This window comes from Gracilibacillus sp. HCP3S3_G5_2 (assembly GCF_052063305.1).
Classification (GTDB): Bacteria; Bacillota; Bacilli; order Bacillales; family Amphibacillaceae; genus Gracilibacillus.
The window spans coordinates 115,344-226,039 of the sequence record NZ_JBQHXU010000009.1; the positions used below are offsets into that span (position 1 = coordinate 115,344).

A 110,696-nucleotide genomic window follows, 5' to 3' on the forward strand; every position below is an offset into this window, starting at 1 on the left:
TCTAATAGGAAGTGGCTGATCATCCCAATAAGAACACCCGTAACAAATGAGGTATTACTAGTAATCAGAGATAATATAAATGCCATTAAAAGCAAAAATAATAGACTATGTGTAAAAGTCCGGTGACCAAATAGCGTATTAATCAATTTAGACAGGAGTGGAAATTTTCGGCCAATTTTACTTCCTCCATGACATATGTCTGGTATTATTCCCCCTATAGCTCCTGCAAATATAAACCAAGCAGGATCATAATCTGTAAAAGTGGCCATCACAGTAGTTGCTGCGATCCCACCCATAATATGTGTTTTTCCTGTCATATGTATGTCTCCTTTTTAATGTTACAGATAGTTGTTAAAATGAGGGTATTTATCATACCATATCCATTCTTTTCTATCAAGAATATATGTTCGCTGTTTTTGTATAACTAATTTCACTAACTTTCAAACTAAGCTTATAACAGTATAATGTGAGTGTATTGATCACGTTGATAAGCGAATGTATGACCTACACTTCAAGCTTCATGTTAGCTTAGGGGTAACAGACGTTTACAACCTGATTAGTTTCGCTAATGATGAGTGGGGGACAACCCTCACTCATCATAGTCTCACTATATAGGGAGGATAATCTATGACATTCATCGTTTTTTTCCTGGCAGCTATCATTGTTATTTATGCTGCAATTCAATTAAATAAATATGGAGACGTGATCAATCAAAAATCATCACTAAGCGGAGCAATGGTGGGGACATTTCTAATAGGTGGTGCGACAAGCTTACCAGAGTTAACAACTAGCTTAACTGCTGTATATATTGACAATGCCGATATTGCCGTTGGTAACATGCTAGGAAGCAACGTGTTTAACGTGTTAATTTTAATGTTGTTTGATTTTATTTATCGAAAAAGGAAAGTATTCAACACAGTCGATCCAAAAGCACACATACCGGTAGCGAATACCGGCTTTGTCATGACTGCATTATTAGTTATTGCTATTCTTTGGGACAACTCCCCTAGTTTTTTTAATATCGGCTTCGAGATGTACCTGCTGATGATTCTTTATTTATTTTTCGTGAGAAAGCTCGATAATGAGGAAGAAGATATTGAAGTGATATCTCCATACACTTTAAAACAAGGTATCATTCGTTTTATCCTTGCAGCAATTGTGGTCTTTCTGGCAGGAAGCACACTAACTATTTCAGGTGATGCCATCGCCGAACAAACAGGAATGGACTCCAGTTTTGTCGGTAGTTTTTTGATTGCTGCATCGACCTCTCTACCTGAATTGGTGACAGTACTTGCAGCCTTCCAGATGGCCAAATACTCACTTGCAATCGGCTCTATTTTAGGAAGTAATCTGTTTAATCTACAGCTACTGGTGATCACTGATATTTTCTATCAAAAAGGGCCGATTTTAAATATGACAAGCCTATCCAATGCGATGACCGCATTACTTGGGCTGATAATGATCTTCCTAACGATCTATGCACTACAACGGCCGTTTATCAAACACGGAATCATCTATTTACTGCCAGCAGGAACAACCATTATACTGTATTTTATTGCTACCTATATCATGTTTTAATAATGTTGATAGGACAGAAAGAGGCTTCTTACCTTCATTCTGTCCTATGTCTATACATTTGAATCCATTCATCAACGGTGATTTTTGCAGATAATTCACCAAGCAGTTTAAATGGTATGTTTTTAGGATTAGTAAATCTGATACAGCTCTTCCCCATGTTCAACTTAGTAGTCATATGATGAGGATATTCCCTTTGAAACCAATTCAGCAATTCTTTCTTCGCGTAAATTCCCATATGATAAACAGCGATATGCTTCTTTTGAACTGCAATACTAATAAAAGGGAGTGGTGTGCCTTCTTCGACATGGTAACCTTCTGGAAATGTTGTCAACGGAACAACAAACGAAGGCATACCATACTGCATCTCAAGAGTAAAACCATCAGGTATATTTTCCTTAATCGTATGGTAGAGTTTGATAAACGATTCATGCCATTTTTCCTCTTTATCTTGTAAATATGCTTGGATTATCGCTGTGGACATACTATTCCTCCTTTTTTTCTATTGTAGCATAACGATTTGTTAGTGATTGCTACAAGATCCGCTTCTTACATAATAAGAGGACAGGTTTCAGCCTGCCCTCTGTTATATATAGTATTTTTTCTAATTGAGCACCAAATAACATGTGTAGCTTATTCACTATCAGCTGCTACAGGTTGTTTTTCAGCTTTTGCTTCTGTAAAACTTTCCTTAATTTTCGTTTCATTATTGGCTGCTACATTATCAAGCATCCCTTTCAAATCAACTCCAGATACATCTTTTAACGTTTCAGGTAATTGGCTCATTAATTTGGTAACATAGTTACTCATGCGTGTCGCACCATCGCCTTCACCGTTTCCATTATCCACAACTGTCACCTTGTCAATTGCACGAACTGGTTCAGCAATTTTTCCGGCAAACTCAGGGAGCATTTTGATGATCATCTCGAGGATTGCTGCTTCACCATATTTCTCCATTGCTTCCGCGAGTTTTTCTTTCGCTTCCGCTTCTGCTAGACCTTTTTGACGGATAGCATCGGCTTCTGCTTCCCCATCTAAGCGAATTTGAGCAGCTTCCGCTTCTGCTTGTTTGACACGAGTGACTTTGTCAGCTTCTGCCTTCTGTTCAGCTGCATAACGTTCTGCCTCTGCTTTTTTAGAGATTTCTGCTTCATATTGGCGTTGCTTACGAAGTACTTCTTTTTCGTCAATTTCGATTTGTTTATTTTTCTCTACGAGCTGGATTTGCATTTCTTCGAGTTTGACCTGTTGTTCAGATTTTGCACCCTGCAACTTATAAGCCATATCTGCTTCTGCCTTAGCTGTATCCTGTTCACGCTTATAGGACGCTATTTTCAATTCTTTTTCTTTCGTTGATTCGGCAATTTGTGTTTCACTTAATAATTCTGCACTTTGACTTTCACGCTCTGCTTGTGCTTTTTGAATACGAGCATCTCTCATTGCGTTAGCTTCAGCGATTTGGGCATCTCTTTTTACTTCTGCAATACGTGGCTTCCCTAATGCTTCCAGGTAACCATTCTCGTCTTGAACATCTTTTATCGTAAACGAGACAATTTGTAACCCCATTTTCTTCAAATCTACTGCAGCTTGTGTTTGTACTTCTTGGGCAAAGCGTTCACGATTTCGATAGATCTCTTCTACTGTCATCGTTCCTAAAATTGCTCGCAAGTGGCCTTCTAGTACTTCTTGTGCTTCTTTTCTAAGTTCAGCGTTGTCTTTTCCTAAAAATTGCTCCCCTGCTGTTGCAATTCCTTCTGTTGTGCTTTGCACTTTAATAATCGCTGTTCCATCAGCCATGACGGGAACACCATTTTCCGTATATACATTCGGCGTCGAAATATCAAGACTATGAGAGCGTAAACTGATATTCTCATATTGTTGAAAAATCGGCAGAATAAATGCACCACCACCACGAACGATCTTAATACCTCCGCCATCTTCCGTTTTGTGAACATTCTTATTTCCTAAAAAGCTACCTGTTACGATCATAGCATCATCTGCGCCAACGGTCTTATAACGAGCAGCAAATAAAATCGCAAATGCTAGTATAACCGCAACGACAACACCTATTACAATCAAAAAATCCATTCTTAGCCTCCTAATTTAAATCTCATCAAGTTCTGAAACATATAACACATGCTCTTCGGCTTTAACTACCACAATCTGTTTTCCTTGCTTAATCTCTTTTTGGTCAAAACTTGCCGCTGTTTCACTACGACTCCCACTAGTTAAAGAAATAAATACTTCCCCCATGCCTTGAGCAGGAATTGTTGTAATTACCTCGCCCGCTTTACCTTCTAAGTCCTGAATCGAAATCGAAGTAGAGGATTCAGCATGGGACATTGGAATTACGAGAAAATAATAAATTAGTAAATATGCCCCTATTCCTATTAATATACTAATCAGTAATACATAGAGTTCACTTAAGGAAGAATACTTAGTCAGTAAGACACCTGATCCTCCGACAACAGATAAAGTACCAAAAAGCAGTAATGGATTAAAAAAATCTCCTAAACTATCAAATAAACTATCCAAGATTCCGTCCAAAACATTGCCAAGTAATAGGGAAATAATCGCAACTGCCAAACTCCCCCATAACAGCCACCAATAAATATCTAATACTCCAATATGTACACCCCCTCTTAATATATACGAATCAAATGCTAAAAAGTTTCCATTTATATGGATAAAAGGAGAAATATGCACTATTTCTATGCATATTTCTTGCTATTTTAGCATATTAAGACAATTACAACTATATATCTCCAGTTTTTTCAAGAATTTTGTATAGTTAGCATATAATAGATACGCATGCGAAAAATCATACATTATGTAGGGGAAAAAAGCACGACAAGTAATAAAGCTATTCATAAGAAGAATGGTTATTACCTCTGCCATGTTACAATAGATGAAAAAACAGCTGTGAAAGGTGATTTTTATGAAAAAAGAATTAGATCATATTGGAGTTGCAGTTAGAAATTTGGATGAAAGTATCGATTTTTATTTACATGTATTAGGGGGAGAATTAATCGATCGGTATCGGAGTGAAGCAGCCGGTGTGGAAAGTGAAATTGCTATCATAGATATAGAAGGGGCTCGTACGGAACTATTGATGCCAACTAATAATACCACCTCGCCTATTGCCCGGTTTATCAAACAAAAAGGGAAAGGAGTTCACCATATCGCTTATCATGTAAGTGATTTAGATGTAGCGATCGAAGTTTTAAAGAAGCAAGGAGTTCGTGTAATGGAAAATACCCTAAGAATCAATAAGCATGGTAGACGTTTGATCTACTTAAATCCTGCTGATACAGGAGGAACCATTATTGAATTTTGTGATTATCCGGAGATGAAGGAATAATTTATGCCAGCCACTATAAATGGCTGGCATTTCACTAGATTCCGTCACATTTTTTTACGATAACCCAACATTAAGAAGATACCTAAAATAAGAAGGAAGATGACCATCGTTAATGCAATAACCCATAAGCTGTCTGGCTCTATTGCCCAGCCTAATAACATGATTCCGACTGAAATAACCGGTGACATGATATAATAGGCCTTTGCCTAATATAACCAGCCATAAGGGAAAAGTATTGCTCTTCCGTACGAAGTCGTTAGCCTTCTTCTTCTCCCTTTTGCTCTTCTTGTTGTTTATTTTCTTCCTCTTTCTTCTTCTCTTCTTCTTGTTTTTTACGCTCCTCTTCTTTTCTCTTCTCTTCTTCCTGTTTTTTACGCTCTTCCTCTTTTTTCTTCTCTTCTTCCTGTTTTTTACGCTCTTCTTCTTTTCTCTTCTCTTCTTCCTGCTTTTTACGCTCTTCCTCTTTTTTCTTGTCTTCTTGCTTATTACGTTCTTCTTCTTTTCTCTTCTCTTCTTCTTGCTTATTACGTTCTTCTCTCTTCTCTTCTTCCTTACGTTCTTCTTCTTTTTCCTTTTCTTCGTCATCCTCTGTCGGATACATCTCGATGAAACGAGTGGTACCTTGAAGTCCTACAAATTTAGAATTGAATATGTCTGAACCTCTATGAACAATCCCTTCCGGTTCTTGAAAACGTTGAGAAGGATTCATCAATTCAGCATCCACATCATAAGCTGTATTGGCAATTCGTGCCCAAATTCGTTGTAAACGCGGACTATAATCATTATCAAGCACTAAATTCTCCGGATATCCTAGCCAAACCCCTAGTGTTACATTTGGATTTGTTGCGACAAACCAGTAATCTTTCGCTTCTTGAGATGTACCAGTTTTCCCTGCCCAATCTGCTTGGAATTTTAGCTGACTTGGAATTCCTGCTGCTGTTCCTCCCCCACGTAATACATCCCGTAACATATCAATAATTAAATAGGATGTTTGTGGTGAAAATACATTCACTGTTTCCTTTTCATGTCGATAAATTTCTTCCCCATCATTCGTTTCAATACTTTCAATCAAATAAGATTTTACATAATCCCCGCCATTAGCAAAGGTCGCAAATGCATTCACATTTTGCTCTACTGTAACGTCAATTTGGCCTAAGGGAGCTGACTCTGGCAAGGCATTTTCAAAATAATGAAAACCTAGTTTATCAAATACTTCTTTGGAATAGTCTGCTGGTACTTCTTTAAACGCTCGGATAGCTGGTATGTTTCTTGATTGGGCTAAAGATTGGCGAATTGTTAGCTTACCTTTATAGCTCCCATCAAAATTTTTAATCAGCTGATTATTATCCCGATAAAACTCCTCTGTATCAGGCATAATCGTATCAGGCTGGATGATTCCCAATTCCAATGCTGGAGAATAGGCAATTAATGGTTTCATTGTAGAACCGTTAGGACGTACTGCTTGTGTTGCTAGGTTAAATTGATTATCCGTTTTTCCTTCATCACGTCCACCGATATATGCTAAAATCGCGCCGGTAGAATTATCGAGCAAAACAGCAGCGACTTCTTCTTTATCTATTTTTGTTTCTCCATCTTTTGATACCGTCCGTTCACTACCGAACAATGAATTATCACTTACTGTTTCCTGAAGCGCATCATATAGTTCTTTATCAATAGTTGTATGAATTTTGTAACCATTTTGTCTTAAGGCAGCTGTTGCCTTTAGTTGATATTCTTCTCGTACTTGGTCTCTTTCCTCTTTATCCTCTATCTCACTTAACACAATATCATCTTCAGCAAGCAGCTGATCCCTTAAAATATCTGAAGCACGCTTTAAAATGTCATTTGTTAAGTATTGATACTTATCAAGAGACGTTGGGGTTGGGGATGTTAAGTTTTCTTTTATATCATACGTTAATGCTTCTTGATATTCTTGTTCTGTTATATAACCATTTTTTATCATGTTTGTTAGTACAGTTTTCATTCGGTTTAAGCCCGGATTAATATCTTCCTTTACGGTACCCTCACTTGTAAAAGGTGTATAACCAAATGGACTTTGTGCCAATCCAGCAATAAATGCAGCTTGGGGAATATTCAACTCACTTGCATCCACCCCAAAAATTCCTTGCGCTGCAGCTTGAACACCGCTGATTTGCCGGCCATTGGCGTTTCGACCAAAAGGAGTGACATTTAGATAGGCTTCCAATATTTCTTCTTTATCCATAAATTTTTCCAGACGAAGAGCTAGTAAAATTTCAGTAGCTTTTCTTTCGAAGGATACTTCATTTGTTAGAATTTGTTGTTTAATCAATTGTTGTGTTAATGTACTTCCACCTGTCTGTACACTTGCATTGGTAACTTCTTGTACGCCCGCACGTAAAATCGCTTTGGGAACAATACCCTCATGCTCATAAAAATATTCATCTTCTGTCGAAATCAAGGCATGGATGACATGTTCAGAAACATCCTCTAAATCGATTTCATACCTTTCTAACTCGGTAGGGACTGTCCCTAAATAAATGTTATCAGCAAAATAAATTGCACTTGTTTCCTCATAGCTATAAATAGCATTTCGCAATTCTTCTTCAGAACTTAACGGTTCATCTTTGACAAGTGAAGCAAAATAACCTGCTGCTGTTCCTCCAGCAAAAAGAAAAGATAAAATGATAAAAACGCAGAGAATTAAAACTAATTTATTAACTACAAGGTACGTAATCCTCATATTTCTAGATAATTTTTTCAGGTTACATTTATCAAATACACTTCGAAATTGCTCAGTAAAGGAAGAAAATCTTTTTTTCATTGGAACCTCCTATTTATCAGTATCATGTTAATGTATACTTATAGCCCCTGATAAGTTGCTCGAATTAAAGGGGGGAAGGTCAATTTCCTCTCCATATTCACTATACACTATCTGATAATCTTGTTAATAATCTATCTTTATCACTAGTAATCTAGGATTATTTAAACCTTTTAAACGCGACCGTTCTTATTCCTTCATTGTTTATTCTGAGACGGAATGTACGTTAGCTAGAGAAACACTGGCTCGTAGCTGCCAGTGTTCCCCTCTCATTCGAGTACCTTCCCAATAAATCATGGTTAAATAGTTTTTAGTTTGATCGATTATTATTATATAACAAAAAAAGACTAGTTTGCTATTACTAGCCTTCTTTTTATGTCATTTTTTCATCATTTCATGTGTACTAGCTAAGGGCAATATTTCTGATCGCGTTCTTAACCCTTCCATTAAAAATTCTACCTGTATCATTTAAGATATGGATTGTTTCCATCAAACTTCTACGTCTGAAGATGCGGGCGTTTATTTTCATCTTTGGACATAAAGAAAGTTACTTCCTCAATCCTTTTAGTAAATGCTCCAGAACAACCATTACCTCCTCAATGACCTCTTTCTGATCATGGTGATCAGCTATCCAACGTACCGCTTCATTCATTGCTCCTGATAGACAATGGGTCATTGCCTCAGTTGACATCGACTTAAGTAATCCTTGCTCCTGCATCAGCTGTAATTGTTCTTTCAAGGAATTCATCGAATATTTCTCATCCATTTCCCGGAACGTATCCCATCCTAGAACTGCCGGACCATCAATTAATAGAATTCGCTGATTTTGTGATTGTACTGCGCTTTCCATAAAAGCTCGACAACCTCTGATTAGTTGCTCCCAACTCTCACTACCTTTTGCTGCCTCTGCTTCTACATACTCTCCTACTTCCTGTTGAACTGCTTCAAATACAGCAAGAAATAATCCCTTTTTATTTTGGAAATGATGATATAGTGCTCCTCGTGTTAAATTCGCTTCTGTCACGATTTCTTCCAATGCTACTTTTGCATATCCATACTCTGTGAAATGTTGACGTGCAATTGTTAATAAATGTTGGATCGTCTGCTCTGTTTCTGCTTTCGTTCTTCTCATGCTGCTACACTCCTTACTCTACTTGCTGTAATAATGCTAATGCATGCTCATTCTTTGATTTTATCAGTGTTCTTAAGCCATTTCTCATTATTTTTGAATGTATATCATAATTCTTTTCCATTAATTGACGAAGCCAAATTAAAACTAGCTCAGGTGTTTCCTTCGTTAAATCATTAAGATGGTTGGCAACAGATTTCTGAACATATGGAGAAGTGTCCCCAAGCAAGCTTTCTAGCAAATGTAAATTAACTTCTGGATTATTATTTAATGGTGAAATCTTTTTTGCCCATGGCAGCCTCGGTCTTGTTCCCTCACTTACCAATCTTCTGACATGTGGATTAGGATCTGTTAGCCATTTTTGTAAATAAGTTAAACAGTAATCCGTATCTGCAGTCAAATAGGGACGGATTGTATATTCTGAGGTATGTCGCTTTGTTATTTCATACATCGCATGAAAAGAGAGATCAAAGTGTTTCTGGCCATACTTTTCAACAAAAAAGGCTACTGGCATTAAAAAATAACCATTGGTAAACATACCTTCTTCTGTTTCATTTTCCGGTCCGAGTATTTGTAATAAGATAGTCAGAGCTTTTTCATAGTCAGACGGCAGGTGTCGCTTTAATGCGTCGGTTATTACTTCGACTCTAGCCTTCAATTCTTTGTGTTCCACTTCTTTAGTTATCCATTCTATAAATAATTTTTCGTTGAAGTCATGATAAAGCGGTTGTATTAACTTCGCTAATCGAAACGCTAATTCTTTGTCAAAGTAATATTTTAAGGGGACATAATTACTCATTAGCTTCTTCCTTCCATACTTCTTCCTTATATTGATCTAAAAAAGAGTCATCAGGCGGTATTACAGTAATCACATCAATTAATACCCCATTAGGGTCACTCGTAATGAAATGTCTTTGACCAAATTCCTCATCACGCAATTCAAGATGTAATGGTAGTTGTCTTTCGTTAATTAGCTGGTGATAGACTTGATCTACATTATCCACCTCAAAATTAAGAATTACTCCTTGTACAGCCTTACCAAACGAAGAGGGTACTGTTTTATGGCTTGCTTGAAGAATTGCTAGTTCAGCTCCCGTTCGCTCTTGTTTTAAACTGATATACCAGTCAGCCTCAAATACAACTGAGAAACCAAAATACGCTTGATAAAATCTGCCTGTTTCCTTTAACTTTTCTGTCATCAATACCGGATAAAAACTGTTTAATTTCATCATTTCACTCCTACATTCATTAGTTCATTCATTTTAACATACATACTGAATGTATGTAAATTGAAATAACTATAAAACAGGAGAAACAAACTTCTTTTTCTTCTATCATCAGTCTTTTCTATATATCGTTCTTATCAAATACATAAACATATTGTTTTTGACCATACTAACAATACAAATTTTTAATATGATTCAAGATTGGTATAAAGTGAGGCGTTTCTCAATGGAGAGATATGGACGACCAGCACCGTGATAAACAAGAAAGTAAATTAACTCTGTAGAGGTCAAGTTGTAATGATTAAACAAAGGAAAAAAATACAACAAAAAAATCAGGCGTTTAAAGAGAATATATCAGCTGAATATCAACAAAAAATATTTGCAGATCTTACATTAAATAGATCGCATCTTTTGCAGATATTAGGTAATAGCTCTGACATCGTTATTCGCGAGCTCCAGCTTGGAAAAAAATTGACGAAAGCAATCATTATTTTTATGGATGGATTAGTCGATAAAGAAACGATACAGCATTATCTATTGAACCCTTTACTAGATAAAGTAAATGCGGAAGAATTACTAGATGGCAGTTCTTTATATTCATTCATCAAACATTCGATTACGACTGCTGAATTAGCAGAAATCAATGATTTTAAAGTGTTGCTGGAACATTTGCTTGCAGGTGATTCGATTCTGTTGATTGACGGGTTCACTGAGGGAATTGCGGTAGGTTCGAAAGGTGCAAGTGAACGAAATGTGGAGTCACCGACAACACAACAGGTTGTACGTGGACCTAAAGATTCTTTTACAGAATCAATTAATGTCAATACGGCATTAATAAGAAAAAGAATAAAGGACCCTAATCTTTGGTTTGAATCTTTTACATATGGGAAAAAAACCAAAACTAAAGTCATGATTGCTTATATCCACGGCATCGCGAATCCCGATATTGTAGAAGAAGTCAAATCAAGACTAGAAAAGATTGATATTGATTCTATTTTAGAGAGTGGTTATATTGAAGAGCTGATTGAAGATGAAACCTATACTCCCTTTCCCACTATTATTAACAGTGAGAGACCTGATGCGATAAGTTTAGGACTATTAGAAGGAAGAGTAGCAATTATCGTAGATGGTACCCCTTTTGTCTTAGTGGTTCCTGCGCTCTTTACTGATTTTTTTAAATCAAGTGAGGATTATTATCAGAGAAGTGACATTTCAACCTTAATTAGAATATTACGGTTTATTTCTTTCTTTCTTGCTCTATTAACACCTTCCATCTATATCGCGTTAACGACTTTTCATCAGGAAATGATTCCGACAACCTTATTAGTCAGTTTGGCTGCTCAAAGGGAAGGAATTCCATTTCCAGCAATTATTGAAGCGTTGATAATGGAATTTACCTTCGAACTATTAAGAGAAGCTGGAATAAGATTGCCCAATCCAATCGGATCAGCTATATCGATAGTAGGTGCGCTTGTTATAGGGCAGGCAGCAGTAGATGCTGGAATTGTGTCTGCCACAATGGTTATTGTTGTTTCACTGACAGCAATAAGCAGCTTTATTTTTCCTAATTACAATTTAGCAATCAGTGTCAGAATACTGCGATTTGGTTTTATGATACTAGCAGCAACTTTAGGCTTATTTGGTATTTTCATTGGTTCATTATTATTAACTTTACACCTAACTAGTCTAAGGTCATTCGGTATTCCATATTTAAAACCATTTGCGCCTTTTATCTCTGCTGATCAGCAGGACGCTATCTTACGAGCACCAACATGGAAACAAACAACAAGACCTCGTCTAATAAGTCAAAGAAATACCAAACAAGGAAATACCAATCAACCACAGCCTCCAAATAAGAGGAAAAACAAGTAACAAAAGAGGGAAACTACATGAAACGCTATCCAATATTGCTAAATATTTTATCACTTGGTATCCTGCTCACAGGTTGCTGGAGTGCACAAGAATTAACAGATATAACCCTAGCAACGGCAATGGCAATTGATACAACAGATGATGGCTATATGATAACATTACAGGTTTTAAATCCTAAAGAAATTGCTGGAGACCAGATAACCGACAAAGCTAACATTTCTACTTACTCCGCTTCCGGGAAATCTATCTTTGAGGCAAATAGAAGGTTAACACAAGCTTTACCCCGAAAAATGCATTTAAGTCACCTTCAACTTATTGTTTATGGGGAAGAGGTTGCGAAAGAGGGAATTGGCAAAACATTAGATTTCCTTGTAAGGGACCATGAATTACGCACAGATTTTACGATTGCTATTGCACAAGGGGTAACAGGACAGGCTTTGATTAGCATTTTGACACCTTTGGAGGAGATTCCAGCAACTAAAATAAGATCGAGCGTTGAATCCTCTGAAGAATTTTGGGCTCCAACCAAGGAGGTAAAATTAGATGAATTAATTGAATCGGTTGTCTCGGAAGGAAAAGAGGCTATCTTGACTGGAATACATGTGGAAGGTAACCCTGAAGAGGGTACTAAAATAAAGAACACAGAACAAGCTATCTCACCGACAAGGATTTACTTAAATGGTATTGGTGTTTTCCGAGGTGACAAGCTACAGGGCTGGTTGGATGAAACAGAAAGCAAAGGCTTCAATTACATAACAGATAACGTATCAAACACGGTAAGCTGGGTGAATTGTAATGATGGAGGTACCATATCCCTAGAGATTATGGAAAGCAACACCAATATGCAAGGCTCAATAGATAACGGGAAACCAACTATCAACATCGATGTTACAATCAAAGCAAATGTCGGGGATGTTGAATGTGCGATCGACCTAGCTAATCCTCACGAAATTCAAGAAGTACAAAAAAAGGCCGAGCAGAAAACAAGGGAAATTGTGAATGTAAGTGTAGCTGCAGCCCAGGAATTTCGCAGTGATATTTTCGGGTTCGGTAATGCCATTAAGCGTGCCCACCCTAAAGAATGGGAGCAGCTAAAAGATAACTGGGGAACGCTATTCCCAGATGTGAAAGTCCATGTACAAACACGAGTAGAAATCAAGGAAGCTGGTATGATCACCAAAACACTATATGAGGCAATCAAGCAAAAAAACGCGAGAAAGGAATAGGTCATGGTAAATGCCATTATATTCTGGTTGATAAGTGCGTTATTGTTCTTCCTAGAGATAAAAAAAGTAAATAAAACAAAAGGAATAATGGATAAGGTATGGTTTATTCTTATGATGCTGTTAGCTGTTATCCTTGTATCCTTGCATTTATTAGGTATCAAGCTTCCATACCTTGTCGATATTATTGATTTTGTCACAAAACCTGTTTCAGAACCATTAGGGAAGTGGCTTCAAAGCTTCCAACAATCTTAATTTTCTAGTAGTGGAGGTGCCTTACTGTGACACAGAAACTAGATGGCAAACAATTTACCGTATTAGTCATTATGAATACACTTGGGGCATCGATTATCTTCATTCCTAGTATTGCTACCAGTTTCGGAAAGGAGAATGGTTGGATCACACTGCTAATTTCTACAATGTTAGGAGCGATCATTCTTTTGATGTACAACCAAATTATTAAAATACTGAAAGGCAGAGAACTATTCTCCCTAATCGAGAATCTATTCGGTAAATGGATTGGAGTAGTTGCTATTGTGTTATTTGCTTCTTATGCCTTTATCAATACTTCCGCTAATTTATGGGCAATTAGTGATTTTATCTCTATCCAAATATTGATGGGAACACCTTTTGAAGTAGTGGCAATGATTATTGCTTTAACAGTAGTCATTGCTATTAGGTATGGTCTTGAAGTAATTGGAAGAACCTCAGAATTATTTTTTCCTTTCACAATGGTTTGTGCGATATTGCTAACCTTACTTGTCTTAAAAGATGCGAATTTCACCAATATTGAACCTATTTTTCAATTAAACCAAGCAGGTACGTTAGCCGGAACGCTGCCAATTGTATCCATCACTTATTTAGAATTAGTAATATTGCTGGCGATCTCTCATGGTGTAAACAAGAATCAAAGTGCACGTAAAGGACTTTTAGTAGGAGGCCTTATTAGTGGGTTTATTCTCTTCATTATTACATTCGCTTGTATTACAGTACTAGGGGTAGAAGGTACGGCAAATTATACCTACCCAATCTATTCGTTGGGTCAAAGAATCAATATTTTTAATTTTCTGGAGCGTGTCGAAATAATCGTGGCTTTTATTTGGTTCTTTACTATCTTTGTTAAACTTTGTATCTCTTTTTATGTTGTCACCACCGGAATTAGCCATGTAATAAAGCTGAAAAATTATAAAACATTAGCTATTCCATTAGCTTTTTTGTTATTTTTAGCTTCTATCCTTGTAGTACCAAATACATTTGAAGCCTTTTCGTTTATTAATGGTTCATACATTGTCCTCTCCATCACATTTGGATTAATTTTCCCACTCATTTTACTAGGGATGAATAGACTGAAAAAAAATAGACAGTAGACAGGTTATTTGTCTACTGTAATCATATCCAACCACTTGATATCTGCTTCTAAATGCAATAGCGCTCCTTCGATAAGCAGCTTCATTGCATCATTTTCGGATTGGGCCATTTGTTTTTTTAAATGGGTTAAGTGAAGAACATCCTTTATTAGTGTTTCTTTTTGTTTGTTGATCATCGTTTGCTTTTCCTCATATGCAACATGATCGGCACATAAAAACTTAAAATAAAATTCGTCTTTCAATAATGACCGGCCAACCGGCTTGTCTAACCAACTCCACAATTCCTCTTTACCGGCTTGCGTGATAGTGTAAAGCTTGCGGTCCTTTTGGTCATTTCCTGGTGATTCAACTAAGTTATCACGCTCTAACCGGTCAAGCGTAGTATACACTTGACCAGCATTAAGCGGCCACATTCCTTGAACAAGCGTTTCGAAACCTGTTTTCAATTCATAGCCGTGCCTTGGTTTTTCATATAATAATGCAAGCATCGAGTGTTTTACTGACATGGTAATCCCCGCTTATTCATAATTTATCGCTTCTTTCACTGGTATACGTGATGCTGTTCTGCTTGGAAACCATGAAGCAAGAAGTGTAAACAATAATCCTCCTGCAATTGCTAAAAACAGGCTCATCCCTGGAATTGTAAAGCCCAGCAAGGCTTGGGCTTGTGCAGATTGAGCATTAAGGTAGATGACCACAATACCATATAAGATGCCTGTGATAATTCCGGTAATACCAATCAGAAGGCCCTCGGCCATTATCATACCTTTTACCTGGCCTTTTGTAAAACCGAGCGCTCGCATAGTGCCCAACTCTTTTATTCTTTCCATCGTATTCATCAATAATGTATTACTAATACCAATAGCGGATAAGGCAATAACTAACAATAACAAGCCTTGCATGAGTTCCTGCATCCCTGTTAATGCTTGCTTTCCTTGTTCAATATTAAGGGTAATAGGGTTAACATTTACTAACAAATCCCCAAAGGAACTCCAAAGCTGTGAAAAAACGATCGGAATCGTCTGTTCATCTGTCGTATCTATTATTACATGAAATCTCTCTGGCCAGTTCAAAGTAGTTGCCAATTCACTGTCTTCTACAAATGCCACATAGCTCATATAATGAGACGTTTGAACCGTTCCTTTCACAAAAAAATCTACTGAACCAGAAGGGGTATTCAATGTCATTACTTCCCCTACTTCTCCTCCCCATTCCGCTAATGCTCTCTCTCCAACAAAAATAGAAGGGTGCTCTCCCTGCTCCTCCGTTATCTGAGTAATGTCAAACAGCATTCCATCCTTTGGTTCGTCAGCATGACTGATAATAGAAAACTCTCTTAACTCACCTGTTTTTGTTTGCCATGTTATGTTTGGAATTTCCGCATAAGGAACAGTGGTACGAACACCTTCTATCTCGTTAATTATTTCCAATTCTGCATCTACCCAGGGTGTTTCTTTTTCCACATGAAGATCACCGCCAAAGGTAGCACGAATATCTTCTTCCATTCCATCAGGCAATGATTCTAAAGCTGCACTCATAAATAAAGCTAGACTGACACCTATCGCAAGCATTGCAGAAGTATTCACATTTCTATTTTCGAATTGCTTTACTGATCGGATAGCTTGCTCCCCAGCATAACCAAATAGCCGTTTAAAAACAGGGTTTAATAACCATTGAAACAACTTCATCCAAACTGGATACAACAACACTAAGCCGACAAATAAGAGCAAAAAGGCCCAAACATTATCAATGAAACCGATCCCTGTGCAAATAATCCCCATCATGATACGTATAACCACCCATTTCGGGTCTATAACACGATTCGCTTGACTCTCTGACATTGTCTCCATAATAGAGGTTTTACCTGCTTGGTAAATGGGAAGTATTACTGCAAGATAAGGAAAAGCTAAACCGACAATTCCTGAAATAATCAAGGGTTTAATCAGTTCTAATTCATAGGTAATCGTTTGTGTGGCAATGGCAGAGATTAACATCTCCTGCAGGAAGGAACCTAACCATACGCCAAATGGTAATCCAAGAACCAAAGCTAGGAAGGAAAGGACCCCGATCTCGTTCATTATTAGTCGTCTAACGCTACTATTAGTATAGCCAAGACTTTTCATAACGGCAAAGTCTTTCCTCCGTTCAACAATCGTTGTATATAGCATGTTAAAAACTATAAAGGCACTGATAAATACAGCAAGAATAGCAATAATATCAAATGTAAAGTATAGGCCCTCTACATCATTATTCTGTTGACTATCCACTACTATCGGCTGTACATATAATGCTGATCCTTCCAACTGCGCTTGATAGGTTTCCAAAAATTTTGTTTGCTCTTGCTCATTAACCGAAAAACGGTAGTTAGAGATTAGCCCTTCCATCCCCGTCCATTCTTGCAAAGTGGCTAAGGGAACCATTACACGTGCATCACGAAAAGTGGATCCTTCTAATGTTTTTGGACTATTCAGCATTGCTCCTTCATAAACAACAGCGGTAATTTCGATCATTCCCATGTCCTGAAACGTTACCGTATCCCCGACACCTTTGCCCCATAGATTTGCAGCATTTTCCGTAATGATTAACCCTTCTTTTGTAGCATTCCCTTCTTTAACAGGTAATTCAATAAGTTCATTATCATAACTGGAAACACCAGTAATTCTTACAGAAGCTTGTGCTGGATTCTCTACCTCTATATCAACGAATCCTTGTTTAAGTAACGCTGCCAGACCATTTTCGACTTCCTCACGGTCTGTTACCCATTCCACTTCCTTCTCGAAGAAAAACCGCTGATTGCCCTGGATCCAATAATCAGCATTACCAGCATATAACTGTTCTTGTTCATCCATGATTTTAACAGTTGTTTCTTTTGCTATAAGCATACTGGTCATAATGGTAACACTTAATACCATCGCAATAAGTGTTAGAAAAAAACGGGTTTTATGGCGGGTGAGATTACGCCATGAAACGAGAAAGGAAAACCGCATATTCTTCATCCTCTCTTTGTACTTCTGCTTCAATCACACCGTCTTTGAATAACACAATTCGATCTGAATATCCTGCTGCGAACATATCATGTGTTACCATCACAATCGTTTGGTTTCGTTCTTGATGAAGTTTAGCTAGTAGATCAAGAATTTCCCCTGAGCGTTCGCGATCCAAGTTACCAGTTGGTTCATCGGCTAATAAAAGAGCCGGTTTATGGATCAAGGCTCTTGCGATTGCTACTCGTTGCTGTTGTCCGCCACTAAGTTCATTAGGGTAACGCTTCTCATACCCTCTTAGATCGACTGCTTCTAGCAGTTCGTTCACTTCTTTTGTAGAAGCCTTTTTTCCATCTGCATGTAGTGGAAAAATAATGTTCTCGAATACCGTGAGAGGTGGCAATAGTTGATAATTTTGAAAAACAAGCCCTATTGTCTGTCGACGCAAAATTGTTCGCTGCTTTTCTGATTTGCTTGATAGCGTCTCTCCATTTATCTCAATCGAACCTTCCGTTGGTGTGTCTAACCCTGCCAATAATTGCAACAGTGTCGTCTTCCCCGAACCACTTGGTCCGATAATTCCTACAAATTCTCCTTCATTAATAGTAAAATCTACTCCTTTTAACACAGAAACGGTTTCTTTTCCTGCCTTAAAATCTTTTTTTACACCTATTGTTTTAATCAATTTGTTCATCCTTTCGCTGGAAAAATGGTATACGACATAGACCAAATAAAATCAATAATAAAAACTAATCCCCATACCATCGAAATTTGATAAATCGTTTCATTTGAATAGGGAGTTTCTTCTATGTTCTCTGTTCCAATCCACGATAAGTCAGTAAGATAATTACTGAAGAGCGTTATGTCACCCAATCCATATAACCAACATCCAATTTGTACGACAATAAATATTATTAAATGCACTAACGCACTATATCGATTTATTTTCGCAATATATTTTGGATCTTTTTGCCTTTCTATTATTGCTTTATCTTTCTCGGACAGTAAGTCAACTCCTCGCCATTTTCCTATCTTCGTCCTCATCCAACGATCCAGCTTTTTAAAATCGTTAATACCGAACGTGCAGGCATAAATAACAAATATAGTAATAACTATTTGGAATGTGGAGATTTCACCTGTTTCGTTATAGATCAAGAAGGCTAATCCTGCTTCTAGAATGAGTAAGAAGAGAAACAAAAATAGAAAGATTATGCTTTGTTTCCTTTTACCAAACAGATAACGTACTACACCAAATAACAATAAGCAGGCAAGTGATAGTATTTCAGCGACAATAAAGATTTCCCATTGGTATTGGACAATAAAATTCAATTTTCCCACCCTTTATTTATATACTGAGTAAGTACATATCGAGTATATACTTACTCAGTATGTAAAGTCAATCGTTTTTTAGGGCCGATTGTAAAAAAAGCCGAAAAAGTACTACATGTACTCTTTCGGCAAATTGTTTGATTTAACTATTTATATTTCTATCTTTTTCAAGGCATCAATCAGGGTAATAACGCTGAGCCCTTTATTTTTCAAATGTGTGGCTGCCTGATGCATGGAAAGCTGGGGAAATACTATAAGCCCCTGAGGGGGATTATTTTCGATATAGTCCATAATCACTTCACTATATGCGCCTTGCTTATTGGACATTAGTAGTGCAAAAGCATGCTCAATGATCTCCACCTGGAAATCACCTTTTACGTTTAGCTGCTGATAATATTCTTTAAGGCGATTAATAGTACCTTCCACTGTAGCAGGATTGGTAAAATATAAGGTTGTAGTTGGATAATCAATGAGAGACTTGAAAAATAATTCGTCTATTTTTAGTATGGGAATATCATTTATCTCAGATTCCTTTATATATAGACTATAATTGGTACACGTGATTAAAATAGCATCTGGTTTGGTAGATGCTAACCATTCTAATTGTACCTGTACTCGTTTTTCAATCTGTTGCGTTGATTTATTTTTAATCGCATCAATAAGACTTGGATCAACGTGGTGAATTTGTTCTACGTTGGTACTTTTCACCGCTGTCTCCGTATAATCAATGTTACTATGGTGTGCGTGTAAAACTACTAGTTTCGTTTTCCTATCAAGATTCATAATGTTTAACTCCAACCTTCTAATGGATAATTCCGTTATGATCTCATTTTACTAATAGTCCCTGATTATTTCCAAGCATTATTCGAGAGATTTTATAGGAGGCGCTATGGACACCATTTAGCAATGGACTCTAACCTGTCTGTAAAAATCCAAATTTCAATACAACAGCTGATATTTCAAGTGTGTAACATTTGAACCATCTGTTACATTTTGAGATTCTAGCTTTATTTGTTCTGTGCCAATTTGATCGAACAAGCGAATACCTTTTCCCATTAGGATTGGCGCTACATGCAGATGCATTTCATCAAGAAGACCAGCTTTTATACACTGCTGAGCAATACTTGCTGTTCCAATACTAACATTTTTACCATTTGCAACTTCTTTCGCCTGTACAATGGCATCTTCAACTCCACTTGTGACAAAGGTAAAACTTGTCTTATCTTCTTCATAACTTTCCGGCGCTTCGTGTGTCACAATAAAAATAGGAACACCCTGAATCGGGTGACTGCCACCCCAACCATTCACAATATCAAAAGTTCTCCTTCCTACAATCATCGCCCCTGTCATGGGAACTGGACTATCAAAAATTTCTTTGTTTGTGGCAGAAAGCTTAAAAAATTCATTGTAACGACTTGGTTGATCACCACTGAACAACCAGTTTTGGATCAATTCGCCTCCTTCTCCTAGCGGCTGTATTTGGTTATCATTCACACCTGCGATAAAACCATCAAGTGACATGGAAATATCCAAAATAACTTTTGTCATATCTCTTCTCTCTCCTTCTTCTTTTACTCTAGCATTCATATGTTCCGTGTTCTTTTCTCTCGTGATATCAATTATGATTTCCGGCAATCCGTTAGCGAAGTAGTGCTCTTCACCTTCTAGTAATTTGGTAATTGCATGGGGCAGTTGACTTTCGTAATATGTAGTATGTGTGATGGATACAATCGGGTCATTCTTACAGTGGTATAAAAAAATGTCGAGATTCTCAGGGATAGTTAATGGAAAATTCTCTTTTAGGGTAAACTCCTCTGCCTGCCAGTCCTCATCTTTCCCCCAGAATGGTGAGGCAATCATAAACAAACCGGAAATAGTAGGCTTTACCTCCATTTCCGAAAGATATTTTAATAAAACCGAGCCACCTAAAGAATGTCCAATAAGAATTAGTTCGCCCTCCAAATTAGAAAGTGCTGTTGTGAGAGCTCTTTTCCAACTTGTATAAGTAGGATTTTCTGGATGAGGCATCATCGGACATATCCACTCATACGTTTCACCAAGTTTATCTTGTAGATAGGTAATTAAATTACTGCTCCCTTGCTGGGGTCCTTGTGCGCCTGCACTATGAACAAAAAGGATTTGCTTTTTCATTTCGTTCTACCTCCTCAGCTATCATGCTAATGCTCTTCTCCTAACACTTGTTGCATGGTGAGAATCTGTCCTAGATGAAACGCCTCATGGAATAATACAAGACTAGCAAATTCTTCAAAACAATCCATTCCATCGAAAGGCTCAGTCAACCGTTCTTTTACTTGTTCCGGCGATAGATGCTCTATTCGAATTAGCTGATCTTGCAAATCTACTATTAATTGGTCAATGTCTGGTACCACTTGAGGCCAATCACTGGGCTTCGTACCTCTTCCAAATAACGCTTGATAGCATTCTGGCAGTCTACTTTTGTTTCGATTCGGGAAGTTAGCAACCTCCTCTGTTATGACTAACACATGTCCAATATGCCAATGAATGGTATTGCGTAATCCAGATAGTTGTAAATCCATTAAATGCTTAGGAATAGAGGAGATGGAGTCGACAAATAAACCTCTTGTCAGCTTAAATTGGTCAAGTAATAGCATATGGTTTCCTCCTAATTTACTTGTTTGTAAATAAGAGAGTACCACACCACAATTAATGATATTTCTTATTAATTGCTATACTTATGGAAAAGCACAAAAATCCGTCTACATCGTGCTTGTAGACGGATTCTGAACATGCAGCAATAAATATCTCATGACATATCATCTCGAAGTGTTTCCACCAGCCGATCAGGGTAGTCTGTAAAAATTCCATCAACGCCCCATCTTATCAGCTGTTCCATATCTGCTTTCTCATTGACTGTATAAGTGTGAATATGCAAATCTTGATAATGAATCTCTTCGATAAGTTTTTTATTTAACTTTTGATATGGGACACCTACACCTATCGCATATTGTCGAATTTGTCTATAGTTAGCTGAGTTTGTTTCACTTGCGGACAACAATTGAATAAGTGGAATAGTATCATATTGGCTATAAATTTCTTGCAAGGCATCTGCACTAAAGGACTGAATAATTACTTTATTTTCTTTGATTAAGTGATAGTCCTCTAAAATCGCCAGAAATGTTTCGATCATCTTTGGATCGGGATCCTTTATTTCGATATAATAATTAGTCTGTAAACCAAAATAGTCGAGAATCTCTTTTAATGTAGGAATGTCTATTCCGACAAAACGGTCATCTGCTTTGTCGGGATAAGCTTGGTTGAACCAAGAACCTGCATCGAGAGTTTTCAGTTCAGACAGTGACATATCTTTCACTAAACCACTACCATTAGTAGTACGGGAAACATCTTCATCGTGTATCGCGACTAACTCTCCATCAGCTGTCATATGTAAGTCAATTTCTAAATAATCAGCATCCATTTTTAGAGCGAAATCATAAGAAATTAGTGTATGTTCTGGTGCATACCCGGATGCTCCTCGATGTGCGATATTTACAATTTGGTCAGATAATAATAAAGAAGCAGGAGAAGTAGGTGCATAATTATTTTTTTCCGCTTTATCTTCCTCATTCCATAGATATATTGCCCCTATAATCATGGTAACAATACAAAGAACAAGGAAGATCCACTTCATAGCTGTTTTCACAACATCACCTTCACTTAATCTAGAATGATTCGTACGATTTCTTAACTTAAGATCCAGAACGGCAAAAACACCCATTTCATCTCTACATATAGAACGATGCTAAGTCCAATAGTGATACCCGAACAAACGAAAAGAAAACAGTGTACGTTGTTTTGAATCCAGTTGAATGTATAACCAATCGCCAATGCTAGGGGGATAAACGTTAATCCTACCGTCAATCGTCCTATAGAAAAGCCTGCTAGGAAACTAAAAAGATAGCAACCAAAAGCAGCTAACCAGTAATAATGACGCATTCCTTTAATAGCTAACATAACTGATACGAAAGCTATAATTAAAGAGGAATAAGCGATAACAGTATACAATAACCTCACCTCAGACTATATCATTGCAATCGTTAGCTTCTAGACAGTACATGTACTCGGTACCAATATTGTTTCTATTATTTATGGATTATTTGTCTTCTTTGTAGGTAATAAGTATCTATTAATTGATTTACATAGTGGATATTTTCATCAGGATAGCTAAGTTCTTTCATTGCGTAAACTTCCATCGATAGTTAGGGATTAACTTTGTCACCGCTTGCAAAAACGTAACAGTTGCTATTGCTAGCTAGTAAGGCCGGTTAATCATTTTCCCACTTATCTATGTAAATTCCTTCATACTTTAACAATCGATCAATTAATTTATTTGCGTCATTCTCTATTAAAATTAATTCTTTGTATGCTGGTTTGATAAAGCCTTGCTCGATCATATGGTCAAAAAGTGTCATTATTGGATCATAGTAATGATTAATATTAAGCAGTGCACATGGTTTCTTGTGATACCCAATTTGTGCCCACGTAAATACTTCAAACCATTCTTCTAACGTCCCAGTTCCACCTGGTAATGCAATGAATCCATCCGCATAATCTGCCATCATCGCTTTTCGTTCATGCATCGTCTTCACTACATGAAGTTCAGTTAGATTATCATGAGCAATCTCTACATTCTTTAATTTCTCTGGGATAACACCAATCACGCTTCCGCCAGTTTCTAATACACCGTCTGCAACTGCACCCATACAACCTACATTTGATCCACCATACACAAGATCAATACCATTCTCCACCAGTAACTTTCCTAGTTTTTTAGCCTCTTTTACATACACAGGGTCAACTCCTGTGCTGGAACCACAATATACTGCTAACCTTTTCATGGAAATTACCTCACTCATTTATTAATCGTTTCAAGAAAATACCTTCATATTTAAGTATATATTAATTCATGCACATTGAGGAAGGGCAAGCACGATTTTTTACCTTAAAAGTCATTCATTTTCTCCAAAGGCTCTTAGAAATTTATTTCCAGCATTTCTTTCATTGCTTCTAATAACTCTTTATGTGTTTCGACAGTTACAAGAGGATTCGTCACGCTTAACAGATCAACGTTAAATAGCATCGTGCCGTCCTCCAAAACATGAAAGCCATAATCTCCTCTTAGTATATTGGTATCCTCACCTTCATAAAAATCAAACATATAGTAATTATCCTGACTCTCCAATATTTTGATTAGTTCCTCGTTATCAATTTCCTCTACTTTAAGCCCTTCTACCATCGTTAATACTTGCTCAATCATTTCTTGATCTTCTATTTGCTTGGATAGTTGCTCTGAAGTAAAGTTATTTTCTACCTTTTGGATTAATAATATATTTGCAAAATCTTTATCCTCTATTTGCACAATTTGTTCCTCCGGAGAACAAGCACATAACAACCCTAAAAGGATGACTAGTATAACTGGTATCTTCCTCAATGTTCGATTGCTCCTTCCATTATTTAAATTATGCCAGATATTTCGCCCCATCTATTTTTCTTTAATAAAGAAGACGATTTTCCCATACGGTAAGTTTCATTTATCATATTAAATTAGTGTTACAATTTTATGTCTATTTTCCTCGATTTGATAAAATGGACAATGTAAGAATAGTAACAGTTATACTAATGAATTAAGGGGATTATTTGAATGAGAACTGAAAAAGAAAAGATGTTAGCAGGAGAAATGTATAATCCAGCTGATCCAGAATTATTTAAAGACCGGCAAAAAGCACGAAAGTTAGTGAGGGAATATAATTCTTCCACCGAAGAAGAAAGTGACAAACGCGGACAACTATTGAAAGATTTACTAGGATCTGTCGGTAAAGGAGCGTTTATGGAGCCCAATATCCGTTTTGATTATGGTTGTCATACATATGTTGGTAACTATTTTTTCGCTAATTTTGACTGTACGATATTAGATGTATGTGAAGTTCGCATTGGTGATAATTGCATGTTTGGACCTAGCGTCCAGCTCTATACTGCAACACATCCACTTCATCCAGATGAACGTAATTCCGGCAAAGAATATGCTAAGCCGATCACCATTGGAAATAATGTATGGATTGGTGGCGGTGCGATTATTAATCCAGGTGTGACTATTGGTGATAATGTCGTCATTACATCAGGAGCAGTAGTGACCAAGGATGTACCGGATAATGTTGTTGCAGGTGGTAACCCAGCTAGAATTATTAAGGAAATAGCGATATAGTCGAATAGTCCGATAAGCATATCATGATTTCCTCCTTATTGGGAATACTATCCGCATAAAAGTGAGACTTCCCTCGGTGGTAGTTTCATTTTATTGCCGATAAATACCGGGATAAAAAAACCTTATAAGGAGTGATCACCATTGAGTCGCTTTGAAGACAAAGTAATTATCATTACAGGTGGCGGTGCCGGACTTGGCCGAGCTGCTGCTTTAGAAATAGCGAAGGAAAACGGAAAATTAGTACTGGTTGATTTGAACAAAGACGGCCTTGAAGAAAGTAAAGAAGAAATCCAAAAGATAGCTCCTCATACACAAGTAGAACTTGCAGAGGCGAATGTTGCAAATGAAGAGGATGTTTTCCGTTATATTCAGTTTACGATCGATACATTTGGAAGAATTGACGGCTTTTTCAATAATGCTGGGATTGAAGGAAAACAAAATATAACAGAGGACTATGGAGTTGATGAGTTTCATCGCGTATTGGATGTCAACTTAAACGGGGTTTTCTATGGTATGAAACATGTGTTAAAAGTAATGAAAAGACAAAGGTACGGCTCGATAGTTAATACAGCATCTGTTGGTGGAATTAGAGGTGTCGGAAATCAATCGGGATATGCCGCAAGCAAACACGGAGTAGTTGGTCTGACCCGTAATTCAGCTGTTGAATATGGCCAATACGGGATTAGCATTAAGGCAATTGCTCCAGGAGCAATTATGACCAATATGGTCGAAGAATCATTAAAACAAATGGGGGGAGATAATTGGGAAGAAGCTGGGAAAGAATTTATTAGTGTCAACCCGATGAAGCGATTTGGTAAACCCGAAGAAGTGGGTTATCTTGTTGCCTTCCTGTTATCCAATCAGGCTGACTTCATCAATGGTGCTGTTATCCCGATAGATGGTGGCCAATCATATAAATATTAATTTCTCAAGATGACTGGGACAAAAGAAAGGTATAAGCACAAAAAACCAAACGATTATTCAAATAGACCTTGAAATCGTTTGGTTTTTCCTATTTATTAGAAACATACTACGCACTAACTTATGTTGCTTCGTAGTAATTTTGAGAAACTATAGTTGTGTACCAATCACTCCGGCTGTCCACTTTCCTTTCCACGGTTTTTTGCCCCCTCGGTATAGGAAACACTGTGAAAGCTTGCTTGAACAGATGTTGACTTATGCCCTATGGGTAAAAGCGAAACGATCAGCCAGAACGGATGCTATGCACTCGATATCATAAAAAAAACGTAAGTTAGTGAAAAGCATCCCCTATATTGCGCAATTATACTTATTGCATCGTTCGTATTTTCTTTTATTACCTTCTGTAAAACCCCATACATCACTTACATATACAATCCCTTTTATACTTTAGCTTCTTCATCAGATTAATGAAAGCTTTCTCAAAACCATTGACTTTTATCCAACCTCCGTTATATACTTATATACATAACTATATAAGTATTATACAAAGGTGGTGAAGGCAATTGAATCAGGCTTTCCACGATAAAAAACCAATCTTTATACAAATCAAAGAAAAAATAGAAGATCAGATTGTCAATGAACAATTAAAGGAAAATGAGCAAATTCCATCTACAACACAAATGGTGCAATTTTATAAAGTGAATCATATTACCATTTCCAAAGGCACTAATTTATTAGTGGATGAAGGAATCATTTATAAGAAAAGAGGTGTCGGAATGTTTGTAGCGCCAGGAGCGAAAGCGAAGTTAATCGAAAAACGACAACAAAAATTTGTCGACGATTATATAATGCCGATGTTACAGGAAGCGAAAAAGCTAGGCTTGTCAGATCAATATATCATGAACTTAATTCAAAAAGGAAAAGGAAGTGGATCACATGAATTTTAATGTGTCTGTTCAAAATGTCTCGATGTCATTCAAACAATTTGAAGCGTTAAAAGATGTTACGTTTACATTAGAATCAGGCAAAACTTATGGTTTAATCGGGAGAAACGGAGCAGGAAAAACAACGTTACTGTCCTTATTAGCATCATTAATGGAGCCTTCTTCAGGCCAAATTAAGATAGCTGGGGAAAATCCATTCGAAAATAAGCATATTATGCCATTTGTTAGCTTTATTTTAGAGGTTGATTATAAGGATGAGTATGATACGATTACAAGTTATTTCTCCTTTGCGGAGCAATACCGGCCAAATTTTGATATCGAATATGCAAAAGAATTAGCAGCGCGCTTTAAACTGCCTCTAGATAAAGCAATTAATAGCTTATCCAGTGGGATGCAATCAGCTTTAAATGTTACATTAGGGCTTGCACACCGAAATCCAGTCACTATATTTGATGAAGCATATGTAGCAATGGATGCACCAACTCGTGAAATATTTTACCAGGAAGTCCTAGAGGAACAACAACGTTATCCACGTATCATGATTTTATCTACTCATCTCGTATCTGAAATGGATTATTTATTTGATCATGTCTTGATCCTTGACCGCGGAACGCTCATTATCGATGAATCATTTGAGGAAATTATCAGTCGTGGTGTATCTGTTATAGGGCAAGCAGAAATGGTCGACTCATTTGTTAACAACAAAAATCAATTAAGTACAAAATCACTTGGTAATACAAAATCGGTAATGTTATACGGAAATTTGAGTGATGCTGATAGGATGGAAGCGGAAAGGCTTGGCCTCGAAATCGGTCCTGTGTCATTGCAAGAATTGTTTATTCATCTAACTGAGGAGGACGAATAACATGAATACACCAAATAATACGATGTTTAAAGTAACAAGAGATTTATTTCTTATCCAAATGAAATGGACATTCTGGTATATGCTAGTCATCTTAGCTTTTTTCCTAATCATCCCTTTATTTACCGCGGAAATGGAACTTAACTTTCTGTCTACCGTGTATACATCTACTAAAGTTTATATGCTGGTAATCGGGATCATCTCTTCTTTAGCTTTTTTTACCCATTATGTACGAAACGGGATTACACGTAAAGACTATTTCAGTGGATCAGCTATTGCAGCTGCAGGGTTAAGTATTTCTATTATGGTCATCGCAAGTATCATAAATGGGATTCTGTATATGATCGAACCATTGAAAGCTTATTTACCTGACAATGCTAATATTGGCTTTTTAGATATGACATCTACATGGATAATACCTGTTGTCGTCTTTAGCCTAATTATTTTTGGTTTTTATCAGGCCGGATGGTTGATTATCGCTGGATATCAACGTTATGGAGGCTGGGGCTGCATCGGTTTTATCCTGATCGCTTTACTATATGTCTCTTTAATAGATTTATTATGGGAAGGAGATATAACCTATCCATTAATAAATTTACTGACTATCCCTAGTCCTAATTTATCCCTTGCTTTATCATTGATTTGCACTATCGTTCTGGTTACTACAAGCTTATTACTAATACGAAGCTTGACCAAGCGGGTTGCCATCCAACCAAAATAATGTGAGACTATGTTCAGTAGAGTTTTGATCCCACTGATCATTAGCGAAGCTTATCAGGTGCTAGCGTCTGTTATCGTTAAACTTATACTTGTGTTACTTGAAGCTTGAAATGGTAGGATTACAGACGTTTAGTACCGTGATAAATAAAAAAGAAATGCAGGACTGATTCCCGTATAAGGGCCCAATTCTGCATTTCTTTTTCCATCTACAACATGATTCACTAAACTGCTTTTACTCATAGCTTAATAGAATCGTTTAAAGCTAGAGAAGTGCTTTTTCCAATAAGAATTGTCCAGACTGGTAATAGTAACTCCAGTAGAAGAACCTGCATGAATGAACTTGTTATCTCCTACATAAATCCCCATATGAGAAATACCAGATGTATAGGTTCCCTCGAAGAATACTAAATCTCCTACTTTAGGATTGTTTACATAATAAGAACGATCATAATATCCAGCACTAGAAAGACGACGAATATCATCCATTCCAGCTTGTTTATACACATAGTATATGTATCCACTGCAATCAAATCCGCTCGTTGTGGATCCGCCCCATGCATAAGGAGTACCTACCAAACTTTTTGCTACATTCATTAGTTTGTTTACATCATAGTCTACATCTGCAGGTGACGTGTTACTAGAACCACTATTTTTCGAAGTTGATCCAGTATTTTTCACTTCCCCGATATTAAGCTTTTGTCCCACATAGATTCTATCTGAGCTTAGATTATTCCACTTCTTCAAATTAGATACAGTCACACCATAGTTAACAGCAATGTGAGACAATGTATCTCCAGATTTCACCGTATATACCGTTGAAGAAGAACCACTACTCTGTTGATTAGAAGATGATGTATTATTTTTACTAGAACTACTGCTACTATTCGGTTTCGTAACAACAAAAACATTTCCTGGATAGATTAAAGTAGTATCTAGGTTATTCCATTTCATTAAATCGCTCAGAGAAATGTTATGTTTAGCTGCAATACCACTTAGAGTGTCTCCAGATTTTACCGTATATTTTCCGGTACTTGAGCTTGACTTTTGATTACTTCCTGTACTTGTATTTGACGAATTACTACTTGAAGAAGTTGGATTAGTTTGTAGAACTTGGTTCGGATAAATGACATCTGAAGTAAGTTTATTGATGTCGATTAATGATTGAACGCTTGTATCATACTGTTGTGCAATCTTCCATAATGAATCCCCACTCTTTACTTTATACGATGCCGCTTCTGCTTCATCAGCTCCCACCATGGTTGCTGCGATTGCTGCACCTAAAGTTACCGACATTACTACTTTTTTATTTGCCACTTTCCATATCCTCCTATATCCGCTATATTCTCTTTATTGATTTAAAATAAAGTTCGACAACATCACATAGTAACATATAAACGAAAAGTATATGTGAGTAGGTCTTATGTATCATAAAAATCACTTCATTTTAAATCTATATTTAATAGTATTATATATGGTTTATGGCTAAATTGGTAGATAAAATCATAGATTTAAGAAAAAAATGTTATATTTTACCGAAAATATAAAAAATATAAGAATAATGACGAAAAATATTACTAGTATGTAAACAAAAAAGCTCAGTTCACAACTGAGCAATCGTAATATCAAAAATAACTTTTATGACTTACAAATTAAATCGATATAAGTATATTGTGCTATTTGCAGGTGTTTAATAGGATTATTGTTCCACTTTGTTTAAATTGTATAGTTGATCCCTTTATTTTCATCCCATATTCCAAGGTTTTTCCTTACCTGAACGATTTGTCCGATGTGATAAGCGTTATGCAGATTGATATAATAAAGACTTTCTAAGAATTTCTCTACATAATCTTCCTCACAATATTCGATTTCACGTTTCCACTCCCTAAATGTTGTAAAGATTTTCTCGACTAGCAATTCCCAACCGATTTCTTCTGAGTCTGTAAATGTTTTCTTGTTGTCTGTAACACTAACCAGATCAGGTATTTCTCTAAAACGGTTCAATTCCAATAAATTATAAAAATATAAATGATGAACTATTTCAGATATGGAGTGTACAGTATTTTCCATTTTATAAGAAGCTTGTTCAGATGTAATTCCGTCTAGTGCCGTCTTCAAAGATACAAACCAAGTGTCTCTGTTATAACAAGCTACAAATTGGTTCAAGATGAATTGCTTATTATTCATTATTCCACTCCTCTGCATTTTGTTAGGTTCATTTTACCATATAGATAGGATGATCACATTTCCAAGTGTAAACTAGACTAATAAATAATTACTGGGTTTATTATTATGCTATACTGACTTTTAGAGTTTTAGATCTGTTACTCCATTAACAGCAATCTTGGAAAGGTGGAATGACATATGAGCGAAGAGCTTACTATTTTTGATGAGAAACGAAATGAAATAGGCGTAGCAGACAGAGATGAAGTGCATAAACACGGATATTGGCATGAAACGTTCCAATGCTGGTTCATCGATAAAAAAGCTGGTGTGGATTATATATATTTGCAAAAACGAAGCAAGAACAAAAAGGATTTCCCTAACCTTTTTGATATCACTGCTGCCGGACATTTATTGGCTATAGAAACAGCTGCCGATGGTGTCAGAGAAATACAAGAAGAACTGGGGATTAATGTACATTTTAATGAGTTAAGATTATTAGGAGTTATCGAAGATACGATCGAAACTGCCAATTTTCTAGACAGAGAGTGGGCAAATGTATACTTATACCATTTAAAAGACAGCAATGAATTCCGTTTGCAACAAGAAGAGGTATCTGGAATGGTAAAGGCTGTGTTTCATGATTTTTCCGATTTGTGCTTTAATAAGAAAAAGCAGATCAGAGTAGAGGGTTTTGAAATACAAGAGCTCGGAGTGAGAACCACCATTAACAGGAATATAAGTTTAAAAGATATTGTTCCGCATCAAAAAACATATTTACAAGAAGTTGTGAAACAAATTACTAGTCACCTAGAAGGGAACGCTTATGGAAGTAATTAAAGATGTTCAAGGCGGAAAATGGTTGTTATCTTTTTCTAACTGAAAAAAAGTAACATATTCCTCCAAAGATCCAATAAGGTTCCCAAAAAACTAACCGCCAAAACGTTGCATACCCATCCAACTCGAAATCGAGAACATTCCATGTACTTAATGAAATTGTGATGAAATTGCCTAATCCATAAAGAAATAATGCTGCTCCTGCAATTTTTGCTAAGTAATAAAGTGTTTTTTCTACCATCATTTTATTCCATCCTTTAAGAAGCATCAACAATAAAACTAATCCAAACAGCTTTAATACACCGGTTAGCCAAACAATAACAACAAATGATGGTTCTGGATTTAACGACATCTCATATATAGAGCCCCCTAAGGATCTAACACCAAGCAAACCTCCCATAGCCCAGTAAAAACTCATACCAGCAAAAATAACCGTCCAGACAATTCCAAGAGCGATAAACCAATAATTCCTTTTCACCCGAAAGTACCCCTCTCTTCTAAATATTAAGAAACCAATCTAACTTTTAAGGTATTGGAAAGCATCTACGCCATACAATGCTTTGATAGTATGAATCCACCGAAATTGACGTAGATATTATCGGCTTATCGACCTTAATTCTTCTTTCAAATAATTCATTGTACTAATTCGCTCCTGTTCAGATAATGTATCAAGCATCAGCTGTTCAAGAAATTCACCTATGTCTTCTAACTTTCTTCGACCTTGATAAAAATGTAAAGCCTCACGATTTAGCTCAAAATTATGATGTTTTTCCTGATAAATAGCTATAAATCTATTAAAATATGGCTTATCAACCAAAAACATAAAATCAGCTTCGACTGGGGCTAATTTTAAACCTTCCCAGTCTATTAACACCAATTGGTCATGGGATTCCATCAGATTCCAATAATGGAGATCAGCATGACACAAGGCCATTCTAAGATCACTATCATGTAAGGATTCTGCTAAGTTTTCTACTGTACTAATCAGATCATGTATATGCGTTTTATATTGGCTCACTACTTTCCGTATATCGCTAGCCATATGTGTATAATTACTATTTAAAATGTCCTGATAAAACTGTATATATGGTACAGAAAATGTTTCTTTAATAGAATCTGTTGTTACAGGAATCTCCTCACCATACCCATGGAGGTTGGTAATGATTTCAGAGAACTGTTGGATTTGTTTGTCTGTCAGCATTCGATCCCCTATTGTTGTTCCTTCAATAAATTCATATAGCAAGTAAACTCCCTCGTCATCTTCCCATTTATAATTTCCTTCTCTCGTTAATATCGGTACAGAAATACTCTCTTTCAGCTCACTGTTACGATATAGCCAATCCATTATCGGAACATACTCATCTATTCGTTCCATCAATTTCGGTGTAGATGCTCGGCTTTTTTCGTATACCTTTAGGAAATACTGTTGGTTTTCGTTCCATACTTTATAGGCAAGTGATGCCCAGCCACCTTGTTGTGACTGTATGGCTGTTATCTTGATGTTGTAATAATGCTCCAACATCTGTTTTATCCTCTCCATAACTTCCTCCTTCCTTCCTCTAAAACCTGGTTAATACAATCTTTGGGTATAACTTTCTTCTAATCTTTTCTGAATGGATTCTACACTTATACTAGAAAGATTAGCGTGTTCAGCTATCATTTTCGCAGCAGATGGTAATAAGTCTTTATCCATCCATGAATCTGGATTCCATAGTCCTGAACGTTTAAATGCTTTTGCACAATGAATATAACATTCTTCCACCTCTACCCCGATTCCAATTAGTGGCTTTTTTCCTCTAACTGCCATCTTTTCAAGCAAGGCTTCGTCTGTTATTAACATCGCTTTCCCATTTATTCTAAGCGTCTCACCTAATCCCGGTATGAAAAAGATAAGACCTACCCTGGGATTCGTTAAAATATTTCTCATCGTATCCATTCTTTTATTTCCAGGCCGCTCGGGTATGATGAACTTCTTCTCACTTAACACCTCAACAAATCCTGCTTTATCGCCTCTAGGAGATACATCGCAAAACCCAGATTTATCAGAAGTTGATATAACCAAAAACGGGGATTTAGCGATAAACTCCAGACAATTATCATCAAGAATGGAAATTACTTTATTTTTTACTAAATCACTCGGATAGCCGATAATTGATCGCAGTTGCTCTTCTGTTTCAATAACACTCTTAAATTGATACTCTTCCCTCTTCATTTATACACCTCTAAACTAAAAGATTTAGATAACCAGTAGCCTTTTTCAAATAAAGGAGGACCTCCCTGGTCGTATCATTATTAATCTTACTTCCGGAACCCCAGATGATGCTCGTAATATGGCAAAGTGGGTAGAAGAAAGCGGGGCTAATTACTTGGACGGAGCCATCATGGCTGTACCTCCATTGATTGGTACACCTAGAGTCCTTATATTTTATGGTGGGTCACAAGAACTGCTTCAGCATTTCAACCATTTGTAGAAGAGTGGCTTAAAAATGTTATCCTACTTGGATATACAACTCATAGTGCTGGACAAATGCTTAACGAAGCCGATTACAAAACAGAAGTTTCCAATCTCCATACCAACATGTTAGTACTAGACCATACTGTGAAGGCGAGCAATGAATTAGGTATTCCTTCCGAATGGATGACCCCTTTGCAGAATAACTATCATCAATTGGTAAAGGGAGGTTATGGAACGGATAGTCCGGAGCGTATATTTGAGATAATCAGTCACCAGCAATGATCAAGTGAGAACTTACATCTCTATATTATTCTATCATGTGAAAGGGAAAATAGTTGCTTCTAATTAAAAAAACTATCTCGAAAGAGGAAAATATTCCCCTTTTGAGATAGCATCAGTTTCTTTGCTTTACTCGTTGTATTCTTCTTCTCTTAAGCCGCCAAGTTCATAGGAATGATGCACTTTCCCATTCTTGAAAGAGTGTTCCGGACGCCCTTTTTGATACGAATGTGGCGGTCTACCCTTTTCATAGGAATGAATTGGTCGCTTGCTCTGAGTGTATTTAAGAGCAGGGGCATGCGTAGTTAGCTGTTGACCATTCGTTTGTTGCTCAAGCGCATACCCTAAACCAAGTATTTCTCCATCACTCCAAGCTCGTCCGACTAATTGCATGGAGATCGAATAGCCATTTGGATTTGTACCGACTGGAACAACAACTGTAGGTAATCCAACACTAGAGGTTAAAACTCCTGTCGCCCGATCCGATGTTAATTGGTTGTTCGAACTGTCATTGTTGTACATATCACTAATAAATCCTGGATATACGACCGCATCCACATCGAATTCATCCATCCAGGCAGCAATAATATCCTTGTAGTTAGCACGATAATCTAACCATGCATCCACTTGTTCTTCCGTCATTCTGGAATTATTAAGATTACTTCTTGTATTATATGGGAGGACATCTGGTGACATCTGTACTTCATTACCATTTGCATAAGGGAAGTTCTCATGAAGTTCGATATAACGTGCCCACCCTTCTTCCAAACGGCTACCACCTGGGCTTCTTCCACCACTAGGAGGAGAAGACATTTCAACCATTGTTCCACCAGCCGCTTCGATATCAGCAAAATGGCTTATGACAGCTTCCCCTGTGCCATCATCTGTATAGGAAGAAACGAAGGAGCTTGGGATATAACCAATTCTCTTACCATTAAGTGCTTCAGCATCAAGGTGTGTTGTCCAGTCTTCTGGACGTTTTTCATCCGCAAGTACTGTTAACTCATCCTGAGGATCAGTTCCTGTCGTTGCATTTAATAAATAAGCAAGGTCGGTTACCGTACGTGCAATTGGTCCACCATAATCTTGTGCCCAGGTAAGTGGCATGATCCCACTTAAGCTAGCCATGCCGTCTGTCCCTCGGAAGGTAGTCAAGCTTGCCCCAACAGAAGGAGCATAAAGAGAGACGCCTGTCTGACTTCCCATAGCACCAGCTGCCATACTTGTTGCGACAGCTACAGCAGATCCTCCACTAGAACCGAAAGATGTTTTTGATGGGTAAAGAGCGTTCCAAACCTGCCCCCAACCACTTTCACTATATCCACCAGATCTTGCAAACTCCGACATGTTGGCTTTTCCTATTAGTACAGCCCGATTTTCTCGTAGTTTCGCTACTTGATAGGCATCGGTTTCGGGTTGCCAACCCTCAAGCGCACGTGTTCCTCCTGTCGTTGGCATATCTTTTGTATCAAATAAATCTTTTATTGCAATAGGTATACCGAGAAGTTCTCCTGTTTCTCCTTCTTTTCGTGCTTGATCAGCTGCTTTCGCCTGCTCAATTGCATCATTCGCTACATGTATAAATGCATGAAAGCCAAATGGTCCACTGTCATAGACAGCGATACGATCCAAATATGCACGTGTAATTTCTTCTGAAGTTGTAATGCCTGCTTCCATATCTGCTTGTAATTCCGCAATTGATTTATTTACCACATCATATTTTGAAGTAGTAAATGGTTCTATCTCCTGGGGAGCAGCTGGAATATCGAGAGCGGTATATTTAGAGCAAGAATCTGATTCAAAATCTGAAAGTGCACCTAGATCCCAGTTTTCCAAAGAACATATTTGCTCTCGCGATAAGTCCGTAAAATCAGGTTCCTCTGCTAATATATTTAGTTGCTCCATTGTAATAGCTTGCGAATCTGAACCCGTTGGACCGACCAATACAAAACGTGCTAAAGATTTCGTTTCCCCTGGTGCAATCGTAAAACTGTTTATGTAACCATAAAAGTTTGCTTCATGTCCACTGGTTGCCATCGGTGTTTCAAAAGGATTTCGTTCCTGATTTCCCATACCTGATATCGCACCTCTATGTGGAGCTGGCGAACCAATTACGACACCTGTTGGTCTTTCGTTTTCATTCGATGTTGCTACTAATGACCAAGCATCACTTTCTGTAATTAATGAGTCTCCGCTAGAGGTCGTCTGAATGGTTGCTTGCGTATTACCTTCACCATAACCAAGTGCTCCACCGAAGGAAACATTAACTTCAATGTCTTTTTTCGTTGTGTTTGTAAATGTATCAAAAAATCTTGTCCAATGCCCATCGTCACCTATCTTAAGATCCCGTGTAATATGAACACCACCAAGATTCACAGCCTGAGTAGAAACGAAGGTATCCTCCCCATCGAATTCCAGACCAAAACCGCGCATCATTTCACCATTAAAAAGAGGTTCCTCTTTTCCAGAGACTTGAACAAAGATGTTACCGAAGCCTTGAATAGAAGAATCACTTACACTACGAAGACTCCCTGTATCAAGACCAGGTGGAGTAGCATCATGAACCTGCCACACTGCACCATTATTTGTTGGTACGTTTGAAACAGCAGAAATCGAATTAACTGGTAAGAGCGGGTTTGGGAGAATCAATAATCCAGCCAAACTAGTTAAAAATAGAGATGTACGAATGCTCTGCTTGCTTTTGGCGTTACGATAAATTTTAGTATTTTTGATCAATTCTACCCTTGATAAAAAGTATCTACTTACTTTTTCTTTAAGATAAACTATCAAATTTACACGCTCCTTTTAGTAGATAATAGCTTCACAAAGTAGCAATAACCACTTCTCACCCTTCCTAATTTATTAAAAATAGTCCCTACTATCAGTATAAATCGAGTAAAAAGATTTGTTTTCATTATTGTTAAATCATGTAACAGGGAAATAATTCTCAGAGTTTTCTATAAATTTTTGGGGAATTTATAGAGAAGATATTGAAGTTAGTGCAAGCATAGCCAAATACTTTGAGTAAATTAACAGAATAACTTAAAATAAATTTTATGATAGTTGCTTCTTTTTGAACCACAAAATGAATACGATTACATCTAGATGAACCTTCAACTCCTAAAAAAATTTTTAAAAAAGAAAGGATTGGTAGACGATGTCCAAAAGTACAGTATGGCCGGCCGAATGGAAAGCATATGAGGATCGATATTCAGGATTGACCATTACTCAACTGACTGATTATACCGGGCACAGCCATCATCTATATTTTACAGAAAATGGTTGGTATGATAATGGGAATAAGATACTGTTTTGTTCGGATCGAGAAAATAAAACAAATTTATTCAGCGTTCATGTTTCCACCGGAGAAATCGTACAATTAACTGATCACGAAGAGATATATGGAAGTTTATCCCCTTGTTTACATCCAAATGAACGATTCGCGTACTTTAGAAAGAAACATCGAATTATCGAAATAGATTTAATTACGTTGAAAGAAAGAGTAATCTATGAGGGCGATGAGTCACTTGTAGGAGGCAATATTAACTGTACTGCGGATGGTCAATATATTATTACATGCTTACACGAGGATTTTAAAAACAAGTTTGCGATCGATTTACAAAATGGTTATGTAGGACATCGTCAATTAATGGAAGCGAGACCCTACTCGCAAATTATTAAAATAGCGATTGAAGATGGAGAATCTACCATAGTATTCGATGATTATAACTTCATCACGCATATTAACACTTCTCCTACCCATCCAAACCTAATCACGTTCTGTCATGAAGGACCATGGCATCTTGTCGATCACCGAATATGGGGGCTTGACATAGAAACGAAGAAAGTATGGAAAATTCGCGAAAGAAAGGAACCGCAAGAAATGGTAGGTCATGAATACTGGTATCCAGATGGAGAACATATCGGATATCATGGATTCAGAGAAGATGGAACGGCCTTTTTTGGGAAAACTCGTTATGACAATACAAATATAGAAGAGGTAGAGTTTTCATTCCGCAATTGGCATGCACATTCTCATGGATTTTCAAAAGTTGTAATAGATGGAAGAGCTCCGCTTGATAAGTTAATTGTCTGGGAACAGGTTGATGGTGAGTTTTCTAATCCGAAAATATTATGTGAACATCGTTGCAGCTTTCATGTACAAAAGGTACATGCACATCCACGATTTAGCCCAGATGGCACGAAATTGTTGTTTACTAGTGATAAAAATGGCTACGGGAATCTGTATTTAGTTGATTTACCAGGGAGTTTTGAGAGCTTACCAGAATTTGATGCAAATAATTATTAACTAACATAGCATTCATTTTGAAAAGTATTTTCCAAAATGAATGCTTGTTACTTTTTGGATTTTGGCAATTTATGGTTTCGTATAAGTAGCAAATTCAATGAAGCCCACCACAACCACACTTACGAAGATAAATAGAAATAAGCCGAGCGACAACCAAGCAAAAGTCTTTTTATACTTTAATCTTGTAAAACTCAATATTCCAGAAATAACCCCCAGCACAGGAACAACCAACAGGAATATATTAGAAAACAAAGGTAAACCATTTGACGTCATTAGCATCATATTAAAATAGGCTAAGGTTAATAATGCACAAATAAATGAGAATATGCTTAACCTTGTCTCTCGTAGCTTTGGTTTTTTGCTGTTACTTCGTTTTACCAATTCCATAACCGAACCTCCCCAATCGATATCGTTCGAATGGACTCGTTGTCTCTTAACTGTAAAATTTCTTTAGCAGGACCCGTAATGACTCCACCATAGGTATTCAACCCATGTTTTTCGATATAATCAATACGATAATCTAGATCTAACCATTTTGCATGTGCAATGTTAGTTGCCTGTTCTTCATATTCTTTAAGAAAAACAAGACTCTCCACAAATTGTTCATCATTTGGCTCTCTGTCATTGTATGGAGACCATGCATCCGGATCCGGCTGGGCAGGATACCCAATTGGAGCTAAATAGCCTCCATCAAGACTTTTTCCTGATGCCTCTAAACCCGTGTCAATAGCATACCATCTCCATTCCACATCAACACCTTCTGTGACTTCTTTGGCATTTTCAGGTTGGATTAACTCATCCAATGATACATATACTTCAGCAACTGTTCCTTCCGGGAGCATTTCTAATCTATTCCATGCAGCCATATCTCGATTGGTTATGGCTGCTTCTGGATGATAGAGTTTTTTCGTATCATAATAAGGAATATCTTCTGGCGGATTTTCTGATATATAATTTCTCTGAGGGAATTCGGCATCATCATATTGATAAGTTACTTCCCAATCACCTTGTTTGATATCACTTTTTCCTACCCTTTTATATAAATCCATTGTAACTTCAAATGTAAATAACCCAAACGTTCTCTCGATATCCATTTCTTCTAAACTGACGTTTGGTTCTGTTATATAAACGGTTTGAATCGGAACTTGGATAAGGTCTTCTGCCTTTTGATTCCATGCATAGTAAATATAACTAGCTAGTGTGAGAATCGGATAAATTAACAAAAGAATCATAATAACATATGCCGCTAAGGAAAACGTTGCATTTCGCATGCTATTCTTGAGAATCTTATTCACTTTTTCAGGTGGTAGGTCATCAGGCTGGTACTCAGCTTCAGCATCTAATTCCTCTGAGATAACTTCTTGATAAGCATTTAATTTTTCTAGATCTCTTTCGACTTCTTCCGCTTCTTCCTCTGTGAGATTTCCTTCATAATATTTTTGTAATTTATTCTTCCATTCATCACTCATTCTCGACACTCCCTTTCCTATAGAGCTGTCTAAGTTTCCCTCTTCCTCTAAAGATATGGGTTTTTAATGTATTTTCTTTTATGGCTAGAATTGAAGCTGCTTCTTTATAAGAAAATCCTTGTAAGTCACACAATACTATCGCTTTTTTCTGTATCGGCTTTAATTGCTCTAGCTTCCAATACAATTCCTCTTTGTCGGTATTTTTTTGCCATTCCGTTTCTACAGTATTGTCGGATGAAAAAGTTATAAAATAATCTGGTGGTTGATAATCCATTTTTCTCATTCGCCTCTTATAGTCAATAAAGGTATGGTAAGCTATTTTTATTAGCCACGATTTAAGAGCCTTTGGTGGACTGCTATCTAGCGCTTGGTATGCTTTCATAAATGTATCTTGTGTTAAATCCTCTGCTAGACTCTTTTCCTTACAAAGGGAGAGAAGATATCTATAGACATCATGGATATATAATTTATATAGTTGTTGAATATCCAATTCTTCTCCCCCCTTCACTAAACAAACGGATATTAAAGCTTTAAAGTTGCACTTTTTTTCATTTTTTCTCTGATACTATGGAATTTGTATTGTTTTTTTAGCTGAACATATATAAGATAAAGATAGAGATGTATCGAAAGGGGAATTCTTCTACATGTGTCCAATTCTGTAATGCATAATTTATCAAAATAAATAGCTACTTACCTCGAACGTTAAAGGGATAAGTATGTCTATTTGTTTGAATAATTATCATTACAGGGATGCGTGGTATGGAGGTATAAATATCCATTGACTAGGCAGATCCCATGTGGATCTGCTTTTCTTATATGAGAAGATACATCTCTATTACCCCTTTATCAAGTGTCCTATCAATCGGGGGTATATAACATGAATCATTGTCAAAATAAAATTGCATTAATTACAGGAGCCAGCAACGACAGAGATATGGGGACAGCTATCTGTCGTAAGCTAGCTGCTGAAGGTATCGATATTTTCTTTACGTACTGGAAAGCAAATGCCGATTGGGAGAAAACATTTCAAGAAGAGGTCAGAGAAATGGATGTGCGTTGCGACAGTTTGGAAATAGACTTATCTCATGCAAATGCAGCTATTGAAATACTTGATACAGTTACCGCTACGGTTGGTTTACCATCGATATTGGTAAACAATGCGGCCCATTCAACAAGGGACGGTTATATACAATTAGATGCCAAAACGCTTGATGACCATTATGTAGTCAATATGCGATCAACTTTTCTCCTTTGTGTTCAATTTGCTCGTCTGTTTGAAAAATCAAAATTAGATGCTGGACGAATCATTAACATGACCTCTGGCCAAGATCTCGGCCCTATGACTGGAGAGTTAGCCTATGCAGCAACCAAAGGTGCCATTTCCAGCTTTACCAGGTCGTTGTCACAGGAACTTGCACCACTAGGAATAACGGTTAATGCTGTTAATCCAGGGCCAACTGATTCAACTTGGATGACAGATGAAATAAGAAATTCACTTTTACCTAAGTTTCCTATGGGGCGAATTGGTAGACCAGAAGATGTGGCTTGTATTATTAGATTTCTTGCAAGTGATGAAGCTACATGGATAACGGGACAGGTTATAAATTCTGAAGGTGGGTTTATTAGAGGTTAATGAAAGAGTCTATATTGATGAACGGTTGTAGATCACTATTGGTATAGCCATAATGTTCTAATTGCTTCATTAAATTCAATAAGACAAAAGTATCCATTCCGAAAAATTCGAAATGGATGCTTTTCATTTATCTTCAGAATAATACTTCTTTATTATTAGAAAGCCTGTCGAATATCTCTTTTAGACTTACCATTCATGCTAATAGAGTAATCAATAGATCGACTTCATATGAGGGATGGCGCTTACGTATATCGAAAACGTATTAGTGTTTTATCAATACCTTTTCATAAAAAGTTTAGTATTAATTAGGGTTGTTTCATTATGGACATGTGTTTAATTAAAAACACCTTACAAACCTACGCTTTTAGATAAATAAGAAAACCCAGTTTTAAATAAAGATTGGGCAAAATGGTTTCTTTTTCAATAGGCTTCTATTTGTTTTTCATAAAAAAGTTTGATCATTTTCCACCTAAGTTACTCAACAATTGCCCCCCATTTGGTGTTTATTTATATGCGCCTTTATTCTCCAAATGGAAGTCGGGGTTTTTCGTCCTCATAAATAGAATATCCCCATTCTCCATTGTCCATTTTGGTGCATTGGTCGTCAAAGCACGTGAAAATATAGGTTTGTTTGTCCGTCCTGACGCTCACGCTGAAATAATAGGGAAAGACGCCGCCTTTGTTCTTATCGATCCCTGTATCAATAGCGATGATATTTTCTTTCTTCGCTATCTTTTCATAATCCTCGCTTTCAATTGTCTTTTGAACCATTTCGCTTAAAATGATTTGCTCATCAGGGGACGGGTCATACCACTGATCGACCAATAGCCACTTTCCCAAGATAAACAAATTCACAGCAATACTGAGCGTCAGCAGAACCAAAACGATTTTAAATTTCAAGTACTCTCCCCCTCTTTTGAATCTCTTTAATTCAACAATCTGGCCTGATTGCGGTATACTTTTACCACAAGAGAACCCTAGACAAGCATATCCAAGGAGGGGGAACGGTGCAACTTTTTTATAAACGGTACATCTTTATTTTTAAATTTACAACAAGTGCACTATTCAATATATTTTTAAACTTCTAATTTTTTTATAAATTTTTCCGAATTGAACTTATAATTGTTTTTTCATACAACCATTCTTCATCTCAACCATATTTTCTTCTGTTCTCACAAAGCCGCCTTCCTTCACAAGCTTTGCTTCCACATTAATTTCGCTTACCGGAATAGTTTGTTCATTTGGCAAAACCCATTTCCTCCTTAGTTATAAGTACTTCCTGACAGTATAAAAATAAAACAGGGACAAAACATGACGTCATGCCCCTGTATTACCAACTGGATTTTTTTACACCTGGTATTTGCCCTTTATGAGCATATTCTCTAAAGGCAATTCGTGACATGTTGAATTTTCGCATGTAGCCACGTGGTCTGCCTGTGATTTCGCATCGATTTTTCAAACGCGTGGGAGAAGAGTCTCGTGGTAATTTACGAAGTGCTTCATAATCTCCTTTTTCCTTAAGCTCTCTTCTGATAGCTGCATACTGTTCAACCATTTGCTGACGTTTTTTCTCTTTTGCCATTTTAGATTTTTTAGCCATCTTCTCCTTGCTCCTTTCTCTTTTAAATTTCTATTGTATGATAACTTTACAATCATCAAATCGTAATGATTACGGAATACAAGCTATTATAGTACACTTTAAACTAAATGTAAATAGTAATGATTACGATTTAAGTCTATTTACTACAAAAAATCGATATCCTTATAGGATACCGATTTTAACAGGTTACTCTTTCACTTATTCGCTATTGGTAAGTCGATCAACAGCTAGTATCGCATTAGCGACATCTTTTGCTGTAATATCTTTTGACAAATTACCCATTGTCTCTTCTTCTTTTGTAGCAGCCTCTCCAACTTTTAAAAGTTCTTCATATGATACTTTATCTAAATGCATCTCTTTCAATGTAGTTGGCAGTTCAAGCTGACGGTAAAAGTTTATATATTTTACTAATTCTTCTTCAGGGTGTAGTTCCAGCAATAGTTGAACAAGTGTACCATAAGCAACTTTTTCTCCATGTGTAAGGTGATGGATATCACCTTTAAGAACCGTAAACCCGTTGTGAATGGCATGTGCTGCAGCTAAACCACCACTCTCAAAACCAAGACCAGATAATAAGGTATTTGCTTCTACTACCGCCTCTACATGTTTGGTAACAATACCCTTTTGAACTGCTTTATAAGCTGGGATGCCATAGGCAAATATTGTTTCCTCACACGTTTTAGCAATTGCTTTAGCTGCAATACTTGTCTTACCTCCAGCCATAGCTGTTCCATTACTTTTTATAGTCGCTCTAGCTTCAACCCATGTAGCCATTGCATCGGCAATACCCGATGCAAATAAGCGCGCAGGTGCCTTGGCAACAACATCTGTATCTACTAAAACTAAATCCGGATTTTTTTGATAAAATTTATACGATTCAAACACACCTTCATCACTATATAAAACAGATAATGCACTTGTTGGAGCATCCGTTGAGGCTGTAGTTGGTACAATGACCACGCCAGTATTTAGCTCGTCAGCAGTAGCCTTAGCAGTATCTAACGTTTTTCCACCACCTACACCAATCACTAAATCTACTTGATTGTCCTTACCTTCTTGAGCAATTCGATTGATTTCATTGATGGACGCCTCCCCATTGAATTCAACGAAATGAAAAGGGATCTCCTCTTCGTCCAAACTTTTATTTATTATCTCCCCCGTAATATCCCATACAACCTTATCAGAGATAACAAGTGGTTTTTCCGTCATAGCTCTCACGTTACTTCCAATAGTATTCAATGCACCTTTTCCCTGAACATATTTACTTGGTGAAATAAAAATAACGTTTGACATATAAATCAACTCCTTTGACTCATATATTACACATATACTTTCACATTTATTCACACAGTTTGTGAAACCATTCACAAACTGTGAATTGAAAGAAGTTTTATAGTGGCAATCTTCTACAAGAGGAAAGAAATTTTTTGCTGTTAGAGGATATCCCTCTCCAATCAAAATTAATTACTAGACGCAAAAAGGCATTCCTGCTCATGAGCAGAGAAGCCTTTTATTAATCCAGCTTTTCACCAAAGTCTTTATCATATCCTTTTAAGCTACAGTCCTTCTTATGATTATTATTCACCGAGAAAACTTTTTTCAAACATATCTGTTAAATAATCCAATGTGATCGGATCGCTATACGTCGATGCAGCCTGATCAATTTCGATAACACGATTATTCTTCACAGCGGGAATGTTGTTCCACGTTTCACTGTTCATAAACTCATTGTCCTCAGACGTTTTTTTACTTATGACAATAAAGTCTCCAGCATACTCAGGCAGTGCTTCTAATGATAGCGTATGATATCCCAGTTCCAGCGCATCCTCCGCTACTTTTTCCGGCATGTTCAAATCCATCGCTTGGTATAAAACTTCTGTTCCTCTTGCCCAATTATCGCCAAACACATAGAAGTTTTTTGCATCCACTTCAAACACAGTCACTGTTACCTCTTCACCATATTCCGCTTTAATCTTATCGCCAATCTTTTCGGTGCGCTGCTCGAAATCCGTGACCCACTCCTGAGCTTCTTCCTCTTTGTTCAAAAGCTTCCCTATCTCTACTTGCTGAGCCAAATAGTCGAGCTCACCCCAAGTGTAGATGACGGTTGGGGCAATTTTCTGCAATTCATCTAAGTTTTCCATATGTGAGCCTGCTATAATAAGATCTGGATTTTGTGCCATCACGGTTTCAGGTTCATTTTCTGAGACAACAGCAACATCTTCGAGATCATCTGCAAAAAGTGGATTGGATTTTGTCCATTGATCCACACCAACAAGCTCCCCGTCTAACGCATGTACATTTGGGGCATTAGTCAAGGCAACAACTCGTTTTGGATCGGCAGGGATTTCTACCGGACCAGTCTCTGCTTCATATGTAACAGTTTCTGATAATTCCGTATCACTTTCCTCTTGAGATGCCTCTGGCTCACTACTGGTCTCGCTTCCACAAGCACTCAATAGCAGGATACCCAAGATAAAGATGGTCATTATTAAGTAATGTTTGCTATTCATATTTTGTACAATCCTTTCTAAATAGGTTTATTCCGAATATAAATATTCTTTATTTTTTTCTTTGAAACGCACGTTATGAGAGGACACCATTGCTACTTTTTGAGCTTTTGGATCTATATAGCGTTTTGCACTGTTAACAGCGTTGGCAGCATCTTGAAATGCGCCGGCAATAAGGTGTAATTTACCCTCATGAGACAAAATATCCCCCGCACCATATAACCCAGGAATATTCGATTCTCCAAACGCGTTTCCCTTGATAAAATAATTATCCTGCAAATCAATTTGCAAGCCACATGTTGTCATTAATTGATGATGACGATGGTAGCCATGATTAACAAGAACTGCGTCAACAAAAAGGCTATCTGTCTTGTTCGTTAGATGATGAAGTAACTTCACTTCATTAATCTTTTGATCACCTAGTAGTGCTGTTATCTCTGTATTTGGCAGGTACTTGATGTTATTTACCATTAATTTAGAAATGTCTGACTCATGAGCCTTCAAATCATCTCCTCGATAGATTAATATCACTTGTTTCGCAACAGGAGCTAATTCATTAGCCCAATCAACTGCAGACGAGCCTCCACCTGATATTAAAACCGTCTTATCCTGAAAATCTTTTATCGATTTCACATGGTAATAGAGATTGCTATTCTCATAGTTAGATGCATTTTCTATGTCAAGCTTAATCGGATCAATTATCCCTCCACCAACTGCCATAATGATTGTTTTAGAATAATGCTTCTTTTGATTATCTGTTTCTAATTCAAAGGTATCTGTATCAAGCTTGCTAATTTTAGTTATTGTCTGTTCCATTTCCAGAGTAGGATCAAATGTAAGACCTTGTTCTATCATTTGTTTAATAAAATCAGAACCTGAGGTAGGCGTCATTCCGCCAACATCCCAAATCATTTTTTCGGGATAAACTTGGACTTTCCCACCCAACTCTGACTGTGCTTCGACCACTTTCACTTTCATCTCCCGTAGACCAGCATAAAAAGCAGCAAACAAACCCGCCGGTCCTCCGCCGATGATCGTCACATCATATAATTCTTCCATTGCACAACCACTCCTCTCTTTTTTTGGATAATTAATTTATCTTATTAAAAAAAGTTTTTAATCTTTTGTTTTCGCCAGCAAATATAAGAAGTATGGTGCTCCAATTACAGCAACAATGATACCTGCAGGAATTTCAGACGGCTGCATCATCCATCGTCCCAACGTATCTGCAATGAGTAGCAATAATCCACCAACCATTGCAGAAATCGGAATAATGTATTCATGTTTATCTCCAACTAATCGTCGGGTGAGATGGGGAGCTATTAAACCGACAAAACCGATACCGCCACTTACTGACACACAAGCTGCAGCGACAATAACTGCTAATACTAGTAAAATCCGTCTTTCCTTCTCCATATGCGCACCTAAACCGATAGCTGTTTCATCACCAAGAGTTAATATGTTAAGAACAGAAGATTTGGAATAAATCAACGGAATAAATACAAGTAACCACGGCAATAACGCAAGGACAAATTTCCAATTTGAACCCCAAATACTACCTGCTAACCAAGTAGCTAAAAATTGATAGTTGTCTGGATCGAGTCTTAATGTCAAAATAATCATTAATGCATCAATTCCGGCTGCAATCGCAATACCAGTAAGTATTAGACGAATCGGCGCAATTCCTTCATAACGTTTATAGGACAAGATATAAATGAATAGTGCCACTCCACCAGCACCAATAAATGCGATTATTGGCATCAAAAATACCGGAGCATCTGTTACAGTCGCAAAAAATGAAATGAATAACATAACCGCCAGTCCTGCTCCTGCATTAATTCCAATGATGCCAGGTTCCGCTAGTGGATTACGAACAATCCCTTGCAATACCGCCCCAGATACCGCCAAACCCATACCTACTAAAATAGCGATTACCATACGAGGTAAGCGAAAATCAAATAAAATTAACGATTGTTGTTCTGTACCTTGACCGAGTAGAGTAATAAGTGTTTCTTCAGGTGATAGTCGAATATGACCAGTATTCAAACTAATAAAGAAACATACAGTTATCATGACAAAAATGAGCAAAGCGGTTAATTTTACTTGTCTTTCCTTTTTTAATTGGCTTTCCGTTTTCCATTGTTTGCTTCTCATACATGCCCGCCCCCTTTTCTCGCTAAATACAAGAAGAAGGGTACGCCCAACAATGCGATTAGGGCACCAATTGGTGTTTCATAAGGTGGATTGATGATTCTTGCTATTAAATCAGCCAATACAACAAGGAGCGCTCCTAACATTGCCGAAGCAGGTATAATCCACCGGTAATCATGCCCTACTAAACGACGAGCAAGATGAGGTACGATTAACCCAACAAAACTAACAGCCCCAACTACCGAAACGGCCACTCCTGCTAAAATTAAAATGAGCAAAGCACACAATAACTTGACTCGTCCCAATTTCTCACCAAGGCCAATTGCTACTTCTTCACCAAGACTCAAAATGGTAATCGCTCGTGATAAAACAAATGCTCCTAGTAAACTTAGACATAACCATGGTGTCACCACTTTCAAATGTCCCCAGGTCGTACCTGATACACCTCCGGCATACCAGAAAGCTAAATCTTGGCCAATTTCGAAGTACAGTGCTATTCCTTCACTTAATGCACCTAATAAGGCACTAACAGCAGCTCCTGCCAATACTAAACGAATTGGTGTTAACCCATTTTCTGATAAAGAGCCAACGCCATATACAATCCCCGCTCCTAATGCGGCTCCTAAAAAGGAGAATAATATGACGTATGAATAGGATAAGCCTGGAAAAAAAGCAAAGCATAAAGCCAACATGAAAGCGGCTCCCGCATTTAATCCCAGCAAACCAGAATCAGCTAAAGGATTTCTTGTCATCCCTTGCATCAATGCGCCAGCCACCGCAAAACAACTGCCAACAATTGCCGCTCCAATGACACGAGGTATCCTTAGTTCCCAGATAATTTGATGAGCTACTAAAGCAGGATTGAAATGAAATATCGTTCCCCAAACTGTTTTTAGATCGATATCTGCTGCTCCTAGCGATATCGACAGTGCCAACGAAAAAATGAGCAACAACATTCCAACAGTTAGTATCAATATGCCAACTGTCGGACGAGCCGTCTCTTTCACTCTTTTTAATTGTTCTTTTTCGTCCATTTGACCCTTCGACCATTCCATCTATTGACAGTTCCTTTCTTTTATCACAGTGCTGTAAGCCCCGTACTTCAATCTTCAAATAATACAAGGAAACTAAAGGGTTAACTGACGCTAACACCTTGATAAGTTTCGCTAATGATTAATGGGGGCAAACCCACTGGTTACAGTCTCACTTTATACAAAGAAAAAAGAATCATACTATCTAACTTTTGCATCCAGCACTATGATCACATAACTGATAGGATAAACAGACTGGTTTGGCACTGTGCGGACATGAAATTAGTTCTGCATCAATCTGAAAAATTGCTCTTAAATAATCGCAAGTCATAACTTCGTTTGGTGTTCCTTCTGTTACAATTGCTCCATCCCGCATGGCTATCATATAATCAGAAAAACGTGATGCATGATTCAAGTCATGGAGAACCATAATAATAGTACGCCCTTCCTCTTCGTTTAAACGTTGTAATAATAATAAAATATCTAATTGATGAGCTAAGTCTAAATAGGTAGTCGGCTCATCGAGCACCAGAATATCTGTCCCTTGCGCCAATGCCATTGCAATCCACACTCTTTGCCTCTGTCCTCCAGATAAAGCATTGGCTGGTTGATCTCGTAAATCATTCAAACCGGTTACATCCAGTGCCCAATGAATATATTCATAATCTTGTTTTGATAATCTCCCCATCTGCTTACGATGAGGAAAACGCCCATAAGATACTAGTTCAAATACAGTCAATCCGTTAGGTGCTTGTGCTGTTTGGGGTAAAACCGCCATTCGTTTGGCAACCTCTTTCGTGTCTAAAGTATGGATCGCTTTGCCCTCGAGCAAAACAGCTCCCTCTTTTGCTTGCAAAACACGTACAATGGTCTTTAACAACGTCGATTTACCACATCCATTAGGTCCGACAATAGTGGTGATCTTGTGTTTAGGAATAGAGACACTTAAATCTTTAATAATTAGGGCATTTGAATAACCTACACTTATTTTGTTGACATCTAAAGCATTCATGTTACATCTCCTCACCTTTCACTAAATTGAACCAATAAATCTAATTGATAGTCCAAGGCAATGACATCTTGAAAATAGAAAACCAGATGTTTTTCCGAATCCGTGACTTCAATGATCACTATCTTCGTGTCTTGATCTAATATCTCTGAGAGCTGTTCTTCCTGATATGTTACTTTCTCTTGAAATTGCTCTAATCGTTGCTTAGCTTCTTGTTCCTTATTTAATATGTTGCCGATTTCAAGTAGACGTTCTTCATAATCAAGGGCACCATATGGAAACAAAACCGTTGGAGCCATTTTGGATAATCGTTCGTATGAATCTTCTGCATATGTAATAATTAGATCTGGGTTTAAACTTGTAATTTTTGCTAAAGAATTGCCTTATCCTCTCCAACACTCTCTACTTCTTTTCAGATACTCCACGTCGCCAATCCATCACCAGCATAATCTCTTACTACAACTACAACTCTTGATGGTTCAAGTGGTAATTCAAGCGTTCCATTTCACTCTCGTAATATCTAACACTCTCATCCTTCATGGTTAGTAGAGTCTGCTTCGTTCGTGTTACATGCGCTTAGAAGAACGATCAACATCGACAGGAAAAAAATTAAAAGACCATCATTATTCCGTTTATTCACTACTTCTCCTCCAAATTCGGCCTAATCAATATTGATAATCATTATCAATTAAAGAGTATATACTAATCCCTTGTTAAATACAACCCTGGTTTAAAATTAATTATCTATAAAATTATGAAAACGAGCTGATTATTTATCCAGCTCGCTTTACCTTACTTATTCAAAATATAATTAATTAATCCATTTGTAATTCCTTGTGCTACTTCGTTTTGATAGCTTTCTGTTTGTATGACTGACAGATCATGAGGATTGGATAGGAAGCCTAACTCAAGTAAAACGGATGGAGCTGATGTATTTACCAGTACTTTATAATTTGCTTGTCTGACTCCCCGATCATGAAGGTTAACTTGAGATATAATGGATGATTGTATAGATTCACCCAAGACTTTGTCCCCTGATTCAGCATAATAAGTAGTAACTCCAGATGCTGACAAATTTAAGGATGCATCATAATGAAGACTAATGAAAGCATCTGTATAATAACTATTACTAATTCTGGCGCGTTCATCTAAAAAGACAAAATAATCTCCAGATCTAGTAACAATAACATTAGCGCCGGCATCACGTAAATGATCAATAACCTTTGTTGATGTAGGTTGTATAACATCTTTTTCTTGTATTCCATTTAATCCTATTGCTCCAGGGTCTCTACCACCATGTCCCGGGTCAACAACAATATTGTATCCTTCTAAGTTCATTGAATTAGAGGAAACCCTATTATTATTTTGAGAAGGTTGCGTTGCTTGTTCTGTTAACCAAGAAGCTATCCAGCCTTTCTCTGAGCTATTTATCATGATTTGATACCAATTACCTGACCTATCTATTACATCAAAACTATCTCCAGATAATGCCGAACTAACCACGTCGTAATTGGTACCTGGACCAGAACGAACAAAAATGCCTTCAGAATTTATGGTAACCATATTAGGAGTACTGCTTGTTTCGGTAGTTGATTCTTCAGTGCTTAGAGAATCTTTTTGAACTAGATGATGTTTCGCTACCCAAACTTCTTCTCCATCATAGTAGGTTTGGATCCAACCATATTCTTCCTGAAAAGCCATTAACTCATTCCCTTGCACGAATTGAGCTACAATTTCACCGTCAGAAGAAGGCTCACTTCGAACATTCAGAACCGAAGTACTAACTTCATAGGTTTCTAGATCACTAGCTTGTACCGGTTGTAATAAAGGGAATAAGAGAAAAGATAGCCAGGAAAGAAATGCAAGTCGCGAAATTACTTTATGATTCATTGAAACCCTCCTTTTTCCCTATAGGAAAGTTGTTATAAAGTTCCTCTTCCTCATAAGGTAAGATTACCCAAAATCATAGATCTCTAATCTTTTTAGCAGAAAATCATGCACATTTACCTATAAACCACAAAAAACAGGTCTATATTACTAAAAAGAAACCAACTAATGAAAAAAAGAGTTGCACTCTAGGTGTTCTTTTACTCAGCAGAGAAACATTTAGTAATCTAGAAATAGAAATGCTCGAGGTGCTTGCAGGTCTCCTTTCTATGGCTATCGAGAAAACATACCTACAAGAAGAGTGGGAAGCTTTAACATGCAAAAACAAATGAGGGAAGCGTTCATATAACGAAAACTTCTTCTTTTATAGAAATGAAAATCGCAGATAACGGCTGTGGAGGAGCTTCTGAAAATCAACACTCTATTGGTATGAAAAGTATGAAAGAACGTGCAGAAGATATCAATGCCAAACTCACTATAGAAAGTATAAGTGGGAATGGAACAGTATCACGGTAACAGTCCCAATACAAAACGGGGAGGATATAGAATGACGATAAAAGTACTACTTGTTGATGATCATCTTGTCGTACTAAAAGGATTACGCTTTTTCTTACAAACGCAACCACACATCGTCGGTTCAGAAATGGGGATTATAGAAAGCCTTCCAAATGAAACAGGGATACATTTATTTCAATCGGCACAAAATGCTTTTACGCTGGGAATGCAGGTGGTCTATGCAATTACGATAGTTCTGGTGATCGTGACAGCTTTCTTCATCATACATCCATTAAGAAATAGTGCTTGATACTATACCTTAAAAGATTTCTTTTATCTGTGTGGAGGCATCTATTAGCCTCCACACTAACATTAACCCGCAAGCAGTTCAAAAACCCTTTCATATGCATCATAAATTTTATCTGCTTCTATCTGATTGTGAAACTCATCCTCATATTTGATGACAAGTAAATCCATTTCGTAAAGAGCAATAAGAATCCGGACAAGCGGTTTTGGCATTGTATCCCAAGTAGTTATTTCGTCATGGACCTTGGTCAATTCTCGCAAAATCCCTTCGAATTGCCGCTCATCCATTCCCTTTCCTTGTTCAAGTTTTTCAAAGAAATTACCATCTGTATGGACCTGTTCAACAAGACTTGAAATAATCATTTCCTGTCTTGGGTTGGGTATATGGTCACCAGCAAGTCCCTTCTGTCTCCAAGTACGGATATATATTTCCGCCTCCCGTATTCTCTTTGATTCTTCACCTGTGTAATTTATAGAAGCGTTATACAGTTCAGCACAGATTTCGATGACTGGCTGTACTGCTTTCTTTGGAATAGAATCTTTCTGTTTCCATTGCTCCATTAATTCTGAAAACGTCCGTTTCAGATTTTTATATTCTTGCTCATCCAACCCGTTACCCATTCGCAATTCAACTAGTAAATGTAAGTTTAATTCGATAAATTGATCCAACAATGTTGATTGGTCCATGTTAAATACACTCCTTCTATGTTAATTTATAAACTCGGAAGGACGACCAAGCAGCGTAATTGCATTTGCTGGAATGGACTTTTCGACAAGCACCTCCTGAGATTTATTGGCGTACCTCCGTACCTTCTCCCATGGTTCTCCCTTAGAGTTGACTAAATACTTATCCTGTATTGCTGGGTCTGTTAAATCATAATACTTCTCTGTAACCTTTTTCAAATCAATCTGCACAATTCGGAGATCTTGGGATCTTCCGCCATCCATTATATCTTTTGTGGCGTTTACTAGGGCTACATCAAAACTTTTGGTTGTCGAAATATACTTTGATCCTTTAAATGTCCGTTTTCCACCATTATTGACATGGCCAGCAATGGATATGTGCTCTCTCTCTGGTGCTTTAGCAAATATACCTTTGTCAGGATCTTCATCCTCCCGCAATACACGATAGACTGTATATTCATCAGATTGCAGTTCAAGATCATCCAGAATGTCTTCCGCTTGATTCACTTTGTTGACAAGTTGCTTCACTTCATCGGAAGAATCATTTCCACTTGAAAATGAAGAGATTGCTTCATCTACGGTTTCTATCAGATCCCCTATGTAACTGATAATATCAGTAACCGTCTCTTCTATCCCCTTAACAGCGCCTGCAACATTTTCTCCAATAGAACTGATCCAGCTGTAATCGATTTCAAAAACACCTTCATCAGCTACAACTGTACTTACTGTGGCAACTGATGTAGTTTCTGCAAAAAATGTGTCCTCTGTAGCTGACTGTACTGGCTGCAAAAATGAAAAAAACAGGATGACCATTAGAAAACATAGTAGATATGAATATTTTGCCCTCTTCAACCGTCTTTCCTCCTTTATTTCCAAGTTTATACGTAAGTCTATTAATACTCTTATGATAGATAAGCTTCCGAGGAAAGTCCACGTTATTTAGCGACTTTTTATAAAACAGGAAATAATACCCAACCACGAAGGTGATGACGATTAAGGCTCATTTTCATCTCTAATAAAAGATCAACTCACGTTAACGATTAAGGCATCACCTAGCCTTTGCTTTAACATGTTCCTGCCATGTCCTTCACCTCATAATGACAGCACACACTTACTAATTAGTTCTTTCCATACACATTCTCATTATGTAGATCAAACATCTTTCACGAAATACCATTCTATTAATAAACATGGACAACCTCGTCTCCCTTCTCTTTAAGCAAGGATATTATACTAGGTTCCATAATAAAATGCATCGTTCCAACAATCACCATATAAGTCTGTCCGTTATCTTCCTCAAGGATTTGTTGAATCTAATTAGCCATCTCTATCCATTAAACTCTTCGTCCTCCATCTCCAGCATCCATTCCATATCACTATCCAACCAGTAAGAAATAAGATTATCATACTCATCAACTAATCCTTCCGAGTTATTAACAAACGTCGCTAAAGTTTGTTCTTGTAGTTCAGGAGAAAAATTGGCAAGCATATATACGTTAAAAACAAGAAAACAAAGACTGAACCTGAGGGTCCAGCCTGTTCTTTAGTTATTTTTCTTCTTTTGTGAATTTTTATTTAAAATTTCACGTAGTTCTTTTATGTCCTCTTCTGATAAAGAATCCTCTTGGATAAACTGCACCAGCATTGATTTTAATGTTCCCCCATAGATTCGTTTAACAAACGATTGCATCTCTTCACGTTGACACTCTTCACGTGAATAAAGCGGGAAAAAAGTATACACTCTCCGATCTTTATTGACACCGACCACTTTCTTTTGAACAAGGCGATCCAAAAGTGTTCGTACTGTTTTCGGCTTCCAATCCGTTTGCTCCTGCATGGAGGATATTACTTGACTAGCTGTTTGTGGAGACCTATCCCAAAGTACTTGCATTACTTCCCATTCCGCATCTGAAATATTAGGGATTCTACTCGTCATCCTTTATCCTCCTATTCCCTTAATAATTCCTTTATCCGTTAATATAGATAATGTAATTTTTGCTGCTGTACTACCATAACTATTATCTTCGTTTTGTATGTTTGTTGCAAAGAAAAATGTATGGTCATTCACTTCTACATAGCCTATAAACCAACCATTTATATTTTTACCATTTACCATACCTGTCCCAGTCTTTCCATATAACTTAGCGTCACCATATTGATCGAGAAAAATTGAATCCTTAATCATTTGGATATTCTGTTCCTCGAATCCCATCTGGTTATGATAAAAAGCCAATAATAATTGTACCTGTTCAACTGGTGATATCTTTAAAGAGGATTCCAACCAATAATCACCTTTATTGGAAAGATCTTCATTTCCATAATTTAATCTTTCTAAATATGACATGATAGCATCACTCGACATGTTTTGGTCTAATTCTTCAAAATACCAGGTTACAGAATCTTTCATAGCTGTCGATAAGTTATGGTCTTTATTCCACGATGAATAAGGGTGTTGCTCTCCATTCCATTTCAGGGTGGAATTGTCCGTTCCTATTACGCCTGACTCTAACGCCATTAATGCTAAATAAATTTTATAAGTGGAATTGGGAGAAACTCTCTGCGTGCTGTTAGGTTGATTATAAATAGTATATTGTTCTGTTTGCATATCATATAATACGAAACTTCCTTCATATCCCGAAAAATAGCCACTTAAATCCTCGTAACGTGTATGTTCATGGTGAAAGCTATAGCTGCTAGTATCTGAATCCGCTAAAGATATAAAGGAAGTCTGACAGACCACAACTATACATATGAAAGAAAAAATAGCAATACTTTTTAGTTTCAACCACTTCGATTCATCCGTAAAAGATGCGATTTTTTCAATTCTCTTTTTGATTTGTTTTTTTGATTCGTTAAAATGATTCGTAAAAGCAATGCGTGTTGAACGCGAGAAAAGCTCGGCAACATCTATAATCGTATTACCATACTCTGTGTAGCTATCTTTATCCAAGCGTTTTAAAACCCCTATATCACATGCAATTTCACGATCAACTTTCATTTCTTTAAACGCCATCCATACAAGTGGGTTAAACCAGTATATAGTCTGAAAAATAACGATAAGGTAATTCGTTACAATGTCATTGTGCTTAAGATGATACAGTTCATGCATAAAAATATAGGTTAGATGCTCTTCGGTTAACCGTTCATCAATCCGTAGCGGGATCACAATATACGTCTTAAACAGTCCGAAAGTCATTGGTGATTGGACAAGCGGTGATTGCCTAACAAATATACTCTGCGTTATTTTCATATTACGCTTACAATCCTCTAACAAGCGCATTACCTTTGGATTAGGCGGGATAGAAGTTGTGTCTTTAATTTTCTTTAATTGAAGCCAGGCACGGAAAGCAAAGGTAACCATCATGACCACACCTGCAATCCAAATGACACCCAAAGTAATGGTTAGATAATCCTGATCGAATCGATGAACAGATACCGTGAAATCTTGCATCCAGTTTTGATTACTCTGACTTGTATTTTCAATATTATTGGTGGAAGCATAACTCATTTCGTTTTTCGGTTTAAAATCTAATAAGCTCCAATAATTTCCCAGATTAATCCATTGCATCGGAAGAAGCGGAAGTGTTAGTGCAAACAGCATCACAAACCATATATTGTATTGCCATTTAGCTGAGATATGTTCTCGAAATACATGCTTTAGTATGAAAATAACCACTATCGTTACAGATGACACGATCACACCTATCAACAAATGTGTTAAGAACACGCTACTCTCCCTCCTTTCTATGGTTATTCATTCTACCAAATTGGCTAAACTAACTAGTTTCATTTTTCAATTAATATTTTAGTCTATCACTTTTTAATAAAACATGATAGAAAATAGAATTCCGTTTCAAAAAAGGTTGACTTCTTTCGACTACAAATGTAATATAAGACTACAAACGTAGTCAAGGGGTGATAGAGAAGAATAAATGCACGTTAACTACAAACAAACTAAAAACTAACAATAGAAAGAGGTTATTCAATTGAAAAAAGTCGCTAAAACTATATGGAACATACAATTACTTGCAGTCGTTATCGCGGTATTTTCAATAATTACGCTTACTGCTTGCATGGATACAGACCGTTCAACTGATACTCCATTGGATGAAGAAAAAGAAACGGAAGAAACAAGTACGGAGGAACAGTTTTCCCAACTAGAAAAGGAATTTGACGCTCACCTTGGCGTCTACGCAATCGATACCAATACAGAGGAGACCATCGAGTATAAATCAGATGATCGTTTTGCTTTTACCTCTACTTATAAGGCTTTAGCCGCAGCAGTCATTCTTCAGCAAAATTCGCTAGATGCACTTGATGAGGTAATCACATACAGTGAAGATGATTTGGTTACTTACTCGCCTGTTACGGAGGACCATGTAGAATCAGGAATGACGTTAGAAGAGCTCATTGAAGCAGCTGTTAGGTTCAGTGATAATACCGCTGGAAATCTCCTATACGAAAAAATTGGTGGTCCTGAAGAATTTGAGATGGCATTAAGAGAAATCGGTGATAATGTTACCAATGCCAACAGATACGAGACTGACCTAAATAATTTCACTCCAGATGATAACCGTGACACCAGCACACCGAAAGCCCTTGCTACGACTCTTAAGGCGTTTCTTGTTGAAGATTTACTTTCAGATGAAGAGCTTGCACTTTTCACAGATTGGTTAAAAGGTAATGCAACAGGTGATTCATTGATTCGTGCTGGAGCACCTGTTGACTGGGAAGTTGGTGACAAGAGTGGGGCTGGAAGCTATGGAACTAGAAATGATATTGCAGTAGTTTGGCCACCAGACCGAGAACCAATTATCATGGCGATTATGTCTCGACATGATCAAGAAGATGCAGAATATGACGATGCATTAATTGCAAAAGCAGCAGAGGTAACCTTTAATGCTTTAAAATAACAGATTCATATAGTATATAATGAGCTGCCCGACAATTAAGTGGGCAGCTCAAATAAATTGCAACTTCCTTTAGTCGAAGTCTCAGAAGACTAGTACTGTATTATATCATTCAATTATTTCTACACGTACGTCTTTACGTCCCCACTCGAGAGCATCATCACGATTCGGAATGAACACATCGATTGCATTACCATTGATACCACCACCAATATCCGCTGCAATCGCAACTCCATATCCTTCAACTTCTACAATAGATCCAAGCGGAATAACACTAGGGTCAACAGCGATTACTTTTGCATCAGGATATTTCTTTAGATCAAGTCCCATTCTTGTCGTACCTGAACATCCATCGCAATTCGCCGTATAAGCAGTACTTTCCACGGTCAATGTCTTTCCAGCAGCTGAACCGCGATCTGCTATATTATCTAACGCTGACCTAGTATTAGGCCCGGCAATTCCGTCGACAGCGAGACCTTGTTGTTTTTGAAAGCTCTTGACTGCGTTCACTGTTCCGGAACCATAAATCCCATCTATGCTAGAATCATAGTGACCTGCCTCCTTTAGTTGTGATTGAATATGTATTACTTGCTTTCCAATATCACCATTCCGCAACACTTGTATCGCGTTATTCGTTTCTGGACCTGCAATACCATCTACTTTCAAATTACGTTTGCGCTGAAAATCCTTTACTGCCTCTTCTGTAATATCCCCATAGTATCCTGTCGATGTATGGTATGGAAATACTCCTTTCGTCATCAAATAATCCTGTAATTCGCTAACATCCTCGCCTGATATTCCTTTAGCCAATATCCGATCTCCTATTGCGGCTTCGGTAATAGTAGGGGCGACAGTTAACATTAATACCCCGACAACCATAGCCAATAGCATGTTTTTCCATTTTTTTAACATATAAAATCCTCCCCATATTTTTTCTTTACATAAGAGAATTCGAGAAGAATTGTTTTTTCTTGTATGTAAAAAATAGAATTACATCATTCGCCCTGCTTTCATCCATTATATGGAAATGTTCCACTCTATATGGTATAGCGAAAATTGGATGTTAACTTCCAATTAATACTGCTAATCGTTCATTCGAAAGGTTCTGATCGGTAATAGATACTGATGGATAGCTTTCAAGTTAGCTATACACCATTGTTTTTCCACACTTTTTCCTCATTCTTTTCTTTGACTTAAGCCTGTTACTTTATAATAATGGAAATAGATTTAGTGATACTAGTAGATACTTTAGATAAGTTGTTGAATCAGAAGGGAGATTTCACAACATGGACAACACTTCAATAGAAATGGAAAAAGTAAAGCATTGGAAAACTGAATTGGTACGATTTATGATGGCCTATAAATTTGCTGTAGAAGAATTAAGCACAAAAATTAGTATATTACAAGAGGAATTTCAACATATTCATGACTATAATCCAATTGAACATGTGAAATCACGTGTTAAGTCACCTGAAAGCATCTTCAAAAAAGTTCAAAAGAAAAAACTACCTTTAAACCTACCAGTGATCAAAGAAAATATTCGTGACATTGCTGGTGTTCGAATAAACTGTTCCTTTGTAGCAGATATATACAAAGTAGCAAATATGCTGACGCAGCAGAAGGATATTACATTGATTGAAACAAAGGATTATATTAAAAACCCCAAACCTAATGGATATAAAAGTCTTCACCTAATCGTCCAAATCCCCATTTTTATGTCAGATAGGGTTGAAAATGTATATGCCGAGATTCAAATCAGAACAATCGCCATGGACTTCTGGGCTAGCTTGGAACATAAAATCTACTATAAATACAATAAAGCTATTCCGAAAGAATTACGGGACGATTTAAGAGATGCTGCTATCTCCGCTAGCGAGCTGGATGAACGAATGGAGCGAATTCACAAGGAAGTAAGTGAACTGAAAGAGGCAGACCATCTTCAAGGAAGTGGAGAAAAGCCAGTCATTCTCCCTCCTGAGTTTTTATCCTTGTTATCTGAAAACGAGGGAAAATCATAGTGTTATTTATAGAGACAAAAATAATAGATCTAATTTAAGGTTATAATTGTAAATTATGTTAGATTATGTCACAAAAGACTTATGATCGATCATTTGTACTGTTACAATGTCTATAAATACATAAGGAGGGAGTGGACAAAATGAATGAATTATTAGGTTTACTAGACGGTGTTTTAGGTACAGTAGCAGGTTTGCTAGATTCTATCTTAAGTATTCTGCCTTTATAGTTCACTCAAAAGGTCTCATTCTCTAAAACCATGCATACTCCAACGTATGCATGGTTTCATTTTGCTAAATGGTCTGCTTAGCCGATCCAATTATAGAAAGCTAGTTTATTACTTCCGTTGGTGTTGCCTCTTTTACAATAATAATGCCATCATATGCGTTAATTGGTGTCATTTTTATGGTATAGAACATACTTACGTATTTATACCAAGAGCTAAACTGATCCCCAATATTGGCCATTTTCTGCTCATTCGACAAAATTGCCTGTAACTCATCTGACTGACGTGCTTGTTCAAAGTCGATAAAAAACGTGTTTTCTTCTACTTCACTAAATGCATCCACTAATTCATTATGATTCGTCACCTTAAAGACTTCTCGCTCTCTTCCGTTACCTGTTTGAGAATTAAATTCACTACTAATAAAATCTGTTCCTATCGCATAGTATTGTGTGCCATATTGTTCATCAAGGTAGCTTCCCATTGACTTGTAGCCTGCCGGTGAAGCAGAAGTTTTCTCAATATGACCATTATGTCCCGACACAAGCACTTTATCATTTCCACGAGCTAGCTCGAAATCGACAATCCATTCTAAGTTTTCTGCTAAATACTGATCACGAAGCTCCGCATATTGATCCTCATTTTGAAATAATGTAGTTCGTTGATGCAGCACTTGTGCATATTGAAAAGCAAACGCATACTCCTCCTCGGAAGTTAAACGGACATATTCTTCTTTATTTCTCTGCATATCTGCCATGATTTCCTCTATTATTTCATTTAAATCAGCTAGTTCATCCTCTGTTAATTGACGCATATTTTCATTAGAGACATTTTCGAGTAAGGCTTGATATTCAACGGCTATATCTTTATCTATCACTTCATAATAGTCTAGTAACCCTTTCTTACTGTAATCATACCTTTGCATATCATTTCCGTAGAAATAAATTTTTTGATTATCGTTGACAGATTCGTTATAATCATGCATCCATTGGACGAATTCAATCATCTGTTCGGTATTATAAATTCCATAGTCTAGTGCGTTCACTACTTCTTTGGCAGTGCCATTGCCGTTTAAGATAAATTGATTGATTGCTTGTCCACCACCAAAGTCAGCTTCCAGTACGAAAACTCGGACATCCTCATTGTTCATTAAAGCTTCGAATACATCTCGCTTCAATTCTTGAAACTCGACATTCCCATGTGTCGCCTCACCTAATCCTATTATCTTAACATCACCTGATAAATGTAGTTGACTTACGGGCTCTATGTATTGATCGGCATCCTCTAATGGCTCACCCATCCCGCATCCTACTAATAAAATAAGGTGAAGAATAACAAATAAGTAAATGTTCTTTAGCATATAATCATCCCCCATAGAATAAGTTCATGACGACGCCACCTTACACCGGCTTTCTCTGAAAATAAATATAGCCACAAAGGAAAAAGACGAGAAAGCTTCCCCCTACAACTATTAATAGCTGATCCCATGGAATAAAAAAGACATCGTCAGTATTTCCACCAACATACATCATCGAAAATGGTTGTGCCCATGGATAATAGGGACCAAATCGCTCTGAATTCACCACTAATAGAGTTGGTAACGTAAAAATAACATTTATCGCAAAGGGTGCAGCAAAGCTTTTGAATAGCATGGATAGCCAAAGCTGTAAAGCTACTAATGGCATTGTCGCTACCCATCCGCCTATAATACTTTTCCAAACAATCGTTAATGGAAATGGATCTGTATATCCTTTCATCAGTCCGACAACATAAATTGCCCCCAAGTAAAGAATTTGAATAAATAAAACTAAAAGAACAAGCAGTACATATTTACTCAGAAAAACTTTTCCTCTTGTCACAGGTAAGGCTAATAATTGTTTCCAACCACCTTCTTGATGCTCATATCGACAGATCACACTTGCTAAAACACCTGTGATTAATGGTAAAAACAATATTGCATAGGTCAAATTCATCGAAAATAAGGGACTGTACCACTGATTTATTTTGTCTCCAACATCTAGCAAACTTCCTGTTAAGCCAATAAATAAGCCGATCAATGGTCCAACAAATAAGATAAAGATAATTTTTGATTTGCGCAATTTAAACCATTCAGATTGTAAAATAGCCAACATTTATTGCACGTCCCTTCTTGTAAAATCAAACATGCCCACCATATATAATAAACAGCCCACACCTAAGCCTAACCCTACATTGATAACTGGTTCATCCCATTGATTCATTAAAGATGGCCATTTCCAAATCATCCAATCTGGTAAAACAAAAGCAGAATAAGTAAAGATTACTCCTAACACCCCTGCTGTAATGGGAATTCCCTGGTTTTTACTAACTGTAGCAATCCATACTTGCAAGGCCAAAACAGGTAATGCAGCCAAAAAAGGAAAAAAGCTATATTGCAAAAGTGCTAGAAATGGAAGCTTTTGATCAAAATCTAGTAACAAGCCAAAGGCTAGTGTTAATACCATCAGTAAACAGGATGATAGAAAAAGCATGATGGATAGTACGGTAAATTTGGACAAATACACGGACATTTTGGATATTGGTAAAGCAATCAACTGCTTCCATGCATTAGTTTCATTTTCAATACTTGCCATAAAAGACGTGAGTATGGTAATTCCTAACACAATAGCTAGTGGTGTAAAATTACTGATATTCAGTAAATAATATCCCCAATAATCATTACTTTGTTGTAGTAAATAATCCTTTCGAACCCCATAGTTAACCATTTGTAAAGCAACAACACCGAACGGTCCCAATATGACCAAAAGCCATATACCTTTTCGTTTTATTTTCAACAGTTCTGCCTGTAACAATTGCATCATCATCCAACCAACTCCTCCTTCGTCATTTGCAGGAAGATGTCTTCCAATGATTTTTTGTTATCTTCGACACGATATATAGAAATATTCTGTTGAACGAGCAAGCGAACAGTATCTGCTACCTGTTGATCAGAACTATCTGATAGGAGAATCGCTCCTTCCGCCAACTCTGCCTTTATTCCATTAGCCAGTAATATACGCCATGCTTGCTCTTCTTGACCAACCTTCAATATAACTTGTTGTTGGGCGAACATACGCATTTCTTCAATCGAGTCCTGAAAAATCATTTTGCCTTTAGTAATAATCCCTACCCTTGTCGCAATTTGATCCATTTCCGATAGTAGGTGACTAGAGATTAATATCGTCATACCATATTTTTCTGGTAAACTTTTAATTAATTCTCGAATTTCAATGATCCCTGAAGGGTCTAATCCATTAGTTGGTTCGTCTAAAATTAACAGTTCTGGGTTGTTTAACAAGGCAGCAGCAATACCTAATCGTTGCTTCATTCCTAGTGAGAAGCCTTTCACCTTTTTATTTGCTGCATCTTGCAAACGGACAATACTTAGAGTCTCTTCTATTCTGGATTTCGGAACCCCTACTATTTTTCTAATCGCCTCCAAGTTTTCTCTTGCGGTTAGATGTGGATAATAAGAAGGATTCTCTACTAGTGATCCCACCTTTTTCAAGATATTAAGTCGCTCACTTTTTAAATCTTTCCCGAATATTTCAACCTTACCTGACGTTGGTTTCATCAGTCCTAAGAGCATACGGATTGTTGTTGATTTACCTGCCCCATTCGGTCCAAGAAAACCATATACTTCTCCTTTAGGGATTTGAAGATCCACTCCATTTACCGCTAGTTCTTTACCAAATTTCTTTGTTAGATTGTTAGTTTGCACAATATATTCCATTCTGATCACCTCATCAACCATCTTAAACAACCAAGGTTAAAGACTGGTATAGGCAAAGTTTAAATTTTGTTTAAACTTAATAGAGATTGTGACAAAAGAGTATGTGTCGCCGTTGGCCATAGGACGTGACCGTAGTTAGCCGATCCACAGGAATCATGAGTATGTTGCCTACGCTTCGTTCAGATTGTTCGGATTCTCGTTCTACCTATTTAGTTATGTCCCATTCTCTACCTCTTTTTTAATTTCGCTTTATCGTGTTTTATCCTTTTCCTAATTATGATGGTCGTTCCATCGCTCCCCGATTGAATCTCCCATTCAAGCTGTAAGCCTTTTACCATCATATCAACAATTGACAAACCAATACCCGCTCCTTTTTGGTAAGAACTTTCTTTCATTCCGTTTCCTCGATCCCGAATAATGATCGTGTCATAGTTATCTATCGATCTCGTTTTTAATTCCAGATACTTTCCTTCGCTTGCATGACGCATTACATTTTGTAGCAAATTATCCAATATACGCCTTAGCCAAATCGGATCGACATTCCATACTTTATCATTCAATGGCTTTAGTTCAACATGTATTTCAAAACCTGCTTTTTCAAATACTGGGTACCATGAAGCAATACTCTCTCTGACAAATCGGTCAATATTTACTTCCTTTAAGTCCAATTTGTATTTGCTCGCCATTAGCAATGTATAGGACATTAGATTTTCAATTAATTTGTCAATATCTTCAACAGTCGACTCCATTGCTTGAATTGCTTGTTTAGCTTCATTTGATACGTCCTGCTTCGCAAGCTTAAATGTTTGCGCATTTATTTTCGTAAGTGGAGTCCGTAGATCATGGGACAAATTAGCAATCAGCTCCCTCCTTAATTGCTCCTCCTCTTGTTCGCGCTTCTTACTTTCTCTTAATTCGTGCACCATTTGGTTAAATGTTTGTTCTAATTGACCGATTTCATCCTGTTTTTTTACATCGATTTGAATCGGCAGCTCATCTACGTCACGTATTTCCATTGCTTCCTGTAACTGTAATAAGCGTTTACGGATTCCGCGGAAGAATAGAAAAGACATGAAAATAAAAAACAACACAAGGAAGAGCGTTCCAAGAAGTAACCAGTTAGCGTATTTATTAAATACTATTTGGTAAGGTGTTTGAAAAACATTTCGATTAATTTCAAAGACAACAAAGCCATCGGTATCATCTTCCCCTACGAAAGCAATCACCGTAAATGGATTTTCCCCATATCTCTCCTTAATAAATTTCGCTGTAAAAGCAGACGTCCATTCAGTTGGTAAATCCTCTCTTTCTTCTGTCATTTCCCGTAATACACCATGCTGATCAACCCAGAACATCGAAGCATCAGGATACTTGTCCTGCCATTTGGTAAAATGTTCTGAAATATCTTCCTCTGTTTCCAGCATATTAGCTTCTTTGTGCCAATTTGTTTCTATTTCCTCATAATCCATTTCATCCGAACTATACGTACTATCGATATTATCTGCCACTCCTGTTAACAATATTGCCGTAAGCAGATAGGCGATTTGAATAAGTAATATTGCTACTATGATGATAAGCATATATTTAGCCAATAACGATCGAAAGAATCTTTTCATGCCCTCACCCGATATCCAATCCCTCTAATTGTTTCAATAATTGTCGGTTTAGCAGGGTTGACTTCAATTTTTTCACGTAAATAGCGAATATGTACCATTAATGTTTTATCCCCTTCCATATATGTCTCCCCCCAAACACCTTCATAAAGCTGTTCCTTTGTTAGAATTTGATTTATGTGTCGAAGAAAAAATTGAAACAAATGATATTGTTTTCCTGTTAATTGAATTTCCTTATTTGTATGATTATTAATAATCCTCATCTCTTTTGGATATATCTCTAAATGTTGGATTTGTAATACTTCGTCATTTTTTTGAAATCTTCTAAGCATTACCTCAATACGTGCCACTAATTCTTCTGGGTGGAATGGCTTTGTTACATAATCATCAGCAAAACTAAGTCCTTCTAGCTTATCCTCAACTGCTGTACGAGCAGACAGCATAATAACAGGTAAGTCTTCTCTTTCCCGTTTGATCCGTTTTCCAATAGAAAAGCCATCTAATCCCGGTAACATAATATCCAGAATCGCAATATCTACAGTCAACAAATATTTTTCTAATTCATTTCCAGAATTAAGCCATATTACATCATACCCTTTTTCCCGTAAAACCTCTGAAATCCAGCTACCTATTTCAGATTCGTCCTCTATGTATAATACACGGAACATTTTTCTCCCCCTCTATCGAAAAATGACTTTCTATATTTTAACATATTTTAGAAACTGATAGATTTGACTTCAGTTACTCTTAACATGTTTCATTACCTTCTTATCTTTAATTTATTAAATAAAATATATAGTTTTTTTGGTTAACGTTACTTGTCATTTCTGATATGATTAAACCGCACCAAGGAAAGCGCTTACAAAATAAGGAGGTGTTAGATGATAGGACGTAGTCATTTAAGGGACACACTGCACCATTGTATCGACTAAATGCAATTTAACCAAAAAAAGGAGGAATTCCAAATGAAACGAAAAAGTATCGGGTTATTTTTCGCAGTGTTATGTTGTTTTGCACTTACATTTCCAACAGTAAATGTACATGCAGCAATCACCAGTAATGAAATGGGCACCCATGATGGCTACGACTATGAATTCTGGAAGGACAGCGGTGGTTCCGGAAGTATGACGCTCAATAGTGGTGGTACATTCAGCGCCGAATGGAGTAATGTCAATAACATCTTATTCCGTAAAGGTAAAAAATTTGATGAGACACAGACACATCAGCAAATTGGCAATATATCGATAAACTACGGTGCTAATTATCAGCCAAACGGCAATTCGTATTTAACAGTCTATGGATGGACCGTGGACCCACTGGTAGAATATTACATTGTTGATAGCTGGGGGAGCTGGCGTCCACCAGGAGGAACTCCGAAAGGTACCATTACCGTTGACGGAGGAACATATGATATCTACGAGACCACTAGAGTAAATCAACCTTCCATTAAAGGTACGGCAACCTTTCAACAATATTGGAGTGTGCGAAGGTCGAAACGTACAAGCGGAACCATATCTGTCAGTGAACATTTTAAAGCGTGGGAAAATTTAGGAATGAGCATGGGTAAGATGTATGAAGTTGCACTTACAGTAGAAGGCTATCAAAGTAGTGGAAGTGCCAATGTGTATAGTAACACACTTACTATCGGTGGTAGCTCTGGTGGTGATGGAGGATCTGGTGGTGATGGGGGCAGCCCTACACGAGTGGAAGCAGAAAATATGACAAAAAGCGGTCAATACACCAGTAATATCAGCTCACCGTTTAATGGTGTTGCTTTATACGCCAATAATGATTCGGTCAAATACACACAGTATTTTGCAAATGACACGCATAGTTTCTCACTTAGGGGTGCTTCTAACAATTCCAACATGGCTAGAGTCGACTTAAGGATAGGCGGCCAAACGAAGGGTACCTTCTACTTCGGCGGAAGCTATCCTGCCGTTTATACGATAGACAACGTCAGTCATGGAACTGGAAATCAAGAAGTCGAGTTGATACTAACTGCTGATGACGGAACTTGGGATGCTTTTATTGATTATTTAGAGATTCATTAATAGCAGCCAAATCCTTTTCAAGCTTTACCTTGAATGATGATAAGTAAATGAAGAAAAAGTATCCGCTCTGATTGTGGATACTTTTTCCTTCATTACTATCTGCTCTTATCATTGTTTAGAAAGTTATCATAACCCATTCGGTAGCGCTTATACATCAAAACCGTTACTTCCTCAACATGCGTTGTTCATCATGGTTTATTTTCATTCAGTATGTAAGTACTCTTCATTCTTTTTAAATAGTAGTTATGCTAATAGTTCCCTCCATATCTCTACTTTTTCTTCTAATGTTTTATTATATCGACCAGGGATTGGGCTTGTTGAAGGTAACTTCATTACAGTAAATCGATCCATTAAATGTGAGAAATGTTTTCTGAACATTTGATAGGACTTGGTACCGTTACACCCAATCCGTTGGATATTAGGATAGGTAGCGAGCAATTCCTCCACCGAATTCGGCACCGGTTCTTTTATCTTCGAGTCCAAACTGCCTTCCCGATAACAGGAACCAATTGTATCCCACAACGCAATTTGTTTGTTACGTAAAAAAGCAATCCTCTCCTCATAATTATCCAGCCAATCTTGGCCATAAATCTTAAACAATATCGACCAAAAATGATTACGTGAATTACCATAATACTGCTGTTTCACCAGAGATTGATGCCCTGGAATTGAACCCAGGATCAAAACACGAGACCACTGATCGACAATCGGATCTAAAGAATATACTTTTTCATATGCCATAAGTACCCCGCCTTACAAGAAAGTGATGAGCAATTTCGAATAATGACGTTCTTCTTAACATTTTTCCTCACTATTCATAAAATCAAACTCATTATAAACTGTTCTCCAATTGGACCATTTTTTCTTTTTCCTGTATCTTGAAATCCAGCTTTTATATATAGCTGCCTTGCTGCAATATTTTTATGATTAACAGCTAAAACAATTTCATTACAGTTAGGAAATTCTGTTGTGACAAACTTTCTCAGTAATAACATCGCTTTTTTTGCGTAACCTTTACCTTGTCTAGCTTGATTGATTGATAAAGAAGTTAGCAGCATAGCGTTGGGATTATCAGCATTATCTTTCACTCTTTCCGTTGCATGTAATAAGAAAAAACCTACTGGTTCTGCGTCATGAAGTATTACGATTCGATATTGCCCTTCTGTTACGTTCCTATAATTGTTTGGCAACGACGTGAATTGTGCTTGCTCTTTTGGCAGTTCAAAAGAGTTTGAGAAATGCCTTAATTTGACTGATTCCACTTTACTCATCTAATATTTCTCCCCTCACTTTCGTGCTACTATATCATATTTTTACCATAAAAAAGCCCCTTTGGGTAATATAGAGTCCAAACTGAGCGACCTTTTCAATCTACAATTGTTTGACTTAATGGTGTAAAATTACACTAAAACAACATTCATTATAGAAACCATACACATGGGGGATCATATGAGAAACTTTTTTCGCTCCTTACCGATAAAAAATAAAATTTTTATCACTTTTGCAAGCGTTTACGTTGTTGTAATATCTGTAGTTGGTATTATTATGTATTTAACCAATGTCAATGATATGAAAAATCAAACACAATCGATGTCTAAAGTTTTATCAACTCAATTTTCCAGAACAATAGATTTATATTTTGAAGATATTGAAAGACTATCATTGGCCATTTTTACTGACTCCCTAATACAGGACACCTTATCCACTTATGAAAACGGTATTTTGTACAGTGATATCTCTATTCGTAATCGTCTTTACCCAAGGTTATTTAATCAAGTCTATCCTCAATCTGACATAGCAGCTGTCACGATTTATACAAATAGTGGAACGGTATTCGATTATGAGAAAAGCGGCGATATGGAAGTAAGCTATGTGACTGAAGATCCGGAATGGGTGCACTCCTTAAATAATGTGAATAAAAATGATTTCATGCTACTCCCTACCTCCAAAGTAAAGCAATTAAACGGTCAGGAAAAGCAGGTAGTTTCTTTAGTTCGCCATATTTATAAAATTCCACAAAGGGATAGAATTGGTTCTGTGAAAATTGATATTAATGTGGAGGTATTTGAAAAACTACTAGAAATGGATAATGTCCAAGAATTAGAAGAGCATATGAGAATTCTCGTATTAGATGATAATCAGTCAGTTATTTATGATCATCAAAAAGAATTGATCGGACAAAGCAATATTGGCTTATCGTTAACAAATACAAAAAACGATAAGCCTGAAGACGGAACATTGTCTTGGCAATCTAATTCGTATTTGTATGCAAATGATTATTCGGATTTCACTAAGTGGAATACGGTGATTCTACTAGATAATGAATTTATTATTTATGAACGTAATCAAATCTTACTATTTATTGGAGTTAGTGGACTTATTGCTATTTCCGTTATCGGAGTTATTTCCTATTTATTGTCGTACAATATTACGAAACCATTTAATGGGATGATTAAAATAATGCGCAAAGTTGAAAAAGGAGATCTAACTGATCGGATGAATCTAACAGGACACCCTGAAATGGATGTACTAACAAGAGTCTATAACAGGATGTTAGACAGTATTAATAAATTAATTACGGAAGTGTATGAAGCAAGTATCACCGAAAAAAATGCTAAAATCTCTGCTTTACAAGCACAAATCAATCCACATTTCTTATACAATACATTAAATGTAATGAAATCTATTAGTCGAGTAAAAGGTGTAGAAGAAGTAGCGGAAATATCAGAATCCCTTTCAGATTTATTTAAATATAGTATGAAAGACTTAGATAGAACCGTAACACTACAAGAAGAAGTAACACATATTGAAAATTATATGCGAATTCAACAACATCGATTTCGAGACCGCTTTATGCTCGAAAAAGAAATATCGCCAGAAGCCAAACAAACCTTTATCCCTAAATTATTGATTCAGCCAATTGTGGAAAATGCCGTCAATCATGGGTTGAAAGACATCAAAAAAGGCGGGACGATTCGTTTAAAAGCCTTTTTAAAAGAAGCTGATTTGGTTATTGAAGTCCGTGACAACGGTAGAGGCATGAGTCCAGACACGCTAAAATATGTAAAAGATAAAATTTCTAGAAATAGGATCGGATCCAGTATGGCAGGTATTGGTTTAAATAATATAGCTCAGCGTTTACGACTAATATATGGATATCGATACCAAATGAATATAGAAAGTAATGAAAGTAAAGGTACCGTTGTTACAATTGTATTACCATCTCAACAACCATAGAGGAGGCAGAATCATGGATATATTCGTCGTTGAGGATGAGTATTGGGCGTTATTAGAATTACAAACTTTACTAAAAAAATATGAATCCAACCATCGTATTTGCTATTTCGATAATGGGGAAGATGCACTAAAACAACTAGAAGAAAAACCCCCTGATCTGATTATTACAGACATTACTATGCCCGGAATGAATGGATTGGAGTTAATAGAGAAAGTAAAATTATTGGATGATAGAATTGAATGTATTTTATTAACTGTTCATGATACGTTTGAATATGCAAAAAAGGGAATACAATTAGGAGTCGCTGATTACATATTAAAACCAATAAAAAAAGAAGCTTTGTTTGCAACTATCGATAAACGATTAGCAATGATAGCTGAACGAAAACAGGAAGAGACAGAAAAACAGCATTGGTCAATTAATAAACTGCTTTTTCATTCTATCGAACAAAACAATTTTGATATGGAAAGGTTTCATCATCAACCATTTTTGCTTATTTATTTGTTGGTTGGAAATTGGAAAGCACCAACTACCCTGCCAATTTCTATTCAACTAGAAGAATTAGAAATGTTGTTAAATCAAGAGGAAAAATGCTGGCTTCTTTCGATTGATGAACAACGAAAGGTAATATTAATTTCTAATTCAAATAGCAGAGCCCTAAAGGACTTTCCTGTTAAAGATATCTATCAATATTTATGTCGTTTCGGTCAAATACACATATGCAGCCTATTAAAAGATCAAAACACTTCACTAAGTGCTTGTTATCATGAAGCAGAGCTACTAATGGATAAGTATAAACTATTTGGGGATTCTACCATACTATGCCAACATAATCGGTACGAGGAAAAAGATATACACCACCTTTGGAGCAACGTAAGGATTTTAGAAAATAAAATGCGAGATAGTCAATTTGCTTCCATACCTATACTCATTAATGATTTAATAAGTCTGATAGAGAGAGAAAGAATGCCCCAAAAGCAGTTGTTTCGATTTTTAGTAGATATGTATTATGCGATTATCTATAAGATACAACAATCAACTAGTAATGTAATAAAAATAAACGACATAAATGAATATTTCGACCAATTAGAAACCTTCGTTACTTTTGATCAATTGAATAATTGGTTAACAAATTTAATGAACAAAATAGCTAAAATTACATCTCATCCTCATATTGCACCTAAACACCTAATTCCGAAAGTAAAGGAATGGATCGAGGAATCTTATGCTAGCAACATAACTTTTCAACAATTTGCGGACGAACATCATGTTAGTTTAAGTTATTTATCAAGAGAATTTAAAGAACAAACAAACATGACTTTTTCTGAATACTTAACGAATGTCCGAATAAAAAAGGCGAAGGAATTGTTTGATAGAGGTATGAAAAAAACAGTAGAGGTAGGAGCATTAGTCGGCTATAATGATCCGAAGCATTTTCGTTCTGTATTTAAAAGAGTTACTGGCAAAACGCCAAAGGAATATAAAGCACTTCAAACGAGGGGGTGATTTTATTTGTAAAAATCACCCCCTTTTATAGTTAAATAAATAGGTTTTTTCTTAATGAAAGCGTTTATATAATGAAGTTGTAACATAAATCGAGGGGGTTAAATAAATGAAAAAGTTAACGCTAATTGGTTTTATGATTTTATTATTATTAGCAGCATGTGGCGGAGACAATGAAGATACTGGATCCTCAGCAACGGGCTCTAGTGAAAATGCAGAAGCAACAGATGAGGAAAAAACACTTACTTTCTTAATTGATAACCAGACAGTAACAGATGGTATCGAAGCCGTTGCGGCAGATATTGAAGAGAAATTCAACATTAAGACAGAATTTGAATTACGTCCTGGTGGCTCAGAAGGGGACAATATTGTAAAAACAAGACTTGCAACAGGTGAAATGACTGATTTAATGTGGTATAACTCAGGTTCTCTTTTCAAAGCATTAAATCCATCTGAGTATTTTTTGGATTTATCCGGTGAAGCATTTATAGACCGTCTAACAGATGAATTTATAGAAACAGTCTCAGTCGATGATGCCGTGTACGGTATCCCAGGGGAGGCGAGTTCTGCTGGTGGATGGTTATACAACAAAAAAGTTTATGAAGAATTAGGATTGGAAGTGCCAAAAACGTGGGATGAGCTACTAGCAAATAACGAAGCTATTAAAGAAGCAGGGAAAGTGCCAGTTCTAGCATCCTATAAAGACACTTGGACCTCCCAAGTAGTATTTTTAGCCGATTATTATAATGTCTATTCAGAAAACCCAGATTTTGCCGATCAATTTACTAATAATGAGGCAAAATTTACAGAGACTCCAATTGCATTAAGAAGTTTTGAAAAGATACAAGAACTACAAGATGCTGGTCATTATAATGATGAAGAATCAGCTACCAGTTATGAAGATGCGCTAGAAATGTTAGCAACCGGTGAAGCGGCACATTATCCGATTTTAACTTTTGCATTAGCAGCAATAGCTGACACGCATCCTGATGCCATTGATGATATAGGTTTCTTTGGTCAACCGGGTGATGATCCAGAAGATCATGGGATGACACAATGGATGCCAGGAGCTATTTATGTAAATAAAGATTCTGAACAAGCAGAGGCAGCCAAACAATGGGTAGAGTACTTTGTCTCCGATGAAGGTTTAGAAACATATATGTCCGTAATGAAAGCAAATGGCCCATATGTTGTAGAAGGTGTTGATTTACCAGATGATGCTTATCCTGCAGTTCAGGACATGACAGCGTATCTGGAAGAAGGCAAAGTCGGTCCAGCACTGGAGTTTCTATCACCACTTAAAGGACCTAACTTAGAACAAATTACAGTTGAGGTAGGACTAGGTATGGTAACACCTGAAGAGGGTGCGGAGAAATATGACAGAGATGTAGAACGTCAAGCACAACAATTAAACATTGAAGGCTGGTAATTTTTAAGGAAGAAAGATATTGCAAAAGCCCTGTTATGTGATGAGATCATACAACAACAGGGCTTTTTCCATAAAATTTGTATTGGGGTGACAATGAATGCGCATTAATAAAATGTATAGTTATGCTTTATTAATACCAGCTGGATTAATTTACGGGCTATTCTTTTTATATCCTACCGTGATGTCCTTCTTCTTTGGCTTTACTAGATGGAATTTAACGGACTGGGAATGGATTGGCTTTGATAATTATATGATGTTTTTTGAAGAATCTTCTTTAATGATTGGTTTTAAAAATACATTTATTTTTGCATTTTTAACTGCTGGCTTAAAAGTAATATTAGGATTATTTTTTGCCGTTTTACTAACAGCAAAACTTAGAACAAAACGATTTATACGATCACTTGTATTTTTCCCAGTGTTAGTAAGTACGATAGCAGTTGGTATTGCATTTAGTGTGTTAATGCATCCATCCGAAGGCTTAATCAATATCACGCTTGAGTATCTTGGAATTACTGGTCCAGATTGGCTAGGTAATCCTAATTTAGCCATCTACTCCGTTGCACTTGTTGATGTTTGGAAAGGAGTAGGGATCGCAACGGTTATTTTCATTGCTGGAATGATGTCTATTCCCGTTGATTATTATGAAGCACATCAAATCGATGGTGGTAACAAAATAAATGCATTCTGGCATATTACGCTACCATTATCTCGCCCAGCAATAAACGCAGTTATCATATTAGCTTTAATAGGTGGACTGAGAACGTTTGATTTAGTATGGGCTATGACAGGTGGAGGACCAGGATTTAGTTCGGACTTAATTGCATCTATCATTTATAAACAATATCAAGCTGGTTTTTACGGACTATCAACCGCAGGAAACGTTATTCTATTCTTAATGGTGGCACTAATCGTATTCCCAATCTTTAAGTACTTGAACCGAAAAGAGGTGGATCTATAATGAATCAGCAGGAAGAAATGAGAAAAGAAAAAAGAAAGAAAAGCTGGATCCGGATTGTCCTTGAGACCATCATAGTACTGGTATTTTCGGCTGTATTCTTAGTTCCATTCTATTTTATCATTGTCAATTCAATGAAAACGAGCGCTGAGGCTTCACAACTCTCTATCGCTTGGCCATCCGAATTTCGTATTTTAGAAAACATCCAAGAAGTATTAGCTGCAAGAGACAACATGTTACTTTTAGCCTTTTTTAACAGTACTGTCATAACCGTCATATCTATTTTAATCCTATTAATAGTGGGATCGATGGCAGGCTTTGTCTTACAACGTCGAAAAGGTAAATCTATCAATCTTATCGGTACCACCTTCTTAGCAGGTTTAATGATACCACCTGCAGTTGTGCCAACTATTTGGGTATTAGAACAATTTCATTTATTCAAAACATTTCCAGGGATTATTTTAGTAATGGTGGCAATCTCTATTCCGTTCTCGATCATTTTATATACTGGATTTATCGCAACGATCCCTAAAGAAATTGATGAGGCAGCTATCATCGATGGTTGTAGCGGGTTTCGCTTATTTTTTAGCATTATATTCCCGATGTTAAAGCCAATCCACTCTACCGTTATTATTTTAAATGCTGTACAAATCTTTAACGATTTTGTGCACCCATTATATTTCTTTCCAGGGGCAGACAATGCAACCGTACAGTTAACACTATATAACTTTATGAGTATGTATAACACGGATTGGAATTTATTGTTTACAAACGTACTGCTAATTACCATTCCTCCATTCATCTTATTCCTAATATTTAGTGAGAAGATTGTAGCAGGTATGACAGCAGGTTCAGTAAAAGGATAAAATGTGGCTTCAAACAGTGGGTTTCGTTCCCCAATAATTAATAATAAAGCTTATCAGGAAATTAGCAATCGTTCCTCCCCCACTTGTTTTTATGGTATCGGGGTATTACGAACGATTAGTACCGTGATAAAAATAAGAAATGAGGTTATAAAAATGTTACAAGTACAAGATTTACGAACAGAATATCGTAAGAACCCAATTGGTATTGATGTCAAGGAACCGAGGATTAGCTGGAAAATAACTTCAGAAAATCGTAATGTGATGCAAACTTCTTATCAAATTCAAATTTCTCACGACGATTCCTTTCAACATCTTGTATGGGATTCTGGAGAAATAGATTCAGATCAAAGTAACTTTATCTCACTAAAAGATGTGCAATTAGTATCCAGAACTAGGTATTACTTTAGAGTGAAAGTGGCGGATAATCACGGTAATCAATCCCCATGGTCTGAAGTAAGTTATTTTGAGACAGGATTATTGAATCATGAAGACTGGGTAGCAAAGTGGATAGCAGCACCTATAAAATGGAATGGCGAACCAGCTCCAAAACTCCGTCATATATTCCATATAAATGGCAAGGTGAAAAATGCCCGTATATACGCGACAGCACTTGGTCTATATGAGCTAGAATTGAATGGTAGTCGTGTTGGAGAAGACTATTTCACACCTGGATGGACGAGTTATGAAAAAAGATTACAATATCAAACATACGATGTAACGAATTTATTAAAGACAGGTGAAAACGTTTGGTATGGACTGCTAGGTAATGGATGGTATAAAGGGAATCTTGGCTGGGAAGGAAAACAGAATATTTACGGTGACCGCTTAGGTTTGCTTGCACAATTGCATGTCGAATTAGAGGATGGCAATCAATTAGTGATCACAACGAACGAGGAGTGGAAAGCATCAGAAAGTGCTATTCGTATGTCAGAGATTTACCACGGTGAAACCTATGATGCTCGAATACATGCTGAAAATTGGGAATCTGTTGATAATCTAAACTATTCCAAAGATATATTGGTGGCACAAGAAAATGAACCCGTTAGAAAGATAGAAGTCCTTACACCAAAAGAATTAATTCAAACACCTAATGGTGAAACCGTGATTGATTTCGGTCAAAATATGGTCGGATGGATTTCCTTTGATATTGAAGGAACCCGAGGACAACAAGTAGAGATTAAACATGCAGAGATTTTAGACGAAGAAGGAAATTTTTATACAGCAAACCTTCGTACCGCTAAGCAATCGAATAAATATATTCTATCAGGGGAAGGGAAAGAAACGTTTGAACCGCACTTTACGTTTCAAGGATTTCGCTATATTCAATTAATTGGCTTTGAAGAGAATCAAATAGATTTGGAGAATTTCCGTGGTGTTGTTTTACATTCTGATATGGAAATAACTGGAGAATTCTCATGTTCCGATCCGATTATTAATCAGTTGCAACATAATATTTTATGGGGCTTAAAAGGAAACTTCTTAGATGTGCCAACCGATTGTCCACAACGTGATGAAAGATTAGGATGGACTGGAGATGCCCAAATGTTCATTCGCACAGCTAGTTATTTAGCAAATGTTGGACCGTTCTTCACTAAATGGTTACGTGATTTAGAGGCGGATCAAGATGAAGATGGCGGTGTACCATTTGTTGTTCCTAATGTGTTAGAGACAATGGAAGAGCCACATGAACATACACAGCCAAAACCGTTTAGTTCAGCAGCTTGGGGAGATGCGGCAGTGATTTGTCCATGGACGATTTATATTGCATACGGAGATACACGAATCTTACAAGAACAATACCATAGTATGAAAGCATGGATCTCCTATATTAAAAAGCAAGGTGAAAATCCATTTTTATGGAATACAGGATTCCATTTCGGTGATTGGTTAGCACTAGACTCGAAACCAGATAGTTACATTGGTGCGACCGATAGATCCTATATAGCCACAGCATTTTATGCTTATTCGACTTCATTAGTGAAACGAACGGCAAAGATCCTTGGAGAAGAGGAAGACTATCAATATTTTGCCAACTTAGAAAAAAATATTATCCAAGCGTTAACAGACGAATTTGTGACACCAAATGGAAAATTAGCAGTCCCAACCCAAACAGCTCAAATTTTAGCCTTAATGTTTGATTTAATAGATGGTCAAGCAAAAGAGCGAGCCGTCAATAAATTGGCTGAATTATTAGAAGAAAGTAATTATCATTTAACGACTGGCTTTGTCGGCACTCCTTATCTCAATCATGTATTGACTGAAAACGGGATGAATGATGCTGCTTACACCTTATTGTTCCAAAAAGATTATCCTTCTTGGTTATATCAAATTACCAAAGGGGCCACAACGATTTGGGAGCACTGGGACGGTATTAAAGAGGATGGTTCTTTCTGGAGTACCGATATGAACTCATTCAATCATTATGCATATGGAGCAATTGGTGATTGGTTGTATCGCAAAGTTGCTGGATTAGAACTGAATGAGTCAAAACCAGGATTTAAAAACTTCACCGTAAAACCATATGTCGGAAAAGGCTTAGATTGGGTAGAAGCTAATTTAGAATCCATGTATGGAAAAATACGAAGTGCGTGGAAAAAAGACGAGATTGGTGGAATGCAATTAGAAATAACGGTTCCCGTTAATACGAATGCTACGATTAAGCTTCACGAAGTTGATTGGCATAACGTAAAAGAAAACGGCAAAAAACTTGTTGAAGGAGACAATATTATATCCATCAGTGAACAAGAAGACGAATTAACGATTACCGTAGGGTCAGGAAACTATCTCTTCACTTATTAATGGTTGCTTTATTAGAAAAGTAGAATGGCTAGTTCCATTCCTCTTGGAATGAACTAGTCATTTTCAACAGTGAAAGGAATGTTAAAACATGTCGCAAAAAAATACTTATTGGATTTGGTATCCAGGTGATTGGGAGATATGGTTACATGAAAAGGTATCGATTCGGCGTGAAATGCGAGAAGTGCAGTTTCCACCATTCTGGAGATTAGATCAACATTATCCTTCTGTAATATTCTCTTATTCCTATTATTTGGAACAGGAAGAAGAAGTAAGATTCATAGCGGATGGACAGTTCTCTGTCTATCTAGATGGGAAAGATAATAATCGTTATCATGATGAATTGGTAACTCTTCCAGCGGGAGAACATGACATATTAGTAGCTGTTTACAATAAAGAAAACGTCCCTTCTTTATATGTGGAAGGAGATACAATCTTCTCATCTGATCAATGGAAAGTATCTTGTTATGACAAACGTTGGTTCCAAGTCGGCAGTTGGAAGAAAGAGTTTCATTCACCTGATTATCCACCCTCCCAATATCGCTTATCAACAAAACTCCAATTACCTGAGCAGGTGGAACAAACAACAAACGGGTGGTTTGTTGATTTTGGTAAAGAAACGTTTGGTTACTTACAACTAAGTGGGATCAATGGAAAAAGCTTGGTGACAGTTTATTATGGAGAATCCAAAGCAGAAGCAGAAGACAAAGAAAATTGCATACTAGTAGATCGTGTTGAGATCGATAGCTCCAAAAGTAAAACATATACATTTAACAAGTCTAGAGCATTTCGTTATGTTCAAATTATTCCAAACTCTAAAGAATGGACGATTGAATCCATTCAAATGCAATATGAATACTTGCCTGTAGAAAATCGGAGCCATTTCCGAAGTTCGAATGATCTTCTAAATAAAATCTGGGAGACTTCTTTATATACATTCCATCTGAATACGAGGGAATTTTTCTTTGATGGTATTAAGCGAGACCGTTGGGTATGGTCAGGAGATAGTTATCAGTCCTTTCTGATGAATTATTATAGTTTTTATGATCATGATGTGGTCAAGCGTACACTCATTGCCCTACGAGGAAAAGATCCCATTGTCACGCATATCAATACAATTCTCGATTATAGTTTGTATTGGTTTAATGCAATGTATGATTATTATCTCCATACAGGTGATGTTGATTTTGTCAAAATGCAATATGATAACATGATCGGCTTAATGAATTTCTGCTTAGATCGGAGAAATGAAGAAGGCTTGATGGAAGGAAAACCAGAGGATTGGGTATTTATAGATTGGGCAGATATTGATAACCGTGGTGAAGTTAGTACGATCCAAATCTTGCTTAGTCGGAGTTTGGAAGCGATGTCGCTTGTATCAGAAATAGTTGGAGATAATGAAAGAGCTCAGACTTATAAGCTACTGGCAAAAGAATTGAAAGACAAAACAATTGATATTTTCTGGAACGAAGAAAAAGGTGGACTTGTTCATCATCGGTATCAAGGTGAACGAAACGATAAAATTACCAAGTATCCTAATATATTCGCATTACTGTACGGTTATTTTAATGAGAAACAACAAGAGAAAGTAAAGGAACAAGTGATGATCAATTCAGCTATACAAGCGATTAACACACCTTATATGCGGTTCTTTGAACTGGCAGCTCTCTGTGAAGTTGGAGAGCATCAATTGGTATTAAAGGAAATACTAGACTATTGGGGCGGTATGCTAAAGCTAGGTGCAACAAGTTTTTGGGAAGAGTATGATCCGACTCAAAATGGTAATGAACATTATCAAATGTATGATATGAAGTATGGAAAGAGTTTGTGCCATGCTTGGGGAGCAAGTCCCCTCTATCTGATTGGAAAGTATTTTCTTGGAGTTCGACCGCTTCGTCCAGGATATGAATGGTTTGAAATCAAACCAAAGCTAGGTGGACTAGAATGGTTGGAAGGAACTGTTCCTATCGGAGAAGGTGCAGTCGATATTTATATGGATGCAACGAAGATTCGCGTTCGATCCAATTTTGGCAAAGGGATCTTAACATATAATAAAGGTCCATCACTTTACGAAGAGAAAATCCCGACAAATGGCGATTGGCTCGAAATTCCTTTGTAAAACATGATAAGGAGGTAAAAAATGAGCTTTCAAAAGAATCAGAATCATCAAGTCTATCGTAATGAAAGATTCGAACAGATTGCAAATGAATTAAAACCAACATTATTTCGAAAAAAAGTAGAAGCAAAGCAACTTGTAACGATTGTTGATAATAAGGATAAAATACATGGATGGGAAGCTCAACCTCTCCGTAATGCAAGCGCATTGTCAGATAGTATTTTAGGTAAAGGAGACCAGGTTATCCTTGATTTTGGAGATCATCTAGTAGGCTATCTTTCACTAAATATTACACCTGTTGGTAGCCCTCCAGATGCACCATTATATCTGCGATTAACATTTGGCGAAATGCCTGTCGAAATGGCACAGTCGTTTGCCAATTACGACGGGTGGATTAGTAGTTCATGGTTACAAGAAGAAAGGATTCATGTGGATGTTCTACCTAATAAGATCACACTACCTAGACGGTATAGCTTTCGCTATTTAAAAATTGAAGTATTAGATACATCCCAAAAGTATAAGGTGTCGTTTGATAATCCATCAGTTGAAACCGTTACTTCTGCTGACGATAGTAATGTAAAAGCATTCGAGCACGATGATCCAGAATTAATAGAGATTGATCGCGTAAGTATGAAGACCTTACAAGATTGTATGCAGGAAGTTTTTGAAGATGGTCCGAAGCGGGATCGCAGACTATGGTTAGGAGATTTACGTCTTCAAGCAATGGCTAATTATGCTACGTTTCAATGTAATAATCTTGTAAAGCGTAATTTGTACCAATTTGCAGCGGTGCCTAATCAGAATGGACAAGTATCTGCCAACTTATTTGTTGAACCGAATCTAATTCCAGATGATACATTCTTGTTTGATTATTCTTTGTTTTTTACGACGACCCTTTATGATTACTATCAAGCGACCAACGACCGAGAATCTTTAGAAGATTTATGGCCAACAGCATTTCGTCAAGTGGAGATTGGGTTGGAACGCTTGGATGCACATAATATAGTACAAGATGATGAGAGCTGGTGGTCATTTATTGATTGGCACCCAGAGTTAAATAAGCAAGGTGCATCACAAGCGATTCTTATTTATACATTAAGAAGAGCAATTTCTTTAGCGAAAGTACTTGGTCAAATAGAAGAGAAAAAGAAGATGGAAAGTGTCCTTGAGAAAGTAGTAACAGCTACCAAGCAATACCTATGGAAAGAAGACATCGGCTTTTTTATAAGCGGGAGTCAACAACAGGTTTCATGGGCAACACAAGTATGGATGGTTTTAGCAGAAGTGTTAGATCCATCTAATAGTCAACAGTTATTATCAAGACTATTATACACACAGCCAGAAGTAGACATGAACACACCATATATGCACCACCATTTAGTGGAGGCTTTATTACAAGTAGGCATGAAGGAAAAAGCAATTGATTGGATGAAGGCGTACTGGGGTGGTATGCTTCGCGATGGTGCGGATACTTTCTGGGAATTATATAACCCGAAAGATAAAGCATTCTCGCCATATGGCAATCATTTAATTAATAGCTATTGCCACGCATGGAGTTGTACACCCACTTACTTGCTGAGAAATTATAGTTGATCATAATAAAAAAGTTGTCCATCACCATATGTACTAGATGGACAACTTTTTTCTTTACTTAATTTACGAACCTTCTACTTTTATCTATTCCCTTGAATCGCTACCTGAGATTCTTTTGCTTTCTGTATTCTTTCTTCCGCAAGTTTATCTGCAGCTCGGTTAGTGGCTATGTTGTCTTGGTCAGCAATTTCAAATATTCGTTGAACTTTCGTATAAATAGCATCAATCTTTTTCATAGCACGTTCACGATCAAAACCATGAAGTGCATCTTCTATTGCAATGATACCCCCTGCATTAATGACATAGTCAGGAGCATAAACAATTCCTTTTTCCTTAAGTAAATCGCCGTGATAGGCTTCTTTTAATTGATTATTAGCCGCACCTGCTATTACTCGTGCTCTCAGGCGGTTGATGGTATCATCATTAATAATCGCCCCCATTGCACATGGAGCAAAAATATCACAGTCCACATCATAAATGTCTCCTACTGCCACTTCTGTTGCGCCGAATTCTTGTACTGCTTTACGAACATTTACAGCATTTATATCGGATACAATCAAATTCGCTCCATCTTCATGCAACATACGACATAAATGAAATGCTACATTCCCTACCCCTTGTACAGCAACTGTTTTACCAGATAAGTCTTCTGTACCAAAAGCTTTCAAAGCAGAAGATTTGATACCCTTATAAACGCCATAAGCAGTAAAAGGAGATGGATTGCCACAACCTCCTAATTCAGGTGAAACACCTGTGACATACTTTGTCTCTTTTCGGATATTTTCCATGTCTTCAACCGTAGAACCTACATCTTCACCTGTAATATAGCGACCATTGAGGCCTTCGATAAATCTACCGAAAGCACGGAACAGCTCTTCGCTTTTGATTTCGCGAGAATCTCCCATAATAACCGCTTTTCCCCCACCCAAGTTCAAATCGGAAACAGCAGATTTATAAGTCATTCCTCTGGCCAAACGCAGCACATCCGTGATTGCTTCTTCCTCAGATTTGTAAGGCCAAATTCTCAGACCTCCTAATGATGGCCCTAATGTTGTATCATGTATAGCTATTATCGCCTTCAAACCAGTTTCAGCATCTTGACAGAAAACCAATTGTTCATAGTCATATTCTTCTAATTTGTTAAAAATCACTTGATTCCATCTCCTTCATCCTGTTCTAATTACTATTATTTCATTTTTAAGTTAAAAAATGAAAAAGATGATGCTTTTCTTTTGGGAGTTATAAAAATAACTACTAAAAATAGGGCGAAAAAAAAACATTGTTTTTAATTTACAAACAACTTCCATATTATATTATATGATGTGGATTGCCAGATCTAACCGTTTGTCGGAGAATCTTACATTTTTTTATACTTGGTCTACTTGTTGAGATTGTAAAACTCTGCTTGCGCATTTAATGTTATAGCACCCTAAAGACAATTAGCTATGGTAATATCATCACTTTTTGTTATAGTAAGTATAAATAATATTATCATAAAAAGAAAGAATGGTGTTATGGATAAAATTTATCATGAATTACAACGGTTTGGATTTTCAAAATATGAAAGTCAAGCATATGTAGGATTATTAAAAAATTCTCCTGTTACAGGTTATGAAGTAAGTAAACGTACAGGTGTCCCTAGATCAATGATTTACGAGGTACTAGGTAAGCTAATGGAGAAAGGTGCCGTTTTTTCTACACCTTCAGAACCAGTAAAATATACACCACTTCCTGCGAAGGATTTAATTGAACGTTTACGAAAAGAATTTAAAATCTCATTTGACTATTTAGAAGAAAATTTAACATTACTAGACAGCGAAAAAGAAGTGGATGTTATTTGGAGAATACATGGAAATGGTCGAATTTTAACAGAAATGATGGAAATGATCCATACAGCTCAAGAAGAATTATGGATTTCGGCCTGGGAACCACAAGTTTCACTTTTGAAGGAAACGGTAGATAAACGAATAAAAGATGGTGTTCATGTGTTCTCTGTACTATTTGGGGAGACGGAAGTAGATTTAGGAGTCACACTTCACCATGATTATATGGCAATAGATATTGCAGAAGAGCGAATGAGTGGTCATTTAACCATTTTGGCTATTGATAATAATGAAGTAATGATTGCTAATTTTTCACCGAATGGATCTGCAGCGTGGGCAATAAAAACAAGGGATCCAGCCCTCGTCTTAGTAGCAATGGAATATATGAGACATGATATTATGTATGGAGAAATTACTAAATCATTTGGTTCGGAAAAAGTAAATAGCTTATGGCAAAGTAATCTCGACTTAACACATATTGTGACAGGAAAACGGTTCAAGTATAAATGAGCCGTTTTTTATTTTAACAACTACATTATTAGTCAGTAAATCAGTGACCCGCAATTTATGGTGGATACTAAGACAGATTTATTGACACACTCCTTGTTAGAAACAACCCGCAAGTATTATACTAACTACTAAATTAGTCATTGAAACTTCCTTCGACAGGGGGTTTTACGTACGCCGTGATAAATCATGAACCCCAACCCTCATCCTATATCATTCGAGAAATACGTTTCAGTGTAATGAATGAATCGTACTTATGCCCCGTAAGTTATGGTAAGACTCACTAATTTTATGAGAGATTTCCTCAGCGAGGCTTTTATGGCCTAAATAAATTATTTAGTTTGATAAGGATATACATGGTGGTGAACATGTAAACATGAACTATTTAAAAATATGTATTCAGATCATCTTGTTATTTGGATTTTTAATTATAGGAGAATGGCTACAAGATCTTTTCAATTTGTCTATTTCTGGCAGCATAATAGGCATGATTTTACTGTTTCTTGGATTAATATGTAAGATCATCCCTGAAAATTGGATAGCACAAGGATCAGGATTCTTAATATCAATAATTTCTTTATTATTTGTGCCAAGTCTAGTCGGATTAATGCAATTTTCGAGTTTGCTTTCTAAATTAGGGTTGCTATTAATCATTACAATAGTTGTAAGCACCATTCTAACGATGTTGACAGGTAGCTGGATTAGTCAATTTATGGAAGGTCAGCTGATAAATGAAAGGAAAGAAGATAATGGTGTACCTATTAAAGGTAGTGAGCATAATAGTCATTAATGTGATCATTTTTTTAGTTATGCGCAAATTATATCAAAAATATTATATAGCCATTTTTAATCCTGTCATTACAACTACGTTGATCATTATTTTGTTGTTAGTAATACTCCATATCCCTTATGAAACTTATATGATTGGAGGCAAATGGATTAATTCTCTATTAGGACCTGCTGTTGTTGCATTTGCTTTCCCCTTATATCAACATAGGAAGCTATTGATTAAATATTTATTACCTATCATATCAGCAGTTACAACGGCTACATTTATTGGAATGATAAGCGGATATTTTATGCTTCTTCATGTATTTGCTGTCGAAACCGAATTAGCACTTTCCATCATACCTAAGTCATTAACAATACCAGTTGCTATGCAAGTAGCGACTGAAATAGGAGGTACAGCATCTCTTACTGCAGTATGTACGATGTTTGCTGGATCATCAGGAATTATTATTGGACCTATTATTATGAACTATTTAGGGGTAAACAGTAATATTGGAATCGGTGTTGGATTAGGAACATCCTCCCAAGCAGTAGGTGTTGCAAAAGCATTAGAGCATAGTAAAATGAGTAGCTCTATCGGTACTGTTTCAATGGTCTTGACTGCAATAATTGGCTCTCTTACGGCACCATTAATTCCAATTATATTTAACAACTGATGTAATATAGCTAATTAAATAGGTTTTACTTATCATCAAACTTGGCCATTAGCCAAGTTTTTTCGTTGTTACAGTAATCGACATTATTAATTATGTTAACGAATTGTTAGTTTTTTTAAGCCAATCTATTTAATATGTTAATTATTGTAAAAAAACCTCTCTTCTCAATCAAAATATGATTTAATGTCTATAGTCTCAATTGGGAGGTAGTTGTGATGAACCTTGTTGAAATGCAAGAATTAGAAAAATCGTATGATAATCAAAAGAATGTACTAAATGGCATAAACTTAGCAATTGAGCAAGGTGAGTTCTTTGTTCTTGTAGGACCATCCGGATCAGGAAAGAGTACATTGTTACGTATGATAGCAGGCCTTGAAGAAATCAGTGGAGGCATTTTGAAAATCAATGACAAAGTAGTGAATCATTTAAGACCGAAAGACCGCAATTTATCAATGGTTTTTCAAAACTATGCTTTATACCCTCATTTAACAGTGGAGCAAAATATTCTATTCGGTTTAGATGCTAAAAAAATCAATAAAGCAGAACAGCAAAAAAGACTGACAGAAGCAGCCGAAATGATGGGACTGTCCGAATTATTAAAAAGAAAACCAAAACAATTATCAGGTGGTCAAAGACAACGAGTCGCATTAGCGAGATCTGTTGTAAGTCATGCACCGCTATGTTTAATGGATGAACCACTCTCTAACCTAGATGCAAAGTTACGTGCACATATGCGAATTGAAATTAGAAGATTACAAAAGCAGCTTGGCCTTACGATGATATACGTTACTCACGACCAAGTGGAAGCAATGACCATGGGCGACCGCATTATGGTCTTAAATGACGGCAAAATCCAACAAGTTGGTGATCCGATTACTCTCTATAATCAACCAGCCAATTTGTTTGTTGCCTCGTTTATTGGATCACCAAAAATTAACTTAGGACAAGCAGTAATTCAAGGACAACATTTAATCATTGAAGATTCTCTACATATACCTGTGACTCCTTCTGCTCTGGGTGTTCTAACACAACAAGACAATTTAACCATTGGGATTCGTGCCGAACATCTCTTAAATGGCAAAGGGGAGAACCAATCACACCTTCTTGAAGTCATCAATGTGGAGCACTTAGGAAATGAAACCTTATTAACGTTCGAAATTGGCACACAAATTTGGACAGCAAAATGGTTGGGACAATGGAAAGTACGTGTAGGAGACAAAGTTCCTGTCCATATTTCGATTGATCACATGAGTTTCTTTGATACCGCTACTACCGAATTAATCAAACCTGCAAATATTGTAGCAGCCGAACAAGAGGAAGTGATCGTATGAATCAAGCTGCCCTCCAATTAGAGCAGGAGTATGCTAAAGAGTTTACGAAGGCAAAAAAAGCACATAAATTAAAATCCTTATTAAAAGGGATACTCTTTTTACTACCTTCTATTATTTTATTTAGTGTTTTTCTATTTTATCCCTTATTCAAAACGATGTATCTCAGTTTTTTTCTAACAGATAGTAGTGGTGCTACAACTGTGTTTGTTGGATTGAATAATTTTATTAATATTTTTACATCACCATTATTTTTAAAAAGCTTACAGGTTACCTTTCTATTCGTACTTTACACCGTTCCTGGTACGATCATTGTCAGTTTGTTTTTGGCGATACTCGCTAATGAAAAACTAAGAGGAATTGGTATATTTCGAACCATTTTCTCTTCAACGATGGGAATTTCTGTGGCAGCTGCATCGGTTTTTTGGATGTTTTTATTTCACCCTTCAATCGGGTGGCTCAATCAAATCCTCTCTGTTTTTGGATTTGATGCGATCGGGTGGCTGACAGATCCTAATTGGGCATTAATTTCTGTTTCGATCTCAACTATTTGGATGAATATCGGTTTTACCTTTTTAATTTTATTAGGTGGCCTGCAATCAATCGATTCTTATTTATATGAAAGTGCTGATATCGATGGTGCAAGCTATTTTTACAAATTACGAAGAATCACGATTCCAATGCTGTCACCGACATTATTCTTCGTTATAACCGTTTCATTTATTAACGCCTTTCAAACATTTGGTCAAGTCGACATGCTGACACGTGGTGGCCCACAAAATGAAACAAACGTTATTGTGTACTCCATTTATCAAGATGCATTTATGAACTATCAACACGGTGCAGCAAGTGCTCAGGCGGTGGTATTATTTTTCATTATTTTATTGTTGACACTTGTTCAATTCAAGCTCGGTGAAAGGAAGGTGCATTACCAATGACAGTACCTACCTATCAGAAGGTTATCTTCTATTTACTATTAGTCGTATCAGCGTTTGTTATCTTTGCACCCGCACTGATTGCTTTCTCGATGAGCTTTATGCCTGGACAGGATATTATGTCAGGTAAGATTATTCCAAGCACTTTTACTTTAGACAACTATGTACAAGTATTTCAGCGATTTCCATTATTTAATTTTCTGTTAAACAGCTTTATCGTTTCGATTGTGATTATGCTTGGCCAATTAATACTATCGAGCCTAGCAGCATATGCCTTTGTTTTTCTGGAATTCAAAGGCAGAGACCTATTATTTTTCATCTTTATTGCCACGATGATGGTACCGTTTGAAGCATCCATTATTCCAAACTTCCAAACGATTCGTGATATGGGATGGATTAATTCGTATATTGGGTTAACACTTCCATTTTTCGCTTTAGCATTTGGCACCTTTTTACTGCGTCAAAGCTTTAAGCAGATCCCCAAGGAATTAAAAGAGGCAAGTGAAGTAGCAGGAATTGGTGATTTCAAATTTTTCTTAACGGTTGTATTGCCTATGGCTAGAACAAGCTTAGTAACTTTAGGGGTCTATGGCTTCTTAACATCTTGGAATATGTATTTATGGCCATTGCTTGCCACTACAGATGATACAACACGAACCGTACAGATCGGTTTACGCCAATTACAATCACAAGAGCAATTAAATGAGTGGGGGGTGATTATGGCAGGGGCAATAATAGTCGTTCTTCCAACATTAATACTGCTATTCCTTGGGCAAAAGAAACTGCAAAAAGGACTTGCAGAAGGTGCGTTAAAATAAATTTTGAAGGAGTGTTTTACATGAAAAAATGGTTACTTGGCTTACTATTGATTTTATTCGCAACAGTTTCCGTAGCGTGTAGCTCTGATGATGCAGACGCTAGTGAAGATGCTACAACTAGTGAGAATAGCACTAGCAATGAAACAGAAACAGAGGCTTCCGATGAAAAGCAAGTTGTAACATTCTGGCATGCAATGGGTGGTGCAGCGCAAGAAGCACTAGAAGCAATTGTCGATGACTATAACAACTCCCAAGATGAAATCCAAGTAAATGCAGAATATCAAGGTACATATGACGAAGCATTGACAAAATTCCATACTATTGCAGGGACAGATGATGCTCCTACTATGATTCAAGTATTTGAAATCGGAACGATGTCAATGATTAACAGTGGCCAAATCGAGCCAATTCAAAATTATGTTGATAATGATGGTTATGACATGTCAGGACTAGAAGAAAATATTATTAACTATTACAAAATCGAGGATAAATTCTATTCGATGCCATTTAACTCTTCAACACCAGTTATGTACTATAATAAGGATGCTTTTGAAGCAGCTGGGTTAGATCCTGAAGAACCACCAGCAACATTTGAAGAAATTGAAGAAGCTAGTAAAAAAATAAACGAAAACAATCCAGAAATGAAAGGCTTCGCTCTTCAAGCTTATGGTTGGTTATTTGAACAGTTATTAGCTAATCAAGGCGCATTGTTAATGAATCATGACAATGGCCGCACAGACACTCCAACAGAAATCGGTTTTACAGAAGAGCAGGGAAAATCCATTTTTCATTGGGTAGAAAACATGATTAATGATGATACATTTGCCAATTATGGAACAAATGGAGATGATATGGTTGCAGGCTTCCTTGCTGAAGATGTCGCAATGTTTATGCAGTCATCTGCAAGTGCTCGTGATGTTATTGACCAAGCCTCATTTGAGGTCGGTGTAGCATATATTCCGCACCCGGAAAGCACTGAGCGAGAAGGTGTGGTAATCGGTGGCGCAAGTTTATGGATGGTAGATGACAAGGATCAAGCAGAAAAAGACGCAGCATGGGAATTCATGAAATACTTACAAACACCAGAAATTCAAGCTGAATGGCATGTTGGTACAGGTTACTTCGCGATTAACCCTGATGCTTATGATGAGGATGTCGTGCAAGAAGCATATAAAACGATGCCACAGCTACGTGTTACAGTAGATCAATTACAGTCCACCACTTCTTCCTATGCGACCCAAGGGGCGATTATGGACATGATTCCTGAAGGTCGCCGTATTACCGAAACTGCTTTAGAAACCGTTTATAATGGTGGCGATGTTGATGAAGCTTATCAAACCGCCGTAGATCAATTAAACCAAGCTATTGAAAATGCCAATACTGCTCGAGGCGAATAATGTGAGACTTCTATAGTGGAGTCTTACCCCCGTAATAGATTTATCCTCCTACCAGTGGGACTTCTTGTCCTGCTGGTTACTTTTTCTAATCAAGGAAAGGATGTGTCGATATTGACTAAAATTTATGGACACCGCGGAAGTAAGGGAGAATACCCTGAAAATACATTACTAAGCTTTCAAGCTGCAATAGATGAAGGAGTTGACGGCTTAGAACTTGACGTCCATTTAACAAAAGATGGCGAAATCGTTGTGATCCATGATGAAACACTAGATAGAACAACAAATGGTCATGGTCAAGTAAAAGACTTAACGTTAGCGGAAATTAAACAATACAGTGCAGGGAAGCCATTTTCTCATTTTAAAAAATATCATACAAACTGGGACAATGAAAAAGTTCCGACATTAACGGAAGTACTTCAATTATTGGATGGTACCGACATTGCATTAAATATTGAATTAAAAACCTATATTCATATTTATCCAGGCATTGAAGAGAAACTAGTTTCTGTTGTGAGTGAGCATGCAAACAATCGTAAAATTGTCTATTCTTCGTTTCATTTACCGAGCTTAGTTCGACTAAAAAATATCGATCCGTCAGCAGAAACCGCCTTGTTATTACTGAGCCCCATCTCTAACCCTAATGACTATATGCAGACATTTGCGTTGGAAAGTTTACACGTAGCAAAAGATTTACTATTACAAGATACATATAAGCTTTTTGAAAATTTATATGCTACTACTCGCGTATGGACTGTTAATGATGAAGATGAATGGAAGCAATTAATTCAAATGGGTGTTGATACCATTATTACGGACTATCCTGAAAGAGCATTACAGTTGAAAAGAGAAGCAAATAAATAATAAGAACGTTTGAACGCAAAAGGTTTATTAATTGTAACGGAGTCTAATTATATAATTAGGCTCTTATTTATTCTATTATTCTCATTGCTTCTGTCATTTTTCACAGTAAGAAAGGAAAAGGATGATGAAGAATCGTTCAACCCAAAAGCATTCCTATAGGTTTTAAACTATCTACAGCTAGGGCTTTTCCATTTCTTTATCGCCAAAAAGTAGAATAGTCTGCCTTATCCAACCTATTAAACTCGATCATCTTCTCTAGTAATGAAAAATCAACGGGACTATTCCACTTGATACGTACCAACTCCTTGGTGTGGTCATAGCCAGCATGGACAATGTCATCAGAAAAACGATTAATCCCTGCTTGCTCGGGAGCAACAGCTAAATGATGTTTTGCTACACTAAAGCCAATAATATATGTGCCATGTTCAGTAAACATCGGTTGCTTCCACTTTACCTCCGGCTTTAAAGTTGGGAATTTCCGAGCGACCCAGTTTAAAACCTCTTTCGTTCGGTCACGGTGTTCCGGGTTATCAATACGTGATAAAAAATCTGCAAAAACTTCCATATCACTTCCTCCTTAAATATAACGACGGTCATTCACTAATATCCAAAAAAGGAATCCTTTTTGATCTTCCGTTTTGAAATATTATTATTCTGCAAATGAGTAGACATAGCATCTACCATTGACTTCGGCCCTGCAATATAGTAGGTACCATTGTCCTTAAATGAGGTGGTAAACTTATCTATTTCCTTGTTTAAGTCTTTTCTAGAATCAAGGTAAGTAACACTTACTAAGCTATTATTAGAAATTTCATCAAGTTCATCTTTAAATATATATGACTTTTCACTATCCATATACAATAGATTTATTTGTTGCTCGTTACCATTTCCTTCTGCCTCTATTTGCTTTAATATCGAGCGAAATGGTGTAATTCCAATTCCTCCAGCTATTAGGAGCGAAGGATGGTTATCTTTTAAATAAAACCCTCCTACTGGCCCACTGATCCTAACTTTCATACCCTCTTCTAATTCTAACATCGCTTTCTTAAATTCGCTTGGGTTATCACTAATACGACTTGTTATCCTAACAATATTCTCTGTGGGAGCCGATGCCAAAGTAAATGGTCGTGTAGAATTTTTTATTTTCTTATGAGTAATACTAAACAAACCATGTTGCCCTGCTTTCCAGGTTAAATCTTTCTCTTTTTCAAATAGAAAGGTATATACATCTTCTGATTCCTTATAGTTTTCTAAAAATGTTAAATCTCTCTTTTTAAATATCGATACTGTATCCTGAAAAAAACTCATTTTCCAGTCTCCTTTTTTCATTAGCTGTAAAGAGCTCAATTAAATAACACTTCCCGTTTTATCCTATATTTCCTTTAGCACTTTTTTAAGTTTTTCAACCTTATCAGTCCAACCATATTTCGCACCATTGAATGCAAAATCTTCTTTCTCGAATCCTGTTTGCTCAAGATATAAATAGGTTATACCATCCTCATGCTTCAACGTCCATGTAACAATCGTGTTGATCGGCCCACCTACCCAAGTGTAAGCTAACTTATAAGGCTCTTCCACTACTAATACTTCACAATCTACAACTAAATCTATATCCTCATTTCGAAACTGACACTTGTATCCTACGATTGGTTTAAAATTATTTTCCATTACCCATTGTGCAAGCGTATCTGCATTTGTTAAGGCATCCCAAACCTTATTGATGGGACTCTTAAATTGGAAATCTAATGTTAAATCTGTCACTATCTAATCCTCCAATATATTCTTTAATAATAATGCTCTTTCCTTCCAAAACTTCTCATAAAAGGATAACCAATCTTTTACTTCCTGTAATGGAACTGGATTTAGTCGATACCTTGTTTCCCTACCTAATCTACGGTTTTTTACTAAATCTGCTTCTTTAAGGATTGCCAAATGTTTAGAAACAGCTGTACGACCCATTTGGAAGTGAGTAGTTAATTCGTGAAGCGGTAACTCCTTTTCATCTGCCAACAAACGTATTAATTTACGCCTCGTTGGATCTGCAATAGCGACAAAAACATCACGTTTTTGATAAGTATTTTTCAAAGTCCTCCCCCTTATGAATTAGACACTATTTGGTGTCCTTATTATATGACACCAAATAGTGTCCAGTCAACTTTTTCACAATCAAGACTGATTTTTTTATCACCTTCATTTCGAACGTGTAAGATCCTACGGCTTAGTTCAGCGAAAGTCAGATTTTCGTTCCATCAATCCTCCAGCTAATGAAATCGTTTCTCCAAGACACTAGGTTTTTATATGTTCATCTAACTATTTTTAGATATTCTGATTCGTCTTTGCATTAAAGCTTCAATAATTCCCGTTTTAAATTTTACTTAAGTCCTAATAAAAGCAAATTCCCCAAGCTGTGAGCATTAACAAATGGATTCAATGATTAAAGCGTTTAATAGTAGTCCAAACATACAATCAAACTCGATAAAGAGTTATATTCTATTAATAGGAATTTACACTCTACCTACATTAAAAAGGAGGAAATAATATGTGTGGTTCATGTCATTCAAGTGCTTGTTGTCCATCCCCTGAAATACTTCAGGAGGAATTTTGTGGTAATTTTAACGGGGCATTAGCTGGGGAAGAAGTATGGAGCGCCCCTGCTGGTGAATATATCGCGGGAACATTTCAACTATTCAATTCTGCTTCCAATACAGAAATAGTTACAGCTGCGGGTACAGCAAGTCCAGCGATTGCTTTAAGTGCTGCTCCTGGCAATACGGATACCCAATCCGTCAATAATCCTACTTCCTTTACCATTACTTCGACTGAAGGAGCTAGTGGCACTTACTGTATTACCCTATACAGACGTATATTAGCATAAAAAGTAAATACTTTTTAGAAAGGAGGGGAAACAGTGAAACCCTACCAACACAAGGGAGCCTGTTGTCCTCCTAGCCCGATTATTCAAGAAAGTTTTTGTGGCAACTTTAACGGTCCCTTAGACGGCGAAGAAATATGGAGTGCGGTGGCTGGTAGTTATCAATCTGCCACTATTCAATTATTTAACGATCCCTCTAGTACAGGAACCGTTACAGGAACAGGTGGTGCCCTACCTGCTATCGATTTAACCGCTACACCAGGAAACACCGATACCCAATCCGTCAATAACCCCACTTCCTTTACCATCACTGCAGGAGAAGGTAGCAGTGGAACTTACTGTATCACTCTCTACCGGAATTTAGGATTTGTCCCGCCTCCGACACCACCAGAACCAGTCTGTGATGTACTAGTTTATATCACAAATGCTACAGATAATACCGTTTCTGTCATTGATACCGAGGACAATGCAGTTATTGCTACCATTCCCGTTGAAGATGTTCCACTGGGTGTAGCCATTACACCAGATGGTACACTTGCTTACGTCACCAATCGACTGGATAATACAGTCTCCGTCATCGATACCACGAGCAATACCGTCATAGAGACCATTCCAGTTGAGGCTGGTCCCGCTTTTATAGCTATTACACCAGCTAGCACGTTTGTTTATGTTGTAAATATTGAGGATGCTACAGTATCAGTCATTGACATCGCAACTAATACTGTCGTTGAGACCGTTCCGGTTGGGGCTAATCCAGTAGGAATAGCCATTACACCAGACGGCACACTTGCTTATGTTGCAAATGCAAATGACAATACAGTGTCAGTCATTAACACCGGGACCAATACTGTCATGGAGACCATTCCGGTTGGGAGTGAACCACAGGGTGTAGGCACTACACCAGATGGTGATTTCACTTATATCACACATTTTGCAATTAATACCTTGTCGGTCATTGATACTACAACCAATACTGTCGTTGCTACCATTCCAGTTGGCGCTGGACCACAGGATATAGAATTTACTCCAAATGGTGATTTTGCTTATGTGACGAACTTTGAAGAGGGTACAGTGTCGGTCATTGACACCACGAGTAATACCGTCGTTACTACCATTACCGTTGGGGCTAGTCCTGTTCTTATAGCCATTACACCAGATGGCACACTTGCGTATGTCACAAATTCTGAAGACAATACGGCCTCAGTTATTGACATCGCAACTAATACGGTTGTTGCTACCATTCCAGCTGGAACCTTTCCAGTTGGAGTAGCTATTGGAACGGTCTGTGAGACAGAAGAATAGAACCATCCTCCATACCAAGTATAAGCAACATGTTCAAAAAACCATCTACTTTTGTTCTAAAGTAGATGGTTTCTTATCCATATTCTTCATTAGATAAAAGTGGATATATAAATCTTTTAAATAGTTTTGCTCTTTGTTACCCACACATAACTACTTAACATTTCATTTACTATGTAGTAAAGGAAAGGAGTCAGAAACATGGATAAAAACCTAAAATGTTGCCCGGATGACAAAGAAATGTTAGCAACGGATGAGGTTTGTGGGAATTTTCAATTGGCATGTGGTACCTCGGATTTCCTTGTTTGGGATACTGATGAGGTTGTTCCTTTAGGAACCGTAAGTATATTTTATTTAAGCGGATGTGCTGACACATTAACTGTAACGGTTACAAATTCTGATGGTCAGACAGATACATTTGAGGTGCCTCCTAGAAATACTCGTTCTCGAACATACGCCAACCTTGTTTCAGTGAGCCTAGCCTGTTCAACAGGAGCTGGTACTTTCGATTGCGAAGGAAGATATTGTTTGGACCTTCACTACCTTATACCGGATAGCGTTTAACGGTCATAAAAGACCCATCTACTGTTAGTTACCACTAAAAATAGATGGGTTATTTAATGTAAAAGGTTCTTTATTGTTTACAAGCAATAGGTGGAGGGTTTACTAGACAAGGATGAATTTCCCTTTCAAAACGAGGATGGCATAGTATAGTTTCCACTTCAATGTTTACATTTGCTACCATTTGAATTTGCTGACAGAAGAAAATTTCTATATTTATCTTTTTACAATCATTGGAAAAGTATGCTTTACATTCAAAGTCCGTGACTTTACACTGTAAAAATGTTCCTAATGGTGCACAGAGAATGAGTTCTTCGACAACTTTAAAAGGAATCGTACAAATTTTACACACTTTGTTTTTATTCTTAAGCTGAACCGTAATGAATCCTTTCTTTAATACTTTTACTTTTTGAAGTAATGCCTTTTCACCATTGGGAAGAGTAACTGGTACATCTGGTCTACCCTTCGTTTGTGTAATCTCTCGACATTCCAAAGAATCAACTGGCTTTCCCTTCTCATCAGATAAAAAACAGATTAATTTGCAGTCCCCAGGGCTGAAACAGCTTTGCTTTACAGGATAACATATTGTTAAACAGTATTTACCAATACACAGATCATTCCCATTTCCCTTGCAACGCACCTCAAGTGAACTTAAACGTTGAACATTTATTGTCCTCACTTCACCCTTTTGTACAGTAAAGACAGGTTGTTTATTGACAAACACTTCCATTGATGTGTTTCCCATTTCATGAAAGACTGTCACTTCCCCAGAAACAGATAGGTTTCCCGTAACTTCCCACAAAAGGGCATTGTCTCCACTGTGAAGTTCTATTAAACCGCAAATTTCGTCCTTTACACGTTTCTTATGCTCGAAAGAATGACTTAACATAAGATCAGTGGGTACACTTACCCAATCATATACTTTTAACACGTTTAGGCAGTGTTTTTGAAGATTATCTCGCATTTTACTAACACTTCCTCTGAATTTCCTTAATGAATTATTATCCATACTATGCTATATGAAATAGCGTGTATAAACGTACTACCTATACAAGAAAACATATAGGGGATGATTTTTTTCAAAAACCCATACTATGCTTTTACGAAAATAACTCCATTTTTAAAAAAGATGGGCTTTTTATCATGCTATCAAATTTTGATAAAAATGTTCGATCATTGTGTGCTATTGTTCTTTATACAGATAGGTAAGAGTTTGAAGTTAGGGTATTCTTCAGCTATATATTTGTTAAGTTTTCATAATTGGGCTTGATTGCTTTCAATCTAGCTACAAGCGGCGTTCACTTCCTCCTTGCGAATGGGGAAATATGTCAAATTTTAATAAATATAGAGATTATCCTATACTGTTAACGACACTGACCGTCACTTTAGTACAATGCCTCATAAGCCATTTAAAAAATGAAGCAGAACATCATTAAAATAGGTAGGGTTGTCTTGATTCGCATTATGCCCTGCGTTCGGAATCACTTTATACTGGCAATTCACCTCACGTTTTGCCCAACCTGGGGACTTTTTAACAAAAGCTCCTCTTTCCGCACTGTCTTTCTCACCATGAGTTAGTAAAAATGGCTTCTGAATCAAGTACCCTTTTCCGAAATGAGGTTCTTCATATATAGCACGAACACCACCATCCATAATTTCAATAAATTCATCACGCGTTAACTGTTTGTTTGTATGCAGGGCGTAATTCTGTACCGCATCAGTTACTCCCATCCCTTCAGCAAATTTCTTTCGCAACGTTCTTTCTGGTATTATCCGAAAAATACGCGACATGTTTCGATAAGCAATACGCATACCTAATGAAGGAACTTCAGTAATATCTGTACATCCAATGACTGCTAGGCCCATTACTATTTCCGGCCGAAGAAATGTCAGCACTTGCGAAACATAACCACCAAACGAATGTCCGACGAGGATAACCTTCTTTAAATGATGTTTATAAATGATTTGCTCTAAATCTTCCATAACGATCTGTACATGAAATTCCTCCCCAACAGGTTTGGACAAACCATGCCCACGAACATCCCACGTAAGAACTGGATACCCAGCATTTTGTATCATCTCAACCTGCGCATCGAACATACGATGATCAAGAGATGCTCCATGGGTGAAAATGACCAAAGGTTTTGTATGATCGTGCGGGGTTATCCAGTAATGAATGGTTGCTCCTCGGTGTTCAATTATGTAGTGATCCATTTGACTTAACGTATCGTCATTTTTATTCATTTCTCCACTCCTTTACGGTTTCGCTGTTATCGATTTCCACAACATTAAACTTCTTTTTCTCTCCAACTCTGAATCTTCTCTTTATCTATTAAACATAACGAATGTGCAGGTAAGCCAAGAATACGTTCCATCGCTTGCGTATACGCGAAAACTTTCGTTTCTAGATCCAGTAAATCATTTTTCCTAGCCAATAAGCAGCTTGCAAATGTATCAGACAAGTCTAACAATAGACACAAAACTACTTCAGCTGTGTGCTCTGTCTCTATCCCCGTTATACTATTTTCTTCCATGCCTTGAATGATAACTTGCCGTAAGAGCGGTTTAAATCGTTGAATCTTTTGTATGCGAACCTTTTGCCGAACGAGCACATTGGCATCTGAATACCAAACCTCTATAACTTGCAAAAGAAGCTGTCTTTGTTCAGTTTTTATTTCACTTACTTGATTAAAAAAAGCTTGTAGTTTATTCATGGCAGACTGTTCACTTTTTACAATCGGCATCACTTGCTGCTCAATATCATCTAACATCCGCTCAATTAAAGCCTCTAATAGATCATGTTTAGAACGAAAGTAGTGAAAGAATGCTCCCCTAGAAATATCGAGTTCATCCAAAATATTTTGAACGGACATTTGTCCAAAACCTTTGGTCATGATAAGTTGATACGTTACATCAAGAATTTTATTACGTTTAGCCTGATGTTCTGCTTTATTCATTTTACGTGCCATAGCTCCTCCTTAAATAAACCGACTGACTGTTTATAAATTATAGATGATTGATTGATAAAATACAATATTACTTTGATTGTCCAGGCACTACTGATAAATGAATAGAATGTTTAAATGCCATATAAATTATCAAGAGCATTACAATAGTTGCTGGAAGACCTGCTATCACACCACCTGTAAACTCATTAATAGTCTTTGTGGATTCCCCTTGTACAGTAAGCCAAATTATACTTAGAATACTGATTAAAGGTAAAGCTGCTATAATTCCTCCATACACTGGAAATCTTCTTGCTAATTCGGTAACTATGCCAATAATGGCTGCGGTAGAAATAAGCATGTGATTTTGTTAAGGGTCTGCGTCTTGTTGTTTCATTCGCCTATACCTTGAAATTTCATTTTGCTGAATAATCCGTCCTTTGCTATCACTATAAAATCACATCGTTTATTGATCTTCTTGGACTTGGATGGGTTTCTTTTAATGGGTAACCACATCTAAATATAAATAATCCTTTCCAAGAAGCATCGCCAGTAATGTTTTTCAATGCATTTCCAAAATATTCGTTTACATCGAGTTTCTTTTCACGGTCAACCATTTCATTTAATTGATTAAGTGGTTGCATACCTAGCTCGATATTGGCACCGTGTAGGTGAATCCTTTGCCACGCTCTACCAGCTCTCGCACGCTGTTCATTATCATTAGAGTCTCTTACTGAAATTAATCCATAAGTTGCTGCTGTAGCGGTATGCACTTTTTTAGTCGATGATAGCCAGAATTGATTATTACTTTCATGCGACATCGGGGGTAATATTTTACCAAGTGATCTTATGAAAAAAGAGCTACCTTGCGCATCCAATGTAATGCCATCACGCTCCTCTTGTATGTCCTTCCAATTTTCTTTAAACCACTTATTACTTTCTGCACTCATTTCTTCATCGGCTATAATAGCTTCTGTAGCTTCTACAATTAGCTCTCCTACAACTTGTTTTTCTTCAGGTGAGGAGAACCAGGTGATATTTACCTTCTTTTCATCTTTTATTAAGTTTTCTATTTCTTTAAGAGTAGCATTAGATACCAATCGGTCCGTATCATATTCTCCTCGGTGTGTATGTCTATGGGGAATGGCTTTATATAAAGGGGAAGCAACTTTTTTACTTTGAATGAGGTCAACACGAGCTATACAAAAGGGCTCGAGGCTATTCGGCTTATACCTTAATTTAGGTTCATAACCCTGTGCATATGCAGATAACATAAGGTTTTCTATTGCACACCCTAGACCCATAAACATTTCTCTCCTTAATGGATCGAAAGCACCAAGATTCCTATTCTCATCAGCATATAATTCTATATAAGAATCCGTTACTTTAAAAAGCCAAGGTTGGGTGTTATGTGGGTTTGAGGCTAAAACGGCGTCACTTACTAAAGCAAGTGGTCTTGATTCCAAGTTCTCTTTATCAATATCCCAGGGTTTATAAGCCGGCCCTTCTCCAGTACTAAAAACACCTTGATCAAACATTCTCCATGTTAGCCCTGCGAATGAAACAACTAGAATTCCACCCCCTAACTTTTTTATGAATTTTCTTCTAGTCATTTGTTCCAGCGCTTTCTCTTTTTCTTCCCTCATCTAAGCTCCTCCATCTCTTTTTATATACGGTTCAATAACCGTCATAATTAGTTGAATGCCTTGATTTATTTTATCTTCAGAGACGTCTTCATTATTTGTTTCAAGATAAGCTAGCCAATAGTTATTTATTATCCAACTAATTGTTAATAAGGAATCCATTGTTGATTGGTCTTGGGGGATACGCAGAACACCGCTCTCTATAAAATGTTTAAAAAATCTCTTTTGTTCTACCATGCGTTTTGCTTGTATTTTTTGATGTCTGTCTTTCAATATTGGATCAATTTTCATTAATACAATAAGTTCTCTATAGAAAAATTGGTATTTCCACTGTAATTGGAAGGTATGTCTAATGATTGACTTTAGGTTATCCAAGGTAGGTTGCCAATCTAAAGCAGGAACCTGCCAAATCAAGTCCCATTCTTGAATCATCTTTTCAAAAATAGATCTAATAATCTCCTCTTTATTTTTGAAGTGGTAATATAAGTTCCCAGTACTGATGCCAAGTCGATTTGCAATATGGTTTGTTGATACCGAACCAGTTCCTTCTTGATTAAACATTAAAGTAGCAGTATCTATAACCTTTTCCTTAGTTTTGTTCAAGATAACTCCCCTCCTGTCACAATAGAGTAAATACTCTAAAATAGATTTTAGAGTATTTACTCTATTGTGTCAAATGGAAATAATATTTCATTGCCATAGTGTGTCTTTGAAACTCAGTTTTACGAAAACCTTCCTCCCCGCAACACCTTCTCCCACTTGACCTCACACCCTTTTCCACCTCTAATTCCTCGCCTTTCAATTTAACTAAGTTTTACAAAGAAAACCGCTATTCCTTACAGAAATCAGGCGAAAATCACTCGATAAAAAATTGAAAAAATGGAACTCGGTTTTACAAAACAGAATAGAAATTATGGAGAAAGTAAAGAGGATCTCATGCTTTTCTTCACGCTTTTTCACCACACTAACCTTTATCCTTACATCTACTCACGCCTTGTCACACTTGCTTTCTCAGTCTTTTCTCCAAACAAAAAAGAACCGAGAAGGCGTACCAACGATACGCTCCCGATTCTGATTAAAGTGTTGATATAAAGTTAATTCATACCTGCCTCCGCTTTCCCTTCTTTATAAAACTAACTTACATTTTGTAAGAAGAGTTATATCTTTGAAAGGGAGGGTTACGGGGAGACAATTAAATTAACAGGACAACGTCAATTTACTCAACTGTTACAGATTTCGCTAAGTTTCTTGGCTTATCAACATCACAATCACGGTGAAGTGCTGCGTAATAAGCAAGTAACTGCATTGGAATCACACTTACTAAAGGTGTTAACAACTGATGAACCTGTGGTAGAACGAATTGGTCACTGTCAGTTTCCATACCTTTCATACTTACTACACAAGTGTTAGCCCCACGCGCTGCTACTTCCTGTACATTACCACGAATCGACAGATTAACATTTTCCTGTGTAGAGATAGCGATAACTGGTGTTCCATCTTCAATTAAAGCAATCGTACCATGTTTCAATTCTCCACCAGCAAAGCCTTCTGCTTGAATATAAGAAATCTCCTTTAACTTTAATGCCGCTTCTTGAACAACGAAGTAGTCGATACCACGGCCGATAAAGAATGCATTTCTTGTTGTTTCAAACATCTCTTTTGCAATACGCTCAAACTCTTCTTTTTGATCTGTTAATGTCTCCATTGCACTTGCAACTATAGCTAATTCTTGCAGTGGGTCAAATGATAAATCTATTCCTTTTGCTCTTGCACTATCTACTGCAAGAATCGCTAATACAGCGATTTGCGCTGTATATGCTTTGGTTGATGCTACCGCAATTTCTGGCCCTGCATGTAAATGCAAGGTGTAGTCTGCTTCACGAGAAAGGGTTGAACCTGGCACATTCGTAATCGTCAATGCCGGGTGTCCTAATGCTTTTGTTTGTACTAAAACAGAACGGCTATCCGCTGTTTCACCACTTTGAGAAATGAAAATAAATAGCGGTTTTTCTGATAATAGTGGCATATTATAAGAGAATTCACTTGCAATATGCACTTCAACAGGAATATTAGCCAATCGTTCAATAAACTGTTTCCCTACTAATCCAGCATGGTAACTTGTTCCAGCTGCAATAATATAGATACGATCTGCTTTCTTCATCGCTTTTCGAATATCTGTATCTAATTTAATTGTATCGTTTTTATCTTGATACTCTTGGATGATTTTACGGATAACAAATGGCTGTTCGTCAATTTCTTTTAACATAAAATGTGGATAGGTTCCTTTTTCCGTTTCAGATGCATCGATTTCCGCTACGTATGCTTCACGCTCTACAACTGTACCATCTAGCTTCTGGATTTCCACACGATCACGTTGAACTAATACTACTTCTTTATCCTCAATTTCCACATAACGATTCGTTTCTTTTAAAGTCGCCATCGCGTCACTTGCGACAACATTAAAACCATCACCTAAACCGATAAGTAATGGACTTTTATTTTTGGCCACATAAATAAGATCAGGATTTTGATTATCAATTAAAGCAAGGGCATAAGAACCTTTTAAAACCGATAAAGCTTTTCGGAAGCCCTCTAATACATCATTCGCCTCGTTCGCGAACTGTTCAACAAGCTGTACCACAATTTCTGTATCTGTTTCACTCTTTAATGTAACGCCACCTAAATATTTGTCTCGAATCTCGGTATAGTTCTCAATTACACCGTTGTGAACTAATGTGTAACGGCCTGATGCACTTTGGTGAGGGTGTGCATTGTCTTCACTAGGCTCACCATGTGTTGCCCAACGAGTATGTCCGATCCCCATTGTTGCCATTACATCTTGATCTACTTTTTCACGTAACGTTGCAATTCGTCCCTTTACCTTTGTCACATTTACGCCACTATCATTTAATAAAGCAATTCCTGCTGAATCATATCCTCGATACTCTAATTTCTCTAATCCTGTTAACAAAATTTCTTTTGCATCATTTGCTCCAATAAATCCTACAATACCACACATAGCGTTGTCTCCTCCTTATAAATAAAGGGGCAGACAAACGACCATTGAACTAATTGGTACAAGGGGCGTCTATCTGCCCCATTCTCGTGTTAGTTTTGTCATCCTGCTTTTATTCTTGTACAAAAAGTTGCCTTCCTGCTTTCGAATAAAAACATATCGGTTGAGATGTGCAACCGGGAGGTATCCGCCGATCATCCTCGATAAACCTCCTCCTCGTCAGCTATGATCATCCGTTCGTCATAGCCCTGGCGCTTTACTTACACTTATCTTGTTCTATGCTCCTTTCTATTCTTGAGTACATCGTTAAGGAAAACGACTATTTCATTTTACTTGAAAAGATCTTTTTTAGCAATCATTTTTGTGGAAAAACCTACTACCATTTTATGCACGCAAGGCGGTATTAGTGATAAAAAGAATGATGGTGTCACTTTCCTTATTCACAAAATAAACATAGATATCTCATAAAAAGACAAGATGAATCTCACTAAGCAGCAATGAAGGCTTATGAAAAGTAAATGTTAGTAAAAAAGAAGCTATGGTCTCCCATAGCTTCCTATTCATTTATGCTTGTTCTTCCATCCCCATCACCTTTTGGATGACTTCGACAACTTGATCCACATAATGGTTGCAATCTTCTAAAGTAGGTGCTTCCACCATTACCCTTACTAATGGCTCAGTTCCGGAAGGACGCACTAATACACGCCCCTTGTCACCCATTTCTGCCTCCACCTTTTCAATGGCATCAAGCACAGTTTGGTTTGTCATGACTTCATTTTTCTTCATTACGCGAACATTCTTAAGTACTTGAGGGAATTTCTCCATTTCACTTGCTAATTCCGACAATGGTTTACCAGTTTCTCTCATTACATTGACAAGCTGTAATGCCGACAGCATCCCATCACCTGTAGTCGTATAATCTAAGAAGATGATATGACCAGATTGTTCTCCACCAAGGTTATAGCCACCCTTACGCATCTCTTCCATTACATAACGGTCGCCAACTGCTGTTTTATTACTTTTCATTTCATTTGCTTCTAATGCTTTGTAAAAGCCGATATTACTCATTACTGTCGACACAACCGTAGAATGTCGTAATGCTCCTTGTTTATTTAAATAATTTCCGATGATAAACATGATTTGATCACCGTCAACAATGTTTCCTTTTTCGTCGACTGCAATTAAGCGATCACCATCACCATCAAAGGCAAGCCCTATATCTGCACCTTTTTCCACTACAAGTGCTTGTAAATCTTCTGGATGTGTAGAGCCGACACCATCATTAATATTTAAGCCGTTTGGTGAACAACCAATCGTTGAAATATCTGCTTCTAAATCAGCAAAAAGGTGTGACGCAAGCCCTGAAGTTGCACCGTGTGCGCAATCTAATGCAATATGTAAACCATCAAATTCATTATCAATCGTTTCTTTTAAATATTGAATGTATTTCTGTCCACCCTCGAGGTAATCATTTACCTGACCAACGTCTTTCCCCACTGGTCTTGGTAAATCATCTGTTTCCATATCCAGTAATGCCTCGATCTCTGCTTCTTGTTCATCCGATAATTTAAAACCATCTGAGCCAAAGAATTTTATTCCGTTATCTTCTACTGGATTATGAGAAGCAGAGATCATCACTCCTGCTTGTGCATTCATTACTTTAGCCAAATAGGCAACACCAGGTGTAGAAATCACGCCAAGACGCATTACTTCTGCTCCCATTGAAAGCAGACCAGCAACTAAAGCTCCTTCTAGCATGTTACCTGAAATACGTGTATCGCGACCTATCAACACTTTTGGTTTGTCAGACTCTTTTGTTAACACATATCCACCGTATCGCCCAAGCTTAAATGCTAATTCAGGCGTTAGTTCCTTATTGGCAACTCCACGGACACCATCGGTTCCAAAATATTTACCCATTTTCAAAATCTCTCCTTTTACATTTCTTATCCACATAACTCCAGCATTTATGTATTATTCTTCTTGTTCGATGTTAACTGTCACTTGTTCATATTCCAACTCGAATTCGATTCCTTCTGGTATATCTTCAGGTGTATGAAGTTCAACAGGAATCTGATGCTCCCCAGGGCCAAGATCTCCAATATCAATTGTTAGTTGGAGATCTTCTGTAGCCACTTCTGATAAATCTGAAGCAAATCCTCTCATAGTGATCGAGATACTGTTTGTCTCTGGCTCAACAAAAGATAAAGAAAGCTCGTCTGGCTCATCCTCGTATTCAATCGTGACATCTTCTATTGTTTCATCCTCGATGGTTTCTACTTCTACAACAACATTGACTGTCTCGCTATCCACTTTTCTAATATCTGAAGGTAATACTAGCGGGACTTCTATCGTACCACTTTCAGAGATTTCACTTAAATCCAGTGGTTCTGTAGCAATCTCTTCTAATTGTTCTAAGTAGCTTTCCGCAGCAAACACCTGTACTTCTTCTGTTTCTAATTCCATCGAAATTAAGCGTATATCTTCCGAAACTTCATTTTCTGTTTCGAGGGATACAGGTACTGTTTTATTCGGATTTTTCATTTCCACCGTAATGTCGACTGTCGGTGGTTCAATTCTTACATTTAATTCATTTCCTTGATTATCATATACTTTTACCGGGACATTTTCTATTGTTTGTGATTCACTGAATCCACTGACATCTACAAAACCTTTTACGATTGCTATTTTATCTATAATACTTTTTGAACTGGTTACGATTACTTGCCCTGGATCAGCATAAACATTCGCAACTTCATATCCAGCTTCCACATTCTCTCTATTTACCGTATCTACGGTTACACTAAACTCCTGGGTAGCTCGTTCTTCTATTGTTACTTCTACTTCTTGTGGTTCAATATACACATTGAGCTGACTAGCTACACCTGAATATTCAAGTTCCACTATATGGGTTCCTGTTTCTAAATCTTCCAGATCCACGAACACATCAAAATTACGTTGTAGTACTGTCGATGTTACTAAACTAACCGATCCTTGCAAGGATACTGTTACAGTTTCTGGCACTCCACTTACCACATACCTGTCCTGATCGATAATTGTTTGAACAGGTACATCATCTATTGTTTGTGTTTCATTAGTAGTACCGAAGGACAACTCGAATCCATCGTCATTATCATACACATTCTCATCAAATGCAACGACAACATAAAGCAAGACGGAAAGTATCAAGGCAACAACTCGTATGACCCATGGTTTTTCCAACCATTTATTCATTTCTTTTACCCCTCCAATTCCATGCCTTCGTCGTTGAGGTTTTAAATTTCTTCACTAATTCATTTTCTAGAATTTCTGCTAATTGCTCAGAAGTCAGATTGCGGTGTAATTCCCCATTTTTGGTACATGATATATCACCAGTTTCCTCTGATACGATAATCGTAATCGCATCCGTTACTTCACTTATACCTAATGCCGCTCTGTGGCGAGTTCCTAACTCTTTCGAAATAAAAGGACTTTCGGACAATGGTAAATAACATGCCGCTGCCACAATTTCGTCCCGATTAATGATAACAGCACCATCATGTAAAGGTGTATTTGGAATAAAGATATTCGTCAACAATTGATTCGTTAACTTCCCGTTTATCGGAATACCTGTAGATACATAATCACCCATGGCAGTTTCGCGTTCTATCGTAATTAGTGCTCCGATTCTTCGTTTAGCCATGTATTTACAACTAGCCACAATAGCATCAATCGATTGATTCAGCTCTTCCTCACCTGACGTTGTATTACGGGTAAAGAAGCTTCCACGCCCTAGCTGTTCCAGCGCTCTTCTTAATTCTGGCTGAAATAAAATGAGAATTCCTAACGGTCCCCACATGATAACTTGCCAAATAATCATACGTACAGTATTTAATTCAAATAATACACTTGCCAAATAAATAATAATGACAACGAAGATACCTTTTAATAATTGGATCGCCTTCGTACCACGAATGAGCATTAATAATTTATATAAAACATACCAAACGATGGTAATATCTGCGATGATTTTGACAATATCTAGTAAGTTCCAGTCACCATTAAGCATGCAAACACAACCTTATGTCCATCTGAATCCTCTTCCTCATCTCTAATATAATAATTATTGTTTATTATAGCATATAATTTCATACAACCCTTATTCAAAAGTCAAAATTTATAGCCATCATGGAAATATAGAAAAACAGTGACTCCTATCACCCTACAATAAGAATCACTGCCACTGTCCTTCTTATTAATCCAGACTAAAGACACTTTGAACAAGTCCTTTTAGCTTATACCACATCCAATTAAATACCTGATCCACTTCTTTGATTTCTCCAGTTACCTTCCCAGCCGAAGCTGATAAATTTTCTCCATTAATTAGAATAACATCGCCTAATACCTTTCCCTCTACTTTCACATTTGCATTCTTTATTTCTAGATTATCCTCAATAACTACATCCTCTGGAACAATAACTGTGTCATTTTCCACAATTAAATTTTGACCTTTTGGATAGCTTAACTGCTGATCCTGATTCCAAGCTGAGAAAATACCGCTAATCATAAAAATAAAGAATATTGCTGCTGCAGTTAACACGGGATGTAACGTCATCCATCTTTTGGCCGTTGTACGCTTTTTCTCTTTCGGTAGTCCAGCCATTACATTACTAGTAAAGTCACTTGAAGGTTTTAATTCTATATTTGCTGTTATTAATGCGACAGTTCTTTTTAATTCTTGGAAATGTTTTTGACAAGCTTCACATGATTGTAAATGCGAGCGTAAACGTCGTTCATTCTCGCTAGAAATATCGCCATCTAAATATTGATGCATCAATTCAATGATTTCTTTATTACACTTCATTTTCACTCACACCCCTTAAATATGGCGAAGCCTTTTTCTAAGAGCTTCTCTACCTCTGTGGATTCTCGTTTTAACTGTTCCCACTGGTATTTCCAAAACCTCACTAATTTCTTTAAGAGAAAGCTCATCTATAAATCGTAAAGCAATTATACTCCGATATTTTGCAGGGAGTTGCATTATTTCATTTTGAATATAACTTTGCATTTCTAAACTCTCTACCTCTTCTTCTGGGAGAGCTTGTTCCATCGGTAATTGGGCATATAAATTTAAACCATCTGTCCCTTTTATTTCCGCATCAAGATAATAATCTGGTTTTTTCTTGCGAATTCTATCAATCGTTAAGTTTGTCGCAATTCGATAAAGCCAGGTAGAAAATTTTCGATCTTCATCAAATGATTGTATATTTAAATATGCCCGGATAAAAGCTTCCTGTGCGATATCTTCTGCCTCTTGCCTATTTCCAATCATACGATAACATATGGCAAAAACCTTGTTTTGATAATAACCAACAATTTCTTCAAATGCTGATTGGTCTCCCTTTTTTACTAACTTTATATTTTGTTTTATTTTATCTTCAATCATCTAATTACCTCCGCTACATTTGCGGTTACATTATTTACGAAATACCCCAAAAAAAGTTTCATTTATTTTTAATTTTTTCCTAGTATATTTTTACTAAAAATATTATACCAATAAAATATATATTATTGTTGATAAAAAACAAATTTTCAAAAAAATTAGAATTTGCTTTTTTAAAGTAAGGGAGCCTTAAAAGGAGATAAATTAATATAAAAAGAATAATTTCGGGCAACCAATATTTACATACAAAAAAAGCCGTTCCCATTATATTGGAAAAACCGCTTCATAGTAAAGTTAACATTTTAAGATGGTGGAGCCTAGCGGGATCGAACCGCTGACCTCCTGCGTGCAAAGCAGGCGCTCTCCCAGCTGAGCTAAGGCCCCAGAAAAGAGAATGGTGAGCCATGGAGGATTCGAACCTCCGACCCTCTGATTAAAAGTCAGATGCTCTACCAACTGAGCTAATGGCTCTATACACAACTAAATTTTTACACATAAAAATGGCTGGGCTAGCTGGATTCGAACCAGCGCATGACGGTACCAAAAACCGTTGCCTTACCGCTTGGCTATAGCCCAACAAAATTAAATGAAGTGTACAAACTTAGTATATACACTTAAATAGTTATTATACAATGGTGGAGGGAGTAGGACTCGAACCTACGAACCCGATGGGAGCGGATTTACAGTCCGCCGCGTTTGGCCAACTTCGCTATCCCTCCATGTATAAATCATATAAAATTAACGCTGGTGCCGGCCAGAGGACTTGAACCCCCAACCTACTGATTACAAGTCAGTTGCTCTACCAATTGAGCTAGACCGGCTCATAATGGTGGAGGATGCAGGGCTCGAACCTGCGACCCCTTGCTTGTAAGGCAAGTGCTCTCCCAGCTGAGCTAATCCTCCGACGTACAGGATGTACTAGTGCATGTGTTGCAACAGGACATTGCGTTCTTAACATGCCTTCCTATATATTAATGAATTAGAATTGGTGACCCGTACGGGATTCGAACCCGTGTTACCGCCGTGAAAGGGCGGTGTCTTAACCACTTGACCAACGGGCCAATACTTAATTTTCATAAAACAGCAGAGCTTCCAGCCGGACTTGAACCGGCGACCCCTTCCTTACCATGGAAGTGCTCTACCGACTGAGCTATGGAAGCAAATGGCTCCACAGGTAGGATTCGAACCTACGACCGATCGGTTAACAGCCGATTGCTCTACCACTGAGCTACTGTGGAATATATATCGACTGATGATGCTTCTCAAAGCTGTTAACAATTAGCCTGGCAACGTCCTACTCTCGCAGGGGCGCGAGCCCCAACTACCATGGGCGCTGGAGAGCTTAACTACTGTGTTCGGCATGGGAACAGGTGTGACCTCTCCGCTATCGCC

General features: G+C 37.1%; 108 protein-coding genes, 9 tRNA genes, 1 rRNA gene and 1 pseudogene (1 of these 119 only partly in view). 39 read left to right on the forward strand and 80 right to left on the reverse strand.

Going from position 1 to position 110,696, the window contains the following annotated elements; genetic code table 11:
• Positions 1 to 317, reverse strand: partial view of a metal-dependent hydrolase gene (locus tag ACTNEP_RS14315; RefSeq protein WP_441162706.1) — the 5' portion only. The gene continues 193 nt to the left of window position 1, outside the view; 317 of the gene's 510 nt are visible here — the first part of the coding sequence; its start codon is at positions 315 to 317; its stop codon lies beyond the left edge, outside the window.
• A gap of 310 nt (positions 318 to 627) precedes the next feature.
• On the opposite strand from ACTNEP_RS14315, the gene ACTNEP_RS14320 reads away from it, so the two are divergent.
• Entirely contained in the window at positions 628 to 1,578 is a 951-nt protein-coding gene (locus tag ACTNEP_RS14320) for a sodium:calcium antiporter (protein ID WP_441162707.1), read from the forward strand.
• Positions 1,579 to 1,612: 34 nt separating this feature from the next.
• Here ACTNEP_RS14320 and ACTNEP_RS14325 read toward each other — a convergent pair whose 3' ends face one another.
• From ACTNEP_RS14325 to ACTNEP_RS14335, 3 genes are all read right to left on the reverse strand, one after another.
• The gene (locus tag ACTNEP_RS14325; protein ID WP_441162708.1) at positions 1,613 to 2,059 is read right to left on the reverse strand and encodes a DUF1801 domain-containing protein; all 447 of its coding nucleotides are present in this window, start codon (positions 2,057 to 2,059) and stop codon (positions 1,613 to 1,615) included.
• Between the two features lie 149 nt (positions 2,060 to 2,208).
• Positions 2,209 to 3,663, reverse strand: a complete 1,455-nt coding sequence (locus ACTNEP_RS14330; RefSeq protein ID WP_441162709.1) for a flotillin family protein — start codon at positions 3,661 to 3,663, stop codon at positions 2,209 to 2,211.
• Positions 3,664 to 3,678: 15 nt separating this feature from the next.
• Entirely contained in the window at positions 3,679 to 4,161 is a 483-nt protein-coding gene (locus tag ACTNEP_RS14335) for a protease (RefSeq protein ID WP_441162710.1), read from the reverse strand.
• 352 nt (positions 4,162 to 4,513) lie between these two features.
• On the opposite strand from ACTNEP_RS14335, the gene ACTNEP_RS14340 reads away from it, so the two are divergent.
• Positions 4,514 to 4,936, forward strand: a complete 423-nt coding sequence (locus ACTNEP_RS14340; protein ID WP_441162711.1) for a VOC family protein — start codon at positions 4,514 to 4,516, stop codon at positions 4,934 to 4,936.
• Between the two features lie 44 nt (positions 4,937 to 4,980).
• Here the strand turns inward: ACTNEP_RS14340 and ACTNEP_RS14345 are convergent, their stop codons facing one another.
• From ACTNEP_RS14345 to ACTNEP_RS14365, 5 genes are all read right to left on the reverse strand, one after another.
• The gene (locus tag ACTNEP_RS14345; protein ID WP_441162812.1) at positions 4,981 to 5,127 is read right to left on the reverse strand and encodes a hypothetical protein; all 147 of its coding nucleotides are present in this window, start codon (positions 5,125 to 5,127) and stop codon (positions 4,981 to 4,983) included.
• Between the two features lie 65 nt (positions 5,128 to 5,192).
• Positions 5,193 to 7,739, reverse strand: a complete 2,547-nt coding sequence (locus ACTNEP_RS14350; protein WP_441162712.1) for a transglycosylase domain-containing protein — start codon at positions 7,737 to 7,739, stop codon at positions 5,193 to 5,195.
• A 544-nt stretch (positions 7,740 to 8,283) separates the two neighbouring features.
• Positions 8,284 to 8,868: a TetR/AcrR family transcriptional regulator gene (locus ACTNEP_RS14355; protein ID WP_441162713.1), complete on the reverse strand. Its 585-nt coding sequence runs from the start codon at positions 8,866 to 8,868 to the stop codon at positions 8,284 to 8,286.
• A 13-nt stretch (positions 8,869 to 8,881) separates the two neighbouring features.
• Positions 8,882 to 9,664, reverse strand: a complete 783-nt coding sequence (locus ACTNEP_RS14360) for a DNA alkylation repair protein (RefSeq protein ID WP_441162714.1) — start codon at positions 9,662 to 9,664, stop codon at positions 8,882 to 8,884.
• On the reverse strand, positions 9,657 to 10,094 hold the full coding sequence (locus ACTNEP_RS14365; RefSeq protein WP_441162715.1) for a VOC family protein: 438 nt from the start codon (positions 10,092 to 10,094) through the stop codon (positions 9,657 to 9,659). Before ACTNEP_RS14365 ends, ACTNEP_RS14360 begins: the two co-directional genes overlap by 8 nt.
• 294 nt (positions 10,095 to 10,388) lie before the next feature.
• On the opposite strand from ACTNEP_RS14365, the gene ACTNEP_RS14370 reads away from it, so the two are divergent.
• The 4 genes from ACTNEP_RS14370 to ACTNEP_RS14385 are packed head-to-tail and all read left to right on the forward strand — an operon-like array spanning position 10,389 to position 14,553.
• A complete protein-coding gene (locus ACTNEP_RS14370) occupies positions 10,389 to 11,963 on the forward strand; it encodes a spore germination protein (RefSeq protein ID WP_441162716.1) in 1,575 nt (524 codons plus the stop codon).
• 17 nt (positions 11,964 to 11,980) lie between these two features.
• Complete coding sequence (locus tag ACTNEP_RS14375; protein ID WP_441162717.1) at positions 11,981 to 13,189, forward strand: Ger(x)C family spore germination protein; 1,209 nt, start codon at positions 11,981 to 11,983, stop codon at positions 13,187 to 13,189.
• Between the two features lie 3 nt (positions 13,190 to 13,192).
• Positions 13,193 to 13,441, forward strand: a complete 249-nt coding sequence (locus ACTNEP_RS14380; RefSeq protein ID WP_441162718.1) for a hypothetical protein — start codon at positions 13,193 to 13,195, stop codon at positions 13,439 to 13,441.
• A gap of 26 nt (positions 13,442 to 13,467) precedes the next feature.
• The gene (locus ACTNEP_RS14385) at positions 13,468 to 14,553 is read left to right on the forward strand and encodes a GerAB/ArcD/ProY family transporter (RefSeq protein WP_441162719.1); all 1,086 of its coding nucleotides are present in this window, start codon (positions 13,468 to 13,470) and stop codon (positions 14,551 to 14,553) included.
• A 5-nt stretch (positions 14,554 to 14,558) separates the two neighbouring features.
• On the opposite strand, the gene ACTNEP_RS14390 is transcribed toward ACTNEP_RS14385, so the two are convergent.
• From ACTNEP_RS14390 to ACTNEP_RS14440, 11 genes are all read right to left on the reverse strand, one after another.
• Positions 14,559 to 15,059: a PadR family transcriptional regulator gene (locus ACTNEP_RS14390; RefSeq protein WP_441162720.1), complete on the reverse strand. Its 501-nt coding sequence runs from the start codon at positions 15,057 to 15,059 to the stop codon at positions 14,559 to 14,561.
• Between the two features lie 12 nt (positions 15,060 to 15,071).
• The gene (locus tag ACTNEP_RS14395) at positions 15,072 to 17,540 is read right to left on the reverse strand and encodes an ABC transporter permease (RefSeq protein WP_441162721.1); all 2,469 of its coding nucleotides are present in this window, start codon (positions 17,538 to 17,540) and stop codon (positions 15,072 to 15,074) included.
• The gene (locus ACTNEP_RS14400; RefSeq protein WP_441162722.1) at positions 17,509 to 18,222 is read right to left on the reverse strand and encodes an ABC transporter ATP-binding protein; all 714 of its coding nucleotides are present in this window, start codon (positions 18,220 to 18,222) and stop codon (positions 17,509 to 17,511) included. Before ACTNEP_RS14400 ends, ACTNEP_RS14395 begins: the two co-directional genes overlap by 32 nt.
• Before the next feature lie 5 nt (positions 18,223 to 18,227).
• Complete coding sequence (locus ACTNEP_RS14405) at positions 18,228 to 18,866, reverse strand: hypothetical protein (RefSeq protein ID WP_441162723.1); 639 nt, start codon at positions 18,864 to 18,866, stop codon at positions 18,228 to 18,230.
• 150 nt (positions 18,867 to 19,016) lie between these two features.
• Entirely contained in the window at positions 19,017 to 19,649 is a 633-nt protein-coding gene (locus tag ACTNEP_RS14410) for a hypothetical protein (RefSeq protein WP_441162724.1), read from the reverse strand.
• 156 nt (positions 19,650 to 19,805) lie between these two features.
• Positions 19,806 to 21,017: a dihydrofolate reductase family protein gene (locus tag ACTNEP_RS14415; protein ID WP_441162725.1), complete on the reverse strand. Its 1,212-nt coding sequence runs from the start codon at positions 21,015 to 21,017 to the stop codon at positions 19,806 to 19,808.
• 26 nt (positions 21,018 to 21,043) lie between these two features.
• Positions 21,044 to 21,499: a DinB family protein gene (locus ACTNEP_RS14420; RefSeq protein WP_441162726.1), complete on the reverse strand. Its 456-nt coding sequence runs from the start codon at positions 21,497 to 21,499 to the stop codon at positions 21,044 to 21,046.
• 152 nt (positions 21,500 to 21,651) lie between these two features.
• Complete coding sequence (locus ACTNEP_RS14425) at positions 21,652 to 22,548, reverse strand: glycerophosphodiester phosphodiesterase (RefSeq protein ID WP_441162727.1); 897 nt, start codon at positions 22,546 to 22,548, stop codon at positions 21,652 to 21,654.
• A gap of 41 nt (positions 22,549 to 22,589) precedes the next feature.
• Positions 22,590 to 22,910 (reverse strand): hypothetical protein, encoded by a 321-nt coding sequence (locus ACTNEP_RS14430; protein WP_441162728.1) that lies wholly within the window; start codon positions 22,908 to 22,910, stop codon positions 22,590 to 22,592.
• 260 nt (positions 22,911 to 23,170) lie between these two features.
• Entirely contained in the window at positions 23,171 to 23,743 is a 573-nt protein-coding gene (locus ACTNEP_RS14435) for a TIGR00730 family Rossman fold protein (protein WP_441162729.1), read from the reverse strand.
• A 134-nt stretch (positions 23,744 to 23,877) separates the two neighbouring features.
• Positions 23,878 to 24,336, reverse strand: coding sequence for a hypothetical protein (locus ACTNEP_RS14440; protein WP_441162730.1), 459 nt, complete (start codon positions 24,334 to 24,336; stop codon positions 23,878 to 23,880).
• 210 nt (positions 24,337 to 24,546) lie between these two features.
• Between ACTNEP_RS14440 and ACTNEP_RS14445 the strand changes: the two genes are divergently transcribed.
• The 5 genes from ACTNEP_RS14445 (at position 24,547) to ACTNEP_RS14465 (ending at position 28,555) form a co-directional block, all read left to right on the forward strand.
• Positions 24,547 to 25,107 (forward strand): sugar O-acetyltransferase, encoded by a 561-nt coding sequence (locus ACTNEP_RS14445; protein ID WP_441162731.1) that lies wholly within the window; start codon positions 24,547 to 24,549, stop codon positions 25,105 to 25,107.
• A 141-nt stretch (positions 25,108 to 25,248) separates the two neighbouring features.
• A complete protein-coding gene (locus tag ACTNEP_RS14450) occupies positions 25,249 to 26,031 on the forward strand; it encodes an SDR family oxidoreductase (RefSeq protein WP_441162732.1) in 783 nt (260 codons plus the stop codon).
• Positions 26,032 to 26,591: 560 nt separating this feature from the next.
• The gene (locus ACTNEP_RS14455; protein ID WP_441162733.1) at positions 26,592 to 26,975 is read left to right on the forward strand and encodes a GntR family transcriptional regulator; all 384 of its coding nucleotides are present in this window, start codon (positions 26,592 to 26,594) and stop codon (positions 26,973 to 26,975) included.
• Positions 26,965 to 27,837, forward strand: coding sequence for an ATP-binding cassette domain-containing protein (locus ACTNEP_RS14460; RefSeq protein ID WP_441162734.1), 873 nt, complete (start codon positions 26,965 to 26,967; stop codon positions 27,835 to 27,837). The genes ACTNEP_RS14455 and ACTNEP_RS14460 overlap by 11 nt, the downstream gene beginning before the upstream one ends.
• A 1-nt stretch (position 27,838) precedes the next feature.
• The gene (locus ACTNEP_RS14465; protein ID WP_441162735.1) at positions 27,839 to 28,555 is read left to right on the forward strand and encodes a hypothetical protein; all 717 of its coding nucleotides are present in this window, start codon (positions 27,839 to 27,841) and stop codon (positions 28,553 to 28,555) included.
• Between the two features lie 242 nt (positions 28,556 to 28,797).
• Here the strand turns inward: ACTNEP_RS14465 and ACTNEP_RS14470 are convergent, their stop codons facing one another.
• Together ACTNEP_RS14470 and ACTNEP_RS14475 are read right to left on the reverse strand one after the other, a co-directional pair.
• Positions 28,798 to 29,868, reverse strand: a complete 1,071-nt coding sequence (locus tag ACTNEP_RS14470; RefSeq protein WP_441162736.1) for a LysM peptidoglycan-binding domain-containing protein — start codon at positions 29,866 to 29,868, stop codon at positions 28,798 to 28,800.
• Between the two features lie 399 nt (positions 29,869 to 30,267).
• Positions 30,268 to 30,738 (reverse strand): DinB family protein, encoded by a 471-nt coding sequence (locus ACTNEP_RS14475; protein WP_441162737.1) that lies wholly within the window; start codon positions 30,736 to 30,738, stop codon positions 30,268 to 30,270.
• 177 nt (positions 30,739 to 30,915) lie between these two features.
• Between ACTNEP_RS14475 and ACTNEP_RS14480 the strand changes: the two genes are divergently transcribed.
• Positions 30,916 to 31,554 (forward strand): NUDIX hydrolase, encoded by a 639-nt coding sequence (locus tag ACTNEP_RS14480; RefSeq protein ID WP_441162738.1) that lies wholly within the window; start codon positions 30,916 to 30,918, stop codon positions 31,552 to 31,554.
• Positions 31,555 to 31,579: 25 nt separating this feature from the next.
• On the opposite strand, the gene ACTNEP_RS14485 is transcribed toward ACTNEP_RS14480, so the two are convergent.
• From ACTNEP_RS14485 to ACTNEP_RS14495, 3 genes are all read right to left on the reverse strand, one after another.
• On the reverse strand, positions 31,580 to 32,029 hold the full coding sequence (locus ACTNEP_RS14485) for a DUF3995 domain-containing protein (protein ID WP_441162739.1): 450 nt from the start codon (positions 32,027 to 32,029) through the stop codon (positions 31,580 to 31,582).
• A 117-nt stretch (positions 32,030 to 32,146) separates the two neighbouring features.
• Positions 32,147 to 33,091 carry an aminoglycoside phosphotransferase family protein gene (locus tag ACTNEP_RS14490; protein ID WP_441162740.1) on the reverse strand — a complete coding sequence of 315 codons (945 nt, stop codon included), beginning with the start codon at positions 33,089 to 33,091 and terminating at the stop codon, positions 32,147 to 32,149.
• Between the two features lie 30 nt (positions 33,092 to 33,121).
• Entirely contained in the window at positions 33,122 to 33,763 is a 642-nt protein-coding gene (locus ACTNEP_RS14495; protein WP_441162741.1) for a pyridoxamine 5'-phosphate oxidase family protein, read from the reverse strand.
• 118 nt (positions 33,764 to 33,881) lie between these two features.
• On the opposite strand from ACTNEP_RS14495, the gene ACTNEP_RS14500 reads away from it, so the two are divergent.
• Positions 33,882 to 34,022: a hypothetical protein gene (locus tag ACTNEP_RS14500; RefSeq protein WP_441162742.1), complete on the forward strand. Its 141-nt coding sequence runs from the start codon at positions 33,882 to 33,884 to the stop codon at positions 34,020 to 34,022.
• Positions 34,023 to 34,042: 20 nt separating this feature from the next.
• Entirely contained in the window at positions 34,043 to 34,288 is a 246-nt protein-coding gene (locus tag ACTNEP_RS14505; RefSeq protein ID WP_441162813.1) for a hypothetical protein, read from the forward strand.
• A 126-nt stretch (positions 34,289 to 34,414) separates the two neighbouring features.
• Here ACTNEP_RS14505 and ACTNEP_RS14510 read toward each other — a convergent pair whose 3' ends face one another.
• Positions 34,415 to 37,075 (reverse strand): amidase, encoded by a 2,661-nt coding sequence (locus ACTNEP_RS14510; protein WP_441162743.1) that lies wholly within the window; start codon positions 37,073 to 37,075, stop codon positions 34,415 to 34,417.
• 367 nt (positions 37,076 to 37,442) lie between these two features.
• Here ACTNEP_RS14510 and ACTNEP_RS14515 point away from each other — a divergent pair, with 367 nt between their 5' ends.
• Positions 37,443 to 38,594: an oligogalacturonate lyase family protein gene (locus tag ACTNEP_RS14515; protein ID WP_441162744.1), complete on the forward strand. Its 1,152-nt coding sequence runs from the start codon at positions 37,443 to 37,445 to the stop codon at positions 38,592 to 38,594.
• A 69-nt stretch (positions 38,595 to 38,663) separates the two neighbouring features.
• Here ACTNEP_RS14515 and ACTNEP_RS14520 read toward each other — a convergent pair whose 3' ends face one another.
• From ACTNEP_RS14520 to ACTNEP_RS14530, 3 genes are read right to left on the reverse strand one after another with little or no spacing between them, the layout of a single operon-like run.
• On the reverse strand, positions 38,664 to 38,981 hold the full coding sequence (locus tag ACTNEP_RS14520; protein ID WP_441162745.1) for a hypothetical protein: 318 nt from the start codon (positions 38,979 to 38,981) through the stop codon (positions 38,664 to 38,666).
• Positions 38,969 to 40,063, reverse strand: a complete 1,095-nt coding sequence (locus ACTNEP_RS14525) for an anti-sigma factor (protein WP_441162746.1) — start codon at positions 40,061 to 40,063, stop codon at positions 38,969 to 38,971. Before ACTNEP_RS14525 ends, ACTNEP_RS14520 begins: the two co-directional genes overlap by 13 nt.
• The gene (locus tag ACTNEP_RS14530; RefSeq protein ID WP_163582895.1) at positions 40,056 to 40,553 is read right to left on the reverse strand and encodes a sigma-70 family RNA polymerase sigma factor; all 498 of its coding nucleotides are present in this window, start codon (positions 40,551 to 40,553) and stop codon (positions 40,056 to 40,058) included. Before ACTNEP_RS14530 ends, ACTNEP_RS14525 begins: the two co-directional genes overlap by 8 nt.
• A 387-nt stretch (positions 40,554 to 40,940) precedes the next feature.
• Here ACTNEP_RS14530 and ACTNEP_RS14535 point away from each other — a divergent pair, with 387 nt between their 5' ends.
• On the forward strand, positions 40,941 to 41,696 hold the full coding sequence (locus ACTNEP_RS14535) for an SDR family oxidoreductase (protein ID WP_441162747.1): 756 nt from the start codon (positions 40,941 to 40,943) through the stop codon (positions 41,694 to 41,696).
• Between the two features lie 519 nt (positions 41,697 to 42,215).
• On the opposite strand, the gene ACTNEP_RS14540 is transcribed toward ACTNEP_RS14535, so the two are convergent.
• From ACTNEP_RS14540 to ACTNEP_RS14590, 11 genes are all read right to left on the reverse strand, one after another.
• Entirely contained in the window at positions 42,216 to 42,596 is a 381-nt protein-coding gene (locus tag ACTNEP_RS14540; protein WP_441162748.1) for a hypothetical protein, read from the reverse strand.
• A 216-nt stretch (positions 42,597 to 42,812) separates the two neighbouring features.
• On the reverse strand, positions 42,813 to 42,944 hold the full coding sequence (locus tag ACTNEP_RS14545) for a hypothetical protein (RefSeq protein WP_441162749.1): 132 nt from the start codon (positions 42,942 to 42,944) through the stop codon (positions 42,813 to 42,815).
• Between the two features lie 82 nt (positions 42,945 to 43,026).
• Positions 43,027 to 43,296, reverse strand: a complete 270-nt coding sequence (rpsN, locus tag ACTNEP_RS14550) for a 30S ribosomal protein S14 (RefSeq protein WP_441162750.1) — start codon at positions 43,294 to 43,296, stop codon at positions 43,027 to 43,029.
• Between the two features lie 198 nt (positions 43,297 to 43,494).
• A complete protein-coding gene (locus ACTNEP_RS14555; protein ID WP_441162751.1) occupies positions 43,495 to 44,589 on the reverse strand; it encodes a glycerol dehydrogenase in 1,095 nt (364 codons plus the stop codon).
• A gap of 284 nt (positions 44,590 to 44,873) precedes the next feature.
• Positions 44,874 to 45,809: an iron-hydroxamate ABC transporter substrate-binding protein gene (locus ACTNEP_RS14560; protein ID WP_441162752.1), complete on the reverse strand. Its 936-nt coding sequence runs from the start codon at positions 45,807 to 45,809 to the stop codon at positions 44,874 to 44,876.
• Between the two features lie 27 nt (positions 45,810 to 45,836).
• The gene (locus ACTNEP_RS14565; RefSeq protein WP_441162753.1) at positions 45,837 to 46,865 is read right to left on the reverse strand and encodes an NAD(P)/FAD-dependent oxidoreductase; all 1,029 of its coding nucleotides are present in this window, start codon (positions 46,863 to 46,865) and stop codon (positions 45,837 to 45,839) included.
• Between the two features lie 57 nt (positions 46,866 to 46,922).
• Complete coding sequence (locus ACTNEP_RS14570) at positions 46,923 to 47,960, reverse strand: FecCD family ABC transporter permease (RefSeq protein WP_441162754.1); 1,038 nt, start codon at positions 47,958 to 47,960, stop codon at positions 46,923 to 46,925.
• Complete coding sequence (locus tag ACTNEP_RS14575) at positions 47,957 to 49,012, reverse strand: FecCD family ABC transporter permease (RefSeq protein ID WP_441162755.1); 1,056 nt, start codon at positions 49,010 to 49,012, stop codon at positions 47,957 to 47,959. Before ACTNEP_RS14575 ends, ACTNEP_RS14570 begins: the two co-directional genes overlap by 4 nt.
• Positions 49,013 to 49,193: 181 nt before the next feature.
• Positions 49,194 to 50,000 (reverse strand): ABC transporter ATP-binding protein, encoded by an 807-nt coding sequence (locus ACTNEP_RS14580; RefSeq protein WP_441162756.1) that lies wholly within the window; start codon positions 49,998 to 50,000, stop codon positions 49,194 to 49,196.
• Between the two features lie 11 nt (positions 50,001 to 50,011).
• Positions 50,012 to 50,362, reverse strand: a complete 351-nt coding sequence (locus ACTNEP_RS14585) for an ABC transporter substrate-binding protein (protein WP_441162814.1) — start codon at positions 50,360 to 50,362, stop codon at positions 50,012 to 50,014.
• 427 nt (positions 50,363 to 50,789) lie between these two features.
• Complete coding sequence (locus tag ACTNEP_RS14590; RefSeq protein WP_441162757.1) at positions 50,790 to 51,887, reverse strand: N-acetylmuramoyl-L-alanine amidase; 1,098 nt, start codon at positions 51,885 to 51,887, stop codon at positions 50,790 to 50,792.
• Between the two features lie 544 nt (positions 51,888 to 52,431).
• Between ACTNEP_RS14590 and ACTNEP_RS14595 the strand changes: the two are divergent.
• Positions 52,432 to 52,506 (forward strand): annotated as a pseudogene (locus ACTNEP_RS14595) (DNA-binding response regulator); the annotation flags it as partial.
• Between the two features lie 245 nt (positions 52,507 to 52,751).
• Here ACTNEP_RS14595 and ACTNEP_RS14600 read toward each other — a convergent pair.
• The 4 genes from ACTNEP_RS14600 to ACTNEP_RS14615 all read right to left on the reverse strand — a co-directional run bounded on the left by ACTNEP_RS14600 (position 52,752) and on the right by ACTNEP_RS14615 (position 57,096).
• Positions 52,752 to 53,372 (reverse strand): hypothetical protein, encoded by a 621-nt coding sequence (locus ACTNEP_RS14600; RefSeq protein ID WP_441162758.1) that lies wholly within the window; start codon positions 53,370 to 53,372, stop codon positions 52,752 to 52,754.
• 21 nt (positions 53,373 to 53,393) lie between these two features.
• The gene (locus ACTNEP_RS14605; protein WP_441162759.1) at positions 53,394 to 54,221 is read right to left on the reverse strand and encodes a DUF7587 domain-containing protein; all 828 of its coding nucleotides are present in this window, start codon (positions 54,219 to 54,221) and stop codon (positions 53,394 to 53,396) included.
• 691 nt (positions 54,222 to 54,912) lie between these two features.
• Entirely contained in the window at positions 54,913 to 55,305 is a 393-nt protein-coding gene (blaI, locus tag ACTNEP_RS14610) for a penicillinase repressor BlaI (protein ID WP_441162760.1), read from the reverse strand.
• A 3-nt stretch (positions 55,306 to 55,308) separates the two neighbouring features.
• Positions 55,309 to 57,096, reverse strand: coding sequence for a BlaR1 family beta-lactam sensor/signal transducer (locus tag ACTNEP_RS14615; RefSeq protein ID WP_441162761.1), 1,788 nt, complete (start codon positions 57,094 to 57,096; stop codon positions 55,309 to 55,311).
• A gap of 259 nt (positions 57,097 to 57,355) precedes the next feature.
• Here ACTNEP_RS14615 and bla point away from each other — a divergent pair, with 259 nt between their 5' ends.
• Positions 57,356 to 58,282, forward strand: a complete 927-nt coding sequence (gene bla, locus ACTNEP_RS14620) for a class A beta-lactamase (protein ID WP_441162762.1) — start codon at positions 57,356 to 57,358, stop codon at positions 58,280 to 58,282.
• Between the two features lie 105 nt (positions 58,283 to 58,387).
• Here bla and ACTNEP_RS14625 read toward each other — a convergent pair whose 3' ends face one another.
• Positions 58,388 to 59,191, reverse strand: coding sequence for a peptidoglycan-binding protein (locus ACTNEP_RS14625; RefSeq protein WP_441162763.1), 804 nt, complete (start codon positions 59,189 to 59,191; stop codon positions 58,388 to 58,390).
• Positions 59,192 to 59,565: 374 nt separating this feature from the next.
• Between ACTNEP_RS14625 and ACTNEP_RS14630 the strand changes: the two genes are divergently transcribed.
• Positions 59,566 to 60,297, forward strand: a complete 732-nt coding sequence (locus ACTNEP_RS14630) for a GTP pyrophosphokinase (RefSeq protein ID WP_441162764.1) — start codon at positions 59,566 to 59,568, stop codon at positions 60,295 to 60,297.
• 327 nt (positions 60,298 to 60,624) lie between these two features.
• Here the strand turns inward: ACTNEP_RS14630 and ACTNEP_RS14635 are convergent, their stop codons facing one another.
• The 6 genes from ACTNEP_RS14635 to ACTNEP_RS14660 form a co-directional block, all read right to left on the reverse strand.
• On the reverse strand, positions 60,625 to 61,878 hold the full coding sequence (locus ACTNEP_RS14635) for an erythromycin esterase family protein (protein ID WP_441162765.1): 1,254 nt from the start codon (positions 61,876 to 61,878) through the stop codon (positions 60,625 to 60,627).
• A gap of 40 nt (positions 61,879 to 61,918) precedes the next feature.
• Positions 61,919 to 62,650, reverse strand: a complete 732-nt coding sequence (locus tag ACTNEP_RS14640) for an ABC transporter permease (protein WP_441162766.1) — start codon at positions 62,648 to 62,650, stop codon at positions 61,919 to 61,921.
• Positions 62,651 to 63,361, reverse strand: coding sequence for an ABC transporter permease (locus tag ACTNEP_RS14645; protein ID WP_441162767.1), 711 nt, complete (start codon positions 63,359 to 63,361; stop codon positions 62,651 to 62,653). It abuts the gene before it with no gap.
• Positions 63,358 to 64,269 carry an ABC transporter ATP-binding protein gene (locus tag ACTNEP_RS14650; RefSeq protein WP_441162768.1) on the reverse strand — a complete coding sequence of 304 codons (912 nt, stop codon included), beginning with the start codon at positions 64,267 to 64,269 and terminating at the stop codon, positions 63,358 to 63,360. The genes ACTNEP_RS14645 and ACTNEP_RS14650 overlap by 4 nt, the downstream gene beginning before the upstream one ends.
• A gap of 227 nt (positions 64,270 to 64,496) precedes the next feature.
• The gene (locus tag ACTNEP_RS14655) at positions 64,497 to 65,885 is read right to left on the reverse strand and encodes a sensor histidine kinase (protein ID WP_441162769.1); all 1,389 of its coding nucleotides are present in this window, start codon (positions 65,883 to 65,885) and stop codon (positions 64,497 to 64,499) included.
• Positions 65,882 to 66,550 carry a response regulator transcription factor gene (locus tag ACTNEP_RS14660; RefSeq protein WP_441162770.1) on the reverse strand — a complete coding sequence of 223 codons (669 nt, stop codon included), beginning with the start codon at positions 66,548 to 66,550 and terminating at the stop codon, positions 65,882 to 65,884. Before ACTNEP_RS14660 ends, ACTNEP_RS14655 begins: the two co-directional genes overlap by 4 nt.
• A gap of 297 nt (positions 66,551 to 66,847) precedes the next feature.
• Here ACTNEP_RS14660 and ACTNEP_RS14665 point away from each other — a divergent pair, with 297 nt between their 5' ends.
• Entirely contained in the window at positions 66,848 to 67,936 is a 1,089-nt protein-coding gene (locus ACTNEP_RS14665) for a glycoside hydrolase family 11 protein (RefSeq protein WP_441162771.1), read from the forward strand.
• Between the two features lie 243 nt (positions 67,937 to 68,179).
• Here the strand turns inward: ACTNEP_RS14665 and ACTNEP_RS14670 are convergent, their stop codons facing one another.
• Both ACTNEP_RS14670 and ACTNEP_RS14675 read right to left on the reverse strand, forming a co-directional pair.
• Positions 68,180 to 68,677, reverse strand: coding sequence for a DNA-deoxyinosine glycosylase (locus ACTNEP_RS14670; RefSeq protein WP_441162772.1), 498 nt, complete (start codon positions 68,675 to 68,677; stop codon positions 68,180 to 68,182).
• Between the two features lie 74 nt (positions 68,678 to 68,751).
• Positions 68,752 to 69,207 (reverse strand): GNAT family N-acetyltransferase, encoded by a 456-nt coding sequence (locus tag ACTNEP_RS14675; RefSeq protein WP_441162773.1) that lies wholly within the window; start codon positions 69,205 to 69,207, stop codon positions 68,752 to 68,754.
• A 178-nt stretch (positions 69,208 to 69,385) separates the two neighbouring features.
• Here ACTNEP_RS14675 and ACTNEP_RS14680 point away from each other — a divergent pair, with 178 nt between their 5' ends.
• The 8 genes from ACTNEP_RS14680 to ACTNEP_RS14715 all read left to right on the forward strand — a co-directional run bounded on the left by ACTNEP_RS14680 (position 69,386) and on the right by ACTNEP_RS14715 (position 82,432).
• Positions 69,386 to 71,173, forward strand: a complete 1,788-nt coding sequence (locus ACTNEP_RS14680) for a cache domain-containing sensor histidine kinase (protein ID WP_441162774.1) — start codon at positions 69,386 to 69,388, stop codon at positions 71,171 to 71,173.
• A 13-nt stretch (positions 71,174 to 71,186) separates the two neighbouring features.
• Positions 71,187 to 72,680, forward strand: coding sequence for a response regulator transcription factor (locus ACTNEP_RS14685; protein ID WP_441162775.1), 1,494 nt, complete (start codon positions 71,187 to 71,189; stop codon positions 72,678 to 72,680).
• Between the two features lie 106 nt (positions 72,681 to 72,786).
• Positions 72,787 to 74,106, forward strand: coding sequence for an ABC transporter substrate-binding protein (locus tag ACTNEP_RS14690; RefSeq protein WP_441162776.1), 1,320 nt, complete (start codon positions 72,787 to 72,789; stop codon positions 74,104 to 74,106).
• Between the two features lie 97 nt (positions 74,107 to 74,203).
• The gene (locus ACTNEP_RS14695) at positions 74,204 to 75,064 is read left to right on the forward strand and encodes a carbohydrate ABC transporter permease (RefSeq protein ID WP_441162777.1); all 861 of its coding nucleotides are present in this window, start codon (positions 74,204 to 74,206) and stop codon (positions 75,062 to 75,064) included.
• Positions 75,064 to 75,927, forward strand: coding sequence for a carbohydrate ABC transporter permease (locus ACTNEP_RS14700; protein WP_441162778.1), 864 nt, complete (start codon positions 75,064 to 75,066; stop codon positions 75,925 to 75,927). The genes ACTNEP_RS14695 and ACTNEP_RS14700 overlap by 1 nt, the downstream gene beginning before the upstream one ends.
• 153 nt (positions 75,928 to 76,080) lie before the next feature.
• Positions 76,081 to 78,726 (forward strand): family 78 glycoside hydrolase catalytic domain, encoded by a 2,646-nt coding sequence (locus tag ACTNEP_RS14705; protein ID WP_441162779.1) that lies wholly within the window; start codon positions 76,081 to 76,083, stop codon positions 78,724 to 78,726.
• Positions 78,727 to 78,814: 88 nt separating this feature from the next.
• On the forward strand, positions 78,815 to 80,842 hold the full coding sequence (locus tag ACTNEP_RS14710) for an alpha-L-rhamnosidase-related protein (protein ID WP_441162780.1): 2,028 nt from the start codon (positions 78,815 to 78,817) through the stop codon (positions 80,840 to 80,842).
• Positions 80,843 to 80,863: 21 nt separating this feature from the next.
• Positions 80,864 to 82,432, forward strand: a complete 1,569-nt coding sequence (locus ACTNEP_RS14715; RefSeq protein ID WP_441162781.1) for an alpha-L-rhamnosidase-related protein — start codon at positions 80,864 to 80,866, stop codon at positions 82,430 to 82,432.
• Positions 82,433 to 82,512: 80 nt separating this feature from the next.
• Here ACTNEP_RS14715 and ACTNEP_RS14720 read toward each other — a convergent pair whose 3' ends face one another.
• Positions 82,513 to 83,583: a Glu/Leu/Phe/Val dehydrogenase dimerization domain-containing protein gene (locus ACTNEP_RS14720; protein ID WP_441162782.1), complete on the reverse strand. Its 1,071-nt coding sequence runs from the start codon at positions 83,581 to 83,583 to the stop codon at positions 82,513 to 82,515.
• 363 nt (positions 83,584 to 83,946) lie between these two features.
• Between ACTNEP_RS14720 and ACTNEP_RS14725 the strand changes: the two genes are divergently transcribed.
• The 8 genes from ACTNEP_RS14725 (at position 83,947) to ACTNEP_RS14760 (ending at position 91,546) form a co-directional block, all read left to right on the forward strand.
• Positions 83,947 to 84,765, forward strand: a complete 819-nt coding sequence (locus ACTNEP_RS14725) for a TrmB family transcriptional regulator (protein WP_441162783.1) — start codon at positions 83,947 to 83,949, stop codon at positions 84,763 to 84,765.
• 373 nt (positions 84,766 to 85,138) lie between these two features.
• Positions 85,139 to 85,552 carry a CidA/LrgA family protein gene (locus ACTNEP_RS14730; protein ID WP_441162784.1) on the forward strand — a complete coding sequence of 138 codons (414 nt, stop codon included), beginning with the start codon at positions 85,139 to 85,141 and terminating at the stop codon, positions 85,550 to 85,552.
• A complete protein-coding gene (locus ACTNEP_RS14735; protein ID WP_441162785.1) occupies positions 85,512 to 86,207 on the forward strand; it encodes an LrgB family protein in 696 nt (231 codons plus the stop codon). The genes ACTNEP_RS14730 and ACTNEP_RS14735 overlap by 41 nt, the downstream gene beginning before the upstream one ends.
• Positions 86,208 to 86,422: 215 nt before the next feature.
• A complete protein-coding gene (locus ACTNEP_RS14740; protein WP_441162786.1) occupies positions 86,423 to 87,538 on the forward strand; it encodes an ABC transporter ATP-binding protein in 1,116 nt (371 codons plus the stop codon).
• A complete protein-coding gene (locus ACTNEP_RS14745) occupies positions 87,535 to 88,473 on the forward strand; it encodes a carbohydrate ABC transporter permease (protein ID WP_441162787.1) in 939 nt (312 codons plus the stop codon). The genes ACTNEP_RS14740 and ACTNEP_RS14745 overlap by 4 nt, the downstream gene beginning before the upstream one ends.
• Entirely contained in the window at positions 88,470 to 89,288 is an 819-nt protein-coding gene (locus ACTNEP_RS14750) for a carbohydrate ABC transporter permease (protein ID WP_441162788.1), read from the forward strand. Before ACTNEP_RS14745 ends, ACTNEP_RS14750 begins: the two co-directional genes overlap by 4 nt.
• A gap of 20 nt (positions 89,289 to 89,308) precedes the next feature.
• Entirely contained in the window at positions 89,309 to 90,685 is a 1,377-nt protein-coding gene (locus ACTNEP_RS14755) for an ABC transporter substrate-binding protein (protein WP_441162789.1), read from the forward strand.
• A 111-nt stretch (positions 90,686 to 90,796) separates the two neighbouring features.
• The gene (locus ACTNEP_RS14760; RefSeq protein ID WP_441162790.1) at positions 90,797 to 91,546 is read left to right on the forward strand and encodes a glycerophosphodiester phosphodiesterase; all 750 of its coding nucleotides are present in this window, start codon (positions 90,797 to 90,799) and stop codon (positions 91,544 to 91,546) included.
• A gap of 196 nt (positions 91,547 to 91,742) precedes the next feature.
• Here the strand turns inward: ACTNEP_RS14760 and ACTNEP_RS14765 are convergent, their stop codons facing one another.
• From ACTNEP_RS14765 to ACTNEP_RS14780, 4 genes are all read right to left on the reverse strand, one after another.
• Positions 91,743 to 92,111, reverse strand: coding sequence for an iron chaperone (locus tag ACTNEP_RS14765; RefSeq protein ID WP_441162791.1), 369 nt, complete (start codon positions 92,109 to 92,111; stop codon positions 91,743 to 91,745).
• 35 nt (positions 92,112 to 92,146) lie between these two features.
• Complete coding sequence (locus tag ACTNEP_RS14770) at positions 92,147 to 92,854, reverse strand: FAD-dependent oxidoreductase (RefSeq protein ID WP_441162792.1); 708 nt, start codon at positions 92,852 to 92,854, stop codon at positions 92,147 to 92,149.
• Between the two features lie 63 nt (positions 92,855 to 92,917).
• Positions 92,918 to 93,307: an SRPBCC family protein gene (locus ACTNEP_RS14775; protein WP_441162793.1), complete on the reverse strand. Its 390-nt coding sequence runs from the start codon at positions 93,305 to 93,307 to the stop codon at positions 92,918 to 92,920.
• A gap of 3 nt (positions 93,308 to 93,310) precedes the next feature.
• Complete coding sequence (locus ACTNEP_RS14780; protein WP_441162794.1) at positions 93,311 to 93,631, reverse strand: ArsR/SmtB family transcription factor; 321 nt, start codon at positions 93,629 to 93,631, stop codon at positions 93,311 to 93,313.
• A 454-nt stretch (positions 93,632 to 94,085) separates the two neighbouring features.
• Between ACTNEP_RS14780 and ACTNEP_RS14785 the strand changes: the two genes are divergently transcribed.
• The 3 genes from ACTNEP_RS14785 (at position 94,086) to ACTNEP_RS14795 (ending at position 96,281) form a co-directional block, all read left to right on the forward strand.
• Positions 94,086 to 94,421, forward strand: coding sequence for an S-Ena type endospore appendage (locus ACTNEP_RS14785; protein ID WP_441162795.1), 336 nt, complete (start codon positions 94,086 to 94,088; stop codon positions 94,419 to 94,421).
• 33 nt (positions 94,422 to 94,454) lie between these two features.
• Positions 94,455 to 95,720 (forward strand): YVTN family beta-propeller repeat protein, encoded by a 1,266-nt coding sequence (locus tag ACTNEP_RS14790; RefSeq protein ID WP_441162796.1) that lies wholly within the window; start codon positions 94,455 to 94,457, stop codon positions 95,718 to 95,720.
• 198 nt (positions 95,721 to 95,918) lie between these two features.
• On the forward strand, positions 95,919 to 96,281 hold the full coding sequence (locus tag ACTNEP_RS14795; RefSeq protein WP_441162797.1) for a DUF3992 domain-containing protein: 363 nt from the start codon (positions 95,919 to 95,921) through the stop codon (positions 96,279 to 96,281).
• 70 nt (positions 96,282 to 96,351) lie between these two features.
• Here ACTNEP_RS14795 and ACTNEP_RS14800 read toward each other — a convergent pair whose 3' ends face one another.
• The 22 genes from ACTNEP_RS14800 to rrf form a co-directional block, all read right to left on the reverse strand.
• Complete coding sequence (locus ACTNEP_RS14800; RefSeq protein WP_441162798.1) at positions 96,352 to 97,242, reverse strand: DUF3992 domain-containing protein; 891 nt, start codon at positions 97,240 to 97,242, stop codon at positions 96,352 to 96,354.
• A gap of 434 nt (positions 97,243 to 97,676) precedes the next feature.
• Positions 97,677 to 98,522 (reverse strand): alpha/beta fold hydrolase, encoded by an 846-nt coding sequence (locus tag ACTNEP_RS14805; protein WP_441162799.1) that lies wholly within the window; start codon positions 98,520 to 98,522, stop codon positions 97,677 to 97,679.
• A gap of 44 nt (positions 98,523 to 98,566) precedes the next feature.
• Positions 98,567 to 99,247 carry a TetR/AcrR family transcriptional regulator gene (locus tag ACTNEP_RS14810; protein ID WP_441162800.1) on the reverse strand — a complete coding sequence of 227 codons (681 nt, stop codon included), beginning with the start codon at positions 99,245 to 99,247 and terminating at the stop codon, positions 98,567 to 98,569.
• Between the two features lie 67 nt (positions 99,248 to 99,314).
• Positions 99,315 to 99,584, reverse strand: coding sequence for a DUF3147 family protein (locus ACTNEP_RS14815; RefSeq protein ID WP_441162801.1), 270 nt, complete (start codon positions 99,582 to 99,584; stop codon positions 99,315 to 99,317).
• 88 nt (positions 99,585 to 99,672) lie between these two features.
• The gene (locus tag ACTNEP_RS14820; RefSeq protein WP_441162802.1) at positions 99,673 to 100,869 is read right to left on the reverse strand and encodes an Acg family FMN-binding oxidoreductase; all 1,197 of its coding nucleotides are present in this window, start codon (positions 100,867 to 100,869) and stop codon (positions 99,673 to 99,675) included.
• On the reverse strand, positions 100,870 to 101,469 hold the full coding sequence (locus ACTNEP_RS14825; RefSeq protein WP_441162803.1) for a TetR/AcrR family transcriptional regulator: 600 nt from the start codon (positions 101,467 to 101,469) through the stop codon (positions 100,870 to 100,872).
• A 613-nt stretch (positions 101,470 to 102,082) separates the two neighbouring features.
• Complete coding sequence (glmS, locus tag ACTNEP_RS14830) at positions 102,083 to 103,885, reverse strand: glutamine--fructose-6-phosphate transaminase (isomerizing) (protein WP_441162804.1); 1,803 nt, start codon at positions 103,883 to 103,885, stop codon at positions 102,083 to 102,085.
• 561 nt (positions 103,886 to 104,446) lie between these two features.
• Complete coding sequence (gene glmM / locus ACTNEP_RS14835) at positions 104,447 to 105,802, reverse strand: phosphoglucosamine mutase (RefSeq protein WP_441162805.1); 1,356 nt, start codon at positions 105,800 to 105,802, stop codon at positions 104,447 to 104,449.
• Between the two features lie 54 nt (positions 105,803 to 105,856).
• The gene (locus ACTNEP_RS14840; protein WP_441162806.1) at positions 105,857 to 107,116 is read right to left on the reverse strand and encodes a CdaR family protein; all 1,260 of its coding nucleotides are present in this window, start codon (positions 107,114 to 107,116) and stop codon (positions 105,857 to 105,859) included.
• Positions 107,109 to 107,930 (reverse strand): diadenylate cyclase CdaA, encoded by an 822-nt coding sequence (gene cdaA / locus ACTNEP_RS14845; RefSeq protein WP_441162807.1) that lies wholly within the window; start codon positions 107,928 to 107,930, stop codon positions 107,109 to 107,111. The genes ACTNEP_RS14840 and cdaA overlap by 8 nt, the downstream gene beginning before the upstream one ends.
• Before the next feature lie 186 nt (positions 107,931 to 108,116).
• Positions 108,117 to 108,725, reverse strand: a complete 609-nt coding sequence (locus ACTNEP_RS14850; protein WP_441162808.1) for a zf-HC2 domain-containing protein — start codon at positions 108,723 to 108,725, stop codon at positions 108,117 to 108,119.
• 15 nt (positions 108,726 to 108,740) lie between these two features.
• On the reverse strand, positions 108,741 to 109,307 hold the full coding sequence (gene sigW / locus ACTNEP_RS14855) for an RNA polymerase sigma factor SigW (protein ID WP_441162809.1): 567 nt from the start codon (positions 109,305 to 109,307) through the stop codon (positions 108,741 to 108,743).
• 305 nt (positions 109,308 to 109,612) lie between these two features.
• A tRNA-Ala gene (locus ACTNEP_RS14860) sits at positions 109,613 to 109,688 on the reverse strand.
• 11 nt (positions 109,689 to 109,699) lie between these two features.
• A tRNA-Lys gene (locus ACTNEP_RS14865) sits at positions 109,700 to 109,775 on the reverse strand.
• Positions 109,776 to 109,805: 30 nt separating this feature from the next.
• Positions 109,806 to 109,880 (reverse strand) — tRNA-Gln (locus ACTNEP_RS14870).
• Positions 109,881 to 109,937: 57 nt separating this feature from the next.
• Positions 109,938 to 110,023, reverse strand: a tRNA-Tyr gene (locus ACTNEP_RS14875).
• Between the two features lie 26 nt (positions 110,024 to 110,049).
• A tRNA-Thr gene (locus ACTNEP_RS14880) sits at positions 110,050 to 110,125 on the reverse strand.
• Positions 110,126 to 110,131: 6 nt separating this feature from the next.
• Positions 110,132 to 110,207, reverse strand: a tRNA-Val gene (locus ACTNEP_RS14885).
• Between the two features lie 83 nt (positions 110,208 to 110,290).
• A tRNA-Glu gene (locus tag ACTNEP_RS14890) sits at positions 110,291 to 110,365 on the reverse strand.
• 26 nt (positions 110,366 to 110,391) lie between these two features.
• Positions 110,392 to 110,464, reverse strand: a tRNA-Thr gene (locus tag ACTNEP_RS14895).
• A gap of 3 nt (positions 110,465 to 110,467) precedes the next feature.
• Positions 110,468 to 110,542: transfer RNA gene (locus ACTNEP_RS14900), tRNA-Asn, on the reverse strand.
• 43 nt (positions 110,543 to 110,585) lie between these two features.
• Positions 110,586 to 110,696: ribosomal RNA gene (gene rrf / locus ACTNEP_RS14905) — 5S ribosomal RNA — on the reverse strand; the annotation flags it as partial.

Excerpts from the sequence above, each read along its gene's own strand:
- ACTNEP_RS14475 (WP_441162737.1), bottom strand. The coding sequence starts at position 30,738 with ATGAATAATAAGCAATTCATCTTGAACCAATTTGTAGCTTGTTATAAC.
- ACTNEP_RS14815 (WP_441162801.1), bottom strand. The coding sequence starts at position 99,584 with ATGCTTATTTCTACCGCAGCCATTATTGGCATAGTTACCGAATTAGCA.
- ACTNEP_RS14635 (WP_441162765.1), bottom strand. The coding sequence starts at position 61,878 with ATGCTAAAGAACATTTACTTATTTGTTATTCTTCACCTTATTTTATTA.
- ACTNEP_RS14370 (WP_441162716.1), top strand. The coding sequence starts at position 10,389 with ATGATTAAACAAAGGAAAAAAATACAACAAAAAAATCAGGCGTTTAAA.
- ACTNEP_RS14410 (WP_441162724.1), bottom strand. The coding sequence starts at position 19,649 with ATGAATCTTGATAGGAAAACGAAACTAGTAGTTTTACACGCACACCAT.
- ACTNEP_RS14850 (WP_441162808.1), bottom strand. The coding sequence starts at position 108,725 with ATGAAGTGTAATAAAGAAATCATTGAATTGATGCATCAATATTTAGAT.
- ACTNEP_RS14650 (WP_441162768.1), bottom strand. The coding sequence starts at position 64,269 with ATGGAATATATTGTGCAAACTAACAATCTAACAAAGAAATTTGGTAAA.
- ACTNEP_RS14495 (WP_441162741.1), bottom strand. The coding sequence starts at position 33,763 with ATGAAGAGGGAAGAGTATCAATTTAAGAGTGTTATTGAAACAGAAGAG.
- ACTNEP_RS14735 (WP_441162785.1), top strand. The coding sequence starts at position 85,512 with ATGGTGTACCTATTAAAGGTAGTGAGCATAATAGTCATTAATGTGATC.
- ACTNEP_RS14330 (WP_441162709.1), bottom strand. The coding sequence starts at position 3,663 with ATGGATTTTTTGATTGTAATAGGTGTTGTCGTTGCGGTTATACTAGCA.
- glmS (WP_441162804.1), bottom strand. The coding sequence starts at position 103,885 with ATGTGTGGTATTGTAGGATTTATTGGAGCAAATGATGCAAAAGAAATT.
- ACTNEP_RS14680 (WP_441162774.1), top strand. The coding sequence starts at position 69,386 with ATGAGAAACTTTTTTCGCTCCTTACCGATAAAAAATAAAATTTTTATC.
- ACTNEP_RS14390 (WP_441162720.1), bottom strand. The coding sequence starts at position 15,059 with ATGTCAGTAAAACACTCGATGCTTGCATTATTATATGAAAAACCAAGG.
- ACTNEP_RS14630 (WP_441162764.1), top strand. The coding sequence starts at position 59,566 with ATGGACAACACTTCAATAGAAATGGAAAAAGTAAAGCATTGGAAAACT.
- ACTNEP_RS14490 (WP_441162740.1), bottom strand. The coding sequence starts at position 33,091 with ATGGAGAGGATAAAACAGATGTTGGAGCATTATTACAACATCAAGATA.
- ACTNEP_RS14675 (WP_441162773.1), bottom strand. The coding sequence starts at position 69,207 with ATGAGTAAAGTGGAATCAGTCAAATTAAGGCATTTCTCAAACTCTTTT.
- ACTNEP_RS14565 (WP_441162753.1), bottom strand. The coding sequence starts at position 46,865 with ATGGAAGAATTATATGATGTGACGATCATCGGCGGAGGACCGGCGGGT.
- ACTNEP_RS14645 (WP_441162767.1), bottom strand. The coding sequence starts at position 63,361 with ATGATGATGCAATTGTTACAGGCAGAACTGTTGAAAATAAAACGAAAA.
- ACTNEP_RS14750 (WP_441162788.1), top strand. The coding sequence starts at position 88,470 with ATGACAGTACCTACCTATCAGAAGGTTATCTTCTATTTACTATTAGTC.
- ACTNEP_RS14460 (WP_441162734.1), top strand. The coding sequence starts at position 26,965 with ATGAATTTTAATGTGTCTGTTCAAAATGTCTCGATGTCATTCAAACAA.
- ACTNEP_RS14625 (WP_441162763.1), bottom strand. The coding sequence starts at position 59,191 with ATGTTAAAAAAATGGAAAAACATGCTATTGGCTATGGTTGTCGGGGTA.
- ACTNEP_RS14580 (WP_441162756.1), bottom strand. The coding sequence starts at position 50,000 with ATGAATGCTTTAGATGTCAACAAAATAAGTGTAGGTTATTCAAATGCC.
- rpsN (WP_441162750.1), bottom strand. The coding sequence starts at position 43,296 with ATGGCTAAAAAATCTAAAATGGCAAAAGAGAAAAAACGTCAGCAAATG.
- glmM (WP_441162805.1), bottom strand. The coding sequence starts at position 105,802 with ATGGGTAAATATTTTGGAACCGATGGTGTCCGTGGAGTTGCCAATAAG.
- ACTNEP_RS14600 (WP_441162758.1), bottom strand. The coding sequence starts at position 53,372 with ATGGACCAATCAACATTGTTGGATCAATTTATCGAATTAAACTTACAT.
- ACTNEP_RS14740 (WP_441162786.1), top strand. The coding sequence starts at position 86,423 with ATGAACCTTGTTGAAATGCAAGAATTAGAAAAATCGTATGATAATCAA.
- ACTNEP_RS14575 (WP_441162755.1), bottom strand. The coding sequence starts at position 49,012 with ATGGAATGGTCGAAGGGTCAAATGGACGAAAAAGAACAATTAAAAAGA.
- ACTNEP_RS14820 (WP_441162802.1), bottom strand. The coding sequence starts at position 100,869 with ATGAGGGAAGAAAAAGAGAAAGCGCTGGAACAAATGACTAGAAGAAAA.
- ACTNEP_RS14695 (WP_441162777.1), top strand. The coding sequence starts at position 74,204 with ATGCGCATTAATAAAATGTATAGTTATGCTTTATTAATACCAGCTGGA.
- ACTNEP_RS14365 (WP_441162715.1), bottom strand. The coding sequence starts at position 10,094 with ATGAAATTAAACAGTTTTTATCCGGTATTGATGACAGAAAAGTTAAAG.
- ACTNEP_RS14500 (WP_441162742.1), top strand. The coding sequence starts at position 33,882 with ATGGCAAAGTGGGTAGAAGAAAGCGGGGCTAATTACTTGGACGGAGCC.
- ACTNEP_RS14725 (WP_441162783.1), top strand. The coding sequence starts at position 83,947 with ATGGATAAAATTTATCATGAATTACAACGGTTTGGATTTTCAAAATAT.
- ACTNEP_RS14655 (WP_441162769.1), bottom strand. The coding sequence starts at position 65,885 with ATGAAAAGATTCTTTCGATCGTTATTGGCTAAATATATGCTTATCATC.
- ACTNEP_RS14660 (WP_441162770.1), bottom strand. The coding sequence starts at position 66,550 with ATGTTCCGTGTATTATACATAGAGGACGAATCTGAAATAGGTAGCTGG.
- ACTNEP_RS14515 (WP_441162744.1), top strand. The coding sequence starts at position 37,443 with ATGTCCAAAAGTACAGTATGGCCGGCCGAATGGAAAGCATATGAGGAT.
- ACTNEP_RS14730 (WP_441162784.1), top strand. The coding sequence starts at position 85,139 with ATGAACTATTTAAAAATATGTATTCAGATCATCTTGTTATTTGGATTT.
- ACTNEP_RS14700 (WP_441162778.1), top strand. The coding sequence starts at position 75,064 with ATGAATCAGCAGGAAGAAATGAGAAAAGAAAAAAGAAAGAAAAGCTGG.
- ACTNEP_RS14705 (WP_441162779.1), top strand. The coding sequence starts at position 76,081 with ATGTTACAAGTACAAGATTTACGAACAGAATATCGTAAGAACCCAATT.
- ACTNEP_RS14520 (WP_441162745.1), bottom strand. The coding sequence starts at position 38,981 with ATGGAATTGGTAAAACGAAGTAACAGCAAAAAACCAAAGCTACGAGAG.
- ACTNEP_RS14350 (WP_441162712.1), bottom strand. The coding sequence starts at position 7,739 with ATGAAAAAAAGATTTTCTTCCTTTACTGAGCAATTTCGAAGTGTATTT.
- ACTNEP_RS14360 (WP_441162714.1), bottom strand. The coding sequence starts at position 9,664 with ATGAGTAATTATGTCCCCTTAAAATATTACTTTGACAAAGAATTAGCG.
- ACTNEP_RS14380 (WP_441162718.1), top strand. The coding sequence starts at position 13,193 with ATGGTAAATGCCATTATATTCTGGTTGATAAGTGCGTTATTGTTCTTC.
- ACTNEP_RS14715 (WP_441162781.1), top strand. The coding sequence starts at position 80,864 with ATGAGCTTTCAAAAGAATCAGAATCATCAAGTCTATCGTAATGAAAGA.
- ACTNEP_RS14590 (WP_441162757.1), bottom strand. The coding sequence starts at position 51,887 with ATGAATCATAAAGTAATTTCGCGACTTGCATTTCTTTCCTGGCTATCT.
- ACTNEP_RS14570 (WP_441162754.1), bottom strand. The coding sequence starts at position 47,960 with ATGAGAAGCAAACAATGGAAAACGGAAAGCCAATTAAAAAAGGAAAGA.
- ACTNEP_RS14840 (WP_441162806.1), bottom strand. The coding sequence starts at position 107,116 with ATGAATAAATGGTTGGAAAAACCATGGGTCATACGAGTTGTTGCCTTG.
- blaI (WP_441162760.1), bottom strand. The coding sequence starts at position 55,305 with ATGACGAGTAGAATCCCTAATATTTCAGATGCGGAATGGGAAGTAATG.
- ACTNEP_RS14755 (WP_441162789.1), top strand. The coding sequence starts at position 89,309 with ATGAAAAAATGGTTACTTGGCTTACTATTGATTTTATTCGCAACAGTT.
- ACTNEP_RS14805 (WP_441162799.1), bottom strand. The coding sequence starts at position 98,522 with ATGAATAAAAATGACGATACGTTAAGTCAAATGGATCACTACATAATT.
- ACTNEP_RS14765 (WP_441162791.1), bottom strand. The coding sequence starts at position 92,111 with ATGGAAGTTTTTGCAGATTTTTTATCACGTATTGATAACCCGGAACAC.
- ACTNEP_RS14555 (WP_441162751.1), bottom strand. The coding sequence starts at position 44,589 with ATGTCAAACGTTATTTTTATTTCACCAAGTAAATATGTTCAGGGAAAA.
- ACTNEP_RS14640 (WP_441162766.1), bottom strand. The coding sequence starts at position 62,650 with ATGTTGGCTATTTTACAATCTGAATGGTTTAAATTGCGCAAATCAAAA.
- ACTNEP_RS14320 (WP_441162707.1), top strand. The coding sequence starts at position 628 with ATGACATTCATCGTTTTTTTCCTGGCAGCTATCATTGTTATTTATGCT.
- ACTNEP_RS14665 (WP_441162771.1), top strand. The coding sequence starts at position 66,848 with ATGAAACGAAAAAGTATCGGGTTATTTTTCGCAGTGTTATGTTGTTTT.
- ACTNEP_RS14325 (WP_441162708.1), bottom strand. The coding sequence starts at position 2,059 with ATGTCCACAGCGATAATCCAAGCATATTTACAAGATAAAGAGGAAAAA.
- ACTNEP_RS14785 (WP_441162795.1), top strand. The coding sequence starts at position 94,086 with ATGTGTGGTTCATGTCATTCAAGTGCTTGTTGTCCATCCCCTGAAATA.
- ACTNEP_RS14420 (WP_441162726.1), bottom strand. The coding sequence starts at position 21,499 with ATGCTATTACTTGACCAATTTAAGCTGACAAGAGGTTTATTTGTCGAC.
- ACTNEP_RS14795 (WP_441162797.1), top strand. The coding sequence starts at position 95,919 with ATGGATAAAAACCTAAAATGTTGCCCGGATGACAAAGAAATGTTAGCA.
- ACTNEP_RS14770 (WP_441162792.1), bottom strand. The coding sequence starts at position 92,854 with ATGAGTTTTTTTCAGGATACAGTATCGATATTTAAAAAGAGAGATTTA.
- ACTNEP_RS14670 (WP_441162772.1), bottom strand. The coding sequence starts at position 68,677 with ATGGCATATGAAAAAGTATATTCTTTAGATCCGATTGTCGATCAGTGG.
- ACTNEP_RS14355 (WP_441162713.1), bottom strand. The coding sequence starts at position 8,868 with ATGAGAAGAACGAAAGCAGAAACAGAGCAGACGATCCAACATTTATTA.
- ACTNEP_RS14395 (WP_441162721.1), bottom strand. The coding sequence starts at position 17,540 with ATGCGGTTTTCCTTTCTCGTTTCATGGCGTAATCTCACCCGCCATAAA.
- ACTNEP_RS14810 (WP_441162800.1), bottom strand. The coding sequence starts at position 99,247 with ATGGCACGTAAAATGAATAAAGCAGAACATCAGGCTAAACGTAATAAA.
- ACTNEP_RS14525 (WP_441162746.1), bottom strand. The coding sequence starts at position 40,063 with ATGAGTGATGAATGGAAGAATAAATTACAAAAATATTATGAAGGAAAT.
- ACTNEP_RS14415 (WP_441162725.1), bottom strand. The coding sequence starts at position 21,017 with ATGAAAAAGCAAATCCTTTTTGTTCATAGTGCAGGCGCACAAGGACCC.
- ACTNEP_RS14375 (WP_441162717.1), top strand. The coding sequence starts at position 11,981 with ATGAAACGCTATCCAATATTGCTAAATATTTTATCACTTGGTATCCTG.
- ACTNEP_RS14560 (WP_441162752.1), bottom strand. The coding sequence starts at position 45,809 with ATGAATAGCAAACATTACTTAATAATGACCATCTTTATCTTGGGTATC.
- ACTNEP_RS14690 (WP_441162776.1), top strand. The coding sequence starts at position 72,787 with ATGAAAAAGTTAACGCTAATTGGTTTTATGATTTTATTATTATTAGCA.
- ACTNEP_RS14465 (WP_441162735.1), top strand. The coding sequence starts at position 27,839 with ATGAATACACCAAATAATACGATGTTTAAAGTAACAAGAGATTTATTT.
- ACTNEP_RS14800 (WP_441162798.1), bottom strand. The coding sequence starts at position 97,242 with ATGCGAGATAATCTTCAAAAACACTGCCTAAACGTGTTAAAAGTATAT.
- ACTNEP_RS14710 (WP_441162780.1), top strand. The coding sequence starts at position 78,815 with ATGTCGCAAAAAAATACTTATTGGATTTGGTATCCAGGTGATTGGGAG.
- ACTNEP_RS14445 (WP_441162731.1), top strand. The coding sequence starts at position 24,547 with ATGAGAACTGAAAAAGAAAAGATGTTAGCAGGAGAAATGTATAATCCA.
- sigW (WP_441162809.1), bottom strand. The coding sequence starts at position 109,307 with ATGATTGAAGATAAAATAAAACAAAATATAAAGTTAGTAAAAAAGGGA.
- cdaA (WP_441162807.1), bottom strand. The coding sequence starts at position 107,930 with ATGCTTAATGGTGACTGGAACTTACTAGATATTGTCAAAATCATCGCA.
- ACTNEP_RS14535 (WP_441162747.1), top strand. The coding sequence starts at position 40,941 with ATGAATCATTGTCAAAATAAAATTGCATTAATTACAGGAGCCAGCAAC.
- ACTNEP_RS14435 (WP_441162729.1), bottom strand. The coding sequence starts at position 23,743 with ATGAAAAGGTTAGCAGTATATTGTGGTTCCAGCACAGGAGTTGACCCT.
- ACTNEP_RS14480 (WP_441162738.1), top strand. The coding sequence starts at position 30,916 with ATGAGCGAAGAGCTTACTATTTTTGATGAGAAACGAAATGAAATAGGC.
- ACTNEP_RS14685 (WP_441162775.1), top strand. The coding sequence starts at position 71,187 with ATGGATATATTCGTCGTTGAGGATGAGTATTGGGCGTTATTAGAATTA.
- ACTNEP_RS14745 (WP_441162787.1), top strand. The coding sequence starts at position 87,535 with ATGAATCAAGCTGCCCTCCAATTAGAGCAGGAGTATGCTAAAGAGTTT.
- ACTNEP_RS14340 (WP_441162711.1), top strand. The coding sequence starts at position 4,514 with ATGAAAAAAGAATTAGATCATATTGGAGTTGCAGTTAGAAATTTGGAT.